Below are 113,819 nucleotides of genomic sequence, written 5' to 3' on the forward strand. Positions count from 1 at the left end.
CCTCTACTTTTTGGGCGAGCTCAGCATTCCCATGATGGGCACGGTCCTCGCCATTGGTGCGGCCACGTGGGCCATTGCCGCGTGGGTCTTTTCGGGCGTGGATGAGCCGGTGCCAGAGGAAACCGAAGGGGGCATCGATAAGCAGTGGTGGCGCGATACCTGGCAGCTTTTTACTAGCGACGGCCAATTTCGCAACTTTGTCATCGTCCGCGCGCTCTTGCTCGTTTCGGCGCTATCTACCTCTTTTATTGTACTGCTCAGCAGCAACCTTTCCGGGCTCTACGGATTCGTGCTTGCTTCCGGCCTAGCCTCCCTGGTGGGCGGGCGTATCTCCGGGGTGTATTCGGATAAGTCTTCTAAGAACACCATGGCCGTGGGCGCGGCCGTGGCTTCCGTCGTGCTGGTGCTTTTGGTCGCCAGCTCGCACTGGGCACCGGATGCGGTCAATGCCTGGGTCATGCCGATTGGCTTCTTCGCCGTGAACCTAGCGCACACGGCCATTCGCGTGGCGCGAAAGACCTACGTGGTGGATATGGCCGGCGGCGATAAGCGCACCCAGTATGTGGGCGCGGCCAATACGATGATGGGCATCATCCTTCTCATCGTCGGCGGCATTTCCTCCGTGGTGGCACTGGCCGGACCTGAGGCAGCGCTGCTCTTCCTTGCCCTCATTGGTTTCCTCGGGGTGTGGCGCGCCCGCGGCCTGAAAGAGGTTTCTCACACATAAATCGCACTTGGGCTATAGGATGTAGTCCGGATAAGAATCAGACTCGACCCCCAGGAGTTCAATAACCCGTGGTAGCAACAACCTCGTGTGCTGTCGTCGTCCTTGCGGCTGGCGCCGGCACCCGCATGAAGTCCACCAAGCAGAAGACCTTGCATGAGATTGGCGGTCGCACCTTGCTCGGCCACGCTCTGCATGCTGCGGCCGGGATCAACCCGGAGCGCATCGTCACGGTGGTGGGCCACCAGCGCGATCAGGTCGCCCCCGCCGTGGATGCCATCGCCCAGGAGCTGGACTGCGAGGTACTGCAGGCGGTGCAGGAGGAGCAGCTGGGCACCGGTCATGCCGTGGCCTGCGGCTTGGAGCCGATTCCGGACTTCGAGGGAACCATCATTGTCACCAACGGCGACGTCCCGCTGCTTACCCCAGAGACCATCGAGGGCCTGCGCGCCACCCACACCGAGCAGGGCAACGCGGTCACTGTGCTCTCGATGCGCCTCGATGACCCGACCGGTTACGGCCGCATCATTCGCGCTGAGGATGGCAGCGTGTCTGCCATCGTGGAGCAAAAGGATGCCACCGAAGAACAGCGCCAGGTCAATGAGGTCAATTCCGGCGTTTTCGCCTTTGATGGGCGCGTGCTTGCCGATGCCCTCCAGAAGCTCGACTCCAATAACGCCCAAGGCGAGCTGTATATCACCGATGTGCTTGAAATTGCCCGTACCGCGGGGCACGGCGTCGGCGCGCACGTAGCAGCAGATCCGGCCGAACTCGCGGGCGTCAATGACCGCGTGCAGCTTGCCGCTGCCGGCCGTGAGCTCAACCGCCGCATGGTAGAAAAAGCGATGCGCGGAGGGGCCACCATCGTGGATCCGGAGACCACCTGGATTGGTGTCAACGTCACCGTGGGCTCCGATGTCATTATTCACCCAGGCACGCAGCTGTGGGGCGCTACCAGCATCGCAGATAACGCCGAGATCGGCCCCGACACCACCTTGACCAATATGCAGGTGGGCGAGGGCGCTTCTGTCGTGCGCACCCATGGCAGCGATTCCGTCATTGGTACCAACGCTAAGGTCGGCCCGTTTACCTATATCCGCCCGAAGACCGTGGTGGGCGAGGACGGAAAGCTCGGCGGCTTCGTAGAGGCAAAGAACGCCCAGATTGGCCGCGGCTCCAAGGTTCCGCACCTGACCTATATCGGCGATGCCACCGTGGGCGAGCAGTCCAATATCGGCGCCTCCTCCGTCTTTGTGAACTACGACGGCGTGAACAAGCACCACACCACCATCGGCAGTCACGTGCGCACCGGTTCTGACACAATGTTTATCGCTCCGGTCAATGTCGGTGATGGCGCATACTCCGGTGCGGGTACAGTTATTAAAGACGATGTTCCTGCGGGAGCACTCGCAGTCTCCGGTGGCAAACAGCGCAACATCGAGGGCTGGGTTCAAAAGAAGCGTCCGGGTACTCCCGCGGCTGATGCCGCAGCCCGTGCGCAGGACAACGAAAAGTAAGGGGCATATTCTCCCATGACTGGCAAGGTAACTGGTAGCAGCAAGAACATGAAGCTCTTCTCTGGGCGTGCACACCCAGAGTTGGCGGAGGCTGTGGCTAAGGAGCTCAAGACCGATCTGGTTCCTACCACCGCCCGCGACTTCGCTAACGGCGAAATCTTCATTCGCTTTGAAGAGTCCGTGCGCGGCGCCGACTGCTTCGTAATGCAGTCTCACACCCAGCCGCTCAACAAGTGGCTAATGGAGCAGCTCATCATGATCGATGCTCTCAAGCGCGGCTCCGCTAAGCGCATCACCGCCATCCTGCCCTTCTATCCATATGCACGCCAGGATAAGAAGCACCTGGGCCGCGAGCCAATTTCCGCCCGCCTGGTGGCAGACCTTCTGCAGGCTGCTGGTGCGGACCGCATCGTGTCCGTGGACCTGCACACCGATCAGATCCAGGGCTTCTTCGATGGTCCGGTCGATCACATGCACGCTCAGCCCATCTTGACCGATTACATCAAGTCCAAGTACGCCACCGATAACATCACCGTGGTCTCCCCGGATGCTGGCCGCGTGAAGGTCGCGGAAAAGTGGGCCCACGACTTGGGTGATGCCCCGCTGGCCTTCGTGCACAAGACCCGCTCCAATACCGAGGCCAATAAGACGGTGTCCAACCGCGTGGTGGGCGATGTTGAGGGCAAGGACTGCGTGCTTCTCGACGACATGATTGACACCGGTGGCACCATCGCCGGCGCCGTACGCGTACTCAAGGATGCGGGCGCCAAGAAGGTCATCATCGCCTGCACCCACGGCGTCTTCTCTGACCCTGCCCGCGAGCGCCTCTCCGAGTGCGGCGCGGAAGAGGTTATCACCACCGATACCCTGCCGCAGTCCACCGAAGGCTGGTCCAACCTCACGGTGCTGTCCATCGCACCGCTTTTGGCACAGACCATCCACGAGATCTTTGAGAATGGTTCCGTGACCACCCTTTTCGACCGCGCCTAAACATGTTCTACTATCACTAGCCGCCGAGAATTTACTTCGGCGGCTTTTGATTTGTTACCGGCACACGTGCTAATCTAACTCAGTCTCGGCGAGGGCGACCTCAGGATGAGGAAGCCGTTATCGACGCGATTGAAGTTAGAGCATGTTGCTTTTATATACGCCTGCGATGACTCGTCCAAGACGTCCATCGGCAGGCTTTCGTCGTTTTTATCGCGTTGGCCGCGCCGCACTACTTTAACTAAGGAGAACGAAGCATGGCACAGCGCCCAGTAATTAAGGCTGAAGCACGTACCGAATTTGGCAAGGGTGTCGCACGCCGCCTGCGTCGCGAGTGGAAGGTTCCAGGCGTCATCTACGGTTCCCACCAGGAGCCGGTCCACTTCGCAGTTCCGCTGCTGGACATCCAGTCCCTCGTCCGCAACAACGGCGTCAACGCCGTTCTGGAGCTGGAGATTGACGGCGAGCAGTACCTGACCATGGTTAAGCACGTTGACCAGAACGTCCTGACCTTCGACATCGACCACGTTGACCTGCTGGCTATTAAGCGCGGCGAGAAGGTTGAGGTTGAGGTTCCGGTTACCCTGACCGGCGAGTCGGCCCCAGGCACCATGCACATCCAGGATGCTGACGTACTGCTGGTTGAGGCAGACGTACTGAACATTCCGGAAGAGCTCGAGGTTTCCATCGAGGGCCTCGAGGACGGCGCAGTTATCACCGCCGCCGATGTCACCATGCCGGAAGGCACCACCCTGGTGGCAGAGGAAGACACCGTTATCGTCTCCATCTCCCTGCCTGAGGTTGATGAGGAACTCGAGGAGGCAGCTGAGGCTGCTGAGGAAGGCGGCGCTGACGCTGGCGCCGAGTCCGTCGACGAGGGCGAAGAGTCCTCCGACTCCAAGGAGTAATCCCCTCCCCTTCACACGCATAGGCCGCCGTGAGATTCGCTTCTCGCGGCGGCCTTGCCGTTTTTCTCTCTGCCTATGAGACAATTAAGCGCGTGACTCCACTTCTCGTAGTAGGCCTTGGCAACCCCGGCCCCAAGTACGCAGGCACCCGACACAATATCGGCTTCGATGTGGCAGATGAACTCGCAGGAGAGCTCATGAGCAGCTTTTCAGTACACAAAAAGACCAACACCGAAGTCGCTGAGGGCATAGCTGGCAGCCGAAAAATAATCTGCGCAAAGCCACGGTCCTATATGAACCTCTCCGGCGGGCCGATCAAGGCTTTGGCCCAATACTTTCATCTCTCCGCCGCTGACATCATCGTTATCCACGATGAGCTAGAACTCGATTTCGGCACCATTAAGCTCCGCAAAGGCGGCGGCGACCATGGCCACAATGGGTTGCGTTCAACCACAAAGTCCCTGGGCACCAAAGACTACCAACGCCTTTCAATAGGAATCGGGCGCCCACCGGGGCGCATGGACCCTGCGTCGTTTGTGCTCAAGCCTTGGGCAAAGCAGGAAAAGGCAGAAATCCCCATCCTTTGCGCCGACGCAGTCGAGGAAATCTTGCGCGTAGGATAGTCGCCATGAAATTGGCTACCCTACGCACTGGCTTTGGAACTTCCGCTATCCGCATCGACGGCGATAACGTGGGTGTTGAATTGGATTATGAAGATGTCGGCCAGCTGCTGCGCAGCGAAGATTGGCGCAAGGCCGCCCAGCTTTCCGGCGAGCCCGTGGTCTTCGACCACGCCGACCTGGAGGCTGTCATACCAACTCCCGGCAAAGTCATCTGCGTAGGGCTTAATTACGCCAAGCATATCCGCGAGATGGGACGCGAATTCCCCGAACATCCCACCTTGTTCATCAAGTTCGCCGATGCCCTCACCGGCCCCTATGATGATGTCTTCATTCCCGAATATGGCACACGGAAGCTGGATTATGAGGGAGAATTGGCGGTCATCATCGGCGAGCGCGCCCACCGTGTCACCCGCGACGAAGCACTGGATTATGTGGCCGGCTACGCCATCATGAATGACTACACGCTGCGTGACTTCCAGCGCCAAACTAGCCAGTTCCATGCCGGCAAATCCTTTTATCGCACAGCCGGCTTCGGCCCTTGGCTTACCACCGCGGATGAGTGGTCACCGGGGTCCGGAGCTGTCCTCACCACTACCGTAGGCGGTGAGGAAAGGCAGCGCGATAATACCGATGACCTCATCTTTTCCGTAGCTGAGCTCATAGAGTTCTGCTCGCAGCTCTACCCACTCAATCCAGGCGACGTCATCGTTACCGGCACGCCGGAGGGCGTGGGTTTTGCCCGCATCCCGCAGCAATTTATCGAGGACGGCCAGAACGTCACCATCTCCATCGAAGGCTTGGGGCATATTTCTAATACCACCCGCTATGGAGAGCCCGGCTGCGGCCCCGGCTGTACTTGTTCCTAAGCTGTGCCCAGGTTCTCACTCCAAAGTGGGCGGTAGCGTTTTCATCCCAGCCGCTTGTGCCGGTTAAGCTGGATTAATGAGCACAAAAAGCAGTAAAGCCCCTAAGAAACTCAACAAGAAGGCCTACGAAAAGGAGCTCGAACGCCTCCAAGCGGAGCTCGTGGACATGCAGCAGTGGGTCGTTGAAACCGGCGCCCGCGTAGTCATCATCATGGAGGGCCGCGACGCCGCTGGCAAGGGCTCCGCGATTAAGCGCATCACCCAGTACCTCAACCCGCGCACCTGCCGCGTCGAGGCACTGCCTGCACCGAACTCGCGCGAACAGGGCCAGTGGTACTTCCAGCGCTACGTGGAAAAGCTGCCTACCAAGGGCGAAATCGTCATCTTTGACCGCTCCTGGTACAACCGCGCCGGTGTCGAGCGCGTCATGGGCTTTTGCACCGATCAGGAATACGTCCGCTTCCTGCACCAAGCACCCACCTTTGAGCAGATGTTGGTAGAAGACGGCATCATGCTGCGCAAGTACTGGTTCTCTGTGTCCGATGAGGAGCAGATCAAGCGCTTTGAATCCCGCCGTAACGATCCGCTGCGCCGTTGGAAGCTCTCCCCTATGGATCTGCAGTCCATTACCCGCTGGGAGGACTACTCCCGTGCCAAGGATGCGATGTTCATCCACACCGATACCCCAACCGCGCCGTGGTACACCGTGGAATCGGAAGACAAGAAGCGCTCCCGCATTAACGTCATTTCGCACCTGCTGAGCACCATTCCCTACGAGAAGATCGAGCGCGAGATGCCCGAGATTCCGCAGCGCCCGGATTCCGATGGCGAAACCTATGAACGCCCTGCCCGCGAAGAGTTCCGCTACGTGCCGGACGTCGCTGCCAAGCTAGAGCGCAAGTCCGAGCAGAAGACAGCGAAGAAGACGTCCAAGAAGGGCAAGAAAAAGGATAAGAAGAAGTAGCACCAGTTCAGCCACAGAGCTTTAGCCCGCCTTCATTTTGTCTTGAAGGTGGGCCTTCTTATTGAAGTTTTTAACGGCACCCTAAGCTTCGAGCCTTAACCGTCAGGAGTCTCTTTGGATACTCACGACCTGATGGGGTCAGGGAGGGCGAAGCTCAGACTGTGGACGATTGTTGAAACACATAAAGCGGCCACGTTTCAAGTCCATTGGCGTGCTTCCAGGCCGATAGCATGGCTGCTTTTAGGGGTGGGGTGATTGGGGGCAGGGAAAACGGCAAAAGCCCGCGGTTAAGCCGCGGGCTTGGGCTAGGTGTGTTTAAAGCTCAGCAGGAGATACGCGCTTTGGCAGAACTACCGGGCGGGTGTGCGCCAGCTCTTCTACGATGCGTACTACCTGGTTAGAGTAACCGAACTCGTTGTCGTACCACACATACAGCACCAGGTGCTTGCCAGAGGCGATGGTAGCAACGCCGTCGACGATGCCAGCGTGGGTATTGCCGATGAAGTCAGAGGAAACAACCTCTGGGGAGGCAATGTAGGAAATCTGCTGGCGCAGGTCGGAGTGCAAAGAAACACTGCGCAGGAAGTCGTTGACCTCATCGCGCTCTACTTCCTTCGACAGCTCGAGGTTGAGCACGGCCATGGACACGTCCGGGGTAGGAACGCGAATGGCATTGCCGGTGAGCTTGCCCTCAAATTCCGGCAGGGCCTTAGCCACAGCCTTGGCTGCGCCGGTAGCGGTAAGCACCATGTTCAGGCCTGCGGCGCGGCCGCGGCGATCGCCCTTGTGGTAGTTATCGATGAGGTTCTGGTCATTGGTGAATGAGTGCGCGGTCTCCACGTGGCCGTGGGTTACACCGTAGCGGTCATTGATGACCTTGAGAACCGGGGTAATGCCGTTGGTGGTGCAGGATGCAGCGGAGAGAATCTGATCCTCATCGGCGATGTTGTCGTTATTGATGCCGTAGACGATGTTCTTGATATCGCCCTTGCCCGGCGCGGTCAGCAGCACGCGGGAGATGCCCTTGGCCTTAAGGTGCTGAGACAGGCCCTCGCGGTCGCGCCATGCGCCGGTGTTATCTACCAAGATGGCGTTGTTGATGCCATAAGAAGTGTAGTCAATCTCGGACGGATCGTTTGCGTAAATCATCTGGATCTTGGTGCCATTGGCCCAAATGACCTCGTTTTCCTCATCCACGGAGATGGTGCCGTTGAAAGCACCGTGGACGGAATCGCGGCGCAGCAAGGAAGCGCGCTTGAGGATGTCACCGTCGCCCTTCTTGCGCAGGACGATGCCGCGCAGGCGAACGCCACCATATGCTGCCTCGCGGGCGACGAGCAGGCGGGCCAACAGGCGGCCGATGCGGCCGAAGCCGTAGAGGACGACGTCGGTGGTCTCTAGGTCAACGCCAGCACCGACGATCTCGCACAGCTCGCCTTCCAAGTACATGCGGAGGTTTTCCTCGTTGGACTCCTCCCACCCGAGGACCAAGCGGCCGAGGTCGACGCTTGCGGCGCCCAGGTTCATGTCTGCCAATTCCACCAGGATAGGCAGGGTCTCCGCCGTGGACAGGTGGCGCTGCGCGATGCGGCGGCCATAGCGGTGAGACTTGATGATGTCGATATCGGTCTGGCCCACCAGTGGGCGGCCGAAGATGGTGGTGACAACGTTATTGTTGCGGTGCAGCTGGTGAATGAGCGGAATCATCTGCTGCGCCAGCTCGAGGCGCTCGTTCCAATCATCATGGCCAACATGTGCGTTCGCAGTCACGTAATTCATTCCTTTTCTGTCACGGGGGTGGCATTAAATCTTCAAACATAAATATTAGCGCCTACTACTGTGGGTTTTGGCATAGTTCGTTCAGGATGTTGACCACAGTACCCCCGTTTATTTTCTCCACTTCGGTTCCTACGAGACAATATGCTACGGCATCATCGTGCTGCGCACGGCGTTCCTTAAGCACAGGATTCAAGAGCGGATAAACCGGTGGAAGGTTGGGATGACTGCGGGTGTACTGAGTTTCTAGTCCACGGGCAAAGCGGCCCGAGAAAGCACGGGTAGACACGGTCTGCCCACCACGGCGCAGTAGCTGCCGGTTGTAGTCACTCGTTCCCGCCTCTTCGGTGAGCAAAAATGCGGAACCGCAGGAACATGCGCCGACGCCGTCCCAGGACATAGCGGTGGCTATATCGTCTGCGGTGCGCAGGCCGCCAGCAGCGATGAGAGGAAGATCAGGGGCTGCGGTATGCACGTCGGACACTAGCTCTTCCAAGTCCCGGGAATCGGGAGTCGCGGCTAAGTCCCAGGTTCCGCGATGGCCGCCGGCGGCCGGGCCTTGGACGCAGAGCACATCGACGCCCCGACGTGCGGCCGCGGTTGCCTCCGCAGAAGTGGTGACGGTGGTCCAAGCCTCTGCGCCCGCGGCGTGGATTCGCTCTATCTGTTCGGGTGTGAAGGTTCCAAACATGGACCACACCACGCGGGCGCCACCGCGCAGCGCTAGAGCCAGCTTCTCTGCAAAGCCAAAGGAGTAATCGGGATCGGGCAATGGCTGGTTTTCTGCCTGCGCCAGCTCGCGGGCGGCGGTACGTTGCGCCCCAGAAAGCGGCTGTTGTGGGCAAAAGAGGTTTACTCCAAACGGAATGCCGGCACACTGGTCAATCTGTGTGCGGGCAGTGTCTATGCTCGCAGAGCCCACACCTAAGGTGCCAAAAGAGCCGGCGGCATGGGCGGCGCGCACTAGTTCCGGGGTGGTGGGACCGCCGGCCATGGGCGCGGGGATTACGCTACGGGAAAGAGAGCTTATAACCTGACTCATACCACCCCACCCTACCGAGAGAGGAAGCTAGTGCAGTGGCAGCTTTAGGAGATTTTTTCGCGCGGTTCTTTGGCTCGAAGAATAAACCCACACCAGGCCTCAATCCGGACGAGCTAGAGGCGGAGTGGCTTATTGTGGGCTTGGGCAATCCCGGCGCAAAGTATGCCGCTACCCGCCACAATGTGGGCTATATGGCCATCGATGATCTATTAGCCGCAGACGGAGACGTGCTTGAGCCGGTACGTGGGATGGATGTGCAGGTCGCGCCACTTAGCTGGGCGGGGCAGAAAGTACTTGCCGTGCGTTCAGGAACCTTTATGAATCTTTCTGGCGATCCAGTAGCGCCGCTGGCACAGCAGCTAGGAATCGCCCCAGATCACATCATTGTTCTCCACGATGAGCTGGACCTTCCGGCCAATAGGATCCGGATCAAGCAGGGCGGAAATGAAAATGGGCACAACGGACTCAAGTCGCTCACGGAGCGCTTGGGCACCCGCGACTATCTGCGTGTGCGCATTGGTATTGCCCGACCACCCAAGGGATCGTCCATTCCGGATTACGTATTGGGCCCCGTGGATGCGGGCGCCGGCTTTGATGACGCCATCGCCACCGCGGCCGAGGCCGCCCGCCTCATCGTGACAGACGGGTTAGGCAAAGCCCAGAACCAGATCCACTCGCGCTAGCACTGGGAAAATTTTTCTAGGGCCTGGGGGCTGCCGGCGGCGACGATGAAATCGGTGGGGGTGAGCTCGGTGGCGTCGGCAAGCGGGGCCCACTCCCCTTCCGCGCGGCGCACAGAGACCAATTGCACGCGGTGCGTGCGCCAGATGGCAGAAAGGTCGAGCGGCCGGCCCACCAATGAACTAGGAACGGCCATCTGGGTCACGCCATAATCAGTGGCAATCTCCGCAAAATCACGGAAACGCCCGCCCAACAGGTAAGCCACGCGGCGGCCAGTATCACGCTCTGGCCGGATGACATGGTGGGTACCAATCTGGCTGAGAATACGCGCGTGTGCCTCCGAATCAGCCTTGGCCCAGATGTCTTTGACCCCCAACTCCACCAGATTGGATGCGGTGAGGATGGAATCTTCCAAATGGGAGCCGATGGCGACGATGACGCGCTCGACCTCCTCCACGCCCAGCTGGCGCAAGGCCTCTGGGTCGGTGGTATCTGCCGCAATGGTCTCGGTGAGGTAGGGAGCTTCTTCGCGCACGCGCTTTTCGCTGGAATCGATGCCGAGGACCTCAACGCCATTGGCCATCAGCTCATGAGCAAGCGAAGAACCAAATCGGCCTAACCCAATAACGACGACGGGTGGAATATCGATGCCGGCGCGGGAGCGTCCCAACGCCTTGAGAATATTAGCCAAGGAACGGCCTTTCTTCGGGGAAGCTATAGCGCCGGCTAACGGATTTCGCCGCCAGCGCTGCTACCAAGGTGGTTGGGCCAATGCGACCCAAGTACATGATGAGGCATAGCACAATCTGCGAGGGCGCAGACAAGCTTGCGGTAATTCCGGTGGACAAGCCCACCGTAGCGAATGCGGAGAGCACTTCAAAGGACACTTGATCACCGCTAAACTCCGGATCGAAAAAGCGCAGCGCCGCCACGCCCAGCGTGACTACCATGACCCCGGCAAAGCTCAGCGCCAGCGCCTGGCGGGTCACCGACCGCGGAAGGCTACGGTGCCCAATTGTGGTGGTTTCCCGGCCCGTAAATTCTGCTGCCATGGCTGCCAACAGCACGCAAGCGGTGGTGACTTTAATACCGCCGGCGGTACCGGCCGAGCCACCACCGATGAACATCAAAATATCGGTGCCCATCAGCGTAATGGGATGTGCCTGGCCATAATCGATGGCATTAAACCCTGCCGTGCGCGGAGAAGCGCCGGCAAAGAAAGAGTTGAGCAGCTTATCCCCCAGCGACATCGAGGACAAAACCCCGGTCCACTCCATGCACGCGAAGAAGACGCCACCGGCGAGCAGGAGCACCATTGTGGCCGTTAGGGTCATGCGGGCGGTAATGGAAATGCGGTGGACCACATGGCGATCGCGGCGTACCAACCGCGCCAACTCCGCCCACACCGGAAAACCTAAACCGCCACCAATCAATGCGGCGGCCAAGGGCAGCAAAATCCAGGCATCAGAAACAAAGGGCACCAGGTTATCGCTATTGGTGCTAAACCCCGCATTGTTAAACGCAGAAACCGCATGGAAGATGCCCTCCCATACTGCGCGCGGAAAGGAATGCCCATAGCCAATCATCAAGCGCGCAGCCACAATGACGGCGATGATGGTCTCAGCCACCGCGGTAAATGCGAAAGTAAAAATCAGCGTCTTGCGGATACCACCAGGGGCGATAGGGCGCCCCTCATAAGCGCCGGTTTTGCGCGCCTTAAAGCTAATCCGGCCGGTAAAAATCAGGCCAGATAGCGAAGCGAGCGACATGATGCCCAGGCCGCCCAGTTGGATCAGCGCCAAGATGATGACCTGGCCGGCCGGGCTCCAAAAACTACCGGTATCCACCACGATGAGGCCGGTAAGCGAGACCGCAGACGTAGCAGTAAACAAGGCAGACAGGAAGGAAGCGCGGGCGGTGCCGGCCTCGGCAAACGGCAGCATGAGCAAAACCGTTCCCACCAGAATCAGCACAAGGAAGCCAGCCGCGGTCAACCGCGCCGGGCCCCACTGCCGTATGGAAAGCAAACGTTTCACCAGCGGAAGTATAGACCTGCTTTCGGCGCAGGGAAACTGCTGGCCGGCACCACCCCTCGGGGGCGGTTAGCATTGGTGTTATGACTTCGCCACATAGCACTGCCAAGACCATTGTGATTACCGGCGCATCCGGCGGATTGGGGGCCGCGGCAGCTCGTCAGTTGCACCACACCCGGCCGCAAGACAACCTGGTTATCATCGGCCGCAATCCGGAAAAGACCCGCGCGGTGGCCGAGGAAGTCGAAGGCCGGTATTTCCTAGCGGACTTCGAATCCCTGGGCCAGGTACGCCGCTTGGCACAGGATTTGGAAGGCTTAGAGCACATCCACGCCCTGGGCAATAATGCCGGCGGCATTTTTGATGGCCCGTCCACCACCGCCGATGGATTTGAGCGCACCTGGCAGGTCAACGTGGTCGCGCCTTTTCTATTGACCTCACTGCTACGGGATAAACTGCGCGCGGATAACGCGAACGTGGTCCAAACGGCTTCCCTAGCCAATTTCCTTATGTCTAAATTCGACCTCAGCGATCCCACCACGCTGGAGCACTTCAGCCCCGAGCGCGCCTACGGCAACGCCAAGTTGGGCGATATCCTGCTCACCCGTTATATCGATGCCCACGGGCTTAATGCGGTCTCCTTCCACCCCGGCGTGCTTGCCACGGACTTTTCCAAGTCTTCTACTGGCCTAATGTCCAAGATGTATTCCGGGCTGATTGGCAAGACCTTTGGCACGCCTGCAGACGGCGGCGATAACCTCGCCTACTATTTGACCGGCACCGAGGGAATCCACTTTGAATCGGGCGAATACTACAACAACAAGCGCAAACCTGGCCTGCAGCGCCCCATTGCGAAGAAGCTGTCGGTAGCTCGCCGCGTCTTTGATGATTTGGGGCGCCGCCTCAATGTGGAGTGGTAGCGCGAAACCACTAGACTATGCCGCATGAGTTCTGTCGTTTCTGAGGCCTCGCGCCGCCGCACGTTCGCCGTTATCGCCCACCCGGATGCTGGTAAGTCCACGCTGACGGAGGCGCTGGCGCTGCATGCACACGTTATTAATGAAGCCGGCGCGGTCCACGGCAAGGGCAACCGCAAGTCCACCGTGTCTGACTGGATGGATATGGAAAAGGACCGCGGCATTTCCGTGGCTTCCTCGGCGCTGCAGTTCGAATATGCACCGGAGGGCCACGAGGGCGAGCCCTACATGATCAATCTGGTCGATACCCCGGGCCACGCGGACTTCTCGGAGGATACCTACCGCGTGCTCACCGCGGTGGATGCGGCAGTCATGCTTATCGACGCCGCCAAGGGCCTCGAGCCTCAGACCCTCAAACTCTTCCGCGTGTGCAAGGCCCGCGGCCTGCCTATCATTACCGTCATCAATAAGTGGGACCGCGTGGGCCGCGAGCCCCTAGAGCTTGTCGACGAAATCGTCAACGAAATCCAACTGCAGCCCACCCCGCTGTACTGGCCGGTAGGCATTGCCGGTGACTTCCGCGGCCTGGCGCATATCAACGATGATGGCGAGGCCGATGAGTATATCCACTTCATCCGCACCGCCGGTGGTTCTACCATCGCCCCGGAGGAACACTTTGCTCCGGATGCCGCCGGGGAGAAGGAAGAAGAGGTGTGGGAGACCGCAGTGGAGGAAGCCGAGCTGCTTGCCGCCGATGGCGCCCTGCATGACCAGGAGCTTTTTGAGCAGTGCGTGACCTCCCCACTCATCTTCGCTTCTGCGATGCTGAACTTTGGTGTGCACCAGATTTTGGACACCCTGTGCGCCATTGCCCCGGCTCCGCACTCGCGCGACTCCGATCCGAAGGCAGTTGAGGCTGCCACCAGCGCCATTGATGAAGTCCGCGAGGTCAGCGATGACTTCTCTGGCGTCGTCTTCAAGGTCCAGGCAGGCATGGACCAAAAGCACCGCGATAATCTGGCCTTTATGCGCGTGGTATCCGGTGAATTCGAGCGCGGCATGCAGGTCAACCACGCCCAATCCGGCCGCAGCTTTTCCACCAAGTACGCCCTGACTGTCTTTGGTCGCACGCGCGATACTGTGGACACCGCCTATCCGGGCGATATCGTGGGCTTGGTCAACGCCGGCTCGCTTGCCCCTGGTGACACCATCTATTCCGGCAAGAAGGTGCAATTCAAGCCCATGCCGCAGTTCGCTCCGGAGGCCTTCCGCATTCTGCGCGCGAAGTCGCTGGGCAAGTACAAGGCCTTCCGTAAGGGACTGGAGCAGCTGGCAGCCGAGGGCGTGGTCCAGATTCTCAAGAACGAGGCACGTGGCGATGCCTCCCCTGTCATGGCGGCGGTGGGCCCCATGCAGTTCGAGGTCATGCAGGCCCGCATGGAGTTCGAATACAACGTGGAAACCGTCACCGAGCCTATTCCCTATTCCGTGGCTCGCCGCACCGATGCCGAATCCGCCCCAGAGCTCGGCCGTCAGCGTGGCGTGGAAATCTTTACCCGCCAAGATGGCGAGCTCATCGCGCTCTTTGGCGATAAGTGGAAGCTCGCCTTCATTGAGAAGGAACACCCAGAGCTCACTATGGAAACCCTCGTGGCGGATTAGAAACCACACAGGTCCACATAGCAGAGAAAAAGGCCGCTTCCCGTTCTGGGAAGCGGCCTTTTCCGTTGCGTGTTAAACCATCAACATCACAGGGACAACGGCAATCTTGACCACCTGCCCCACCACAATGGTGGCCGCATAACCGGTCATGATGCGCGAGTCGGAGCTCAGCCCCGTGGCGTAATTGACCACGGCCGGCTGAGCAAAGATGCCAGAAAGTCCGCCAGAGGTACGGGTTTCGGACTGACCCATGAAGCGATTCGCTACAGCGAATAGGACCGAAACCACCACGGTGACAATGGCGGCGAGGATCATGCACTTCAGACCCATCCAGGAGAAGGCGGTGGACAAGAATGGGCCTGACCCCCGGAAAGTGGACACGTCGGGGGTTAGCTATGCTGCTCTAGTCAGTGTAGCTGAATTCTCGGCTTCAAAGACGTCAGGAGCTGAAAGATTGCACCAGGAGTGCCGCCGGCGTGTGTTGTAGCGCATGCACCACCGGAAGACTTCCTGGCGGCAGGAGATCGGATTGTCAAAGACTTTCCTGTCACGCAAGATTTCCCGCTTGAGCGTGGCGTTAAACGATTCTGCTAGGGCGTTATCAGCACTCGTTCCTACCGCTCCCATAGACTGGCGCACACCCAACGACGAGCAATAGTTCCTAAAGGCTTGTGAGGTGTACACGCTGCCGTGATCGGAATGAAAAATAGCCTCATCAAGACTGCCACGCACACCGTGCGCGTGGGCTAGAGCATCGATGACCAGTGAGACTCGCATGTGGTCTGCGAGTGCATGTCCGACAAGTTTGCGCGAGTAGGCGTCGATGACCGTGGCCAGGTACATGTTCTTGCCGCCCTTACACGGCAGGTAGGTGATGTCGCCTACATAGACCTGGTTTGGCTTATCAGCGGTGAATTTGCGGTCTACTAAATCTGGCATGACGCGGTGGCCAGGCTTACGCTTGGTAGTGATGCATCGGCGGCGTTTGGTAAAGCCTTTAAGTCCCATGGCTTTCATGATTCGTGCGACTTTCTTGTGATTTATCGGGCCAAAGCTCGTATCGGCTTTAAGGCTTGCAGCGATGCGTTTAGCACCATAAAGCCCGTATTCATCATCGAAGATGCTCTTGATTTTTGCACCAATAAGAGCATCCGAACACGTCTTTAACCTGCGTTCTTCGCGGGTTTGCACCCATTTGTAGAACGAGGAGCGATTGAGCTTTAACACGTGGCACATCCGCTTGACCGAGAATTCGGTTCGGTGGTCATAGACAAACTGGAAGCGGATCACCAGTGAGTCTCTTCGGCAAAATATTTCGCGGCCTTGCGCAGGATATCGCGTTCTTCACGAAGCTTTGCGTTCTCTTTTTCTAACTGGCGGATCCGTTCGGAATCATTCGCTGCTTGGGCCTTGTCGCGCGTGCTTTTTGTGCGGGCACGTTTGCCGGTGCCGTACTTCTTGATCCAAGAATGCAGCGAGGCACGGTTGATACCGAGCTCTGCTGATGCTGAGTTCAGTGAGAGGTCCTCATTGTTTTCGTAGAGGGCCACGGCATCGCGTTTGAACTGTTCGGAGTACCTGGACATGGTGGTAGATTACCTTTCTTCCAGCCCGACTAGGCTGGATATCAGGTGTCCACCAAACAGGGGTCAGGTCCAATGCCTCGCTGGATGAGAGGCCCACAGACGCCAAGAAGATGACGAGGCCCCACTGCTGGAAGGCGGTATTAATGGAAGCCGGAACCTGCCATGGAATGCGGCGGGTGCGGTGCAGCGCACCGAGGATAAGACCGGTAATCAGCGGGCCGAGCGCGAAGCCCAGCTCGAAAGAAGCACCACCTGGCATCGGTACCACGACCTGGCCCAGCAGGTAACCCAAGAAGAGGCCACCACCCAAGGCCACCCAGTTCAGCTCGGAGTAGGACTTAATGGAGTCGCCGAAGTAATCCTGGATATCGCCCAAGCGGTCAAACTTCACGATGAGCTCGAGGATATCGCCGGAAGCCAGATGAGTTTCATTATTGGCCAAGAATTCCTCATCGCCGCGCTGCACGCGCACGATACGACCGCCATAGCGGGAGAACAGGTTGAGCTCCTCAACGGTGCGGCCGGCAATATCTTGGTTAGAAATAGCCACGGTTTCGATGACCAGGCGCTTATCCACGAACGGAGTTTGCGGCTGGCGCTTGCCCAACATCTGGGTGAGTTCGCGGGCCTTGGCCTTGGTGACCATCACGCGCAGGATATCGCCCTTGTGCAATTCGGGGCGATCGCCGGCAACCCGGACCTTATTACCGCGGCGAATGGTAGCGATAACAAAGTGATCCTTGAACTGTTCTTCCAAATCATCGTAGTTCACGTCTTTGGTAACGCGAATGGTGCGGGAGCGGAAGATCTTGGAGGCAGAATTGTCCTTATCGTGCTTGGCGGGCCAATTCTGCTTGAGCAGGAATGCCACGACTAAAATGGCCACCGCCACACCCACGGGATAGCCCAGCGAGTAGCCCACGGCGGGTAGCTCTTCACCGGTTTGTTGCTGGGCAACTGCCAGCGACGGCGTCGAGGTCGTGGCGCCGGCAAATACACCAACGGAAGCCAAGGTATCCAGCCCCAGCATGCCACCAAAGAGGATGGCTGCGCCCGCGGCCACCACAATCGCAATGGTCGCCGTGAGCATGTGCTTCATCTGCTTGGAAAAGCCCTTGAAGAAGCGCTCACCGGCGGACAGGCCTTGCATATAAATAAAGAGTCCCAAGCCCAGCTCTTGCAGGGAGCTTAAGATGTCTTTATCTAGGTCAATAAACGAGCCGAAGGCCAAGCCCACAAACAGCGTGCCTGCCGCGCCAAAGCGCAGCGGACCGAAGGGGATCATGCCAAATAGCGTGCCGAGCAGCACTATGAAAAAGATGCTCAGCCATATATTTCCATCAAAAATTGCTAACACGCTGGAATAGTTTAGGCATTTTCCATCAAAGTGCCACGTGAAAAGCACTTTCCTCAAAGCCTGCAATCGGCATCGCTACTGCTTAGACCCTTTTCGTCAGGGGCCACCCACCTCCAGCAGCGGCACATCTCACAGCTAACGCCCATAGTGAACTAATCGAGGAGGAATTCCTTCCACCGTGGCCACTCCGTGTAGGTCTGGGCTTTCCCTGCCTGATAGTTCGCCCGCAGCTTGTGTACGTTGCGTTCGGTGGAGGCCACCTGCATATCTTCCGGGAAAAATAAATACGCCTTTCCTTGGCGCTCCAACTCCAAAAGCCGATCTTTGGCTGCGTTATAGAGGGCGGGGCGGGCTATAAGGGCGTCGGCAATAGCGGGGTACCTGCGGAAGATGCGGCGGACGAAGGCTGGGCGCGCGACCTCCGGGCGCACATACCCGCGCGGCTTAGTACCAATAAACAGAAACTTCTCGTATCCGTCCTCTTCTGCTTGCGCAATAGTAATGCCACCGGAAGAGCCCAAAGCACCGTCCACGTACGGCGCGCCGTCGATAAAACGCATCGGCATAATCAGCGGCAGCGTGGAGGAAGCGCGCACGCGCGCGAAGAGATCTTCTGGGGTGTGGATGTCCTGGCGAGTCCAGTAAACAGACTCGCCGGTGTCGGCGCGCGCTGCAGCAAGCACCATATCGGCCGGATGCTCGCAGTAGGACTGCCAATCAAAGGGCAAATCCCTGTCTGCTGCGCGCTCATAGATGTACTCGGCATTGAAATACCCGGTGCCACGCACCAGCGAACCCACGCCACCGAAGCTAGGGTTTTTAGCAAAGTCCGTAAAAGACTCTTCGGCGCGGCGGGCATCGCGCGACAAGTAATTAACGGTGTGCGATGCCCCAGCAGAGACACCGCCTACCCAGCCAAAGTCCACGCCCTCTTCGATGAGTTTGACCATACAGGCGGCCGTATAGGAATTGCGCATGCCGCCGCCTTCAATAACGAGTGCGGTGTTACTGGCGTCAATCATGGTGCCCCATACTACGCTGGGCCCAATGAAGCGTATTTTCCGGCAATTGCTCGCGGACGAAGAAGGCACCTTCGATATCGAAACCGGCCAGCAGCCCCGCACCGGGTTCGCCTATAACCCCACCGGGAAGGTGCTCCTGCGGGTGACGGAGCCTACCCCAGCCGCGGTGAGCAAAGCCTTGGCCTTAGCCAAGGAACACGGCGCGCGGTATCTCGGCACATGGCGCCAGCCCGATGGTCCACTCGTCTTCCTCGCCACGGCCGTAACCCACGATGAGTCTGTGGCCCGCGAGCGCGTTGCCGCCACCGGGCAGCGTGCGTACTTCGACTTGGAGCGCTGCCGCACCATCACCGTGAGCGCTCACTAGACTGGGCTCCCATGGGATTAAAAGATGCACTTGCCCGGCTGACCGGCGCGCAGTCCCCGCACCTGGCCCGCCCAGACTCCGCGGCGCTCACCGCCCACATTGACCGGCTAGAAATCCACACCGCCGGGCCGCTTATCATCGTCGTGACTGACCAGCCCGGTGCCGAGGTACTGCGCGAGGTAGCCCGCGCCCACGAGTCAGCTACGCTGGTTTCCCCCACCACGACGGTGCATTTTCCCGCCTTAAAAAAGGAAGCCTTGCCCATCAAAGATCCCCGGCACGGCTGGGTCATTCCGCTAACGCCCGCGCTTGCCGACGCCCTCGTAGACAACCTCCCCTACCCCGGCGACTACGAGCTTTCCCCCGCCCTAGCCGTGGTGGTGGAATAGTTTCCTGAAAGGACTGCCATGCTGCTTGTGCCTTATGCTGGAAAGAAGCCGCGTATTCACCGCAGTGCGTGGATTGCACCCACTGCCACCATCATTGGCGATGTAGAAATCGGCCCGGATTCCTCCGTGTTTTATGGCAGTGTTCTGCGCGGCGACGTGGGCGCGATTCGCATTGGTGCTAGGTGCAATATTCAGGACAATTGCGTCTTCCACGTAGAAGAGGACACGCCGTGCGTACTAGAAGATGATGTCACGGTGGGACACATGGCGATGGTCCATGCCGCACATGTGGAGGCCGGTTCCCTGGTGGGTATGTCCTCTTCGCTGCTCTCGCGCTGCACTATTGGAACCGGCTCGCTCATCGCGGCAGGCGCTGTGGTACTGGAAGGAACCACCATTGCGCCGCGGAGCCTTGCCGCCGGCGTGCCAGCCAAGGTGCGCCGCGAGCTCAGCCCAGAGGAATCGCAAGCCTTCATTCCGCATGCTGCCCGCTACGTGGACTGCGCGCGCAGCCAATCCGATGTGGCTTTGAGCCTGGATGAGGTCACCTTTGATTAAAGGGAAAGCACGCCCATGAGGATGAGGAAGACCGCCACGAGGTAGCCGCCAAAGAGCGCCACCTGGGTGCTATTGGCGCGCGCCGCGGCAAAAAGACGGCCGGCGGCCGATTCGGGATGGGCGCGCACCACCGCAATAAAAAGGCCACAGACAGTGGGCAGGGACAGGGCAAGGCTGGCGTACCACACCAAGCCGCCGTACTGAGCGGCCGGAGCAATATCTTCGGTAGCCAAGTGCATAAGCCCGTAATAAAACGGCACCGAGGTCAGCGATTGCACCACACCCATTACGAAGCCGATGAGTGCGGTAATCGGTGACGGCGTGCGCAGCGGCTCGAGCAGACGACTTACTAAGGCATTGGGCTGGCCTTGAGAGCGCCACGCACCGAACCCCACCGCGATGCCGACTGCGACAAGTACCCAGCCAGCAATGGGTGAGCTCAAAATGGCCTCGATCTGGTCTTTTACCCCTAGCAAAACAAACATCACCACGGCCGCCGCGGCGAGAACGCCAATCCAGTCTCCTACCACCACCAATGCAGCAATGCGCCGATACTTGCCGCGGGGCAAGATGATGCCAATGGCCACGAGGATGCCAATGAGTAGCGCATTGACGGAATCCAAGAGGGCAAAACTAACGGCGTGGAGCATGCCGGTCAGTCTACCGCCCCATACCGCCATCGCCGATACGCCTGAGGGCACAAGCCGCATATCTCACGAGCAGCTTCCTGCGTTCCACCGCACAGATCTTTGCACACGTTCCGCAATTTTGCGTACACTATGCAATGTTTCGCACGGGGTGCAGATTTCTCCCCGTGGATTCCATAGTCACTGTCACCCGCGCGCAGGCCATTGCACGCATACCGCACAAGAAAGCACATTTTTATGTCTAAATTCCTCTACCGGCTAGGTAGCTGGTCCTACCGCAAGGTGTGGCCATTCCTCGCCTTTTGGCTCATCGTCTTGGTGGCCATGGCAGGACTTACCGCCGGCTTTGCCAAGTCACCGAACCCTAATTTCTCCATGCCGGAGATGGACTCCACCACCACCCAAGACAAGATGATGGAGCGCTTCGGCCAAGACACCGATGCCATGAGTGCACCCGAAGGCACGGTGGTCATCCAAGCACCGGAGGGCAAAGACCTCACCGATAAACAGGTAGCTGGCAAGGTAGATGACCTCCTTAGTGAGCTCAAAGACACTGGCGCGCTCAAGGACCAGGACAAACTGGTCAGCCCGGTGATGGCTGCAGCCGGCATGGAAAAGCAAATGGGCGAAAAGATGAAAGCCCAGCACATGCCGGAGGAGCAGATTAAGAAGAACCTGCAACAGCTCTCCCCTCTGAGCGAGGACAAAACTACCGGTACCGTCACTATTACCTTCGACGCCGACGAAGTCAGGGACATCCCAGAAGAGGACATGACCAAGGTCACGGACGTCCTCAACAAGTACGACGAGGGCGAGCTCACCGTGAAGTACCAGGGCAACGCCTTTAGCTCCGCGGGCCAAGAGACGGGTGGCAGCGCCGAGATTATCGGCCTCATCGTCGCCGCAATCGTGCTGCTGATTACCTTCGGTTCCTTCGTGGCCGCTGGCATGCCGTTGATTTCCGCCATCATCGGCGTGGGCATCGGCATCCTCGGCGTGCAGGTATCCACGGTCTTTACGGATACCGTCTCCGATATGACCCCGACGTTGGCCTCCATGATTGGCCTGGCCGTCGGCATCGATTACGCACTGTTTATTGTCAACCGCTTCCGCAACGAGCTCATCACCTCCTCTGGCCTCAACGATCTTTCGCCAAAGGAACTGGCCCAAGAGCTCAAGAAGATGGATAAGGCCACCCGTGCCCACGCCATGGGCATGGCGCTGGGCACCGCGGGCGGTTCCGTTGTCTTCGCCGGCACCACCGTGGTCATCGCCTTGGCCGCGCTGACCATTATCGGTATCCCGTTCCTGGGCACCATGGCCATCGCCGCCGCGGCAACAGTGATCATCGCCGTATTGGTTGCCAATACTTTCATCCCCGCCCTGCTGGGACTTTTGGGCACCAAGATCTTCGCCGGCCGCGTGCCTGGCCCCAAGGTTCCAGACCCAGAGGACGAAAAGCCCACGGCGGAATCAAGCGGTGGATGCGCCACGCTTGAATAGTTCGTTAAGTATTTCACGTGGGGTTGCGCCGCCGAGGATTTGTCGGGGTGTTTCGTTGAGCTCATTTTGCACCCACGCGACATGTTCGGGTGTGACGGTGGCAAAGTCGGTGCCCTTTTTGTAGAACCTGCGCCTGATCTCGCCGTTGGTGTTCTCGTTGGTTGGTCTCTGCCACGGTGAGTGCGGTTCACAGAAAAACACCTGGCAGCCGTCTTTAATCTGGACTTGTGCTGTGACAGCCATTTCTGCGCCTTGGTCCCATGTGATGGTCTTTAGCTGCTCGGTGTTGAGGTCTTTGACCATGTCCTGCAGGGTTGCGACCACGGTGTGTGAACTGTGCTCATCGGGAAGGTGTCCAAGCAGGGTGTAACGGCTGGTGCGCTCTACTAGGGTAATCAGCGCGCTTTTGCCACCTTTACCAATAACAAGGTCGCCCTCCCAGTGCCCGGGAATAGCCCTGTCATCAGCTTCCGGGCTGCGGTGGGTGATCTCAGCACCTTTGATCCAAGGGCGACCGGTTAACACGCCAGCGTTTCGGGCACGACGCTTGCGTGTTGAGCCGCCGCGGATAAGTACGTCTTTAGTCTTCATGACTTCTTCAAGCTCGGCTCGCAGGCTGCCTTTGCCTTGAATGTATAAGGCACTGTAGATCGCTTCGTGGGAAATACGCATGCTTTCATCATCGCTGAAAGCATGCTCAAGCCATGCACTAATGCGCCCAGGTGACCACCTGCGGGCAAGGCAATCGACTACTACACCCCGAAGCGTTGGGCTTTCATCGAGCTTGCGTAGTTTTGGCCGCACCATCCGACCAGCAGTAGAAACAGCAGCGTTGTGGGCGTTATACCGCAGCTGCTCTGTGCCGTCATCATCGACGATCTTCCAACCATTACGGGTGATTTCACGAGCGACGACACTGTGGTGCCTATTTATTTTCTGCGCGATGGCTCGTGCCGAATCACCGACACGACATCCCGCTTCAATAGCAACACGGTCTTCAACAGTAAGCCTGCGACCACGCCCTACTAAGGCGTGTTTGTCGAATACGCCGCTAGGAAATCCATCAACGGCTTGAGTTTTCATCGGTGCTGGCATAACAGAATCTTTACCCAGCTTCTTGCCTGTATCTGGCAAAGACACCACCGCCTCATCAGGCGTTCGACGATGTCGCTGCCGGCGTAACTTCGCATACCGCTGCTTCCTTATCCACCCATACACGGTAGAAGGATGCACACCGATAGCATCAGCCACTGTCTGACAGCTCTCACCAGCAAGCACTCGCTCCACGGCCTGGGCACGTTTATCAGGTGACAAGTGGGCGCGTCTAGGCCGCACTTCGATTACACCAGCTTTCTTTAACCTGCTGTGAAGCAAGCCAGTCGATATTCCAACAGTCTGTGCTGCTTGACTGATCGACATACCTGCACGCACCAACCCAACAGCCTCACGGACAAACGGATCACGCAAACGACTCGCACGCCTGCCTGGAGGTTCGACACCTCTTACCCTCAACCAACCGTAAACCGATTCGGGGCCTACACCCACATCACGCGCGACCAGGCTAACTGCCTCGCCTGCCACCACGCGCTCAACAGCAGCATCCTTAACATCCTTCGGAGTCCAACGCGTCACAACTACCTCCCGGTCGAAGTGGCGCATTCACCCCTTGACAGCACGCACCATGGGCCTGCGCTGGGTACGTCGCGTGCGTGCCCACCCGTGGCTGCACCTTATCGCGGGCGTCGTCTTGCTGGGCATCCTGGCCGTACCATTTGCCCAGCTGCGCCTGGCCATGCCTACCGATGGCACCGCAAAGCCCGGCACCCCGCAGCGCGAGGCCTATGAGATTACGGCAGACGCCTTTGGTCCTGGCCGCAATGCGCCGATGATCGCGTTCGTTGATGTGGCCGACGTTCCCGAGCAGGACCGCATGCCGGCCTTCCAAGATCTCCTGAAGGAGATCAACGGCAATGACGGCGTAGAAAACGCCCAGATCGTGCAGACCACCGAGAACGGTGATGCTGCGCAGATCATGATTACGCCCACCACCGGCGCGACCGACGAAGAGACCACGGAAACCCTTAACCAACTGCGCGATTACCAGGGTGAGTTTGAAAAGACCGGCGGTTCCTACGGCATTACCGGTATCACCCCGATCTTCGATGACATTTCTGAGCGCCTCAATAACGTGCTCATCCCATACGTAGCCATCGTGCTGGGCTTGGCCTTCATCGTCTTGATGCTGGTCTTCCGCTCCATCTGGGTACCGCTCATCGCCGCAGCCGGCTTCGCTTTGTCGATGGCCGCAACCTTCGGCATCACCGTGGCCATTTGGCAAGAAGGCATGTTCGGCATCGTCGACGACCCACAGCCGCTGCTTTCCTTCCTGCCCATCATGCTCATCGGCCTGACCTTCGGCCTGGCTATGGACTACCAGGTCTTCTTGGTCACCCGCATGCGCGAGGGCTTTGTCAATGGCAAGACGGCTGGCAACGCTACCTCCAATGGCTTTAAGCACGGCGCCCGCGTGGTCACGGCGGCGGCCCTTATTATGATTTCTGTCTTTGCCGCCTTCATCTTGATGGACGAGCCATTCATCAAGACCATGGGCTTTGCCTTGGCTGCGGGCGTGCTTATCGATGCCTTCGTGGTCCGCATGATGATCATCCCCGCTACCATGTTTGTACTGGATAAGAAGGCATGGTGGTTCCCGCGCTGGTTGGATAAGATCACGCCAAACATGGACATCGAAGGTGAGGCCTTGCACTCTGAGCGCGAGGAACTCCTGCGCGCACAACGAGAGAAGGTAGGCGAGACCCACCGTGGCTAGTCTGCGCGAAGAAAAGAAGCGGGCTACGCGTCAGGCCATGGCCGATGCGGCAGCGCGCCTCGTCCTCGACGGTGGCGCCGAAGCCGCCACGATCTCCGGCATCACCACGGCCGTCGGGGTCTCCCCGCGCACCTTTCACAACTACTTCTCCTCCGTGGCAGATGCGCTACTGTCCTTTAGCACCGATGTGCTTGCCAAGTTTTCCAAGGAAGTACCCACTGTCTTTCCTAATTCATCCATTTCTGAATTCCTCGAACAGGTAACGCTCGATGCCACCGAAAACGAGGGCAAAGAGCTACATTCTTTTACCTCTCATTTCACCATTGGCGAGGCTTTAGAAAACTTGAGCCATACCTCGAAAAAGCGCCAACAATTCCAAGTCGTAGCTGACCAAGTTTTGGAAGCTTTCCACCAACGCGTCCCGGATAAGTCGCGCTTTGAGATCGCGGTCATTCTCCAAGCGTGTGCGGGTGCCAGTGCGATGAGCATGAAAGAAATCCACCGCCGCTCCCAAGCCGAAGAATCACTGGACGCTCACACAAAGCATGAGATAGTTCGCACAGCCTTTGCCACCGTGCGCGCCATCGACTAGCTAGCCTAATGGGCGCTTTAATCCGTATGCTCGGCAATAGTTATGGATAAGAAAGCCCCTATATCGAGCACCGCGCAAAACGCCCGCTTCATTCAAGCGGGCGTTAATGCCGCATTTCAAGACCGCATCGGGGAGGCGACCGACGTGGAATTTAATTTCCTCGGCCCCTCCACTGACGATAAAGACAACTTTGTCACCGATCAGCTAGTGGAGGCGAGGATAAGTTCCGCGCGGCACGTTTCTGATTTCCGTGGCGTGCGCCTCGCCGTCATCGCCGCAGGCACCTGGCACTGGACTACCGCTGCGACCGAGCATTTTGCTGACCTTCCGCAGTCAGGTACGGCCAGCACAGACGTCGACCGAATGGTTGCTTATGCCTCCCTTATCGTGGGCAACATGCCGGTGCTGCGCGCCCAGCAGGGAAAGAACGTGGCCATCGTTGCGGTAGATTTCCACCCCTACCTGGACTTTCGCCAAACCTTGCTGCACGGTCTCCAACACAGCAGCGCGGAAACGGACGAGAAGGAACCGGCCCTCGCACTTGCCCGCTACCTAGACATGGAGTCCACCGCGGAAGAGCCCTACCTGCATTTTTCTGATGGCACCACGGTGCGTTTTGAGCAGTCAAGCCCCGGGGTACACAAGATTTCCAGCATCACCCCAGGCTTGGCGGCCGCTCGCGTCTTGGAGGACGCCTTTTACTTAAGCACCGAAAGCCAGATGTTTTTCCAAGGCAACTTCCCAGATGCCACGGTAGAACTCGATGTGGATAAGGCCATTGCCACGGTGTCCTACAGCGGCGGGCAGATGACGGCCAATGCGGTGCTTATCGCAACCATTTCGGACGAGGAATTCACGTGGGCCTGGGCGGATCCGAAGCTCAAGGACACCACCGCGGCGCGGTTGGCGGGTAACCTAGCGCGCTTTGGCATAGACGAGGCCGTGCCCGAATTGGTGCGCCCGCACCTTCCCCTTCCGCTGGCGCGTGGACACCAGCTGCCGCACCTAGCTTTGCCCATTTTGGGGATCTGGACGCTGGCGGGCACTACGCTTGCCGACGCCCGCGTGGGCCTCGTCCTGCTCGACGCCCCACAGCTGCACCTCCCGGAGCCGACTCCGGCAGCCACCGAAGCGACGCTGTCGGTGCCCCCTCCCGCATGGATCAACGCCGATCGCGCCCGCGCCGCCTATGGATCATTTCGCGGGGTGGAGGTGTAAGGCGCTGCGGAGGGCGTCCACGTCGACGTCGGCAAGCGCGGCAGGCTCAAATGCCGCATCGTTGGTTTTATCCACCAAGACCGCTCGCACGCCCTCGGCAAAGTCCCCACGCCGGTACATATAAGCGCCCAGGTTGGTCTCCATATCTAGCGCTTCGCGGATGCTGCCGCACTCCTGCTCGGCGCGGAAGAGCTCCATGGCCGCCACGATGGAGGTCGGGCACGCCTGCGCGGTCAGCTTTTCTACCTGTTGCTTTAGTTCTGGGTACTGTTCCAAGGCCGCGGAAACGTCTTGCCAGGTGTTGTGGGAAAAGGCGTCCTCGATGGCGTCGATAAGCTCGGCCAAGGGGGCCTCGCCGCTAGGTGCGGTGGCGTGCTGGGACAGCGCCGTGGCTAGTCCATTCTCGATAACCGCGTTAGCAAAGACCTCGCCGTCCGCCACATAGTGGGTGGCCAGCCCGCTCCACACAAGGTCTGCGGCATACATGCGGTAGCCGGTAATCCCCCAGAACTTCGCCAACTCAGGCGAGGCCTTCCCACGCGTTCCCACCGCGCGCTGGGCGGCATAGGCCATGCCTACATCGGTGACGTAGCCGATATTCATCTCTGGCATGGAGGCAAAGGTTTTCTCCGTAACCACGCGGTGGGACCCATGGGCGGAAATGCCCAGACCACCTCCCATAGCGATGCCATCGATGAGCGCCACGATGGGCTTGGGATATTCCGCGATATCACCGTTCAACGTGTATTCGGTGGCGAAGAAGGCATCGACCTCATCCACCTTGCCCTCCTTGACCCCTTCGCGGGCGTAGCGAACATCGCCGCCGGCGCAATATGCCTTGGGGCTAGTCGAGGTAAACAGCACCTGTTCCACCTCATCGTTGTCGCGCCACTGCGCAAGCGACTCCGCAATGAGGTGGATCATTTCCGGGGTGAGAGAATTGAGAGCCTTGGGACGGTTGAGCTCAATGACTCCGGTATGGTTACGGATTGAGGAAACGATAGGTGCAGTATTAGTCATAACCCCTAGTGTGACACAGAACGCATGCACCTATCCACCATCAGCCAATTCACAGATAGGTTCGGAATTTTGCTCCCACAGCTCATCGCCCTGGATATGGACGGCACCCTACTGGACGGCAACGGCCAGCTTCCACCAGATTTCGCCGCGATCAGCACCCGTGCCCACCAGCTCGGCGTCACCCTAGTACCCGCCTCGGGCCGCCAGCTCGCCACCCTGCAAGAGATGTTTCCGAACGAGGACACCTTCATCGCAGAAAATGGCTCCGTGGTCGTCCATGATCATCGCGTCATCAGCGCCACTACCCTGCCCGGCACAGCCGTGCGCGCCGCCATGGCCGCACTCCGGTCTGTCGAGGCCCCGCATACCGTAGTGCTATGCACACCGGATACCGCCTATGTCCACAAAGGCGCCGATGAACAGGCCCGTGCTGAAATTGCCAAGTACTACAGATCAGTGGAATGGGTAGATGACCTCGATGCGCTACTGGATGCGGACATCATCAAAATCGCCGCTTACTGCGCCGACGGCAGCGAAAAGCACCTACACCAGCCCCTTCTTGCGGCCGTACCGGAACACAATATCGCCATCTCTGGCGCCGTATGGCTCGATGTCATGGCCGCTGGCGTCAATAAGGGCGTAGCACTACAAACCATGGCCGAGCTCCTTTCGGTCCCCATGTCTCGCACCGCCGCCTTTGGCGACTTCCTCAATGACTATGAGCTCCTCCGTGAGGCAGGCACCGCCATCGCAATGGAAAATGCGCACCCAAAGTTGAAGGAAATCGCCGATCGCATTGCCCCACCCAATACCGAATATGGGGTCGTGACAGTTCTGCGTCAGCTTTTTGACAGCGAAGAGTCTTAGACTCGTATTTTCGCCTCCGCCCCGCGCGCAGCACCGTTCCTCCCCGCATGGGGAGAAGTGCTGGTGCGCAGGCTAAAATAGTCCGTTTAGAAAATATACGTAGTGCTTTGGGAGTTTTTGTGAAGCAAATTTTGCGCTCACTGCTGGGGAAGAAGAAACCTGGGCGTTCGAACGAACCACGCACACCGGTCTACCAGCCAGTACAGCCCAAAGCTGGCTCTACCAGTGCGCCCCAGACCCCTAATAAAAAGGATTCTGCGCCCCAGAAATCGGCTAGCACCGAATCCACCACGGGTGCTCAATCCTCCGAGCCGAAGGGCAAGCCCCAGGATCGCACCGCTAAGGACGGCGAGTCCACGAAGCAAGCTAAGCAGGCTCCTGCGCGCAAAACCACCCCGACGAAGCCTGCACAGGCTTCCGAAGCCAAGCCAGCTGCTCCTAAGCCTAAGGATACGAAGCCTGCCGCCAAGCCCGCAGCTAAGGGCACCACTCGCCCCAGCACCGAAAATCCCCAGGCAAGCAAGGCCACTTCCGCAAAGCCGCAGCAGACTAAGTCCACCTCGAAGTCGCCTGCGGCCAAGGCGCCGAAGGCCAAGCCTGCAGCCCAAGAATCTGCCGCTAAGCCAACCGCCGCACAACAAAGCAAGGCAGAGTCCACTCCCAAAGCAGCTATTAAGAAGCAACAAGACTCGCCTGCTCAGGACAAGAAGCCACAGCGCAAAGCGCACGAACCGGTTCAGCGACCGCGCCGCGGTGCAAGCTTTAGTACTACCCCGTCTAAGTCCTCCCCAAAGACTCCTTCTGCCCGCAGTAATTCCCCGAAGCCTGTCTCTCAACCTTCTCAAAAAGGCACGGTAAAGCCCGCACAGCAGGCTCAACCCACTACCCAAAAGCCGAAGCAGACGCCCAAGCCTTCCTCTTCTTCCAGCGCGAAGAAGGCTTCGCCGCAATCGGCACAGCCGCAGAAATCCCAACCGGCTAAGTCCAAGCCGACCACCGGCCAGCAGCAGGCGCAAAAGCCACGCTCCTCCAAGCAGGTCCCGGCAAACTCGGCAAAGCAGCAACCACAGCCGCAACCAACGCCAAAAAAGAATGCACAGCCGTCGAAGCCCTCGCAACCGTCCAAGGGCCAAGGATCAGCGCGTACTCCCGGCGCTGCAAAGCAGAAGGCTGCCTCACAGGCCTCGGCGCCTAGCGCTCCAACGCCAAAGAAGGGCACCACGGCCCCCAAGCCGAAGGTCGCTGCGCCAAAGACTCCAGCCGATGCATCCCAGCAGAAAGCGGGGCCGGCGCAGAACAAGACTGCCGACAATGGAAACAAGGTAGTCCAGCCGAAATCGCAGCAAGGCACCCCCTCTAAGGACGAAAAGTCCAAGAAACAGGCGAAGAAGCAACAGCCACAGCCGAAGGCAAAGGAAGCGACGCCGCAGAATAAGGCCAAGAAGGCAACAAAGCGCCGCCCGCAGGTTAAGCCCTCCGATATCAGTCGCGGTTTGGCCCGCAAATCACAACAGGTGGGCACTCCTACCCCAGCGCAGCAAAAGCCGTCCCGAGCTACCCCAAAGCCTAAGGCAAAGCAGCAGCCTGAACAGCCCCAGCCGAAGAAGGCCGAGCCTCAAGCCGCTCCAAAGACGGCGCCCGCAAAGCCCGACAAGTCCGCTGCCACAGGCGCTGTAGCAGCTGGAGCGGGTACGGCCGCCGCTGCCGCCGCTGAGAAAAAGCGGGAGAAGGCACAGCCGTCGAAGGAGCAACATCCAGCCCCTGAAAAGCCACAGGCAAAGGCGGCACCGCGCCAGCCACAACAAGCTGCGCAAAAGCCAGCATCACAGAAAGCCTCGATCACGCAGGTAGATACTAAGTCTAAGTATCCGCTACAAAAGCAGGCCAAGGACCCTGAAGCGCTGGCTACGCCGCCAGAGAGCAAGGTAGTTAAGAAGAAGCGCCACGCCCGCCTGCGCCAGGTCAAGGGGCTGGATGGACTGCGCGGCCTCGCAGTTATTGCCGTGGTGCTGTACCACTTCTTCCCTTCCCTGCTTCCCGGTGGTTACTTGGGCGTTGACCTCTTCTTCGTCCTCTCCGGATTCCTCATCACCTCGTTGCTGGTGCGCGAATTCCGTACCTCCGGCACAATCAGCTTGAAGGACTTCTGGGTGCGTCGATTCCGGCGCATCCTCCCAGCAGCTGTATCCGTCCTGGTCATGTGTACCGCTTTGGTGGCGTGGATAGGCGGGGACCTAGCGGTCGGCTTGCGCCAGCAGTTCTTGGGTACTCTATTCTTTGTCAATAACTGGACCCAGATCGCCACCTCCCAGTCCTACTTTGCGGACAATGAGATTCAGGTCTTTGCCCACTATTGGTCGTTGGCCGTGGAGGAGCAGTTCTATGTCTTCTGGCCGCTTCTTATTACCGGCGTTTTCCTGATTTCTCGCCGCAAGCCGCGCCGGCTTCCTATCCTCGTAGCCGCAGTCTTAGCTATCGGTTCCGCCGTGGCCATGGCGCTCATCTACGTGCCGGGTGAAGACCCGACGCGCGTCTACTACGGCACCGATACCCATGCTTTTGGCCTGCTCACAGGCGCCGTGCTGTCTTTGCAGATGACCTCTACCAAGTCCGACCCGCAGGCGGATTCGTGGGCAGCGGCAGGCAAAGCCGAATCGCGCATCGCCGGAATCATCGGCACTGTGGCGCTCATCGGCTACGGTGTCCAGCTATTCCTCATGCCGGATGACGCGGAGATCACCTACCGGGGTGGGCTCTTCCTCACTAGCGTGCTTGGCGTCCTGATGGTGTGGGGCGTGGTTCGCGAATACGGCCCGATGACCCCGCTCTTTAGGACCAAGGTCATGCGCTGGTTTGGCCAGCGATCCTTCTCGCTGTATCTCTGGCACTGGCCGGTCATCATGATGCTCAAGGCGCTTTTCGAGGGCAACCAGAACTCCGATAAATCGTGGATCCTGGGCCTTGTAGCCGTGCCTATTTCGCTGCTCCTGTCCGAGATTTCCTATCAGTTCATTGAGAATCCGTTCCGCCGCGGCGGCTATAAGAAGACATGGAAGACCTACTGGTCCTCCCGCCCAGGATTTAGCGAATTGCGCGATGGCTTTGGCAAGACCATGTGGCCGGTAGTCCCATTCCTAGTCATTGCCTCTGTAGCCGGCGTAGTCTACGGCGTTGTCAATTCCAGCGATAAGACCGAGCTGGAGCAGCAGCTGGAGCAGCTTCAGCAGCAGAACCAGAGCAGCAACAATGCCCCGGCGCAGCCGAATGATGCTGCGCCACAGCCGCCTGCTGAGGACAACGACGATAAGGCTGCCGCGAAGGACAAGAAGACCCGCCCGATGCCGCAGGGCAAAGACATCACCGCTGTCGGCGACTCGGTGATGCTGGCTTCTAGTGGCGCCCTCAAGCAGCGCTTCCCGCAGATTTACGTCGATGCAGATGTATCCCGCCACTACACTGCGGGTATCCAGATTCTGCAGCAGCTTAAAGATTCTGGTCAGCTGCGCGATACCGTCTTCCTCGGGTTTGGTACTAACGGCCCTGCCTTCCCAGACCAGATCAAGGAAGCGCTGGATATCATCGGCGAAGACCACACCGTTGTCATGGCTGTTCCTTATGGTGACCGTGAGTGGATGGCCCAATCCCAACAGGATGTCCTCGACGCAGCCAAGGAATACGACAACGTATATATCGCTGACTGGTGCGGACATGCACAGAGCAACCCGGAGATCCTCTACTCCGATGGTGTTCATCCAATGCCGGAACGCACCGGCGGGTACTCGGATGCCTTCTACGATGCTCTAAAGCAGTACTCGAATGGCGACAAGACTGTGTCCTCTCAGTGCGTGCCGCAGTAAAGCACAGGCCGGCGCGGGGCGGGGCGTCGGAAAGCGCCTAGTTCCTCCCTCCCGCCCTTCGCGCTCACCGGAAGGTGTGCTCCGCTAGCAGCAGCATCCGCTGTGAGCGCGAAGGGCGCTGGTGCGCCTAGGCATAGATAAAGCTCGCCCCCTACATCACGGTAGAGGGCGAGCTTTATTCGTTGGGATTAATCGACGGAGAATTCACCCATCTTGTCCCAACCGGTGCGGCCATCGATGTGAACGTTAATGATGTCCGGGGTTTCCACGAGGTACTTCGGGAATTCCTCGCAGGAGCGCTGGAAGTGCTCGCTCTGGACGTGCTCTACGTCCTTGCCATCTGCGTAGGACTCCAGCAGAAGGAAGCGCTGACGATCTTCCGGATCGCGGAACCACTTGAAGTCGATGCAGCCCGGCTCTGCGTTGCAGGCCTCGGTGTACCAATTGATTTCATCGAGGAAGGTCTCTGCGTATTCGGGCTTAACGTGGAACTGTACGTTGATCAAAATCATGCCCCGATCCTACCGGCACCTTGCAGCCTCGTCATCGCTGCAGATAGAGGCCACGAATGCGGTGGAATCGGGACTAGTGGAATGCAGTTTAGTTGAGGAAGAACTCCGCAACGTAGATGTAGGTTCCGTCATAAGCAGTTGCTACACCAAAGCCGTGTGGGGAACCAGCATTGACCGGTACATCGCGGTTAAACCAGTTCAGACGGTCTTGTGCCTGCTGCTCGGTGAGACGGTGAACAGAACCCTGGCCTTCGTCCTTGTGATTCAGGCCGTGGGCTACCCCGCCCTTGTAGTCAAGCTTGCCGGCGGCACCCTGGTTGGCCCATTCCTGGGCGATGGCGGCCGCGTGGGCGTCCTTGCGGTGCCCAGCCTTCTCGAGGTGGGCGGTGGTGGCGGCCCCCAACTCACCAGCTACCTTGGGCGCGTGGCCCGCTGGTTTGGCCAGGAATTCTGGCAGCGAGACATTGTACTTCTCGGCCAGCTCATAGGCCTGCGGTGGCAAGGTGAGGCGGAAATCCTGCACAGCGGCGAAAGGATCAGAAGAAAGCTGCTGAACCTGCGAAGAAGCCTGCTGAATCTGCGGCGGCAAGGCCGGCTGCGCAGAGGCCACGGTGGATGTACCAGTAATGACAAGAGCGGTGGACAGGGCGGCTACGGTTGCACGGTGAGAAAGCTTCATGCCCTCCACCGTGCCATAGGTGGCCAGCAGTCTGGAAGGAGTTTCCGTGCTGCGCAGGTAATTCGATACAACTTTGTTATGGTCCCTGTGTTCTGGGGGCACTGCGGATGGTGCGACAATATCCTCACGCATTGTGAAGTACTGCGAAAGGTTGTTGACTGTTGCTGGACGTATTGACCGGGTTTGCGATTATTTTCGTAGTCATCGGCGTCGGGTTTGTGCTGGCCCACAGGGGCGTTATTGGCAAGGGCGAGGCGCGCTTGCAATTCAATCGAACGGCCTTTTGGGCGGCCACGCCGGCACTCATTTTCTCCAGTGTGGCTACATCCGATACCTCCGCGTTTGCGTCCCCAGTGGTGGCCGTCATTGCCGCCGCGTCCGTCGCCACCATGGCAGTGTACTGGCTGTGCAGCCGGCTACTCTTTCCACGCAGCGGCGCCGAAACCATGGCGGGTGCCGCGGCGGCGAGCTACTACAACTCGGTCAATATTGGCCTGCCCATTGCCACCTATGTCATTGGTGATGCCACCTACGTTATCCCGGCATTGGTTCTCCAGATGGCGGTGCTCTCCCCGTTTATCATCGCGGGACTCAATGCACAGGGTACGAGCCTACGATCGATATGGAACTCCGTGGTCTCGGGGGTTACCGCGCCGGTGGTGTTGGCTGCGGTGGCGGGATTTATTGTCTCCGCGGCGCAGTGGCAGGTACCGGATGTGGTGATGAAGCCGCTAGAGATATTGGGTGGCGCTTCCATTCCTATGATCCTGATGAGCTTTGGTGCCTCGTTAAAGGGCGACGGGCTATTGGAAGAAGACCGTCTGCCCACCATTTCCGCGACGGTGTTGAAGTTGGTGGGCATGCCCGCTTTTGCGCTGGCCGTGGGTACAGCGCTGGGCCTTAATGGCGCGGAGTTATATGCGGCATTGATTCTGGCAGCCTTGCCTACGGCGCAGAATGTGTATAACTATGCCGCCACCTATGAAGTAGGAGAAACCGTGGCACGCGATACGGTCTTTCTCACTACCTTCCTCTCACTGCCTGCAATGCTGGCCATCGCAGCCTTATTTGGCTAAACACCTAGTAGATGCCGACGTCGAGCGCGGCAAATTGGCGTTGCAGCTCATCGGGGTCAATGGCTCCCGCCACGTCTGGACCAGCGATGGCGGCAAAGCCGTCGAGCACCGATGCACCGTAGTTATGACCGTGCCCATCGGGTACGTCCTTTGCGCCGGGCAGATCGGCGGCTACTTGGAGGGAAGAGATGAGGGGCATCCACTGCATTACGCGCTCGGCAGAATACGGTGTCCGCTCGCGCATCCAATCCGGCTCCTTAAAGGCCATCTGTGGCGACCACCAGGCCACCGGGTCCGAGGGATGTTGGATATAGAGCATGCGGGTGCGTCCCCACTCCTCTTCTGGCACCGTGCCCCATTGGCGCACCTGCGCGTCATCGTTGGCAAAGCGCACGACGAGGCCGCCGGCGTATTCGGGAGTTATCTCAGAAGAGCCAGGGTCGCGGCGCTCCACAAACTGGGTGCGCAGGCGATTAAAGTGCGGCGGCCCCGTCAATAGGATGCCGTCGACGGAATTGGCGATATCGCGCACCCCGGAAAAGGCCGCCTCAATGCCCGTGGTGCCCAAGGATTCGCCGTAGAGGTAGAGCTTCGGGCGTTTATCCTCCGGCAGCCCGTTCCACCAGTCCACGATAGGGTTGATGAACTCCTGCCCGGCGCGTTCTACCTGACCACCGCCGGACAGGAAATGCAGGGCTGAGGGCATGGCAGAGTATTGGGCGGCCGCGATGGCGGTGTCCCCGCCGTAGAGCAGCTCGAAGGCTTGGGCGGAATAGGAAGACACCCACCCGGTTCCGGTAGTCATAATAAGCAGCAGCGCCTTGCGGTCTTGGGCGTGGGTGCGCTCGAGTTCATCGATAAGCAGCTGCGCTCGCTCCTCATTGGAGGCGCGATTGCCCAGGCCGGCATAGGCGCGAATGGGTTCTTTAGCGGGCTTTCCGGTAACCTCTTCCAATTCCGCGCGGTGCGCACCGGAGGAGAGGAAACGCGAGCCCTGCAGCCCTACCCCATTCCAGTCCACGCGGGAGTCTGGGGATCCACTGCGCTCAGCAGACGTGGGACGCTGCGTTGCAGGATCGGGCTCGGCATTTTGGGCGGTAAAGATTCTTTCCCCCACGCCCACAATGGCGCCGGGGATGAGGTTTTCCACGGTATACGTGCCCACCAGTGCCACGATGAGTACCGCACCCGCAACGCGGTAGGCGGCGCGGAAGCGCTGGGGAAAGTGGCTGGAAAGCCAGCGCACGCAAAAGCGCAGCAGGCGCAGGAGGAAAAGAAAGGCGGTAAATACCGCCAGTGCCAGCGGAACCACCAGCACATAGCTCGCAATGGTGGGCGCCGGTGCGGACAGGGCGTCTGCGAGTTGGCGTTGCCACCGCACGGCAAAGACCGCAAAGCCTATCATCCAGACCACAAAAGCGGCGGTGGCGATGCGGGAGGCTAGGCGGTAGCGCCGAGCTGGCCACGTGGCGGCATCGAGCCAGGCATGCCGAGGCGCCACATAGCGCACCACCAGCCGGTACCACACGAGCTTGAGGGCGATGCCCAGCGTATAGCCGAGTCCTGCGGCGATGCCGGAGACGAGCCCTTGGTAGAGCCAATCGCGCGGCAGAATGGATGGGGTAAGCCCCAGGGTAAAAAGCGCTGCGGCGCCGATAATGCCCCACAGGTCGAGGTAGCTGACAATATCGGCGATGCGGGCTTCTACCCTTCGAGCTTCTCCCCCAACTCCAGCCATTCCATCTCCAATTCCTCGTAGGCGCTGCGGTTTTCCTTTAAGTCTCCGTCCAATTCGGTCAAGGCCTGGGTATCAACCTTTTCCGCGGCGGTCGCCATTTTCTCATTAATCTGCGCGGCCGCCTTTTCCAGCTTGTGCATCTTGCGCTCGAGGGCGTTCATCTTCTTGGTGATTTCGCGCTCTTGCTGGGACGAGAGCTTCTTTTCTGGCTTCGGTGCAGCGTTGTCTGCCTTCTTTTCTCCCAGGTTGAGCACACCGGAACTCTGCTGGGCCTCAAGTGCGGCGCGCTTGCGCAGGTACTCGTCGATGCCACCGGGAAGGTTGGTGAGCTTGCCATCGCCAAAGAGCGCGTAGGTGTTATCCGCGATGCGCTCAATGAGGTAGCGATCGTGCGAAATGACCACCATGGTGCCAGGCCAGGAGTCCAGGAGGGACTCCAGTTCCTGCAGGGTATCGATATCGAGATCGTTGGTGGGCTCGTCCAGCAACAACACATTGGGCTCGGCCATCAGTACGCGGGTCAGCTGCAAGCGGCGGCGCTCGCCACCAGAGAGGTCACCTACCGGAGTGCGTTGACGCTTGGCGGAAAATCCCAGGCGCTCGGCCAGCTGGGAGGCGGAAAGCTCCTTTTTGCCAAGCTGAACGTAGGTGGCGACGTCCTCGACGGCGTCGATAAGCCGGCGCTCCGGATCCAAGTCATCGAGTTCCTGGCGCAGCCAACCGAGGCGCACGGTTTGACCCTCGATGCGCTTGCCTGCCGCCAGCTCGTACTCGCCGGCCAAGGTGCGCAGCAGGGTGGTTTTGCCAGAGCCATTAACGCCCACCAAACCAATGCGTTCGCCGGGGGCTAGGCGCCAGGTGAGGTGGTCCACCAAGGTGCGACCGTCCGGGGACTGCACGGTGGCATCCTCTAGCTCGATAACCACGCGGCCTTGGCGCTGCTTGGAAAAGGCCATGAGCTCGACCTTATTGCGTGGCTCCGGCACGTCAGCGATCAGCGCCTCAGCGGCCTCGATACGGTAGCGCGGCTTGGAGGTACGCGCCGGTGCGCCGCGGCGCAGCCAGGCCAGCTCCTTGCGGGCGAGGTTCTTGCGGCGCTGCTCCATGGCGTCGGCCTGGCGGGCACGCTCGGCGCGGGCAAAGGTCCAATCGTTGTATCCACCCTCGTAGGTATCGACCACGCCATCGTGTACCTCCCAGGTCCACGTGGCCACGGTATCGAGGAACCAGCGATCGTGAGTAACCACGACCACGGCCAGGTTGCGCTTGAGCAGGTGGTCCGCGAGCCACTGCACGCCTTCCACGTCGAGGTGGTTGGTCGGCTCATCGAGCACCACGAGGTCCAAATCCTGCACTAGCGCGGCGGCCAGGTTCACGCGGCGGCGCTCGCCACCGGAGAGCGAACCCACCGGAGTATCGAGCCCAAGATCTACAATGCCCAGCCCGCCCAAGACATCGCGCACCTTGGCATTGGAGGCCCACTCATAGGTCTCCAATTCCAGCGGCTCAATAATCACTTGCGCGATGGTCAGCTCATCGGGCAAGTCAAAGCGCTGGGTAACCACAGCCATGCGCAAATCAGAGGTATGGGATACGCGGCCGGCGTCGGGCGGCTCGATGCCGGTGAGCACCTCCAGCAGGGTGGTTTTGCCACCGCCATTAACGCCGACGATGCCGATGCGATCGCCGCTTTGCACACCTAGGGATACCCCGTCTAGGAGGGTTTTTAATCCATAAGTTTTGCTGACTTGCTCGAGGTTAATCAGGTTTGCCATAACGAGTGTCCATCTTAATACCTCCGCGCACATACCCCCGCATTTCTTCAAGCTATTGCTATTGATTTTCACGTCCAATAGTGTGCGTGTGTATGAAGCATTACACACTTTCCCTCTGCGCGGTGCTCTCTGCCGCGGCAGTAGCCATCGCCTCTTGTTCCGCCCCTACCGAAGAGGAAAAGGATTCCCTGCACTCCCACGAGCACTCGCACAGCGAGGAGGACCACGCCCACGAACACGACCATGAGCATGACCACGCCGGGCACTCACACGAAGGCTTCGAAGCCGAAGAGGGACAGACCGAGGTAGCCCAGCTGCCCACCCGTATCGTTATCTCCCATGCAGACGGCTTGAGCGCTTATGACGCCAAAACGGGCAAAGTAATCGGCGAGGACAAGATGAATGCCTTCCTTCGTCTCAACGATGCCGGCGATAATCGCCACGTCATGGTCACTAAGGGCGATAGCTTCCTCACCTACGACACAGGCCGCATTACCAAGGGCCACGGCGATCACAACCACTACTACACCGCAGAGCCCTCGCTTGGCGACGCCCCTATCAAGGCCCCGCACGCCGGCCACGTGGTCCACCACGATGGCTTTACCGCACTGTTTTCAGATGGCGATGGCGTAGCACGGATTTACAAGACCGAAGACATTGGCAAAGACGATGCCCAGCCGGTCAATACCGTAGATACGGGGGCTGCACACCACGGCGTGGCCGTACCACTGAAGGATGGCTCGGTAGTTATCACCAAGGGAACCGAGGACGAGCGCCACACCATCCAGCATCTGGATAAGGAGGGCAAGGTCCTTACTGAAACCACCAAGTGCCCTGGCGTGCACGGCGAGGCCACCGCTGGAAACGGCAATATCTTCTTCGGTTGCGAGGACGGCCCTGTAGTCTTCGATGGCACAAAGTTCCACAAGGTGGACGCCTCCGCCTATGCCGGAGCAGGCGGATACCAGCGCTCCGGCAATGCTGCCGGTTCGGAGGAATCCGATGTCATTCTGGCCGATAATAAGACCAACAAGGATGCAGAGCTCGAACGCCCCACCTCCGTGGCCCTGGTGGATACCAAAGACTTTTCCGCCAAGAAGGTTGATCTCGATGCTTCCTATTGGTTCCGCTCTCTGGCCCGCGGCCCGCTGGGCGAGGCGCTGGTGCTCACCACCGACGGCAAGCTCAACATCATCGACCCAGATTCCGGCGAAATCACTTCGCAGATCGATGCCATTTCCAGGTGGAAAGAAAATAAGGAGTGGCAGCAGCCGGGGCCCATCCTGCAGGCTGCCGATGGCTACGCCTTTATTACCGACGCCCAGAAGAAGCAGCTCGTGGTCATCGACCTCCTCCAAGAAAAGGAAGTTAACCGCTTCGACCTCGACATCGAGCCCACCGAGATGACGGTGCTCTAGCTACAGCACCACAGCACCGCTAGCGGGTCCATGGGTAGCCACACCCTTGGTGCCGGGAATTTCCACCGTCACTTGGGAGACCACTTCCCTAGCTTCTTCTGCCCCAGCACAGAGGAAGGCACAGGTCGGACCGCTGCCGGAGACGATGCCCGCAAGTGCCCCAGCGGCCACACCCGCCTCCAGTGTCTTGCGCAGGTCCGGGCGCAGGGAAAGCGCCGCCGGCTGCAGGTCATTGTGCAAGTGCTGTGCCACCCGGTGCGGGTCGCCCGAGATAAGCGCCTGCGATACTGCCGCAGTATCCATGTGCGGCGCGCCGCCGCGACCCTTTTCTCGCATTTCATCCAGCTTGTGAAAGACCTGCGGGGTAGATAGCCCGCGGTCCGAAGCGATGAGCGCCCAGTGGTAGGTACCGCGCGCCATCATCGGGGTAAGCTGCTCGCCGCGCCCTGTACCGAGCGCGGTGCCACCCAACAGGGTAAAGGGAACATCCGAGCCCAGCGCCGCGCCTAGCGCGTCCAAGATCGGCTCACCCACCGAGTCGATGTTGTAGTAGCCGCCATAGCAGCGCTCGGCTAAGCGCAGCGCGGCGGCCGCATCAGCAGAGCCGCCCGCCATGCCTCCGGCGGTAGGGATGGCTTTGTGAATTTCCAGCGCTACCTCCGGCAGCGCCTTCGGTCCATGGGTGGTGTATAGGTACTGCATGATGCGGTTGACCGCGGTCCACGCCAAGTTTGTGTAGTCCTCCGGCACCCCCTGTGCATGAGGGCCCGTGACCTTTAATCCTTGAATGCGCGGCTTATCCACCTCGGGATTACCCAAGTCCGTGAGTGTCACGGTGTCATGCAGCTCCAGAGACTGAAAGACGCTGGCGAGCTCATGGAACCCATCCTCGCGCGGTTCCTCCACGCCGAGGTGGATATTGACCTTGGAATGAGCGCGCGCGGTATAGACGAATGGATCGCTATCTAGTGGTGCACTCATTTAGATTCCTGCCAATCGTACGAAGTCCTCCACGGCGAGCTTTTCACCGCGCTGCTTCGGATCGATATCCGCCGCTCGCAGGGCTTCCTCGGCGGCGGCACCCGAACCAAAGTGGCCGGACAATGCCGCGCGCAGGGTCTTGCGGCGTTGGGCAAAGGCGGCGTCGATAACCGGCCAGACCTTAGCCCGCGACTCATCGGTGACCGGCCAAGGAGCATCGTCAAAGACGTCGATGCGCACCAGCCCAGACTCAATATTGGGCGCGGGCCAAAAGACGTTCTTGCCAATCGTGCCAGCCTTGGAGACCTTGCCATAAAAGCCCGCCTTGACCGAGGGTACGCCATAAACCTTGCTGCCCGGCTGGGCCGCGAGACGGTCCGCCACCTCTAGCTGGACCATCACCAGCACGCGGCGAATGGAGGGAAATGTCTCCAGCAAGTGCAGCAGGACCGGTACAGCGACGTTATACGGCAGGTTGGCCACGAGGGCAGTCGGCTCTGTGACGTCAGAACCCGTCACGCGCAACGCGTCCTTTTCCACCACGCGCAGGCGGTGTGCATACTCAGAGGCACGCTCGTCCACGGTATCGGGCAGCTGGGCGGCCAAACGGGAATCGATTTCCACCGCGGTGACCTCCCCCACGGCCTCAACCAAGCCAAGGGTCAGCGATCCCAAGCCGGGGCCTACCTCGAGGACGCGATCTGTGGGATCCAGCTCCGCCGCGGCGACGATGCGCCGGATGGTATTCGGGTCATGCAGAAAGTTCTGCCCCAGCTTCTTCGTGGGCACGATGTCGAGCTTCTCCGCGAGGGCGCGGATCTCTACAGGACCCAAAAGCGCGGCGCCGGTGGAATTAGTCATGCCTTCTAACTTAGTAGAAGAGACAAAAAGGCCGCACACCACAGTGGGCGTGCGGCCAAGAAGCGCTGCGGTTTAACGCAGGCCCAGCTTGGAAGTACATGCCGGCCATGCGCCCCAGCCCTGCGCTGCCTGCACCTTTTCTGCCACGGCAATCTGCTGCTCGCGGGAAGCCTGCCATGCCTCCGGCGCGTACTCAGTGCCGCCGAATGCTGCCCAGGTCGATGGGGTGAACTGCAGGCCACCGGAGAAGCCATTGCCGGTATTAATGGCCCAGTTACCGGTGGCCTCACACTGTGCAATGGAATCCCAGACGGAGCCATCGGCCACCGCCGGCGCAGCAGCACCGGAGTTGCCGCCCTCCTCCGGCTTTTCTTCCTCAGCCTTCTTGGTGCCGCGGGCGATGGTGGCAGCCTTAGGCTCGACGGTCACCTTTTCCTTGATGACGTCATTGGATTCCTTAGCGCCGTCCTTCATTACCAGCTTGTGGGTAATGACGCGCTTGCCCTTAACGCCTTCCTCGCGGACCTCTTCGGTGCCCTCTTCCAGCTCCGGGTCATCAACGTAATTAGGCTCGGCGTCAAACTCTTCTTCCGAGTCATAAACGGTGGTAGATACCTGGTCCACCTTGATGGACATGCCCTCGGTAACCTTGGTCTCCTTGGACGGGAAGACGCGGTCATCGTCATCAACGTCGATATTGCGGGCTTTGAGAACGTCCTCAACGGTCTTAGCGGCAATCTTGGTGTAGGTTACCTTGCCGCCATCATTAATCTTGACGATCTTCGGGGACACAACCTCAAGGTCCATGCCCTCTTCCAGCTGGGCGTCCTCGTCCACGTCAGCATCACCGGACTTCACAGAAGCACCCTTGACCACGCCGCTGAGGTTACCCAGCAGGTCAGAAACGGTGAGGTCGGTGGTGGACAGCTGCTGCTGCACGCCATCGATGGTCACGGCTACTGGCTTTGCGGTGCGCACAGAGATCTCATCGCCATCACCCACGGACTCGGACGGGGCTGGGGAGACGATGTCCTCCTCGCCCACCTGCACGCCGGCTGCCTCCAGCGCGCCGTCGACATCCTTGGCAAAGGTAGCCAACTCCACCTTGTCGCCGTTGATGTCCACGGTGACATCTTTTTGTGCCGCAACGGCTACCACGCCGCCGACGGCTAGGGTGCCCAATACACCACCCGTTGCCAGACGCAGTGGCAGCGAGCGGGAGTTATTGATGCGCTTGATCTGATGAGGTGACATGCTGAATGAATCTCCGATAGTGCAGGTTTCAACAATTACAAGAGTTTAGGCCAGCAAAGTTGTCCACGCAGGCGTTTGCTTTACTGAGAGCCGCTGCTGCCGCACCAATGGTGGCGCTGCAGGATCCTAAAACCTAAACGAACGATTAATAACAATACGATAACAGCCCCACAAAGTCGAGGACTAATCCACCACACGCCTCACTGGACACACAACCGCCACACCAAACACCCCCGCCACCTCTGACCAGCGGGTTTTATTTTTGTGAAAACCGTCACCTAGGCGTTAGCGCAGGCCGTAGACACGATCAAAAGTGTCATTTACCTCCGCCGCTAGCGTTTGCACCGTCTGGTGGCGCACGCGAGCGATGCATTCATATGTGTGCCCGATAAGAGCCGGTTCATTGCGCTGGCCCCGGTAGGGCTCTGGCGTCATATATGGCGCATCGGTCTCCACCAATAACTGGCCGGCCGGCGCCTTCGCCGCCGCCTGCCGCAGCTCGGCATTGCGCTTGAAGGTGACGTTACCGGCAAAGGACAATACGTAGCCGCGTTCCAAGGCTTCCTCTGCCACTTTCAACGGCGAGGAAAAGCAGTGCAGCATAACGGTGTCGGGCGCGGGGGCGTCGGCAAGAATGCGCAGCAGGTTCGCATCCGCCTCGCGGTTGTGAATCATCAGAGTCTTGCCATGGCGCACCGCCAGGTCAATATGCCAGCGCAGGGATTCCTCCTGCTGGGCCATGGTCGCGGTGGTCTCCGGCTCGTGCTGCACCCAGTAGGCATCGAGGCCGGTCTCTCCCACTGCTACGCAGCGCGGATCCGCCACCATCTCCTCCAGTGCCACCTTGGTAGGTGCATCCAACTCGTTGGCGCGCACTGGGTGGATGGCACAGGCGGCATAAACATTTGGAAAGGAATGCGCAGTAGCCAGCGCCGCTGCCGATTCACGGCGGTCATCGCCCACCGTCACCATGCGGCTAATACCGGCGGTGCGCGCGCGATTGACCAGCACCTCATCGGTGTCCTTGTGAGAAAACAGATGCGTGTGCGCATCGATGAGGCCGCTTAGGCCCGGTGCCGGAACGGGAGTGGGACGTCGCTTCTTTTTAGCCATGTAGGCAATTGTAATATTGGCTGCCATGTTGATCAGACCCGCTGGCCTTGCGGATGTGCCCGCCATGACCGAGACCCTCAACTGGGCCATCGAGCACACCGATGTTTTTCCGCGCTACCCCGGCTAACATCGCAGAGCGCGAGGCCTACCTGCGCCGCATCTGGGAAGAGGGCTGCCCGTGCTTCATCGCGAAGTCCGATTCTGGCACCTACCTGGGGTGGGCGCTCTACCATCCTTACCGCGATCCGCAGGTGTGGACGGGCTGTTATGAGACCACCATCTATCTCTCCCCTGCCGCTCAGGGCCAAGGCGTGGGAACCGCGTTGCTTGGCGCCTTGGTAGATGCGGCCCGCGCCGATACAAAGGTTCATTCCCTGCTCGCTCTCATCGTCTCCACCAATGCGGCATCGCTAAAGTTGCATGAAAAGTTCGGGTTTGAAAACGTGGGTACTCTTAAAGAGGTTTGCTACAAGTTCGATCACTGGTTGAGCCTCACCCACCTACAACTTCTGGTGTAAAGGAATTTCTATGCATATCCGTCCTGCTGAGCTTGCCGACGCCCCCGCACTCACCGCTATCTACAACGTCGGCTCCGCAGCGAAACCCGCCGCTAACCTGGTCACGTGGCAAGAAGATGTCTCCGACCGCGAAGAGTGGCTCAAGGAGATGTTTAAGGCCGGCTCCCCGGTCTTCGTAGCCGTGCACGATGATGAAGTCATTGGCTGGGCGGCCTACTTCCAGTTCGTCACCCCCGCCATCTATTACGGCACCGTGGAAGATTCCGTCTACATTGCGCCCTCCGCTCAGGGTAAGGGCGTGGGCTCCGAGCTTCTCGACGCCCTTATGGACGTCGCCGCCGACGACGCCTACGTGCAGACGATGATCACTTATATCGTCGATACCAACGAGAGTTCTATCGCCCTGCACAAGAAGTTCGGCTTCACCGAGACCGGCCGCATGCCGAATATCCATACCAAAGATGGCGTCCGCCTCGGCTTGGTGCACCTCCAGCGCGATTTCGAGCGCTAAACCTGCAACCACCCTTCCCGGCAAGGATTCGGGTATTTCGTACTCTTTCTTTCTAGTCCGGAATACAGAAACGGCCGCGTTATGCCCTTTTCTCCGCCGAAAAGGGAACCATAACGCGGCCGTTTTATGGGCTACTACTTGTTAACAGGCGCCCACTCTGGGCCGGTCTCGCCCAACTCTGGATCAAGCTTAGAAATGAGCGGCTTCGGCTTGGCCAAGGCGGTGCCCGGTTCTACCTGGATGCGCTCCCACTTTGCCTGCTGCTGGGTGTAGTCGCCCATGATAACCGGATACTCGTGGCCCTCTGGCGGCAAGCCAGCACCAACGAGCTCTACGGGGATATCATCCTTGACATCGTGGACCTCTGGCTGGGCTGCCCACTCGCCGCTACGGCCCAAGGTTTCATGGACCTTCTGCGCGGTAAACGGCAGGTACGGCGTGAGCATGACATTGCAGTCAGAAACCACCTGGAGAGCAGTCCACAGCACGGTAGCTAGGCGCTCGCGCTGGGCCTCATCCTTGGCCAACTTCCATGGCTCTTGGTCTGCAATATAAGCGTTGGCTTCGCCGACGACGTGCATGATAGCGGTAATCGCCTGCTTGAACTTGGACTGCTCCAACAAAGCACCGGCGGTCTCGAAGGTCTCTTCCGCCAGCTGCAAGATCTCCTTATCCTTTTCTTCCAGCGCTGCTGGTGCTGGAACCTCACCGAAGTTCTTAAACGCCATAGAAACAGTGCGGTTGACCAGGTTGCCCCAGCCATTGGCCAGCTCATTATTGATACGGCGCACGAACTCATCCCAGGTGAAGTCCGTGTCATTGTTTTCCGGACCGGCCACGGCAATGAAGTAGCGCAGGGCATCTGGGCCAAACTCCGCCAAGAAATCCTTGACATAGATGACAACGCCCTTGGACGAGGAGAACTTGGAACCAGACATGGTCAAGTACTCAGAGGAGACAATCTCCGTAGGCAGGTTCAACTCGCCGTACTGGTGGAGTTCACCGCCCTTGTTGCCCTTGCCGGCATAGCCCAAAAGCTCGGCCGGCCAGATCTGGGAGTGGAAGGTGATGTTGTCCTTGCCTTGGAAGTAATAGTGGCGGGACTCCGGGTGCTGCCAGAAGTCTTTCCACGCCTCCGGCTGACCGGTGCGGTATGCCCACTCGATAGAGGAAGACAGGTAACCGATGACCGCATCGAACCACACGTAGAGCTTCTTAGCGTTATTGTCCTGCCAGCCCTCAACGGGGATCGGAATGCCCCAGTCAATATCGCGCGTCATGGTGCGCGGGCGCATATCCTCCAGCAGGTTCAGGGAGAACTTCAAGACGTTCGGGCGCCAGTCCTCACGGGTGGAAAGCCACTTTTGCAGCTCCTCCTTGATGGAGGGCAGATCCAGCAGGAAGTGCTCGGTTTCAATGAACTTTGGGGTCTCGCCGTTGATCTTGGATACGGGGTTGATCAGGTCCACCGGGTCAAGCTGGTTGCCACACTCATCGCACTGGTCACCGCGGGCGCCATCCGCGCCGCAGATGGGGCAAGTGCCCTCAATATAGCGGTCCGGCAGGGTGCGTCCGGTAGACGGCGAAATAGCACCCTGGGTGGTCTCTTTGAGCATGTAGCCGTTGGCATACAGGCCCTTGAAGAGTTCCTGTACCACGGAGTAGTGGTTACGAGTGGTGGTACGGGTAAAAAGATCGTAGGACAGGCCGAGGTCGGCTAGGTCAGTGACGATCTGGCGGTTGTAGCGGTCTGCGAGCTCGCGAACGGACACGCCTTCTTTGTCCGCTTGAACCAATAGCGGAGTGCCGTGCTCGTCCGTACCGGAGACCATGAGTACGTTGCGGCCACGCATTCGCTGAAAACGTGCAAAGACGTCAGAAGGAACACCAAAGCCGGCCACATGACCGATGTGGCGCGGGCCGTTGGCATAGGGCCAGGCAACATTTACTACTACAGACTCAGTCATGGGTTCTACTGTATCGAAGCCGGCTCCTGCCCACACGATTAGGGCAGACATTTACTCCGCAGGTGAACCGCTTTTTCAGGACAAAGCACCCACCGCTTCCCCACTGCTGAGGAAACGATGGGCGCTATGAAAGTAAACCGTGAAGGGCGCGAATTACTTGCGCTTCATCGGGTGCTTGAGACGCTCGTTGCGGCGCTTCTTAAGTACCTGCGTGCGCTGGTACTCGCGGTGCAAGCGGCGCTCGCGGGCCATCTTGCGCTGGAACTGCTGTGCCTCGCGGTACTCGAGGTAAATAATATCCTCGCTCAGAGCCTTGTAGATGGCGAACATCAGGCCTACGAGAATGAACAGGAACGGCAGTGCAGCAACGATGGTGACGTTCTGCAGGTTAGACAGCGCGTCCTCATTAGCCAAGAGCAGGGTCAGGCCTACCAAGGCAGTCAGTGCGCCCCATGCCGCGGATAGCCACGGCTTAGCGGTAGAAGCACCATTTTGGGACATGGAGCCCATCACCGTGGACGCGGAGTCCGCAGAGGTGACGAAGAAGGTAGCCAGAAGAACCGCCGCAACGATGCCTGCAACGAAGCCGCCAGGCATGGACTGCAGCAGATTAAACAGCTCTTCCTCAGCAGACTCGCCGGTAATGGATTCGCCGTTTTGCTCCATGTGGATAGCGGTGCCGCCGAAGATAGCGAACCACAGGGTGGATACGCCGGCTGGAATAAGCAGGACGCCGAGGCAGAACTCACGAACGGAACGGCCACGGGAGATACGTGCCAGGAACATGCCCACGAACGGGGACCAGGAAACCCACCATGCCCAGTAGAAGATGGTGTAGCCGGACAGCCACTCACCAGCGGTGCCGTTTTCGGACTCGGCGGTGCGGCCGATCATCTCGGTGAAGTAGTTGAGGTAGTTACCAATGGAGCCAGGAATCTGGTTGAGGATGGTAACGGTCGGGCCCAAGATGAACACGAAGATCGCCAGCACTGCGGCAAGGACCATATTCGCATTGGAAATGTACTGAATGCCCTTGCCCACACCGGACATCGCGGACAGGAGGAATGCGAGGGTAAGGACCAACACGATGCCGATAACCACGGAATTGGTGGGGTTATCGATGATTCCGGATGCCTTCAAGCCGGCCTGAATCTGCAGGGCACCCAGGCCCAAGGAGCAGGCGGTACCGAAGACGGTGGCGAAGATGGACAGGATATCGATGAACTTGCCCACCGCACCGTTGGCGTTACGCTCGCCGATGAGCGGCACGAAGGCCTGGCTCAATAGCTGCTTGCGGCCAATGCGGAAGGTGGAGTACGCGATGGCCAAGCCAACGATGGCGTACACCGCCCAGGGGTGCAGCGTCCAGTGGAACATGGCATAGGCCATGGACGATCCAACATTGCCAGTGCCCTCGCCCGGGGTGCCGTCACGGTAGTTAGCCAGCGGCTCGGAAGCGCCGTAGAACATCAGGCCAATGCCCATGCCGGCGGCGAACATCATGGCAATCCACGATGGCGTGGAAAATTCCGGCTCCTCATTAATGCGGCCCAACTTGATGGAGCCGAACTTGGAGGCGGCAATAAAGACAACGAACACCACGAAGACGGTGCCGAAGAGGACATAGGCCCAACCGAAGTTGTCCACGACCCAGGTCAGGGCCGAAGAGGAGAAGTTGGCAAAGTTGTCCGGGGCGGCCAGGCCCCACACAACGATCGCGGCGACCAGAACACCGGCGATGCCGACGATGGACCAATCGATTGGCATATTGTCACGATCGGCCGCGATTTCCACCTCAGGATCGTCATAGCGCTCCGGGTGGAAGCCATCGGAGTGAATCATATCCTGAAGCTGGCCGGTGGCAGATTGTGCGTCCAGCTGTTCGTCTACAGTCTGATAATTCTCAATAGGCTGCCCGCTCGAAGAAGCAGAGGCCGGCTGCGCCTGTGCGCCAACCGGTTCCTTTCCTTCTTCTGGCACGCCTGTGCCCATATTTTCCGAGTTCGTCATGAGCTATACAGTGGTGCGGAACTACTCAATTATCAAACGAAACACGTAGAAACTTCGCTGCTCAACGCCGTTTCCCAGGGATTTTCCACGATAATTTGAAAGGTTTTTACGCTTTATTTGCCCATGTAAATACCGCTTTAAGCTGCCCACACGCCCGAGGACTATAACAATTCAATTACAAATCCCCCGTTAGTGAAGCCGTCTACGCACGCTACGGGGTGTGACGTAATCGAATAAGCGGTGGGGACTAGTCCTTGCGAGCTGCCAAAGCGGCATCATAAAGCTCGCGATTAGAGACCTCGGTGCCTTTGGCTACCTGCTTGCACGCGTCCTTCAGTCGCATCCCCGCGTCCGCTAGCTCGAGCGCCTTGGGCACCAAGTCTGCAGCGGTAGCGGCAGCGGCAGTACCGCCCTCAATCACCACGGTGATCTCTCCCCGAGCACCGTCTACTGCCCACTCGGCTAGCTCGCCCAGATTGCCACGGCGGATTTCCTCATAGGTCTTGGTCAGCTCTCGGCACACCGCGGCCGGGCGGTCGGCGCCGAGAATTTCCGCTGCCTCGGCCAAGGTTTCGGCTACGCGGTGAGGAGATTCGAAGAAGACGATGGCTCGCTTTTCGTTGCGCAGTGACTCCAGCCACGCCTTGCGGGGACCGGGCTTGCGAGGAGGAAAGGCGTCGAAAAGGAAATGCCCCACGCCCAGGCCCGAAAGCGCCAGGGCCGTCGGCACGGCAGAAGGGCCAGGAAAACAGGTCACGGGGATATCCCGCTCGGCTGCCGCGGCCACAAGGGACAGGCCCGGATCCGAAATAATGGGCATGCCGGCATCGGTGACGACGAGGACGGTGCCTGACGCGGCGGCGTCGATAAGCTGCTGGGCTCGGTCCTTTTCATTGTGATCAAAATTGGACACCACCCGCCCGGAAATCTCGATCCCTAAAGCCTGGGCCAGATTGCGCACGCGCCGCGTATCTTCGGCCGCGATAACGTCCGCATGCTGCAAGGCATGCATTAAACGCGCGGAGGCATCTCCTACGTTTCCCAGCGGCGTGGCGGCGAGGATTACCCCGCGTGGTAGTGGATCCAGACCTAAAGCAGACATACTTCTAGCATTCCATACTCTTTAATGCGCGGTTGCGCTACGTTGTCGCCTAGACTCAACCAAGTGACTATTGCTACCGCTGCCCCATCGCGCACCACGCACGACACCGTGGCTCCGCCAGCACCCCGCGCCTATGCGTGGGGCAAGGCTGACTGGATAAGCACTAGCGTCGTCGGCGTCCTTGCGCTCATTACCCGCTTTATCGGACTTACCGCGCCCGTTTCCAAGGGCACGCCCGTCTTTGATGAGAAGCACTACGTTCCCCAAGCCTGGGACATGGTGCGAAGCTGGGATAACCTTTTTATCGGCGGTATCGAAACCAACCCCGGCTATGGTCTAGTAGTACACCCACCGTTGGGTAAGCAGATCGTGGCACTAGCCGAGTGGGTCTTTGGTTATTCCCCTTTGGGCTGGCGTTTTATGACGGCCCTCTTCGGAGCAGCCACCGTGCTCTTGACGATGTCCCTGGCCCGCCGGGTCTCCTTATCCTGGCAGGTAGCAACCCTAGCTGGCCTCATCGCCGTCTTTGATGGCGTGCTCTTGGTCTCCTCCAAGTTCGGCATGCTGGATATATTCCAAGTCTTTTTCGTTGTAGCCGCCGCCTGGGCGCTCGCCCGCGATCATAATCAGATGCGCGAGCGCCTCCACAACGCGTTTGTGAAGGACCGGATGGGCTCTTCCGCCTTCGGCCCGCGCTTTGGATTCCGCTGGTGGCGCCTCCTCGCAGGTGTCTGCCTTGGTCTTTCCCTGGGCGTGAAGTGGTCCGGCCTGTACTTCATCATGTTCTTTGGCCTAATGTCCGTCTTCAGCGACCTTGCCCTGCGCAAGCGCTATGGGGTGCGCCGCTATATCCTCGGTACACTGGTGCGCGATACCCCTGCTGCCCTGGCCTCCCTTGTGCTCGTGCCGGTACTGCTCTACGCTTGGACCTGGCGGGCGTGGTTTTCCTCCGAAACCGCCGTGTACCGCCATGCCAAGGTGGATGGCACCATCGAGGATGGATCGTGGCTGATGCACCTGCCCGATTCTTTGGCCGGCTGGTTCTACTACCATTCCTCTGTCTTGGAATTCCATGCCAGCCTTACCTCCTCCGGCGGCCACCATCACCCGTGGGATTCCAAGCCTTGGGCCTGGCTCGTTGGTGCCCGCCCTATTTTGTACTACTCCTCCACAGACCTGCAGTGCGGTGATGGCAGTAACGAATGCCGCAAGATGCTCTACCTCTTTGGCACCCCGGCCATCTGGTGGCTGGTCATCCCGGCCGTGATGTGGGGACTGTGGTCACTCATTATTCGACGCAACCGTGCCTTCCTTATCCCCTTGGTGGGCTTTGCGGCAGGCTTCTTGCCTTGGCTCGCGGCCTTTGACCGCCAGATGTACTTCTTCTACGCCACCGCTTTTATCCCCTTTGTCATCGTGCTTATTGCGTTAGCCTTAGGACAGCTCATCGGGCATGGCAAGCCTGTGCGGTGGGGATGGCTGAAGAGCTTGGCCGGCGGCCCTGTACGTTGGGGTACCATCGCCGCCGTGTTCTACCTAGCCCTGGTAGTGGCGATGTTCTTCTACTTCTCTCCCATTTTGTACGGCTACAAGATTCCAGATTCCTGGTACCACTCCATGATGTGGCTGCCGAGCTGGACCTAACCGCGCCTGAATGAAGTTTATTGCGGCTGTGCATTGAGGGACTTCCACCACGCGCGCACGAGGTAGCCCTTTTCTGCCGCCCAGGCCCACGCCAGGCTAAGAGTTGCCAGCGCGGTGGCGATGAGGAAATACACCTGCTCAATGGTAACGGTACCCAGCGCTATATCGCGCATTCCAAAGCCGAAGAGGAAGGCAAACATCGTGGCCGATACCGGAAGCAGGCCGGTGACCGCTGCGGGGCGCCAGGCGCTGAAGAATAGGCCGCAGGCCATGCCAAAGCGTACTGCCGCGCCCTCCATCAGCAGGTTGGCTCGCTCCGGATCCGCAGTGGGATCTAGAACTTTTCCTTCCGCGCCTAACGGTACGAGCCCGGAGGCGTGCACGATGAGCACCACTGCCCAGATCGCAAAGATGGCCCCCATAAGCACCATTGCGGCACGCGCAACCGTGAGGTTGGCTTGGCGAGCGCTCGCGGTACGTCGCCATTCCGGCTCCACGCCGGCCAAGATGACATCAGAAAGATCCGTGGGCGGAGCCATGCCGGAATCCACGGGCTCCACAAAGCTCAATGAACGCGATAGCGCGGCCGCCTTGTCACGGAAAGCGCGGCATTCGGCGCAGCTTTCCAGGTGAGTATCAATGACGTCCTGGGACAGATCGGAGTACTCTCCATCCATGTGCGCGGAGATAGCCGCTTGGACCTGGCTATGCGTCAACATTGCTGAGCACCCCGTCCATGCTGGCTCTACCGGAGCCAAAAATTACGATCATCAGCAGGGATAACAGCAATACCAGTGGGTATTCGATTCCACCATCGGCAGCAAATAGCCCGTGGCCCAGGTGCACGAAATACAGGGCACACCCCATGAGCAATGCGAGTGCCCCGGCGACAAAAGTGGTGAGCAGACCAACGACGAGGAATGCACCGCCGGCCATCTCTCCTATGGCGGCGATATAGCCGGAAAGCTGTGGCTGCGGCACCCCCAGGGCGGAAAATTGCCCCACGGTTTCATCCATGCCAGTCATAAACATCTTGTCCACGCCGTGTGCGATAAAGATTAATCCGAGGACCGCTCGAAAAATTAGCAGTGCAGCATCGCGTACGGCAGGTCTATTCATGCTGAACAGATTACCCTGAACCCCTCACCCGATGCGAAGGCAATGGACTACACCCATGCTCCTGGGAAATTCGCCCTTTGGCGGGGGAAGGAAAAGAACACGGCCGCGCGGGCTGTTTCAATGGGAACTACGCACAAAAGATAAAAGGAGAACACCATGAGCGAACCAACCACGCAGTCCGAAGAGCGAACCACCTTGGTCTATGACGATGACGGCCTGGGCCGCCCGCCTTGGGCGATGTCCTCGCCGATGTTAAAGGAGTATTACGACACCGAATGGGGCCTACCCATTTTCGATGAAGCTGCACTCTACGAGCGCTTGAGCCTCGAATCTTTCCAGTCCGGCCTGTCCTGGGCGGTAGTGCTCAAGAAGCGCGAGGCCTTCCGTGCAGCCTTTTGCAACTTCGATCCGGACAAGGTCGCCCAATTCGGCGAGGCAGACGTGGAGCGTTTGCTTGGCGACGCCTCCATTATCCGCAACGAAACCAAAATCCGCGCCGCGATTAATAACGCCAAGGCGACCATCGCTCTGCGCGAGGAAGGCGGGCTGGCGGAGTTCATTTGGGCCTACCAACCTCCGGAAAACCTCTACCCCACCGTGATGGAGGATATTCCGAAAAAGAGCTACGAGTCCAAGCTCATGTCCCGCGAACTCAAGAAGAAGGGCTTTCGCTTCGTTGGACCGGTTACCTGTTTCGCCCTCATGGAGGCCATCGGCATGATTGATACGCACCTCATCGGCTCTCATCGCCGCGGTACCTCCGGGGTGTGGCTGGAGAGCGGCGTGCCGCATTATGGTCTAGCGCAGGAATACAACGCGCTCGCGAACTCGCAGACAGCGAGCGCCGACGAGCTCCACGGCGCTGCTAGCTAGGCCGCCACACGCGCTTATCCAGCGCGGCGGGCTGCTAGGTCATCGCGGCGACCGTAGCCATCCGGCCCGACGTGCGGGCCGTCAAAGTCGCCGTCCTCACCATCGCTATAGCTCAGCGGAAGATGCACGAAGTCCGGACTCTCATCGTCGATTTCCACGACCACGGCGCCTGGGCGGCGCAGATTGCGCGGAATCTTCAGCTCTTCATCCTCGGCGTTGCGCACGCCCAAACGGGCGCGGCGCAGGTGGCGTACACGGCGGCGCATCAGTGCCTGTTCCTGGCGGACCTGAGAGCGAAGGGCGATCAAGTAGGCCACGGTAAGCACGCCGGCGACCGCAGCCAACCACCAAGTCCAGCCACCAACTACGATGCCGAGGGCCACCGTGAGCACCACAGCCACGGCCAGCCCCAGCAGGGTGCGCTGACGTCGCTGGTAGCGCGTTGCAGACTTTTCCTTTTCCGCTACCGGATCCCAGCCACCGCGGCCCAAACGACGCTGGGCAAATTCGACCTCGTCCTCAGACAGGTCGGTATCCAAGCCGGCTTCGTCTGCTTCCGTGGCCGCTTCTAGTTTCTCGGACCCCTTGGCCTCGGACACATCATCCGCGCCGGCAGGCTCTACGGGGTCATTCTCCCTGATCTCGGCCTTGTCTACGGCGCCCGGATACATGAGGTCTACCGGCGAGGTATAGGTTTCGTCGTAGGTATAAGCATCGCTCGCCACGCTAGAGACAGCTGGGGCGCTAAAGACCTCAGCCTCGGCGGCGGCAACTTCGGCGGCATCGTTCTTCGAGGCCTTGTCCGAGGCGTCGTCCTCGTCCTCCAGGAGCACGTCATCGACATCGTCTGCCTCTGCGGTGTTGGCTTCCTTGTCCGCATCAGCCAGCTGGGAGGCAGGAACCGCAGCTGCCTGTGGCTCGACTGCAGACTCGTCTTCTTCTGCAATCGCTTCTTCCACCAATTCGCCGTCGATGGTTTCTGCCTGTTCCTTGGATTCTTCACCCGCGGTGGAAGCGGAAGCGCCAGTAAACGCTCGGCTACCGCTGCCGAAGGGCTGGGACTTGGCCCGGCGTGCGGCACCAGCAATGGTCACGGAGCGCGACGAGGACTTGGTGGTCTCGGCATCGGATTTACTGTCGGCAGCGTCTGCAGGCTCGACGACTTCGTAGTCCGCCTCGGCCTCATCGTCCCGACGGTGGACGTCTTCAGCGCGCAGGCGCGGACGACGCCGGCCGGCGACCTTGCCGGAATCTCCTTCAAAGAGGACCCGGGTATCTTCAAAGGCCTCACCGGTATGGCTCATTGGGCGATTATTCCTACCCAGTAGCCACGGTGCGAGCACGAAGAGCCACACCACGATGATCGCGATAATCGGCACAGCTGTCGACACGAAAAGGACCTTCCCCTTGGATACAGATGATTACTCCACCTTAAACGGTGAAACCGCACCGTAGCACCCCAAATTCGCACAAATTACAATGTTGTTACTTATGTGAAAATTGAGGTGGGAATCCCAGCGGTTAGGCCACTATTTCACGCCAGTCGCCCAGCTTGACGCAGGCGCTCCACCGCCGTGGAGGCAAAGTCTTCTTTCACCAACGCCACGTAGTGGTGGTCCTGCCACGCGCCGTCGATATGTAGATTGCGCCGCAAATACCCTTCATGCCGGAACCCGTTGGCGGCCAAGACGCGGCCCGAGGCGGGGTTGTGCTCCAGATAGGTGGCGGTCACGCGGTGCACACCCACTCGACCAAAGGCGTGGTCCACGCCCAAGGCGGTGGCGGCCGTAGCCACCCCGGCGCCGTGAACCGCGGAATATACCCAGTAGCCAATCCAGCAATCGCGAATGCTGCCATGCTGAATGTTTCCCAGGGTTACCTGCCCTGCGAATTTCCCCTCCACCTCAATGACAAGCGGGATCACCAGCGCCTCACGCGCGGCGGTGCGCAGGTACATCAGGTGATTCCACCACGCCTGCTGGCTATGCGCCGCCGCCCACGGTGCGGCTTGGGTCGGCTCAACCGGACGGAGGAAGCTTTCATCGTCGATGCGCTGACGCCGCCACTCATGGCCGTCGGAACGCAGCAGGGGGCGCAAACGCATCCGCGCCCCCGAGGGAAAGACAGAAGAGGAGGGAAGCTGGACAAAAGGAGTAGATTCCGGCCACCCCGGATGCATGTCATCGGTGGGGCCGGTAGCAGGATGACGGAACCTATCCGCCGCGTTGCCGAAAGGATCGAGCATTAGCTGCGCTGGGTCAAAAACAACACATCAACCACATCGCCTGGGCGGATTTCCGTGACCTCTTCCGGCACGCGAATCATGGCGTTGGCCTCTGAGAGGCCGGCCAAGAGGTGTGCCGGAGCACCTGCGGCACCGCCGAGGCCTTCCACCAAGTAGTCCGCGGTTTCGGCATCGCGCATCAGGCGAGCACGGATGAAGCCGCGCCGGCCGGGGCGAGAATCGATGTGGTTCAACGCACGGGCACGCACCACACGGCGGTGCGCATTCCGCTTCCCCAGCGCCAAGCGGATAAGCGGGCGGATATATACCTCAAAGACCACAAGCGCGGACACCGGATTGGACGGCAGCAAGAACGTAGGAATGCGCTCCTCGCCCATCAGCCCAAAACCTTGGACGGAGCCGGGGTGCATGGCCACGCGCGAGGTATCAATATCACCAAGGTCGTCGAGAATCTCGCGGATCGCTTCGGCACCAGCGCCGCCCACCGCGCCGGAGATAACCAGCACCTCGCTGCGGGCAATGTGCTTTTCCAACGCTTCGCGGATACGACGCGGCTCACCCTCGGCAATGCCCACGCGGTGCACCTCTGCCCCGGCTTCGCGGGCCGCGGCAGCCAAGGAATAGGAGTTCACGTCAAAGACCTGGCCCAGCGCCGGCTCTTGGTCCAAGTCAACCAACTCGCGGCCAAAGGAAATGATGGTAATACGCGGGCGCGGATACACCAGCACCTTTGAGCGGCCCACCGCAGCTAGAAGGCCAATCTGAGCTGGGCCCAAGACGGTGCCGGAGGATACAGCGACGTCGCCAGGCTGGATATCGTCGCCTACCCGGCGCACAAAGTCACCGGAGCGCACCGGGCGGTGGGCGGTAACGCGCTTGCGGCCGCGGTCGGTCCACTCGAGGGGAAGGACGGCGTCGGCAAGCGTAGGCAAAGACGCACCCGTATATACGCGCACCGCTTGCTTAGGTTGCAGGCGCAGCGGCTGCTTGGAGCCAGCAGGAACCTCACCCACCACGGGCAAGGAACGCTCTACCTCCGGCTGCGGGGAATCCGCATCCTCTTCGCTCTCAGTGGACTGTTCTTCCTGGTCCTTGTGGCGCACCCGCAGACCCCGCTCGCCTCCAATATCCACGGCGCGCACCGCATAGCCATCGATGGCCGCCTGCGGGAAGCCCGGCAGGGGTTGGTTAGCCTGTACCTGCTCGGCGCACATCAAACCCAGCGCGTTGGAAATACCGATGCGCACCGGCTCCGGCGTCGTCGCCGCATCCGTTACCAGCGCCAACTGGTCATCAACTGAACGCATAAGGTCTATGCCCGCCCTTTCTTCGCTTCCACGTCCTTGGCCACTGGGAAAATCCCTAGGCTAGGCCGTACTCGTCCTCATACTCGGCGATGATGTGCTTAATCGCTTTATACAGCGTGGGGCCGTACTTTTCATCGCGCAGGCCAAAGTCCACGTTGGCGGGGATATAGCCTCCGGGATTGCCCAAATCATGGCGCTTTCCTTGGTGGACTACCACGTGGACGGGCTCGCCCTCCTCAATGAGGAGCTCGATGGCGTCAGTTAGCTGCAGCTCGCCGCCCTTGCCCGGCTTAATGCGGCGCAGGGCATCAAAGATCTTGCGGTCCAAAAGGTAGCGGCCGGTGGCCACGAGGTTAGAAGGGGCATCCTCTACTGCCGGCTTTTCCACCATGCCCACGACCTTCTTCACGCCAGGGGCATCGGTATCTTCCACGTCGAAGACGCCGTAGTTGTAGGTCTGCTCGCGCGGGACCTCGAAAGCGCACAGCACGCTGCCACCCAATGCCGCGCGCACACGCGCCATATCGGCCATGACGGTGGCGGGCAGCACAATGTCATCGGGGAGCATGACGGCGAAGGAATCCTCGTCTTCCCCAAGGACCTCTTCGGCAAGGCCCACCGCGTGGCCCAAGCCCAGCGGCTTTTCCTGCTCCACCGCAACGGGGTGAATGATCTGGTTGGCGCGCTTAACCTTGGCCACCTGCTCGTCCTTGCCGCGGGATTCAAGGGTCTCTACCAGCTCGGGAAAAGCCTCGAAGTGGCGCATGACTTCTTGCTTATCGGGCGCGGTAATCACCGCTAGGCGGCGCGCACCTACAGAAGCTGCCTCCTCTGCGATGAGTTCGATGCCGGGAGTATCAACAACGGGCAACAGTTCCTTGGGAACCGTTTTGGTGGCGGGCAAAAATCGGGTGCCCATACCTGCCGCTGGAACTACAACCGTGGTGATTCCGCGGGCGGAATCTTCGCGTTCTATAGCCATGCACAATAGCGTACAACGCCACATTATTTTCCCGTGCACCGCTACGCCGCGGGGTTATGATTTATTTATGACCTCTTCCATTACCGCCAAAAACGAGCTGCGGGCCCGCTTGGTCCAGGCCCGCCGCGAACTTTCCTCCGAGGACCACGATGCCTTTACCGCTGGCGTGCGTAAGCACCTCGAATCCGAGCTCACCGAGTCCATGACCGTGGCCGCCTACTGGCCTTTGGGCTCTGAGCCCGGTGGTGCGGACTTTGTGCCGTGGCTCAAGGCCCATGTTTCCCGCGTCCTCCTGCCAATTTCCGGGGAGAATGGCACGCTGACCTTTGCCGAATACCGCGGGAAGGAAGCCATGCACACCAGCCCATTGGGTTTGAATGAGCCCCAGGGCCCAAGCTTTGATAGCAGCGTGCTGGCCGAGTGCGATTTGGTGCTTGCCCCCGCCATGGCAGTAGATGCCAAGGGCAACCGCATGGGCAAGGGCGGCGGCTACTATGACCGCGCGCTGGAGCCGCTTCCCCACGGCAAGCCGCCGGTTTTCGCCATGGTCTACCCCTCCGAGTTTGTAGACGAACTGCCTACCGAGGACCATGACCGCAAGGTTGATGCCGCCGTCACCGCAGAGGGCATTACCCGCTTCTAGTTTTTAGGGCGCGGGAACCATGCGCGGTTTCGGGCAGTCTAAAAGAGTATGCCCACTTCGCGTATGCCCCGTCTCGTTTCCACCCTTCGTACTCCTGGCCACCGCCGCGGCGTTGTAGTGCGCCGCGCCATTGCGGTGGCCCTTCTTATTGCCGCGCTGGCTTCGGCTCTTTCGGCGGCCAAGGAGTTACCGCGCGTGCCCGTCTTTAGCCGCGATCTGCCGGCAGGGGCGGAGCTGGCGCTTGCCGACGTCGACCTGGCCCGCCTTCCTACCTCCTCCATCCCCGATTCGGCGGTAGCTGCAGAGCCAGAAGAGCTGAGCGGCCGGGTCATTACCGCGGCAGCCGGCAAGGGCGAAGTGATTACCGATGCTCGCCTTTTGGGAGAAGACCTCGTCTCCAGTTTGGTTAGCGGCTCCGACGCCGCGACCGCGCGGATGATCCCGGTGAAGCTCGCCGAGCCAGATATCATCCCCCACCTACACCATGGCGATACCGTGGACGTGGTCACCGCCGTCGACGCCGCCTCCTCCCCTGCCGGGGAGGGCGAGGCGCCCGCAACGCCCACCGCGCGCGTTATCGCCACCGGCGGGCGCGTGGTGTCGACCTCCAGCGCCGAAGGCGAGGCCTCTTCCTCTACTGTTTTGCTCGCGCTGCCGCATGACCACGCCAATGATGTAGCCGCGGCGTCGTTAAGCCAACCGCTCACGGTCGTTATTGTGGGTGACCGCGCCCACCCACGGCAGGGCTAGACCTTTTCAGCCACAACAGTTGTGGTTGGTTAACAGCTGCACTAAAGTTTCGCCATGTCCATGGTTTCTAACTACCCTTAGTTATTCCCAGAAAGGTTTGCGCATATCACCATGCTCAAGGGTTTTAAAGACTTCATTATGCGCGGCAACGTCATCGAACTTGCTACCGCAGTCATCATCGGCTCCGCCTTCACCGCGATCGTCACCGCCGTTACTGACTCCATCATCCAGCCGATCATCAATTCCCTTGGCTCTGCTGAAGTGGACGGCCTAGGCTTCCAGATCACCGACAACAAGAACACCCTCGTGGACTTCGGCGCTGTAATCACCGCAGCGATTAACTTCCTCATCATCGCCGCAGTGGTCTACTTCCTCATCGTCATGCCGCTGAACAAGCTCACCGAGGCCGCTAAGCGCCGCCACGGTGTAGACCCTGAGGCTCCGGCACCAACCTCCGAGGAACTGCTCGCGGAAATCCGCGACCTGCTCGAGGCCCAGAATGTCTCCGATAAGGACATCCCGGGTACCGGCATTGACGGTTCCGCCCGCGGCGCTGCCGACGCCGATTACGGTTTTACCGGCGGCGGCCGCCACCAGGCCTAGTTCCCTGCGCTGCATATACAACGCAGATCCCGCGGTTTCATTTCTCCGGAAGCGAAACCGCGGGCTTTTTTAGATACCTCCGCGGCTGCAGACCTGCATCCTGTTTTAGGCACTAGCCGCCGTAGTGTGGGGGCTGATTCTCTCGGTAGAACTGTTCATCGCGCTGGCCGGACTCCCCCTCTGCCGCCGCCGAATCCCCGTCATCAAAGGTAACGATTCTCTCTTCATCGGCACCGTGGGCAGCGGGTGCGCCGGGCTTATCAGCACTACGGTCATAGTCGGCAGCAGCAGATTGGCGAAATACTCGTCGGCGATTTCTCCGCGACGTCATAGAAAATTCCCTGCGTTTACTGGACGCTAGATTGCTGCAGCTGGTCAATGAGGTGGTGTACCAGGGGCGCCAAGGTAGCCATGCCATCGCGGACGGCAGCGCGCGACGAGGCAAGGTTGACCACTACGGTAGAGCCAGAAACACCCGATAGACCGCGGGACGTGCAGGCATCCACCGCGCCGCAGGCTTGGCCAGAAGAACGCAGCGCCTGTGCCACGCCCGGGACCATCTTGTCGATGACAGACCGGGTAGCCTCCGGAGTCTTATCGCGCGGGCCTACACCGGTACCGCCCACGGTGAGGACCACGTCCACGCCACCGACCACGGCCGTCTCAATGGCCTGGCGGATCTTGGATTTCTTGGAACGGACCACGATGGCGCCATCAACACGGAAATTGGCCTCCGCGAGCAACTCACTTACCAGCTGAGAAGTGCTATCGGATTGCTCACCAGGATGGTCAGTGACAATCACAATAAGCCCACGGCGCGGGGCAGCAAGGCTATCCTCTTGTTCACTTGCCAGCAGGAAGGCATCATCGGGTTCGGCAACATCCATCAGGGAATCGCGCCTGGTCGCGCCGTCGGGCTGTGCGGAGTCGGTCACATCGTGCTGCGAATCTGGCATTTTTCTCCTTAAGTTAAGGCATTGCGGCCTTGTGGCGGGGTGAGGTACGGCGCATTTAGCACCTAATGAGGTCTTGCACAGTAATTTACTCGCCTGAGAGGGTTACCTCTACCTGACGAGATTCATCCGAGTCTTCGCGGGTTACCTCCAAGGTCACCGTCGCGCCAAAGTCTTGCGATCGCGCCGCCGCGATGAGCGCATCGGCGTTTTCGATCAGACGATCGTTGACGCGGGTTACAATGTCGCCATCCTTTAGGCCCGCCTTATCTGCTGGGCCACCCGGCTCCACCCCGGCGATGCGGGCACCATTGCCGTCGTCGCGCGCTAGCACCTTCACGCCAAGGGTCGGGTGGGAAACTTTGCCGTCATTAATGAGCTCATCTGCCATGCGCTTGGCAAAATTGGATGGAATTGCAAAGCCCAGGCCAATGGAGCCGCCCTCGCCGGAGGAACTATTAGACAGCGAAGCAATCATGGAGTTCATGCCGACGATATTGCCGTCTCGATCCACCAAGGGGCCGCCCGAGTTGCCAGGGTTTACTGCGGCATCGGTCTGAATGGCGTCAATCAGTGAGGACTCGCCACCCTCTTGGGAAGCGCGAACGGGACGGTTCTTCGCCGATACGATGCCGGAGGTCACGGTAGCATTCAGTCCCAAAGGTGAACCCACGGCCACTACCTCTTGGCCCACAGCGACGGAATCGGAGTCGCCGAACTGCAAGAAGGGCAGGTCCTTGACGTCCTTGATCTTCACGATGGCCACATCCGTATTCGCATCCGAGGCCACCACGTCAGCTTCATGCTTGCTGCCATCATTCATGGTCACCTGCATCATGCCACCGTGCTCAGCACCGGCAACCACGTGGTGGTTAGTCAATACATAACCATCTGGGGAGATGACAGAGCCGGAGCCTTCAGCCCCACCCGTACGAGTCATCGTCTGGATAGAAACCACCGCCGGCAAAACCTTGGAGGCTACTTCTTCCACAGAACCCTGTTCCGGTTCCTTACCGGTGCTATTGTTTGCCGGCTCAGCCTTGAGGGCTTCATTGACCGCGGAGGTATCGTTATTGCCTCCCCCAGAACTCATGCCAACCACAGCGCCGGCAATCGAGCCTGCGGCGATGGCAGCGACGGCCGCCAATGCGGTGGCGGCGCCCAAGCCGATTTTCTTCTTTTGCTCCGGCTGCGGAGGCAGCGGAGTGACCATCGGACCTTCCTGCCCCTGACCGCTAAAGCTTTGGGCCTGTGGGCCATTCGGATAGGGCCCCAGCGAACCTAGCGTTCGTGGGCCATCGCCTTCTGCACCGCCGCGCGGCTGATTCCAGCCTTGCGAATAGGAACCGGTCTCATGTTCCTGCGCACCAGCGCCGTTGTAAAGACCAGTGCTGTCACTGTAGGGGCCAGCACTACCGGCGCCTGCGTCGGGCTGTCCGGTTTCTCCAAAGTTCAGACCACCCTGAACCGGCTCGGCCCTACCCGGGCCTTCCTGGGATTCTCCCTCTGGGGAGTTTCCATCAAAGCCGCGGTAATCGTCATTCCTCATGTTCATGAGAAAACTATGCCTCACTTCGCTTGGTCAAGACTGATATTGATCTGCCAACCTACTAGGAATTCCTGGAAGGATGCTGTATTACCTCACCAGTATAAACGTTTGTACGCTAGCCCTGATTAAACCAACGCTGCGCAAAGATTTCACCTCGGTCGCTCGGGTCTTCCTTACCACCCGGCGGCCCCTCATGCGGGTCTGCCAAACCGTCCACGAAAATCTCACCCGGCACAGGCTTGCCCGGCAAGATGACTTCCATGCGGGTGCCACCATCATTAGACTCGCGGATCTTGATCGTGCCATTGTGGCGTTCAATTACCGATTTCACAATGGCCAAGCCCAAGCCCGAGCCCGGCATGGAACGCGCTTCCGCCGAACGGTAGAAGCGTTCAAAGACCTTCTCCCGCTCCTCCGGTGCAATGCCAGGCCCAGAGTCATCAAAGCGCAGGCGCACCTCGTGGGAGGATAGCTGCTCCATGGATACGCGCACCGTGCCAGTTGCCGGCGACCACTTAGCCGCATTGTCCATGAGGTTAAGCGTTGCACGGCCCAATGCGAAGGGGTCGCCGTCCAGCTCCCACGGGATAAAGCGCACCAAGAACTCCACATCGGGACGGCGGCGGCGCGCACGCTCCAGCGAAGCCATCATGACTTCACAAAGGTCAACCGGTTCCGCTTCGCGCTCATTGCCGTCCTCGCGCGCCAAATCAACGAGGTCCCCAATCAAGGTGGAGAGCTCATTCATCTGGGACATGACGTCATCTTCGAGGTCTTTGCGGTCCTCATCGCTCATGCCAAAGCCACCACCGGCGCGATTGAGCATCATCAAAAGCTCAATATTGGTACGCATAGAGGTCAGCGGGGTCTTCAACTCGTGTCCAGCATCGGCTACGAACTGAGCCTTCTGCGAACGGGATTCCTGCAGTGCCTCCAGCATCTGGTTAAAGGAGGTGGTCAACTGCGCCATCTCGTCGTTATTGGAGACCTCAATAGGACGCAGGTCGTTGGTCTGCGTCACGTAATCCACAGCTCGCTTCAGCCGGGCGATGGGTTGCATACCGGTTTTGGACACGATGAGGCCTGCAAAAATGGCGAGCAAGATGCCAAGGCCAACGATAATCAGAAGCACCGTGCCCAAGATGGCTATGAGCCCTTGCGTAGGTGCGAGAGACTGAGCGACGGCCACGGTAGAGCCGAGATCATGACGCTTGGCCAACACCCGCTCGCCGCCGACGGTACGCACGGAAGTTTCCGTGTAATCCTCCGTCCGGTGGAAGTCCCCGCCCATAGGAATGGTGTCGCCGTAGGAAAAGCTCATGGAGGGCGGTGATAGGGCTACACGGGTGCCAGGGTTATAGGCCTTAAAATCCTTGATTTCCTGGTCCACGTTATCCATGAACCGCGGGTCTTGGCTTTGCCGCAACAAGACATCGGCCTCGGCCTCCAAGCGGTCATCGACGGAGGCAGTAAGGGACATAGAAACTACCCAATACGTTGCCAACGTCATCAAGGCAACGGCTACGGCCACCACAAGGCCGGTAACAGTAGCAAGGCGCCACCGCAGTGGCGTCCGTGAAGCCCAACTCCCCTGACGATCGGAGAACTCGATAAGAGGGGTGGACTGTACCTTCCCGGAAGCCACCGCGGGGGAAGCGGGCTTCCTTAAAATCACGAATTAGACTCCCTCAAAACATAGCCCACACCACGGACGGTGTGGATAAGGCGAGCATCGCTCTCGCCCTCCGTCTTCTTACGCAGGTAGCCGATATAGACCTCGAGAGCATTGCCGGAGGTAGGGAAATCGTATCCCCATACTTCTTCCAGGATCTTGCTGCGCGATAGAACCTTGCGGGGATTTTCCATCAGCAATTGCAGCAGCGCAAACTCGGTACGCGTCAAGGAAATGGCCCGGCCACCGCGGCTTACTTCGCGGGTATCGGCATCAAGTTCAAGGTCTTCGAAGCTAAGCTTGCTTTCCACCGGAGCTTCAGCGGCGATGGAATCTGCAGAGGCACGCCGTACCAAGGAGCGCACGCGGGCCAAGAGCTCTTCCAATGCGAACGGCTTTGGCAGGTAATCATCCGCTCCGGCATCGAGGCCAGCCACGCGATCCGAGACGCCATCGCGCGCGGTCAGAACGAGAATTGGACGGTCCCAACCCTCACTGCGCAGGGTGCGGCATACCTCTAGTCCATCCATGTTGGGCATCATGACGTCCAGAATCACCAATTCGGGATTCTCAGCGCGCACCGTCTCCACGGCTTCCAAGCCGTCGTTAGCGGTCAGCACTTCGTAGCCGTTAAAGCGTAGGGAACGGCGTAGCGATTCACGGACGGCTTGTTCATCATCCACCACAAGGATTTTCATAGTCCTAATTATTACTGATGGCAGTCAACTTCATGAAGTTAAGAGAAATATTTACCCCCAAAGCCCCCCAAATACAGTTAAAACATGCTTATAGGAGGCTTCTAAAGCTAAAAATCCCCGCCCAGCCCTCTAAAGAGAGCGGACGGGGAGATTAAAGAGCGAGCTTAGAACTGCTCTACGTCAACCAGGCCCAGCTTGGCAGCCTTAACCAGGCGGCGCGGGATGCGGACGGTCTGGCCGTCGATGGTGACTTCCTGGAGGGCTACGTTGTCAGCCTTCCACTGGGAACGGCGTGCGTGGGTGTTCGCACGGGACTTCTTAAACTTAGGAGTTGCCATTTTCTACTCTCCTCCTTACGCGTTCTTCTTCTTCTTGCGGCGTGCCATGCCACCGAAGCGCTGGTTGAAGCGCTCGACGCGGCCGGCGGTATCCATAACGCGCTGTGCACCAGTCCAGAACGGGTGGGACTCAGCGGTAACGTCAACGACGATCAGTGGGTACTCGTTGCCGTCTTCCCACTCAACGGTGCGGTCGGAGGAAGCGGTGGACTTGGTCAAAAAGGAGTGACCGGTACCAGCATCACGGAAGACTACCGGGTGGTAATCCGGGTGAATATCTTTCTTCATATATATTCCCTCAGGGTTGGACTACGGGTCGGTTCCACACGCTTGGTGAGGATCGTGCCCGAGTTGGGACGTACAAATTTCACTCTGTTAACCGCGCGCCGCGTGGCACGGGTCAACAACCTGAATTATCCTACAGTCAACTAACCCATATACGAAATTCCCAACCAGCGGCGACCACTCATTTCACTCACGTTTCTTGCATCACACTTGGCGGCACCGCACAGGCAAACACCACCCCAGCACGGCAAACGGCCTAGGTGCCGCAGCGAGGCAGCGATTAGGTAATTCGCGCCCGAGGCTGTAAGATTTTCCCTTGCTGTTGTCAAAATATACGTTTTACGCCCCGTCTACTGGTGTTTGACGATGGCGCCGCACCCGCTCACACCTCACCTTTGAGCACTGCCACCCTCACACGGCAGTCGGCGCTTCATTGTCTATAGCCATGATGTGGGCGGCTAGGAGAAAGAAGACCCATGTCGGCTATTTGCCAGGTAACGGGCCGCAAGCCGGAATTCGGCAAGCAGGTCTCGCACTCGCACCGCCGTACTTCGCGCCGTTGGAACCCCAACGTGCAGCGTCGTCGCTACTACCTGCCCTCTGAGGGCCGTACCATCACCCTGAACGTTTCCACGAAGGGCATGAAGATCATCGACCGCGATGGCATCGAGTCCGTTGTGGCTAAGATTCGCGCACGTGGGGAGAAGATTTAAGTATGGCACGTAACGATATCCGCCCAATCATCAAGCTTAAGTCCACTGCGGGCACCGGTTACACCTACGTGACCCGTAAGAACAAGCGCAACAACCCGGATCGCATCACCTTGAAGAAGTTCGATCCGATTGCCCGCAAGCACGTCGAATTCCGCGAGGAGCGATAATCAATGGCTAAGAAGTCCAAGATCGCTAAGAACGAGCAGCGCAAGGAAATCGTCGCCCGCTATGCGGAACGTCGCGCTGAGCTCAAGAAGATCATCAAAAACCCGAACACCCCGGATGAGGAGCGCCTGGAGGCTCAGTTCGAGCTGAACCGCCAGCCTCGTGACGCTTCCCCAGCCCGCGTACGTAACCGTGACGCTGCCGATGGCCGTCCACGCGGTTACCTCCGCAAGTTCGGCCTGTCCCGTGTCCGTATGCGCGGCATGGCTCACCGTGGTGAGCTGCCGGGCGTTCGTAAGTCCAGCTGGTAAAGGGGTAATTGCACAATGGCTAATAAGCGCAATAACCAAAAGAAGTTCCGTATGGAGCAGAGCCGTCGCCCAAAGAAGAACCCTTTGAAGGCTGAGGGCATCGAGAAGGTGGACTACAAGGACACCAAGACTCTGCGTCTGTTCATCTCGGATCGTCACAAGATCCGTTCCCGTCGTGTCACCGGTTTGACCCCGCAGCAGCAGCGTCAGGTTGCTACCGCAGTCAAGAACGCACGCGAAATGGCTCTCCTGCCGTTCACCACCCGCTAAACAGTAGCTGGGTATCAACAGCGCACTTTTGCCGCTGGCAAGTGTGACACGGTAAAAGAACCATAAGCTTTCGCCGCCTCCCTCCTCGAGGGCAGGCGGCGAAAGTCGTTTTAATCCTCCCCTCCCCTTCCGCGCGGCCCACATGCCCGGATCACAGAACCGAAGTGTTAGATTGAAAGCATTCGTGCACCCCGCAGCCGGCGGGGAAGCATCGGCCCCGCACTAGTGAAAGGCAGTGAGCAATGGCCCTGCACCAATCCCTACTCGATCTTTCCGAGCTCGCCCCGCACTGCCAGTCCCGCGCTACGGCCCGCGGACTGCTCGCAGAGGCCCAAGATATCTTGCGCAATGCGGTCGCCCACCAGGACAATGAGATTGAATTGGCCCACTGGTATTCCCGGCTGATTACGGATATTGTTCGCTCCCCGGGGGTCAACTCCCCGGTCCACCTTACCGGCGCCGCCGCCCGCGGCGACCAGCTGCCCTCCATGCCTGTGGAGTGGGTGGGCCAGGATGACGACCTCCAAGAGGTCTTCGCCGATGTCGGTCTCCAAGCTCACGCAGCCGCCGATTCCATCGCCGTGCGCGTCGACGCCGGCCTGCCCCTTGGAAACAGCGGGGAACAAGCGCTACTAGAAGAAGCCTTGGGCCAGCGCCCGCCTGCCCTAAAGATGGTCGATGGCCTGCCGAACCGTGATGCAGCGGTGGATATTAAGGTCACACTGCTCTCCCCCATCGCGGCAATCGCACGCTGGGCGGCGCCGGGGCCGCGCCCCACGGTGGATCGCTTAGCGATCGGCGTGGAACGCGATCTGCTTAGCGCCGCTGATGCAGAGGCTTTGGACCTAGCGTGGCGCACTGGCTATGCGTTAGAGTTGCGCCGTTGGTACGAGGGGGTTAGTGATCACTCGGCAACATTGCGCGATCTCCCGCCGTTGGACCGCACTGCTTATGGCTCCGCGTGCCGCATTGTCGCGGCGGCGTTTGAGTCTATTGCCCGTCGGACGGAAGAATATAAATAGTCTCTACGGTGCGGATTCGGAAGCAGTACCTAGTCGGGCATAAGATTGTACAGTTGGTTATTAAAAGTGAATTCTCTTTTGCGAAAGGAGGCGTCCCACCGCATGGCAGGCAATGTCGGTAGGCCGCGTAAACACAGTCCGCGGCGCAGGGGCAATAGCGCCCGTGAGGAGATTTTGGACGCCTCCTCCGAGCTTTTCACTACTCAGGGTTTTGCTACCACGTCCACGCACCAGATTGCAGACGCGGTGGGCATCCGTCAGGCGTCGCTGTACTATCACTTTCCGTCCAAGACGGAGATTTTCCTGACGCTGCTCAATTCCACCATCGAGCCTTCCTTGGAGTTGGCCGATGAGTTGGCGGGTACCGACGCGGCCCCAGCACAGCGCCTGTGGTCTTTGGTCGCCGCAGAGTCGCGTCTGTTGCTCACCAGTGGCTGGAACGTGGGCCGCCTGTATCAGCTGCCGGTGGCTAATTCTTCGGAGTTCTCCGAGTATCACGAGTCCCGCGACCGCCTTCAGAATCATTTCCGCTCCACTGCCGCAGCCATTGTGGGCGAGGATGACCCCCGCGTGGAGCTGCCCTTCCACATCGCGCTGTCCGTTATTGAAATGCGCCCCAATAACGGCACCCCTCCGTTCGACGCTTCCCAGTCGGTTCCGGAGACTGCCGCCATGCTTGCTGACGCCGCCTTGGCCGTCCTCGGTGCCTCCGTCCCCGACAACGCCGAGGAAACTACCCTCGAGCTGCTCAAGAACCGCAACGACTCCATTTCTGCGGCCGCCGCCGCAGCGGCCGACCGCAAGAAGAAGTCGCGCTAGCCCCTCGTTTTCCGCGTTAGCGCTGCCACGACTCCGTGAACTCGCCCGTGGCGGCCAATCCGCCGCCCTCGCGCACGCTCACTGCGCTCGGGGTCACCACTATGATCGACGGATCCGCATTGACGTAGTAGTTATTGCCGTCTTGGGTAACGTCGCTCGTCTGGAACTGGCCATCAAACATCGACGAGCGATAGATCTTGTCGCCACCTCCGGTCTCGCAAATGATAACCCTGCCGTCGGGACCAGCCCCAGCGAACAAGGCACGCTCAAAGCGCTGACAGTTGGCGTAGCCACCATCGAGCCATCCGTACTCGTTGAAACCAGCAATGTAGTTTCCCACACCAGTCTTCTGACCGCCACCGGTGGACGACGGGGCCTCCTGCTTTTCCGTCTGCGTGACCGTGACCACCGGAGGCTCCTCCGGGGCTTCCTCTTCCTTGGTTACGGTCTTTTGGGCGGCCGTGGTTTCCTCGGCGTTTTCCTCTTCTCTGTCGGAGTTATTGACCGTGGTCATTCCGCTGCCCTTCCCTTTGAAGCTCGGGGCAGCGTCGTCCGTGGAGTCACTGCAACCGCTCAGCGCGAGGCTGGCGGCCACGAGCGGGACGAAACCTGCGGCAATGAGCGAGCGGAGGCTTAAGCGAGAAGTCATGAGTTTTCCTTTCTACTGGCAGGCTTAGCAGGCAGGGCTGGACCACTGGGTATCGGCCTGCGCTAGGGCTTCGGCCATGGAGGTAAGCACCGTTTGGGTGGAGGCGTACTGGCCATCAGGGGATGAGGCAATCAGTGCCACGGCGACGTCGTGCCCGCCCAGTTGCACGATGCCCATCTGCCGCACATCGTAGCCGCCGGCGAGGCTCGGGCCCCAGCCACCCTTCATCAAGGCGCCCGGCAGGGTGCGCAGGCCGTAGGCTTGGGCGGGATCGGCGACACCCATGGCGTCGACAATCGGCTGGGCACCTTCAACGCAGCGCACCCCGGCCATGAACTTTGCTTGGTTTCCCACGCCCCACATGGTTTGGCCAAAAGCCGTAAATTCCGGCCGGGTGACCTGGGATTGGACTTGGGTGGCGGTATCGCCCGCCTCCGCGATGACGCTTTGTGTGGCCTGCGCGGCTGCGGTCCCCTCCCCTAAAGCTGCCCACGCGGCCTTGGCAGCCTCGTTATCGGAGTAGGTGATTGCAGAGGACACTAGCTGGCTATCGGCCGCACCCGTGCGATTCGCCGCGATGAGCACCGGCACCTTGGAGGTTGACCACGCGGCTTCGGGAGCGGTGCGCCCCGCTTCAATGGTGGTGGTGCCATCGGAGACCGCGATGCCCACATCGCCGTGTTCGGCCACGATGCGGTCAAGCACGGCTTGGACGTCACCAGAAGGGGCCGCGGCCGATGGCTCCGAGGAAGAGGCAGGCGCAGTCGAGGCAGCTGGTGCCGCGGATGAGGCCGCGGGCGCTGCGGTCGTGGTCTCTTTTCCGTAGAGGGGATCTGCCGTGCCGCGTGCCTCGGTGTTGACGAAGGTAGGGGCATTATTCGCCGCGTCCTCGTCGCCGCAGGCGCTGAGGGTGAGCGCGCAGGCGATAAGGGCAGCTGCCGGGCCCCAGGCCCGGCGGATAGGGAATGTCATGGCATTTAGCTTAGGCTAGTGCGCGAAGTGGCGGGTACCGGTCAGATACAAAGTAACGCCGGCTTCCTTCGCTGCCGCGATGACTTCTTCGTCGCGGATGGAGCCGCCGGGCTGGACCACGGCCTTAACGCCGGCGTCGAGAAGCACCTGCAAACCATCGGCAAACGGGAAGAAGGCGTCGGAAGCGGCGAAGGAGCCCTCGGTGCGGTTGGCACCATCGGCCAAGGTGTTAGCGCGCTCGACGGCCAGCTTGGCGGAGTCAACGCGGTTGACCTGGCCCATGCCTACGCCCACGGTGGCATTGTCCTTGGCCAGCAAGATGGCATTGGACTTCACCGCGCGCACGGCGCGCCATGCGAATTCGAGCTCAGCCAAGTCGGACTCGTTGAGGGCCTCGCCCGCAGCCAGGGTCCAGTTGGCCGGGTTATCGCCCTCGGCCTGGTAGGTGTCTGGCTCTTGAGTGAGCACGCCGCCGGAGATGTACTTGCGCTCCTCGTGCTGGTCATCGTGCTCTGCCTGCAGCACGCGCAGGTTCTTCTTGGACTTGAGCACCTCGATGGCGCCGTCCTCATAGGAAGGCGCAACGATGACCTCGGTGAAGATCTCCTTGACCTGCTCGGCCATCTCTACGGTGACCTCACGGTTGACGGCAATCACGCCACCGAAGGCGGACATTGGGTCGCACGCGTGCGCCGCACGGTGGGCGGCGGCGATGGACTCCTCGGACACGGCAATGCCGCATGGGTTGGTGTGCTTGATAATCGCAACACAGGGACGCTCGTGGTCCCAGGCGGCGCGCCAAGCGGCATCCGCATCCTGGTAGTTGTTGTAGCTCATCTCCTTGCCATTGAACTGGGTGGCATTGGCAAGGCCCTTGGAACCGATGCGGGTGACAGTCGCCGCCTGGTGAGAGTTCTCGCCGTAGCGCAGCGGGGCGGTTTGGCCCTCCTCGCTGAGCTGATCCACGAACCACGCGGAGACGGCCGCATCATACTCCGCGGTGTGCAGGAAGGCGTCGCGCGCCAAGCCGCGGCGCTGCTCCAGGGTAAAGCCACCGTTGTTCACGGCCTCCACTGCCTCACCGTAGCGGGAAGGGTCTACCACAACGGCGACGGACGGGTGGTTCTTGGCGGCCGCACGCACCATGGATGGGCCGCCGATATCAATCTGTTCCACGCAGCCATCAAAGTCTGCGCCCGAGGCCACGGTCTCGCGGAAGGGATACAGGTTGACCACGACGAGCTGGAAAGGCTCTACCTCGAGCTCGGAGAGCTGGTTGAGGTGGTCGTCCTTGCGGGTATCGGCCAGGATTCCGGCGTGCACGCGCGGATGTAGCGTCTTGACGCGGCCTTCCAAGCACTCCGGGAAGCCGGTGAGCTCTTCTACCGGAGTGACCTCGATGCCTAGGTCCGCGATCTTCTTCGCGGTGGAGCCGGTGGAGACAATTTCCACACCTGCCTTATCGAGGGCGCGGGCTAGATCCTCCAGCCCGGTCTTGTCGTACACGCTGATAAGGGCGCGCTTTACCTGCTTGCGGTCTTCGCTCATGAGGAGGATTAAGCCTTTCGAAAAGTCTTAGTCTGCGAGTTGAATAGTTAGTTTCTCGTCGTGGACGTTAGCTGCACGCAGCACCTCCACGATGAGATCGCGCTCTACTTGTTTAATGCGTTCATGGAGGGTGGACTCGTCATCGTCCGCGTCAATGACAACGGGGCGCTGCGCGATGATGGAGCCGGTATCCACGCCCGCGTCCACAAAGTGGACGGTAGAGCCAGTGATCTTCACGCCATAATCTAGGGCGTCGCGCACCGCGTGCGCTCCCTTGAAGGCAGGCAGTAGCGCCGGGTGGGTATTGATAGTGCGGCCTTCGAAGCGGTCCAAGAATTCCTGGCCTAGGATCTTCATAAAGCCCGCAGAAACAACAACGTCTGGCTGCGCAGCATCTACTGCGTCAACCAGACGTTGATTCCATTCGGCGCGATCCGCACCCAGCGCCACAACCTCGGTATCAATACCGTGGTCCTGTGCGCGCGCAATACCGTGGCATTCCTTATCCGCCACCACCTTGACTACCTGGTAGTGCCCGGCCTGGGCATCCACGATGGCTTGTAGCAAGGAACCCGTTCCAGAAACGAGCACCACCACTCGGAGGCGTTCAGGGTCAGCGGTATAGCGCGGAGGCATCGGTGAAGTCACGCGCTATAGCCTAGCCCCTCTCCCCCTCCTCGGGGGAATCTTCGCCCGCAGAGTCCTGCTCACTCTCCCCCATTTGGTCCTTGAACTGTTGGCTCAGCGGCTTGGCGACGCCCCTTTCATTGCCCTCCTCAGTCTCTTTTTCCGCTTCCTCTTCCGGCTCCTCCGCCGTTTTGTCGTCCGGAGTGTCCTTTTCTTTCTGCTCTTCTTCCGGTTCCTCTGCGGCCTCGCCAGGTGCGGAATCCTGGGGCCCGTCCTCGACTACCTCGGCATCAACGATTTCCGGATCGGTGATGGGCTCGCTCTCCGGTTCGGCGGGGGCGTCGTCAGTTTCGGCGGTGGCTGCATCGGTCACCTCGGTAGTGGTGGCATCAGCAGCGGGCTCATCGGCGTATTCATCGGTGGGGGCCGCACCAGGTGCTGTGCGGGCCGCACGCCAGGCCACGAAGGCGAAGCCAGCGGCAACGGCGCAGCCAACGACGGCCATCCACAGGGAGGTGAGGCCTGCGGCAGTCCACAGCTGCGGGCCGGTCGAACCGTAGTAGCCGAGGTCACCGCTGACAAGGTAGCAGGCAACCAGCATGATTACTGCGGAGGCCACCGTAGCTACTAGTACGTCCTGAAAGCTCGGACGCTTCTTGTACAACGAGTAGATTGCGGCGCCGAGGGGGACGATCAATAGCGCCACCGCCCAGCTGGGCGCGGATGCTGGAATGCCGCCGGTAATCGGCAGCGGTGGCAGCGGCACGAGGTGGGCGCTAAAGAGGCTTACTGAGCCTTCGCCTACGGAAAACTCCGAGCCCACCAATACCGCCGCGGTGCTCACGATGGCATTGGGAATATAAAGCACGCTCAGCAGCACGAGTCCGGCAATGCCTAAGCCGGAGATCGTAGGATAGTCATTCATCATCTCGCCTTGGCGGGAGATGTTGACCAGGAATACCACCGCGAAGACTGCGGCTGCGCCAATGGCCAGGTAGGCGAGGTAGCGAAGGGCGATCTGGGTGGCGTCGACAAGCGGGCGCGGCACTCCATAACGCTTGGCCAACGCCCGCCACAAGCGCCACCCCATGCCGGCCGCCATGGCGGCCAGGTGCAGAACAATAACGCGCAGCAACGCCTGCGCCAGGTTTGGCGGGGAGACGTCATAGACCTTGCCCGCATCCCACAGCATCAGCCACGCGATGATGGTAAATACCACCGGCACGCCAAGCAGGCAGGCCAAAAGAGTAAGCAAGTCCTTGACGCTAACCTTGTGTTTTACCGCGCTGCGCACCCGAACCGCCACCGCCGTGGCAAGGATAAGCGCTGGCAAGGCCGGCAAAAAGGAAATATGCACATCAGCCGCAGAGACCGGGGCGAGGTTAAAGACCATCCAGGCCTCCGCCACGATGGTGTACCACCACGCCATGGGAGAGCCGGTGAGCATGAGACCGCCAAGCGCGATGGCCATAATGATAAGGACAATAACCACGTTGGGCACTGCCGCCGTAATGAGCATGCGGCGAATGCGCCCGGCTTTGGTCAACGGCGCGGGCGTACGGCGCGCCTTGGCCTTGGAGCCGGCCTTGCGAGCGACGCGCTGCGCCGATCCAGAGGACTGGCGTGACCCACTGGGATGAGGCGCGCGTGGGGTGCGCTGCGCGCGCACCGTACGGCCCCGCGCCTGGCTACGCGGGCGGGGCGTTGACCGAGATTGGGGGCTGGTGTTTTTGTTCATCGGCGTCCACTTTGCCACCTTCCGGAAGTGAAATCGGGGTGGCGCGACGAGACGCTCGCAAAATCACCGGCGGCAACCCCTGTACCTGGGCTATACAAATATATAAGGAGTATAAAATCTACCCTGGTTTCACACCCTTAACTCTGGCGGTAATACTATTGAAGGCAAAGGCCGCTAGTTTTGCGTGACGCACGCGGAGCTCGCGTGGGATCTTTATCGCACTAGTGATATTCCGCGTGCCACATGTTGCCTGCTCGTGGACAATTTCCCCGAGAGGGGCCTGAAAGTTTCTTAATTTGGGTTGCTGTTATCTTTTCGAGACGCTACTGTTACATCTCGTTGGTAACAAGAAGGTCACAATCTCGTAACTAACTCGGTGGGGATGTAACACCCGTTCTGCGCAGATTGTGAAAATGACGAAAGAAGACCTAATGCGAAGCAAAGTTCAGCGTGGCGCCGGCCGCCATCGCAAGATTGTCACCTCGCAGACCGCGAAGGGCCGCATTGCCGTAATGACGGTTGCGGCAGGTGCAGTTTCCACGGCCGGCGTTGGTGGCGCAGCCGCCGCAAACATCCAGTCCGATGACGCGGCCACCACCAAGACGCAGTCCGTTGACTTCGAGCTCGCCTCTGACTCCACCCAAGTTGAGGATGCTGCTGCGGCTCCGGTTGATACCACCCCACAGATCCTCAACGTTGCTGAGGCTAAGCCAGTTACTGATCTGACCGATCAACTCAACAAGGCCATTCAGGCCTCTGAAGAGCGCGCCGCTGCCGACGAGGCTGCTCGCGCTCCGTCCGTAGCTCGCCCTGCCGAAGGCGCATTCACATCCCCATTCGCTATGCGCTGGGGCACCTTCCACAAGGGCGTCGACATCGCCAACTCTCCCGGCACCCCAATCCTTGCCGTCATGGATGGTACGGTCATCGACTCCGGTCCAGCTTCCGGCTTTGGCCAGTGGATCCGCATCATGCACGACGACGGCACCATGACCGTTTATGGTCACATGCAAACTCTTGACGTGGCCGTTGGCGAGCGCGTTCACGCCGGCCAGAAGATCGCTGGCATGGGCTCGGAGGGCTTTTCCACCGGCTCCCACCTCCACTTCGAAGTTTACCCGAACGGTGGCGAGGCAATCGATCCGCAGCCTTGGCTGGCTGAGCGAGGCATCGACCTCTAAGGCCCACCCCAATACCTTCTTGTTAAGCGCCGCAGTGGCTTTCCTGCGGCGCTTTTTCATGTCCACAATTGCCCTAAAGACACCAGCGACGGCTCCCGACCACCGAGAGTGCAGCCAACCTTCCCCAAGACGACTCAAGTGCGTCCCAGCCTTCCCATTGCACCTCTAACAAAGGGCAAGCCCCGCAAGACAAGCGACCCACCACCGGACCCTAGACACGAATTGCGCCGCACAGGCAAGTCCAGTACGCAGCCTTGTCGCAGGTAAATGCACATTTTTCGCTAATCACTGGGCCTGAACGCAACACGCCATTTCCAGAGCGGCACACCCACCCCCAAAATCTACCCCCAGACCCTAAACCAACACTTTACAGACGCCACTCCAATCACATTCGCAACACGCGTAACAAGCTGGCATGTTCGAATAATTTCGAATTATTTCCGTCTCTACCAGCGTTTTTTAAGATTGCGCGGGCTGTTCGGGCGGGCTAACTTTTAACTCGTTGCCACGAGCGATTTCGAACGCAAGCATTTCAGCTTTCGGCGTGTCGCGGTTGGCAGTTGCAAGACCCCGCCCCTCCAGGGGGCGGGCGTCCCGAGACCATGCACAGCCATGAAAAGGACTTTAACTATGAAGCGTATGAACCGCGCACGCAAGAACGTGGCGCTGAGCATCGTTACGCTTGGCACCGTACTTGCTACCGGCACCACCGCTTTTGCTGCAGAGCCAGTGGCTAGCGTGGACGTATCAGACGGCTCTTCCGAGCCCACCGCTACCAATGTAGATAACGCCGGAGTGGTCGACGCCCTTGTTGGCCTCGCCACCACCTCGGTTGGCCTGCTCAACGGCGAGGCTACCCCGCAGGTAGATGGAAACGAATCCGGCGGAGTAAATATCGTCTTGGATCCTAGTTCTGTACCGGGATTGAAGGAAGCATTCGCTCCACAGGGAAATCACTCCGGACTCACCACGAAGCGCGGCAAGGACTCCGCGGGCAATACCGTGGTCTTTCCTACCTCCGGCACGCTTACTTCTGGCTTCGGCCAGCGCTGGGGCACGATGCACAACGGCATCGACGTAGCTAACCCGGTGGGCACCCCGATTCTGGCGGTCATGGACGGCACCGTCATCAACTCCGGCCCGGCACAGGGCTTTGGCAATTGGATCCGCATCCAGCACGATGACGGCACCATCTCCGTCTACGGTCACATGTCGGCAGACCAGCTCAAGGTAAATGTGGGCGAGCGCGTGACCGCGGGTCAGGAAATCGCCGGCATTGGCAACGAGGGCCACTCCACTGGCCCGCACCTCCACTTTGAGATTCACCCAGGTGGAGGAGCACCCGTTGACCCAGTCTCCTGGTTCAACGAGCGCGGCATTACGGTCTAGAGCTTTTCCATCGGCACCCCGCCGATGAGCATCAGCCGGACCTTACCGGAAGAACCAAAATCCACGGTGACCGTGGCACGCTTACCGGAGTCGGACGTCTCAATGACAGTTCCGAGCCCGTACTTAGCGTGATTGACGCGGTCACCCACGGCAAGGTTGAGGTTATTGTTCTTAGGCATTGAGGTCGCCGCTGGCTTGCTAGTGCGTCGCGATGGGGAAGACGCAGCGCGCTGGCCACCGCGGGACCCTCCTCTGCCCCACCCAGACCAGTCGCGGCCGTAGGAACGACCATATTGGTAATCGTCCTCGCCCCACGCGCCGGTCAGGGAACTATCGGAGTCTTCGCGCCGCCAGTTGATGAGGTCTTCTGGGACCTCGCCGAGGAAGCGGCTGGCGGGATTAGTCACCGGATTGCCCCACGCCGAGCGCAAAATGGCGCGGGTAAGATACAACTGCTCGCGAGCGCGGGTAATGCCCACATAGGCGAGGCGGCGCTCCTCGCTTAGTTCCTTCGGGTCACCCAGTGAGCGCATATGCGGGAATTGGCCATCCTCCCAGCCGGTCAAAAAGACTACGGGGAACTCAAGGCCCTTGGCGGTGTGCAGAGTCATCATGGTGACCACACCGGTCTCGGAATCTGGGATCTGGTCAGCATCGGCCACCAGCGACACCTTTTCCAAGAATGCCTGCAGCGAACCGGGCGCGGCTTCGCCCTCCTCTACTAGCTCGGAGGGGTCCACTGCATCCGCACCGGATGCAGCAAGCTGGTTGGCCGCCTCCGAGGTAAATTCGCGCGCCACCGATACCAACTCGTTGAGGTTATCTAGGCGCGCACCGTCCTGCGGGTCATTCGAATTTTCCAATTCCGCCTTGTATCCTGTGGCATCCAAAATGGCGGAAAGCAGCTCGCCCAAATCCGGTTGGCCGGTAACCTCATCGCGCATGGACGGGATCTGATTGCGGATCCCCTCCATCATGTCGTTGAATTTGGTTACTGCGTTAATGGCCCGGGTGCCAAGGCCAGGGACCTCGCCCCGGGGGACATCGGCAAGCGCCTTGCCAAAGCTAATGCCGTGGTTTTCCGCATGGAGGGCGATATGCCCCTGCGCCTTGTCACCAATGGCACGCTTGGGCACGTTGATGATGCGGCGCAGGCTTACCGTATCGTCCGGGTTATCCAAGATGCGCAGGTAGGCCACCATATCGCGGATTTCGCGCCGCTCATAAAAGCGCGTGCCACCCACCACCTTGTACGGAATTCCGGAGCGAATGAAGATATCTTCCAGCGCACGGGAGGCGTTATTGGTGCGGTACATGACCGCGATATCGGAATAGCTGCGGCCCTTATCCGCCAAGGAGTCGATTTCAGAGGCGATGAACCGCGCCTCATCGTGCTCATTATCGGCAACATAGCCTACGATCTGCTCGCCCTCACCGTGGGCGGTCCACAGGTTCTTCTCGCGGCGATTCTCATTCTTGGCGATCACGGCATTGGCCGCGTTGAGAATGGTCTGCGTAGAGCGATAATTTTGTTCCAGCAAGATCGTGTGCGCCTGGGGGTAGTCGCGCTCGAATTCCTGAATATTGCGGATGGTGGCCCCGCGAAAGGCATAAATGGACTGATCGGAATCGCCCACTACGCACAACTCGGGGGCATCGGGGCCGAGCTCTCCCCTGCCCACGAGCGCGGCAACTAGGGCGTATTGGGCGTGGTTGGTGTCCTGGTACTCGTCGATAAGCACGTGCTTGAAGCGCCGGCGATAGAACTCCACCACCTGCTGGTGCTGGGTGAAAATCCGCACCACCTCACCGATGAGATCATCAAAGTCCACGGCATTGGCCGCGCGCAGGCGGCGCTGGTATTCGGCATATACCTGGGCCACGGTGGTCTCAAACGGGTTCTTCGTCTGCTGTGCCGCCTCCAGTGCGGATTCGGGCCCCATGAGTTCGTTTTTGTGGTTAGAAATCTGATTGGCCAGGACCCGCGGGGTATACTTCTTTAGATCCAGCTGCATGTCCTTAGCAATCATGGACAAAAGCCGGCGCGCATCATCGCCATCATAAATGGTGAAGCTGGTATTAAGCCCCGGCACCAGCTGCGCATTTTGGCGCAGGATGCGCACACAGATGGAGTGGAAGGTAGACACCCACATACGCTCGGCCACGGGGCCGACCAGCCCGCCCACGCGCTCTTTCATTTCCGCGGCGGCCTTATTAGTAAAGGTAATGGCGAGGATCTCCCACGGATTTACCCCGCGATGGCGCATGAGATAGGCAATGCGGCGGGTAAGCACGGCAGTCTTGCCAGAACCAGCGCCGGCCACGATGAGCAGCGGGCTGCCCGAGTGGGTAACGGCCTCAAGCTGCTGCGGGTTAAGACCCTCGGTCAAGGCATCGGGAGAATCAGGCTGCGGGCTCGCTGCGCGCGGTGTGCCGAAGCCGCCAAAGGGGCTTGGTGTGGGTGCGCCGCCGGTGGACGGGGAAGGGCTAAAAGGAGAGTTTTCGTTCATAGTGCCTTCCAACCTACTAGCCCCACCGGACACGCCCCGTATCCGCCGTGCAAGCTGCTATTTCCTTTTGCGCGGGCGGGTGGCACAATATGGTCTTATGACCGCAGAAGATAACAAGGACATCGTCGATAACGGCCTGGACATCCGCACGCCTTCGGGTACGGATGATCCCCTATCTGATGCGGAGATCCAGCAGTATCGCGAAGAAATCAACCGCATGGACCGCATCATCTTGGATGCCGCCAAGCGCCGAACGGAAGTCTCTCAGGCTATTGGCCGCACCCGCATGAGCTCCGGCGGCACCCGCCTGGTTCACACGCGCGAGATCGCCATTTTGAATCAGTTCCGCGATGAACTTGGGGAAGAAGGCCCCACCATCGCCTCGGCGCTACTGCGGATGGGCCGCGGCCGCCTGGGTTAGCCGAATAATTACGACCCAGCCGATACTATGCAGTACCCTGAATTAGCATGAATGCAGTTCTCGTCGCCGTCATAGTCATGCTCGTGCTCGCCCTCCTGCGCGTGCATGTGGTGGTAGCGCTCTTCCTAGGAGCCATCGTCGGCGGGCTCCTGTCGGGCATGGGCCTCGATGCCACCATGGTCGCCTTCCAAGACGGCTTGGGCGGCGGCGCCAAGATTGCCCTAAGCTATGCCCTCTTGGGCGCTTTTGCCATGGGTGTAGCCTCGGCCGGGCTGCCCCAGGTCCTGGCTAATTTCCTCATCCGCAAGCTCGGCGGCAGCGGCGAAGCAGACCCCAAAGCCGCCCTGGCCACCAAGTGGATGCTCATCCTCGGACTCATCGCTATGTCCGTGATGAGCCAGAACCTCATCCCGGTTCACATCGCCTTCATTCCGCTCATCATCCCGCCGCTACTTACAGTGATGAATAAGCTGCGCCTGGACCGCCGGCTCATTACCACCTGCCTGACCTTCGGCCTTATCACCACCTACATGTTCATTCCGGTGGGCTTTGGCTCCATCTACTTAAACGACATCCTGCTCTTTAATATCCAGCAGGCAGGGTTGGATACCTCGGATATCAATATCATGCAGGTTATGGGCGTACCAGCGCTCGGCATGCTCGCCGGCCTACTCATCGCCATCTTCATTAGCTACCGCAAACCGCGCGACTATGAAAACCTGCCCATCGCCGCTGAGGAGCATCAAGAGGCCCCCTCTGCCTATAAGGTGTGGGTTTCCGTCGTGGCCATCATTGCCACCTTTGCGGTGCAGATTGTCATGCAGGCGCTCGACTTCGAATCCGATGGCCTGATGGTCGGTGCGCTGACTGGCTTGGGAATTTTGCTGCTTACCGGCGCGGTGGATTGGAAGCACGCGGACGATGTCTTTACCAATGGCATGAAGATGATGGCGCTCATCGGCTTCATCATGATCACCGCCCAGGGGTTCGCCTCGGTCATGACGGCCACCAATGAAGTCGGCCCACTGGTCGATGCCACCGCCAACCTCTTTGGCACCAATAAGGTCCTCTCCGCCGGCGCCATGCTAGTGGTGGGCTTGGTGGTCACCATGGGCATCGGCTCTTCCTTTTCCACCTTGCCCATCATCTCCGTTATCTATGTTCCGCTGTGCATGTCGCTGGGCTTTAGCCCCGCGGCCACCGTGGCGCTTATTGGCACCGCAGGCGCGCTTGGCGACGCCGGCTCTCCCGCCTCCGATTCCACCCTCGGCCCTACCGCGGGCTTGGGTGCGGATGGCCAGCACGACCACATCCGCGACTCGGTCATTCCCACCTTCATCCACTTCAATATTCCGCTGCTTATCGCCGGCTGGGCAGGCGCGCTCATCCTCTAAAAGGCCCCGACGCGGTGGCGCTTTCTGGGCTACGGTGGGAGAGGTACATGTTGCCAATGCGCTAGTTGCCAGAAAGGCCTACCACCATGGATATCACCGCATCTGCCCAGTGGAGCGAGCTCGCGAAGGTTTATGAGGAGAAGAAAGACCTCAACCTCCGCGAGCTTTTTGCCGCCGATGCAGACCGCGCCCGCAACTTCACCTTCGACGCCGCCGGGCTGCACGTCGATCTGTCGAAGAACCTGATCGACGGGGACATCGTCAAGCAGCTGGTTGAGGTAGCCAAGGCCGCTGACCTTGAGGCCCGCCGCGACGCCATGTTCGCCGGTGAACACATCAATAACACCGAGGACCGCGCCGTGCTGCACACCGCACTGCGCATCCCTGCCGAAGATGACTTGAGCGTTGACGGCCAGGACGTCGCCGCCGATGTCCACGAGGTCTTGGGCCGCATGCGCGATTTCGCCACCGCGCTGCGCTCCGGCTCGTGGCTCGGGCATACCGGCCACACCATCAAAAAGGTAGTCAATATCGGCATCGGCGGCTCTGACCTCGGACCAGCTATGGCGGCCAAGGCACTGCGCTCCTATGAGGTCGCCGGCATCTCCGCCGAGTTCGTCTCCAACGTTGACCCGGCCGATATGGCCGCCACGCTCGATGGTCTGGACGCAGAATCTACCCTATTCATCATCGCCTCCAAGACCTTTACCACCCAGGAGACGCTAACCAATGCGCACGCCGCGCGCCGCTGGCTCATCGAGCAATTCGATGGCGATGAATCCGCCGTGGCCAAGCACTTTGTCGCTGTATCTACCAACGCGGAAAAGGTAGCCGAGTTCGGCATCGATACCGAGAACATGTTCCCGTTCTGGAATTGGGTCGGCGGCCGCTACTCCGTGGATTGCGCCATCGGCCTTTCCCTCATGTGCACCATTGGCCCGATGGACTTCATGCGCTTCCTCGAGGGCTTCCACGCCATGGACGAGCACTTCCGCACCACCCCACTGGAAGAAAATGTCCCGGCACTCATGGGCCTCTTGGGCGTCTGGTACACCAACTTCTTCGGCGCCCAGACCCACGCCGTGCTCCCCTATTCCCAGGACCTCGGCCGCTTCCCGGCCTACCTGCAGCAGCTGACCATGGAATCCAATGGTAAGTCCGTGCGCCGCGACGGCACCGCGGTCACCGTTCCATCCACCGGGGAAATCTACTGGGGCGAGCCGGGCACCAATGGCCAGCACGCCTTCTTCCAACTCATGCACCAAGGCACCCGCCTCATCCCGGCGGACTTCATCGGGTTTGCCCGCCCGAAGCAGGACTTCCCCACCGCCGATGGCTCTGGTTCCATGCATGACCTGCTCATGGGCAACTTCTTTGCGCAGACCAAGGTGCTGGCCTTTGGCAAGACCGCAGAGGAAATCGCGGCCGAGGGCGTTGACGAGGCAGTCGTGCCCCATAAGGTCATGCCGGGCAACCGCCCGACCACCACCATCCTGGCCGAGGAACTCACCCCGCAGACCCTCGGCGCGCTCATCGCGCTCTACGAGCACATCGTGTTCACCCAGGGCGTTATCTGGGATATTAACTCCTTCGACCAATGGGGCGTGGAGCTGGGCAAGCAGCAGGCCAATGACCTGGCCCCGGCAGTCTCCGGCGCTGCCGCCGCCGACTCCGGTGACCAGTCCACCGATGAGCTCATCGGTTGGTATCGCTCCAACCGCTAAAGGCCCACTTTGAGCCGCGCTATCCCCTCCCACCTACTCGGCGGGGCGGATAACGCGGCTGCTTTATGGCCTCGCTTGCCCCACGGCGATGTAAAACAAGCACGTTCTGCCTAATGTTCCTTTGATTTGGGGCAGAACGTGCTTGTTTTGTCAGCGGAATGCGGTTTAGAGCTTGACCATCGGCTCCCAGCCGAATGGGATGTGATCAGAGTCCACAATCTTGCGGCCGAACGGGAAGCAGGTCACCGGGATCATCTTAAGGTTGGCCAGCGCGGCTGGGATGCCCACGATGGTCACTACCTGTGCCGCCGCGGTGGTGACGTGGCCAATGGCCAGCCACAGGCCGGCGACTACGAACCAGACGACATTGGAGAAGGTGGACATGGAGCCGCTTCCCTTCACTGGCTGCACCACCGAGCGACCGAACGGCCACAGGGCGAAATTAGCCATGCGGAACGACGCCACGCCCGCTGGAATGGTGACGATGAAGATGCAGGCGATAATGCCAAAGATGAAGTAGGCCAGGGCTAGGAGGAACCCGCCAGTGATGAACCAAATGATGTTAAGAAAGGTACGCATGTCTCCCACACTAGCGCGGTCGTCTTACTGCGCGGGGTGAAGCGGCTGGCAATGCGGGCACCACCAGATGATGCGCTCGAGTTCGCCTTCGTCGCCGCCCTGGTCCACACCGCCGAGCGCGCCCTTGGTGATGAACGTGCCGCAGCGGCGACAACGCTTGCGATTGCGGCCGAAGACATAGGTGGTCTCTCCGGCGCGGCGCACGCCGGTGGTTACGCGCACTGGGGAGGTGCGGTTGGCCCACATAATGCGCCGAGAGATATCGAGGATGCGAGCGGTATCGACCTCGGCCACCGGTGTGGCCGGGTGCACCCCCGCAAGGAAACACGCCTCGGCACGGTATTCATTGCCGATCCCCGCGACGACCTTTTGGTCTAGCAGCGCCGCTCCGATGGCGCGCTGGGGGCGGGAGTTGAGCCGACGCAGGGCCTCCTCGCGGTCCCAATCGGGGTCGAGGATATCTGGACCGAGGTGAGCGATGCGCTGGTGGTAGTGGTCAGCAGGATAGATATCCACGAAGCCCAGCTGGTGGCCAACGACCTCGATATCGCGCGGGGAGTTGGCCAGCTGCAGCACGATGCGGGCGGTATGCCCAGGCTTGCGCCAGCGATCGCCTGCGTAGTGGATGGCCCAAGTGCCTTCCATCTTGAGGTGGGTGTGCACGATTGTCTGGTCGAATTGCATGAAGAGGTGCTTGCCATAGGGCCAGACGCGCTCGCACACCATGCCGTCTAGGTGAACGGTGGCATAGCGTGGCACGCGCACAGAGCAACCGGTCACCTCGCGGCCGGCCATGAACTGCAGTCGGTTGGATAGCTGCAGGACGGAATCGCCTTCGGGCATAACACCTCCTAGGTGGCTTTAGCGGCGGTACCCGCCGCGCGGGCGGAAGCTTCCATTATTGCGCGGAGCGGGCGGCGGATCATCAAAGCTGAGCTCTTCGATGGCCTCGGAGGCCCGGCGTCCTGCGCGCGGGGTGCGCGGAGCGGCGGCGCGGGCGGAGATGCGCACGCCCTTAGGCGTAATCCCGGCGCCGGCGTCGCGCAGGTGGGCCGCCGCATCGGTTTTATGGATGGGGCTGCCATTGCACTTTTCGACGACCAACGGGGACAACGCTCCCCTCGCCACCATGTCCGTGAGCGCGGAAACCAAGCGGGGATATACCTCGGCGGGGTCGATGCCATCGGGCAGCGATTCGATAAAGGTGGTGAGGGTTTTGCCGCCGCGGGTGAGGTGGGCGATGGGTAGGCCGTCGATAAGCACTACCAGCGCACCGGCCGAACGGGTGGGCCCGCCGGTGGCTTTGCCGTCGGCATCATCGCGCTGCGGCCACGGTAGGGCCGCACCGTAGGGATTGGCTGGGTCGCAGGCGGCGAGGACAAAGGTCTCGGGCTCGGTGGTACCAGACGGCCAACCGGTAACGTCCGGGGAATCGGCCAGTCCGCGTAGGCGGTCGATGATGGCGGGCGTGGAGAATTGGGCGGCACCCAGCCCGTCGATGACGTAGCCGCGCATGGCCTTGCCGGATTCCTCAAAACCGGAGAGCACCTTATAGGCCAGTGCGAAACCGCCGAGCACGTCTTCGGCCACGACGGAGCCGCGGGTGAGCACGCCGTAGCGGTCGAGCCAGGCCTCGCCGTGGGCGACGGACCGGGAGGTGGCATCGGTAGAGGCTGGTACCGCGAGCGACCACCGGCCCATGACATCGGGCGGGGTCCCCGCGCCCGCGGCATTCTGCGCCTGGGCGAAGGAGGTACGCCCCATGCGCAGGCGGGAGCGGGTAGGCCGGCGCTTCGAGCGATGCGCGGTGCGGCCTGAGCGCGAGCCGCCGGAAGACAGTCGGGTGCGAATAGGCGCGAAAGAATCGGGACTCACCAGGCCCATCTCTACTAACCCCCAGAGGGCCTCGCGGGTCTCCTCGGTGGTACCGGGGGCCTCGGCGGCAATATCGGCAAAGAGGAAGCCACCGCCGCGGCCGAGAACATCGAGGATGGAGCGCTGCACCATGCTGACGCCCTCGGCATCCGTTTCCGGGGCGAGTTGGGCGGCATAATCCGAGGGCAGCAGCATAATCCAGGGGTCGGCCGCGCCGGCCTTGCCAGCACCCACAATGAGCACCTCGCCATTGGAGGTGAGCTCATCGAGCATGGTGGGTGAATAATCGCCCACCCGGGCGGGCAGGATGAGCGATTCCCACGCGGAGGCGGGCAGGCGCACCCCAGCGAGCTGCTCGATGACGGAAAAGACGCCATCGGCACCGCGCAGGGCCGGGCGCTTTCCAGCCGGTGCGATGCTATGCCACTCCGGCAAGAAACGGGCGAAGGTAGCGCCCGAGACCGGCTCGGTAGCAGCCCGCGCGGCGGCGAGCGAACGCGAGCGGATGGTCTTGAGCACCGCTGCGGCGCAGTATTCCTGCTCGTCGACGCCCTGGCGGTAGCGGCCTTCTACTACCCCATCAAGCGCGCCGAGGACGGTATGCGCGGCGGAGACGGAAATGCCGAAGGCCGCGGTGAGATCGCGCAACACGAAGGGCCCACGGGTGCGCGCCCAGCGCGAGACTAGCTGCGGCAAGGCATCGGAAATGGTGGCCACTTGGGCGGGGATGCCGGGAGGAATGGGGATACCGAGGGCGTCGCGAAGCAGGGGTGCATCCTGGGACTGGGCCAAGTGCTCGCGCCCGCCAATGCGCACGCGCATAATCCGCGTGCCCAGCTGGTCCAGTGCGGATAGCGGCACGTCGGTGTGCTCGCCCAGCCCGTCTACGGGAATCGGCCCGAGCACGCGCAGCAGGTCCGCCACCTCCTCGGTGGTACGAGCTCGGCGCGAGGGATCGGTGCGTTGGAGCTGGGCGTGGACCTCGGCGATAATCTCTGGATCGAGCAACTCGCGCAGCTCCACCGTGCCGAGCAATTTGGCCAATAGCGCAGGGTCGAGGGCCAGGGCGGCCGCGCGCTTTTCTGCTAATGGGGAATCGCCCTCGTACATGAACGCGCCGGTGTAGTTAAACAGCAGCGAAGAGGCAAATGGCGAGGGCTGTTCGGTGGTGACCTCCGCAATACGGATGCGGCGGTGGCCCAGCTCCCGCATGACTTCCGTAAGAGCTGGGACATCGTAGACGTCCTGGACGCACTCGCGCACCGTCTCCAAGATGATGGGAAAGGACGGGTACTTGCGCGCAACGTCCAAAAGCTGTTCGGCGCGCTGGCGCTGCTGCCACAACGGCGCGCGCTTGCCGGGATTGCGCCGAGGCAATAACAGCGCACGCGCCGCACACTCGCGGAAGCGGGAGGCAAAGAGCGCGGAGTTGCCCACTTGCTCGGCCACGATATCCGCTATCTCATCGGCATCGAAGGCGAAGATGGCCCCATCGGGCTCGGATTCTGCCTCCGGCAGGCGCAGCACGATGCCATCATCGCCAGCCACGGCCTGCGGATCCATGCCGGTGCGTTCGCCCACCCGGGCGCCTACTGCTAGCGCCCATGCGGAGTTGACCGGCCGGCCAAACGGGGTATGCAGCACCACGCGCCAATCGCCCAACTCATCGCGGAAGCGCTCGAGCACCAACGTCCTTTCATCCGGGATGACACCGGTTGCTTCATTTTGCTCCTGCAGATAGGCCACGATATTGGAGCGCGCATTATCATCGGCATCCGCAATGATATCCGGCGAGGAAAAGACCTCGCGGCGATACTCACCTAGCGCCTTGCCCAATTCATAGGGGCGGCCCGTGCCATCGCCATTCCAAAACGGCAGGCGCCCGGTATGCCCCGGCGCGGGCGTGACCAATACCTGGTCGCGCGTAATGTCCTCGATGCGCCAACTGGTAGCGCCCAAGGTAAATACATCACCTACCCGGGACTCATAAACCATCTCCTCGTCCAGCTCGCCTACTCGGCGCGGAGCGCCACCGGAGCCCTCACCCGAACCGGTATAGAGGAATACTCCAAACATGCCCCTATCCGGAATCGTGCCGCCGCTGGTCACGGCCACCCGCTGAGCACCAGGCCGCGCGGTCATCACTCCCGTCACTCGGTCATAGACCACGCGGGGTTTAAGTTCCGCAAAGTCCGTGGACGGATACACACCGCTTACCAGGTCCAGTACGGAGTCATAGACCTCCCGCGCCAGATCGCGGTAGGGCCAAGCGCGGCGGACCATCTCGTACCACTCATCGGCATCGAGCCCGTCCTCGCCGGCCGCAGCCACGGCCGCCACCGTCTGCTGTGCTAGCACATCCAACGGGTTGCGCGGGGTATGCATTTCCTCAATGAGCCCGGCGCGCATCCGCGATACCGTCAGCGTGGACTGCACCAGATCCGCGCGGTGCTTGGGATAGAAGGACCCGTGCGAGACCGCGCCCACAAAGTGCCCGGCGCGGCCCACGCGCTGCAAGCCGGAGGCCACGGAAGGCGGCGATTCCACCTGCACGACTAGCTCCACTGCACCCATATCGATGCCCAGTTCCAACGAGCTCGTGGCCACCACGGCCTTGAGCGTGCCTTCTTTCAGCATGGTTTCAGTCATCGCGCGCTCATCCTTAGACACCGAGCCGTGGTGGGCGCGGGCGATAACCGCCGGGGCCTTGCCGGCGACGTCGACCTGCTTCATCAGCTGGGCTGGGTCCCGGCGGGTTTCGGGCGACAGCGAATCCGGATCATGCTCTTGCGCATAGAGCTCATTGAGCCGGCTGGTCAGCCGCTCGGCCGTGCGCCGAGAGTTGACAAATACCAGTGTGGAGCGATGCGCCATGATTTCCGCATAGAGGTCATCTTCAATAAACGGCCAGATGGACTTGGCCGTGGGCAGCGCGGACTCATCCACGGAAGGAGAGCTGATGCCAATCGCATCATCCACCGTCATCTCCCCGATGGTGGAGCCTTGCTCCGGTGTGGGCAAATCGGACATATCCTCTACCGGCACATGCACGTCCAGCTGCCACTTCTTCTCCGCGGCCGGCGCGACAATTTCTACTGGGCGGTTGCCGCCTAAGAAATTCGATACCGCAGACAGCGGACGCACGGTGGCGGAAAGTCCAATGCGCTGGAAGTCCCCTGCCACCTGCTGTAGGCGCTCCAAGGTCAGCGCCAGGTGCACGCCGCGCTTGGTGCCAGCCAGGGCATGAATCTCATCGATAATGACGGTATCCACCGTCTTTAAAATCCCCGCTGCCTTAGAGGTAAGCATCAAATAGGCTGACTCCGGGGTGGTAATCAAGATATCCGGCGGCTTGCGCACCTGCCGCGCACGCTCCGCGGAGGGCGTATCGCCCGAGCGCACGCCCACCGAAATATCCGGGACATCCAGGCCTAGGTTCTCCGCGGTGCGCGCGATACCTGTCAGCGGGGCGCGCAGGTTATTTTCCACGTCCACACCCAGCGCCTTAAGCGGGGAAATATACAGCACCTTCACTCCAGCGGCGGATCCCGATGCACCAGAGCCCACCGGCAGCGCCAGCTGGCCTTCGCGCTCAACCAAATTATTCAGCGCCCACAAGAACGCAGCGAGCGTCTTACCGGAACCGGTAGGGGCCACTACAAGGGCGTGCTCACCGCGGGAAATCTTCTCCCAGGCCTGCGCCTGCACGGCGGTGGGGGCGGCAAATACATCCCGAAACCACTGCGCTACTTGGGGCCGGAAGCGGTCGAGGATGTTTTCTGGCATGCCCACACTCTAGTCCGCGTTGTAATGTGGGCACCATGACCGTCGAGATTTCTGATTCCCGCCTGACCAATTCCCTCGCCCAGGGCTGCGGTGAGATCCTTAAAGGCGTGCGCAACGGGGGCCTGCTACGGGGCCTTTCGCTTGGCGACGCCGGCGATGAAGCCGCCCAAGAATGGATCGCCCGCGTGCTTGAACAGCACCGCCCCCAGGACGGCATGCTCTCTGAGGAAGCCTCCGATGACCTCACTCGCCTCAAGAAGGACCGCGTGTGGATCGTGGATCCGCTCGACGGCACTAAGGAATTTGCCACCGGCCGCCAAGACTGGGCCGTGCACATCGCCCTGGTAGAAAATGGTATTCCTATCCACGCGGCGGTGGGCCTGCCGGATCTCGGCGTTACCTTCAAGTCCTCGGACGTTCGGGCGGTCACCGGCCCGCTATCTAAGAAGTTCGTCGTCTCCCGCAATCGCCCGCCCAAGGTAGCCGGCTACATTGCCGAGAAAATGGGCTATGAAATCGTGGGCGTCGGCTCCGCGGGTGCCAAGGCCATGCACGTGCTGCTCGGCGATTATGACGGTTATATCCACGCCGGTGGCCAGTACGAGTGGGATCAGGCCGCCCCGGTGGGCGTCGCACAAGCTTCCGGTCTGCACTGCTGCCGCCTCGACGGCTCCGAAATCCGGTTCAATAATGAGGACACCTTCATCCCGGATATCCTCATCTGCCGCCCCGAGCTCAAGGATGAAATCCTGGAGCACGCCCAGGCCTTTGCCGAGGAGCACGGCGGATTCTAAACTAGTGCGCATGATTGAGACCCCGTATGAGGATCTGCTGAAGAAGGTCCTAGAGACCGGCACGCCCAAAGGCGACCGCACCGGCACCGGCACGCGCTCCATCTTTGGCGCGCAGCTGCGTTATAACCTGGCCGAGTCTTTCCCGCTGCTGACCACCAAGAAGGTCTATTTCCACGCGGTATTGGGCGAGCTTTTGTGGTTCCTCAAAGGCGAATCCAATATCAAGTTCCTGCAGGACAATAAGGTCCGCATCTGGAATGAGTGGGCGGATGACAATGGCGAGCTAGGGCCGGTCTACGGCGTGCAGTGGCGCTCCTGGCCTACCCCGGATGGCCAGCACATTGATCAAATCCAGCAGGCGCTCGATACCCTCAAGGACAATCCGGACTCGCGCCGCAACTTGGTCTCTGCATGGAACGTCGCGGAGCTGGACAAGATGGCGCTGATGCCCTGCCACTTGCTCTTCCAGCTCTACGTGGCCGATGGCACCTTATCCATGCAGGTCTACCAGCGCTCGGCCGATATGTTCTTAGGTGTTCCGTTCAATATCGCTTCCTATGCGGCGCTGACCCACATGTTTGCCCAGCAGGCCGGGCTCAAGGTGGGCGAGCTTATCTGGACCGGCGGCGATTGCCATATCTATAACGACCACGTAGAGCAGGTCAAAGAGCAGCTCTCCCGCGAGCCACGCCCGTACCCGCAGCTCAACCTGCACAAGGCGAAAGACATGTTCTCCTATGACTTCGCCGACTTTGAGATTGAAGGCTACGACCCCCACCCCACCATCAAGGCGCAGGTGTCCGTCTAATGTTGGGCGCAATCTGGGCACAGTCCTTGGACGGAATTATTGGCGATGGCGAGCAAATGCCCTGGCACGTGCCGGAAGACCTCAAGCACTTTAAGGACGTAACCATGGGTGCGCCGGTCATCATGGGCCGGAAGACCTGGGAGTCGCTCAATCCTAAATTCCGCCCCCTTCCTGGCCGGGAGAATTACGTGCTCTCCTCCCGCACGCCCGGCCAGTGGTCCGCCGGCGCCCAGGTCATCACCGCTATGCCCCCGCTTTCCGACGCCTGGGTCCTCGGCGGCGGCCAAATCTACACCGCCACCCTGGATCAGGTTGACCGCATTGAGGTCACCCTCATGGGCGTCAATATCGGGGATGCTTATGGCGATAGGTCCATCTACGCCCCCGAAATCCCCGAGGAATTCGGCCTCGCCCACAGCACCGACTGGCTCACCTCCGACAACGGTCACCTAGAGCTTCCGGACCAAGAGGCCAGCGATCTCCCCATCAAATACCGCTTTTTAACCTACGACCGAAAGGATGCAGCCTAATGTCTGTTACTACCCCAGAAACCAACTCCGACGTCACCATCTTCTACGCCGATTGGTGCCCATTCTGCGCCAAGCTGATTAAAAACCTGGACCGCACCGAAACCCCATACGAGCTTGTCGACGTCGAGGCCGACAACACCGAGGACATCAACGCTTGGATTGAATCCGTCAACGACGGCAACCGCATTATCCCTACCGTCCTCTACTCCGACGGTACCCACGAGACCAACCCACCAGCTTCCTCCGTGCGCAATAAGCAGAAGGAATTGGCCGAGAGCTAATCCAAGCCCCAGCCATTTCGGGGCGCCCCTGCCCCACTGCTATGATTAGCCAAGTTGCACTAGCAACTCCCAGCCCCAGTAGCTCAGGGGATAGAGCACGGCTCTCCTAAAGCCGGTGTCGGTGGTTCGAATCCACTCTGGGGCACAATGTGAAGTCTCGAGACATCGTTCCGGTCGGTGTCTCGAGATTTTTCGTTTTTAGTTGCCCCGTTGGGGGCTGAGTTCGTTGTCTTTCTTGTTGTAGTAGATCTTTTCTTCGGTGAGTGTGTAGGCAGCGATTTGTGCCCCGGTGGCAGTTGTTTTGATATCGACGTGGTTGTCGATGCAGATCATGGTGATTGGTTCGCCGCCCCATCTGCGTCCGATGTAGAGGCGGCGTAGTTTGCCACCCCATCGCAGGGTTGTCTTGCCGTTGGTGCCTACTTTGTCGGTGCGTAGGCGGTAGTCGTGGTCTGGTTTGATGTCTGCTGGGAGAGCTTTGGGCAGTGCTGTGTAGGCTTCTGCGGGGGTGGTTCTGTTTAGGGCTCTATGGGGACGTTTGTGGTTGTAGTATTCGATAATTTCTTTTAGCTGCGCGTTGAGTTCATCGAGGCTTTGAGCTGGTGTTTTGTTTGCTAGGGCAAGTTTGAGGGTGTAGTGGAAGCGTTCAACTTTTCCTTGTGTCTGGGGGTGGTAGGGTTTGCCGTTTTTCTGCTTGATTCCTAGGTCTATGAGCAGTTGCTCGAATCCGTTTCGGGCGGGGTTTGTCCGGTCTGTGCTGGTTGTGAATGCTCGGCCGTTGTCGGTGAGGGTGGACTGGGGGTAGCCGTGTGTCTGGCCTGCATTAATGAAGCTTTCCATGACGTTTGCCACGGTAGCGTTGTTGTAGGCGCAGCAGGAGATGATGAACCGGGAATGGTCGTCCAAGATGGTGAGGATAGCTACTCGCTTGTGGCCTGCGATGGTCCAGTCACTGTAGTCCATTTGCCATGTTTCGTTGGGCTGATCTGCTTGAAATCGTATCCATGAGCTGCGGGGACGCTTTTGTGGTTGGGCGATGACGTGGCCATTATTTGCTAGCACTCGGTGGATTGTAGATGGTGCTGGTGGTGGGTCGATTCCCTCTTGTTGTAGGTGCCATCGAATGGTGTGGGCACCGGCATCGGTACCGCGTTTTGTTAGGTCTTGGCGCAGTTGAAGGATGCGGTCGACAGTGCTGGGGTTGAGTGCTCGGGGGTTAGTGCGGGGGCGTTTAGAGCGTGGTTCTAGTGCCTTGATTCCGCCTTCTCGGTAGCGGGCTTGAAGTGTTCGGATCCATCGTGTGCTGACGCCGAAATGGTCAGAGGCTTCGGCTTGAGTCATGCCGGTAGCAAGCATGGTTTCGATGATGATTTTTGGGCTTGGTTTTGATTTCTGCTCCATTTTTAAAGCATGGAGGATCGATGTCTCGAGACATCGCTTTTTACCGTTTCTGGGCAGTTTTAGCTTCAGGCACTTCTACCGGAACGATGTGGTGAGACATTGGTGCTGGTTAGACCGGAACGATCTTATGAGACATGCGGAACGATGTCTCCGAACCAGACACACTCTGGGGCACCACGTGAAGTCTCGAGACATCGTTCCTATGGTGTCTCGAGACTTTTGCTTTTCGAATGGCCGGAGTGGCAAGAATTTCGTAGTATGGGTCCATGAAACTGCTTCTTGCCTCATTCCTGCACCCTGACCTAGGCAACTACATTTCGGGCCGTGTGCTATATATCGATGATGCCGCTTCAGAGGTGCGCGATGCACCATTTGCGCAAGCAGAACGGAAAGCAATTGGAGAAGCAGCAGAGACTTTAGTTCCTCTCACCCTGTCACAATCAAAATCAAACGATCTTCAATATGAGATTGCGTCAGCCAACTGCATTTATGTCGCGAGCGGCGAGGTGTTCCGCCTTCTTAATGCACTGAGGTCAACGGGTGCCGATCGTCTGCTAACTGATGCGGTAAATCAAGGAAAGCTTTACGCTGGAAGTTCTGCAGGAGCAATTATTGCCGGCCCGTCAATTGAGCCGGCATCAATCATGGACGATCCCAAAACTGCACCGCAGCTCACCGACTACACTGGGCTAAACCTCACTCCTCATGTCATTGTTCCTCATGCACAAGGAACCACTGGGCCCTATTCAATAGAGGTCATCAGTAAGACTGTCGAGACCTACGGCCGAGAATGGAACCTGCTGCTTTTGAGAGATGGGCAAGCCCTCTTTATGGATGATGAAAAGTCCATTCTCATCTAATCTGCGATGGCAAACACGCCAAGCCGACTAGGAAAGTTCATTTTTCGCCTCAACTACCAGCACTTTCCTCATGACCGAGCAGTTCCCTTAAAAATACTATGTAGGGACCATGAGGGTCATTTGTTTTGGTGAGCTCCTATCTCGCAGAGCCGACGTTGTGGCGCTTTGAGACAGTCTCACTCATTGTTATTCACCTGCTGCCTGGGACTTAGCTTCTTGGGACTCACCGATGGTATTACCAAGCGCTGCGATGAATGCGATTAGGCCCACCGTGATGAGGATGTGTCCAAGACCAGCGATACCAGAAATCATTGCAGACGATTCCTCTCCCAGTACGGTCAGGCATCCGTGCCAGATCATCACGCCGACGGTGACGACCACGCCGACGTTATAGAGCCAGAAGAACGCATTGAACTGACCTCGACTGCGCGACAGGCCGAAGACCTTCTCCAATACCAAGAAGATAAGACTCATCATGAAACCGAGCGCTAACAAGTGAGTGTGCGCCACGCTGAGCTGAGTGAACTCGCCCGCGGGGAAATCGTTGGCACGCGTGAATTCTCGGTAGAACACGCCAGCGCCCAAGCCCAAAAGGAGGTAGAAAATAGATGCCCAATACAAAGCTTTCATGGTCATTCTCCTTCCCAACCGCTGCCACGGCTGGATTAGCGATGAATCAATTACTTTAAGGACTTATCTTTCTATATCTGTCCCGATTTTGAATCACAGGGCTGGTTGAAGCTGCAATCAACCAGTCGGTTGACTGTTTGGTCCATTAGATAAAGAGGGGGCCGACCTCATTAGGGATTTCATCAATGACCACCGCATCCTCCAAACACCCGCTCAAGGGTCCTAAAAATTTACTGCACGTTTACATCGATCCCAAGTTTTCTTAACTTCAGTGCAGTTAGATTGATGTTCCTGATCAATACTCTCTCTGGAGGAAATCCCACGATGAAGTCGAAGCACACTTCTCTCTCTGCCATAGCCCTTGCTTCAACCGTCCTTCTTACTTCGTGCGGTGAGCCTGCGTCCAACCAAGAAGATTCACAGGCGACCAGCGATTCAACCTCCATTACCGTCTATACCTCCGAACCAGAAGAAAAGGTCGATGAGATCAATGCAGCCTTCAATGAGGAATACCCCGATATCGAGGTCAAGGTATACCGCGCTGGCACTGGTGATTTGAACGCCCGCATCTCTTCAGAGAAGCAATCTGGCGACATTGAAGCGGATGTTTTCTGGGCGGCCGATGCACCTACCTTTGAAAATTACGCCAAGGATGGTGACCTCATCGAGCTTGCCGATGTCGATTCCGATGACATCATCGACGAAGCCAAGGACGACGAGAATTTTTATGTTGGCACGCGCATTATCCCTACGGTAATTGCTTATAACACCGACGAAATCGCAGAAGGCGATGCCCCGACCTCGTGGGCGGATCTCACCGATCCGAAGTACAAGGACAAACTCGTCCTGCCGAACCCAGCGGTCTCAGGTGCAGCGGCTTTCAACGCCTCTGCGTGGAAGAATAATTCGGCTCTCGGAGAAGCGTGGATCGAAGACCTGGGCAAGAATTCCCCGATGATCGCAGAGTCCAATGGCCCTACCTCCCAAGAAATCGCCTCCGGTTCCAAGCCCGTGGGCGTGGTCGTCGATTACTTAGTCCGCGACCTGGCGGATAAGGGGTCCCCAGTTGCCCTCGCCTACCCCACCGAAGGATCACCGTATATTTCTGAGCCTGCGGGCGTATTCAAGGACTCCAAGGAACAAGAAGCAGCACAGAAATACATCAACTTCCTGCTTTCAAAGAAGGCACAAGAAATCGCCGTCGAGCAGTCGTACCTCCCGGTGCGTGAGGACGTGGGAACCCCAGCAGGCACCCCTGAACTCACAGACATTGAGCTCATGGACCAGGACTTGGGGAAAATCACCAAGGATAAAGACGCCGCCGTCGAGGTATTCCAAAAGGCAGTGTCTTCCTAGTTCTTGGTGGCCCACTTGTTGAAAAATCCCTCCGTATCCGCGCTACGCGTTGGCGTGTGGCTGATTGCCATTGGCCTGTTCATCGCGCCTTTGACCCTTGTTGTCTCCCTTGCACTGGGCGGAAACCAAATTCCCATCTTGCTAGAGCAAGGGCTCGGCATCGCCACATGGAATTCGCTATTTACCACGGCGCTTTCGGCTCTCGCTGCCGTCATCATCGGCACCGTTATTGCCATCGCGCTAGACCGCACAGATATCTACGGCTCTTCGGTACTGCGCCTATTCTTGCTTTCGCCTCTCTTGGTTCCGCCATTTATCGGAGCGATCGCCTGGATTCAACTCTTCGGCCCGAATCAGGGCTTGAATAAGCTTTTTGAGTTCGAAATATGGAATATCTACGGCGCAGACGGGGTCATTGCGCTGATGACTATCCATTCTTTTCCCACGGCATATGTCATCATTTCTTCAAGCTTGCGCTCCATCTCCCCCGATTTTGAGCTAGCCGCCCGAGTATCTGGGGCTTCCGTGATGACAGTTCTGCGCACGGTCACCCTTCCACTCCTGCGCCCCGCGCTATTGTCCGCGTTCACTCTCACAGCAATTGCTAATCTGGCTGATTTCGGCATTCCCGCTATTATCGGCTCGCCGGCTCGGTTCGAAACGCTCGCGACGATGATTTACCGGTTCATTGATTCCGGCACCGTATCCAACCCCTTACAAGTGGTCTCGACCATCGGCGTTGTCCTCTTATTTTTGGGAATCGGCGCAGTAATCATGGACTATCTCACCTCCCTGAAAAACTCGTCTTCTACACTTGACTCCGGAAGTCCGGCGCGTTTCGCACTGCATTCGGCGCGCTGGCCGGTCACGATCATCATGTGGGTGTGCGGGCTCGCCATTTCCATTGGCCCAATTCTCGGTTTGGCCTACCGCGCATTGCTGCCAGCTCCTGGGGTTCCATTTACCTTAGAAACCATCTCGCTGGCGAACTTTAGCAGCGCTTTATCCAACCCGCGCGTCATCGACGGACTCAGTAATTCCGCATTTCTGTCAATAACCGCCGCGATAATCTGCGGGGTTCTTGGTTGGGTCATCGGAATTCTAGTGACCCGGACTCAGGCACGAGGAAATACGCTTTTAACCCTTTCTGCGCTGCTACCGAGCGCGCTGCCTGGGCTTATCATCGGTGTCGCCTGGCTGATTGCCGGGCGCTATACCGGGCTGTATAACACCATTTGGATAATCCTTATCGCCTACGTCTGTGCTTTTACCGCACTCGTTGTCCAGGCCGTGCGTGCCCCGCTAATAAGCACCCCGGTCACCGTGGAAGAAGCAGCGCGCATTTCCGGCGCCACGCCGCTTAAGGCGCTATTTACTACCACCGGCGCGATGACCATTCCAGCGGCGATATCCGGTGCGGTGCTCGTAGCGGTGACCGCGATTCGAGAACTTACTATTTCCGTACTCCTCGTCGCACCCGGAACGACAACACTCGGTGTCCAAGTCTTCAACCTGCAACAGGCAGGAAATTATAACCAGGCATCGGCACTCGCCCTGCTCTTTGCGCTACTTGGCATCATTGCCGTCGCACTGACTATCCGTGCTCCCAAGGTAAGGACTTAATAATGGCGAAAATTGCAGCTTCCCACCTCACGGTCACTTTTCCGGACGGAACCACCGGCCTGCGCGATATCAACCTCTCCATCGAACCTGGGGAACTCATTGCACTCGTTGGCCCGTCAGGCTCCGGTAAAACCACGCTCTTACGCACCATCGCTGGTTTTATTTCTCCATCGTCAGGTGAGCTTTACATAGATGGCCGGCAGATGACTGCTATTCCTCCCGAGAAACGCAGCATCGGCATGGTCTTCCAACAGCACGCGATCTGGCCGCACATGTCTGTTAAAGACAATGTTGGCTACCCGTTGCGCCAAGCGAAAGTAGCAAAGCCCGAGCGCGAAGAGCGCATTTCTGAGACTTTAGCTCTCGTGGGCCTGCCAGGATTCGAGAACCGCACTCCGGACAGCCTTTCTGGTGGGCAGCGCCAGCGCGTTGCGCTGGCCCGGGCGATCGTTGCTAATCCCAAGGTTTTATTACTGGATGAAGCTCTTTCAGCCCTCGATGAACCATTGCGCGATAATTTGCGCCGCGAGCTGGTAACCCTGACGCAAAAGCAACGCCTAACCACGGTGCACGTCACCCACGATCGCGCCGAGGCGCTGGCAATCGCAGATAGAGTCGTGGTTCTAGATGGCGGCGAAATCCAGCAGATTGCTACCCCACAACAGCTGCTGGAAAATCCCGCAAGCCCGCTGGTCGCGGGTTTTATTGCGGATGCCACAATAGTCCAGGCCGCTATCTCAGGAGGCCGCGTCGAGTGCCCAACCCTTGGCATTTCTTGGCCATTGAGTGAAGTCTCCGTGCGGGGCGAAGGCACTAAGGCCGCCATCTTACCGCACCACGCAACAATCGTGGAGGAAAACCATCCAGGTGCCACGGTTCCAGCAGTAGTTGACTCTGCCATTTACGAAGCCGGCCACTACTCCGTTACCGCCACCCATGGATCGGGAACCACATTCCGCACCACCGCGGACGATAAGCCAGCGATGGGACAAACGGTGCGCATCCGCTTCGCGCCGCCCTTGGTTTTTTAGATCACCACCCCGCAAGAACTATGACCAGCTCAGCGATTGCACGGTGCCGCCGTTTTGCAGCGGTTACACCCGCCGTCTTAAGCATAAAATTTTAGGCTAATACCGATCACAGCCGACACGGAACGCTGGTTATCACACCCATCTTCATCACCATGCTCTCAGAAGGCAGTGTCGTATATTGTCTGAATCCGCTTGAGCTCTAAGCCATAAGTGAGAGCACTAAGCAATCTTCCATTGACCTTAACGGCGTAGAAATTTCGGTATACCGCGCCAACAATCCGGATGACGCCAGCATCCCGCTAGTCCGCTGGGAAAGACTAGTTATCGTTGGAGGAGCACCTGCTGGTGACCGTCGCGGAATGTTCCGCAGTGAACCTAGACATCGTAAACTCTCGGCGCGCGGAGCCAAAGGCGTTTGACGTGCATGTGGAAGGTGACCGCGTAAACGAAGATGGCGCATCTCGTCTGTCCGAGGTTCGCGTGGGCTTTGATCTATCGTTCCCAGATACACCCGAGGACAACCAAGCGCGCAAGCTGGTGGACAACCTGATTCGCATCTCCCACGAGAAGGACTGCACGGTCTCGCGCACGGTTGAGAACCCCACGAGGGTGAAGTTCAGCAACGTCTCGAAATAGCTCTCCTGCATAAATGCGCGACATGCGGTTTCGCTCCAGGGATAATTCCAGACCCCTTGCTATGGTGCAATTGTTCACTACTGTGACAAATGTGATTACTGCAGGAGCTCAACATGTCACCATCTTTCTCCCGTCGCGGCCTTTTTAAGGCTGGGGCTCTCGCCCTGACCGCAGGCGCTATCGGCGCTGCCGCACCGAATGCAGCGGCACTCGGACCGGTGCGCGGCACCATCATTGATTTCTCCGCCGGCGTACCTTCCCCGCAGGCAATTAAGAATGCCGGCCACATGGGCGCGATTCGCTACGTCTCCGACAAGCGCCCCGGCGCTGCGTGGATGACCGGCAAGCCGGTAACCCTCAAAGAGACTAAGGCCAATGCGGCAGTAGGCCTGCCCACTGCGTCGGTCTACCAATTCGGCCGTGCGGAAACCGCCGATTGGAAGCAAGGCGCAGCAGGTGCAGCAGTACACGCACCGAAGGCGATTGCCCTACACAAGAAGGCAGGCGGCCCCACCAACCGTCCGATCTACATCGCGATCGACGATAACCCCACCCGCGAGCAGTACACCCGCCAGATCCGCCCCTACCTGCAGGCGTTTTCCAAGACGCTGGAGCTGGCCGGCTACCAGACGGGCATCTACGGCAACTACAACACCATTGAGTGGGCGATCCAGGATGGCATCGGCAAGTACTTCTGGATGCATGACTGGGGTTCCAACGGCAAGATTCACCCGCGCACCACAATCCACCAGCTGCCGCACGGCAAGCAGCAGACCATCGGCGGCGTCATCGTTGACGTCAATGAGGTCTACGCCGAAGACTGGGGCCAGTGGACGCCAGGCAAGTCCGCGGCTCCTGCACCGGCAAAGAAGCCGACCGCCAATAAGCCACAGCCAAAGCCCGAGCCGCAGACTAAGGCCCCGAGCAATGGTTCGTCGGACCTGGTCAATCAGCTGAGCTCGCAGCTGCAGAGAACGCACCCGGAGCTACCGGAACTTCCGCAGGTCACCGCCGACGGCGTGACCTTTAATGGCAAGACGCTGAGCAACGATCAGATTCGCCAGCTAGCGAAGATCGTCGCAGAAACGGTTGCGAAGGCGCGGTAGTACTACTTCTTGGAAGGCTCGGAGGTTTTCTCCGAGCCCTTCTTTTTGTCTGCGGACTTCTTTTTGGACGTGGTGGATTCGCTAGTGGGCTCCTTGGACGTGGACTTTTCCTTCTTACCCTTGCCGGATTTCTCGTCCTTGTCCTTCTTGCTCGAGGGGGTAGTAGAGGTCTCCGAGGTGGAGGTCTCGATCGGCGGGACGTCCTCGCCGTCTTTGTACTTGAGGAAGCGCTCGGTGGCCTTGCCCAGATTCTTGCCGGTCACCTCGTCCTTGACGTAGTCGGTGAGGTCATCGGAGGAGCCGGTGATAGAGGCGGCGGCGACGAAGTTCTCGCCAAAGGAGACCGAGGAGTTAATGGACTTGTCATTGGACCAGCCCCACTTGCTGCCCACCACGTTGGAGAGCTTGGCGGTGCCATAATCCTGGCGGTAGCCGTCCTCTGAGATGGGATCGGCATGCGCCATGGCTACAAGCACCGGGTGGGTTTCATCGCGGTCGATGAGCTGCGAGATGAAGCTGGCGACGTCATAGGTAGAAGTCTGCGAATAGCCCCACTGCTCGCCGGCCTTGGTGGATTCGAGATTGAATTCATCGGCAATCGCGTCGATGGAATCCGGGTATTTGTCAAAGAGGTCTTCGGCGGACTTATCAGAGGAGCTAGCGATCATATCCAGCGCCTCATATTTGTCCTCGTACTCGCCCTTTTCCATCACGTAGGTGGCGATATAGAGCTTGATGAGGCTTAGCGCCGGGCGGGCCTCGTGCTCCGAGGCAGAGCCCATGTGCATGCCATCGTGCAGGCGGATATAGGTAATTGAATGACCCTCATCGCCCTCCAAGAACTCATTGGTTTCCGGTGGGACGTCGCGGTTGGTGTCTGTTGCTTTTAAGGGGGCGTCGGCAAGCGCATCGCTTTCGCGCTCGCTATTGCTGCACGCGGTGGTGGTCAAGGCGAGCATGCATACGGCCAAAGCGGCACCAGCCTTAACTGATGCCGCCTTGCGGGTCACGGACGTTCTAAGCACGTCCAACCACATTACCGGGTGTGTGCACTTTTCAAGCAATTAATGCTGCACGGGTGCCTCCACGCCCACGCCGGTAAGGGAGCGCACTTCCATCTCTGCGGAAAGCTCCTCAAAGTTGTCCGGCTTGGTCATGATGGACACCAACCAGCCGACGAAGAAGGACAGCGGAATGGAGACCAAGCCCGGCGAGGAAAGCGGGAAGATAGCCCAGTCCGCACCTGGGAACATGGAGCTCTCAGAACCGGAGACTGCCGGGGAGAAGAAGATGAGCACCAGGCAGGACACCACGCCGGTATACATGGAAGCCACCGCGCCCGCGGTGTTGAAACGGCGCCAGTACAGGGAGTACAGGATGGTCGGCAGGTTGGCGGAGGCCGCCACCGCAAACGCCAGGGAGACCAGGAATGCCACGTTCTGGGTCATGGCCAGGATGCCCAAGATGATGGAGACGATGCCAAGGACCACCACAGTGGCCTGGGAGACGCGGACCTGCTCAGCCTCGGTGGACTCGCCGTTGCGGATAACCGCGTGGTAGATATCGTGCGCAATGGATGCAGAGGCGGTAATGGCCAGGCCAGCAACCACGGCGAGCACGGTAGCGAAGGCCACGGCGGAAATAATCGCCATGAAGATGGAGCCGCCGATCTCGAGCGCGAGTAGTGGCGCTGCGGCATTGGCGCCGCCCGGGGCGTCGAGAATGCGGTCCGGACCCACCAGTGCTGCCGCACCGTAGCCCAGGACTAGGGTCATAAGGTAGAAGGCACCGATAATAACGATCGCCCAGGTAACGGAGCGGCGCGCCTCGGTAGCGGTGGGCACGGTGTAAAAGCGCATCAGCACGTGCGGCAGGCCGCCCACGCCGAGCACCAGGGAAATGCCCAAGGAAATAAAGTCCAGCTTGGTGGCGGTGGTGGCGCCGTACTGCAGGCCCGGAGCCATGATGTCTTTAGCCTCGTAGCCCTTCTCCTTAATCTGCTCGGAGGCGGCATGCATGTCGATGGCGTTATTAAACAGAGCGCTAAAGCCGCCGCGCAGGGCAATGAAGACCAGGAAACACATGATGACCACGCCGGCTACCAGGAGCACGGCCTTGATCATCTGCACGTAGGTGGTGCCTTTCATGCCGCCGACCAGGACGTAGACAATCATGAGCACGCCCACGATGCCCACGACGAGGGCCTGCCACTTGAACTCATGGATATCCAGCAGTACCGCAACCAAGGAGCCGGCGCCGGCCATCTGCGCGATGAGGTAGAAAAGCGTGACGAAGAGGGTGGCGATGGACGCCGCCACGCGCACGGGCTTTTGCTTCAGGCGGAAGGACAGGACGTCCGCCATGGTAAAGCGGCCGACGTTACGCATGGGCTCGGCAACGAGCATGAGTGCTACCAGCCAAGCAACGAAGAAGCCTACCGAGTACAAGAAGCCGTCGTAGCCGTTGAGTGCCACCGCGCCAACGATGCCCAGGAACGATGCAGCGGAGAGGTAGTCCCCGGAGATGGCCAGGCCGTTCTGGCGTCCGGAGAAGGTGCCGCCGCCGGTGTAGAAGTCCGAGGCCTTCTTCGTGGTCTTTCCGGCGCGCAGCACCACCGCCATGGTGATGAAAAGGAAGATGCCGAAAATAGAGATATTCAAGATGGGATTGCCGGCGGAAGATTCTGCGGCGAGGGTGGTGGTAGTCATTAGTTGCCCTCCAGCTCTTCACGGATGGCGGCCGACTTCGGCTCGATATTCTTATTGGCGTACTTCACGTAGATCCACGTGATGATGAAGGTGGTGAGGAACTGGGCTAGGCCGAAAACCAGCCCGACGTTCCAGCCACCGCCGAGCTCGATCGCCATGAAGTCAGGGGCAAACACGGCGGCTAGAACGTAGACCACGTACCACACGAAGAAGGCCACGGTCATAGGGAAGGTAAAACTCCGGTAGGTGCGGCGCAGCTCGCCGAATTGGGCGGAGTCGCGCATCGCAATGAACTCGCTACCGGTGGGTTCGCGGCGCGAGACAGGAGTTGCAGCTACGTCACTCATAGAGCATCGTCTCCTTGGGTGAGAGGAACTTAGGTCACACGAGATAGTGTGTTACTTCTCACTATCCACGCTGATCTGTAAGTTACAGAACATTTTCTGCAAGGTTGTAAACTCTGCCAAGAAAAGCTTCCACTCCCCCACCCTTTTAACCCCATAGGCTTCACTGAACTGGAATAACATCTTTAGCAAACTACCCCCGAAGGAAGAATTTTTTACCCCTTGTAAAGATTGTTAACAGCCGCTTGGCAAAAGAAAAAGCCCCTGTGAGGGGGCTTAATCGGCGGTTGATGTTACTCTTCGTTGCCTGGGAATTCGCGCGGGTCATTGAACATGCGGCCAAAGCCTTCCTGGCCCTCAAGGGCGTCAATGGCAGATACTTCCTCCGCCGTGAGCTCTAGCTCGGTGGCGGCCAAGTTTTCCTTCAAGCGCTCGGTGCGCGCGGACTTCGGAATGACGGAGATGTCCTTGGACATGAGGTACGACAGTACTACCTGTCCCTCGGTGGCCTCGTGGTCAGCAGCAGCCTGCTCGATTGCGGGGTTATTGAGCACAACGCCACGTGCCAGCGGGGCCCATGCCTCGGTGACGATGTCATTATCGTGATGGAAGGCGCGCAGGCTGGATTGGGTAAAGCCCGGGTGAATCTCCACCTGGTTGAGCACCGGAGAAATGCCGGTGGTGGAAATGAGATCCTTGAGCACGTCTTCGTAGAAATTCGCCACACCGATGGACGCAATCTGACCCATGCCCTGCAGGCGGGCGATAGCCTCAAAGGTCTCGTTGTACAGGCCACCCTGCGGCCACGGCCAGTGGATAAGGTACAGGTCGAGGTAGTCCAGCTGCAGATCCTTAAGCGACTGCTGGAATGCCTCTTCCACCTTGTGCTCCCCCTGGTGGGAGTGCCATACCTTGGAGGTAATAAAGAGCTCATCGCGGGTGACGTCGCCGGCATCCATTGCCTGCTTCAGGGCGGTGCCTACTGCCTCTTCATTCTTGTAGAGCGTGGCGGTATCGAAGTGGCGGTAGCCCAAATCGATGGCCTCGCGGATGACGCGGATGCATTCCTCGTCATATAGCTTGTACGTACCCAAGCCCAGCTGGGGCATTTCGCGGTCATCATTGAAAGTTACGGTTGGCACAGTCATGCCCTCCATTGTGCCGCAGTTTTTCTGACCGCGCCGAAAACGACGAAACCCCAGGGCGAACCCTGGGGTCGAGCGCTTCTAGTCGGCGCGGATGAGGTCAATGATAAAGACCAAGGTGCGGCCGGATAGCGGGTGCGCGCCACCGGCGGGGCCGTAGGCCTTTTCCGGCGGGATGATGAGCTTGCGGCGACCGCCCACCTTCATTCCCGGGATGCCTTCTTGCCAGCCGGCGATGAGACCGGTCAGCGGGAACTCGATGGACTGGCCACGGTCCCACGAGGAATCGAATTCTTGGTTGGTCTCGTATTCAGCGCCGACGTAGTGGACCTCCACTACGGCACCAGGCTGCGCCTCAGCACCGTCGCCGACGACGATGTCTTCTACGACAAGGTCGGTCGGCGCTGGGCCAGACTGGGCTTCAATAACAGGCTTATCCATGGGGATTATTCTCCTTGGGAAATCTAGTTTGTTCGTGCGGTCGCATTAAAAACCGAACCGAGCTGCACCTATTATAGGTGCTACCACCCGATTCGGCTTAATTTGGCGACCCCGCGGGACGCTTTAGCGCTCGTTACGTGGGGTAACCTTGCGCAAAGTCTCGCCGGTGTAAATCTGGCGCGGACGGTTGATCTTGGTGTTGATCTCCAGCTGCTCGCGGTACTGTGCAATCCAGCCCGGCAGGCGGCCGATGGCGAAGAGGACGGTAAAGAAGTCCGTCGGGAAGCCCATGGCGCGGTAGATCAGGCCGGTGTAAAAGTCCACGTTCGGGTAGAGCTTGCGGGAGACGAAGTAATCGTCACTGAGCGCAATTTCTTCCAGCTTCATGGCCAGATCCAGCATTGGGTCGCCGCCCAAGTGATCGATGATCTCGTGGGCAGTCTCCTTGACGATTGCCGCGCGTGGGTCGTAGTTCTTGTACACGCGGTGGCCAAAGCCCATGAGGCGAACGCCCTTTTCCTTATTCTTCACGCGGTTCATGAAGTCGGTAGCGTCACCATCGTGGTTGTTCTGGATATCTTCCAGCATCTCCAGAACGGCCTGGTTTGCGCCGCCGTGCAGCGGGCCGGACAGGGCGTTAATGCCGCCGGCGATGGAGACAAACATATTAGCCTGAGCGGAACCAATCATGCGCACGGTGGAGGTGGAGCAGTTCTGCTCGTGGTCAGCGTGGAGGATAAGCAGCTTATCCAGGGCCTTAGCTACAACCGGATCAACCTCGTACTCCTCAGTCGGGTAGCCGAACATCATGCGCAGGAAGTTTTCGCGGGCGTTCAGGCTATTATCCGGGTACATATAAGGCTTACCCTGGGAAGCACGATAAGCATAGGCCGCCAGCATTGGAACCTTAGCCAGCAGACGGACGGTGGCCTTATCCAGCTGCTCCGGGTCCAGCGGGTCAAGCTGATCCTGGTAGTACGCGGAAAGAATGTTAAGGGAGGAAGCCAGCACGGCCATTGGGTGCGCGTTGCGCGGGAAGATATTGAACGCGGCCTTGAAGTCCTCATCCAACAGGGTGTGGTGGCGGATTTCGCGGTTAAAGTGGCTGAGCTCTTCCTCGTTAGGCAGATGCCCCTTGATCAGCAGATAAGAAACCTCGTTAAAGGAAGCGTTTTCCGCCAGGTCCGCGATATCGTAACCGCGGTGGCGCAGGATGCCCTCTTCACCGTTAATGAAGGTGATCTTGGACTCGGTGGAACCGGTGGAGGTATAACCAGGGTCGAAAGTAACGAGCCCGGTCTCGTTACGGAGCTTGGAAATGTCAAAGCCGGAGTCACCCTCGGTGGACTGCTTGATGTCCATCTCGTACTCGCCGCCTGGGTACTGGAGCACTACCTTGTTGTCTTCAGAAGCCACGGAAGTTCCTTTCTCTATGTGAAGAGTCACTATTAAGCACTAACTTAAGGAAGCTAGCTTGATACCTCTTCACACTTTAGCAAACTTTGTGACGCCGCCAACAGGATTTGGCCGGCTAAAATAACTGCCGTTCGACCGGAACTGTTCTACACTGACTTGCATGAGCACACCCGAACTTACGCTGCCTGCCGACCTCCTGCCTGCCGACGGCCGCTTTGGCTGCGGCCCCTCCAAGGTTCGCCCCGACCAGCTTGCGGCCATTGACCCCGCGGTCATGGGCACCTCCCACCGCCAGCCGGCGGTAAAGAACCTCGTAGGTTCGGTGCGAGAAGGCTTGAGCGATCTTTTCTCCCTGCCAGAGGGCTACGAGATCGTCCTTTCTCTAGGCGGCGCCACCGCCTTCTGGGATGCGGCCACCTTTGGGCTCATTGAGCGCCACTCCGCCCATCTCACCTTTGGCGAGTTTTCCACTAAATTTGCCAAGGCCGCCGCGGGTGCACCCTGGCTCGATGCCCCATCCATCGTGGAGTCCCCCGTGGGCACCGCACCCGACCCGCACGAACTTTCTGCGGAGGCGGACGTCGTCGCTTGGGCACACAATGAAACCTCCACCGGCGCGATGGCAGAAGTCACCCGCCCGCACCCCCGCAACGATCAGCAGCTGGTGGTCGTGGACGCCACCTCGGGTGCAGGCGGCCTGCCCGTAAACATCTCCGATACGGACGTCTACTACTTCTCGCCGCAAAAGTGCTTTGCTTCCGACGGCGGCCTGTGGTTCGCCGCCATGTCCCCCGCCGCACTGGAGCGGATTGAGAAAATCAACGCCTCCGAGCGCTATATCCCCACCTTCCTCAACCTGCAGACGGCAGTAGATAACTCCCGCAAGAACCAGACCTATAACACCCCGGCAATCGCCACCCTGCTCATGTTGGATAACCAGCTCCAGTGGATGAATGCCAACAGCGGCCTGGACGGCATGGTTGAGCGCACTACGGAGTCCTCCACCACGCTGTATAGCTGGGCCGAATCCCGCCCGGAGACCACTCCCTTCGTCGCGGAGCCTGCGTCCCGCTCGCTCGTGGTGGGCACCATCGACTTCTCCGAGTCCGTCGACGCCGCAGCGCTCGCCGCCACCCTGCGCGCCAACGGCATCCTGGACGTGGAGCCGTACCGCAAGCTGGGCCGTAACCAACTGCGCATCGGCATGTTCCCGGCTATTGAGCCGGCCGATATCGCCAAACTGACCCAATGCATCGACTATGTCTTGGATGCGAATTAACGCATCACCCCCAACATGCCCCGCCGCCTCGCAGGCCGCGGGGCATTTTCACGTTATAGTTGAATGCATCACAGATTTGTCCGCCGTCGATAGGCAAAAGGAGCGCCCTATTATGCGCGAGCTGTTCCCAGTTGACAGCGAATCGACCGAAACCTCTTTGGTGCTGCGCACCGAAGACGGCGAAGAGTTTTTCCTCTCCATCACCGATGAGCTGCGCGAGGCCCTGCAGGGCGAGCCGGTAGAAACCCCGGAAGAGGAACCGGCAGCTCCGGCCATCAGCCTGGCCAAGCCCACCAAACCGGAACCGGTGGAAGAGACAAAGATCCGCCCGGCGGAGATCCAAAACCGCATTCGCGCCGGCGCCTCCGCGGCGGAGTTGGCGGAAGAAATGGGCGTGACCGAATCTCGCATCGAGCCCTTCGCCTACCCGGTCATGCTGGAGCGCAACCGCATCGCGGAGATTGCCAAGCAGGCACACCCCGTCCGCGAGGACGGACCGGCCAAACTCACCCTGTGGGAGGTTCTGGCCACCGCCTTTGCCGCCCGCGGACACTCGCTCTCCGAGTCCAGCTGGGACGCCTACCGCCACCAGGGCGAGGCCTGGATCGTGCGCGTGACGTGGAAGGCCGGCTTGTCCGAGAACGAGGCGGAGTGGTACTTCAAGCAGTCCATGTCCTCGCCTGCCACGGTGGAGGCGCGCAACTCGGTGGCCGCGGACCTGACAGACCCGGATTTCGTCCAGCCGGTGCGCTCGCTGACCTCGCTGGGCAGCGGCCGCTATGACGAAGCTATCGATGGCGACCAGCCGAGCAACGTCACCGACCTCACGGCGCCGACCACCCCTCCGGAAGAGCCGGAGGAAGAGGAGTTCTTGCAGAACCCCTCGCCAGAAGAAAAGCCCACCAAACGCCGCCGCCAGGCTGTCACCCCGCATTGGGAGGACGTGCTGCTCGGTGTTCGCTCCAATACCAAGCGCCCTAGGGACTAATCGTGGACATCTCTCACGCAGTACTTACTCTCTGGTACATCTCTCAACCCAATGCGGAAGAGGTGTTGAAGACCGAGCCCAAGGCGGATCGCGGCTTTGGGCGAAAATTCCTCGCCCAGCTGGACCCGACCTTCCCGGTCACGCCGATTGGGCAATTCCCGCTCAACCGCTCCGCGCAGACGGATCCGAACGAGTACTACATCGGCGGCTACCCCGGCATCACCGTGGTGCAAACGGTCTGCGAGGGGGATTCTGTTCTCCTTTCCCAGCTGCCAGAAACGCTCCTTAATGCGGTGCCCGCCCAGCGCGTCATTGCGCTGGCCAGCAACGAGAAAGAAGGCTATGCCGGCTTCGCCCTGTGGGAGGGCGGCGAGCTCAAGCGCTGTCTATGCGCTACCCGCGAGCACCTCTACGAGGACACCGGTCTGCCTGAGCCCTTCGAGGCGCCCTACTGGGCAGGCGAAAAGTACGAGCCGATCGGAGGGATTTCCCTCCCCTTTGAGCCGCAGGGCATCATGCAGGCAGCCCAGGAACACTGGCTCGGCATCGAGGTGGGCCATGATGGCCCGGATCTGGACGTTGTGGGCTACGCCGTCGATGGCCGCCCAGAGCCAAAGATCGACCCGCCGAAGCCCAAGCAAACCGTGGGGGAACTAGCCGCGCAGTCGGCCAATAAGCTGGGCCTGAACGACTATGACGACTACGAGGATCATAGCGCCGAGCCGGAATCCACCGGCGAGGAAATCATCTCCACCGCCAAGCACTTGGGCTCGCTCATTGGCAATTGGAGCGCTCAGACGTTTAAGTCGCTCAAGGAGCGCTGGCGCTCATAAAAGGAAATGGCGGCGGCGGTCGCCACATTAAGAGAATCGGTGCCAGGGGCCATCGGTATGCGTGCGCGTATATCGGTGGCCTTCATTGCGTGTTCGGTAAGGCCGGGGCCCTCCGCGCCTACGAGCATCGCCACCTTATCCAGGCCATGCATGGCCTCGGCCAAGTGCACCGCCTGGGGGTTGGGGGTTAAGGAAATGAGGGTAAAGGAGGCGTCGGCAAGCGCCTGCAAGGAACGCTGCCAGGTAGTAAACCCGCCCTCTAAATGGGCAAAGGGCAAGCGCAGCACGTGCCCCATGGACACGCGCACCGAGCGACGATAGAGCGGATCCGCCGCACCGGAGCCCAGCAGCACCGCATCCACGCCCATGCCGGCGGCATGGCGGAAGATGGCACCGATATTTTCATGATCGCCTACGCCCTCGAGCACGGCGATGGTCTTGGCGGATTCCACGATCTCGCTCACCTCCGGCTCCGGGGCGCGGTCCGCGGCGGCGACCAGCCCGCGGTGCATATCGAAGCCGGCCACCTCCGCTAGGGTCTCGCGAGAAACCTCGTAGATGGGGGACTCGGGTTCGCCATACTCGGAAATATAGGCCTCCACCTTCTTGGGAAAGCCCACGAGGCAGCGCATGGGGAACCGGGATTCGGCCAGCCGGGAGACCACCAGCGGGCCCTCTGCAATGACGAGACCCTCGCCGGACTTATCGGATTTGTTGAGGTTCCGAATATCGTCCAGGCGAGGGTCTGCAGGGTCAGTAATCAGCATGCCCTTAGGCTAGCCGATAGCATTGGAAATCGGATCCATGCCAAAGAAAATCACGAAGAGGCCTGCCAAGAGCCACATGATCCAGTGCACGTCCTTGGCCTTGCCGGCGAAGGTGGACATGAGCGCGAAGGAGATGAAGCCCACGCCGATGCCGTTGGCAATGGAATAAGTAAACGGCATGGTCACGATGGTCAGGAAGGCGGGGATGGCGATCTCCATCTTGGTCCAGCGGATCTCGGTCAGCTGCGCGGCCATCATCACGCCCACGATGACGAGTACCGGGGAAGCGGCCTCGATGGGCACGATCTCATAGAGCGGGGTCAGGAACATCGCGGCGAGGAACAGCACACCGGTCATGAGGTTGGCTAGGCCCGTGCGGGCGCCATCGGCAATACCGGCGGAGGAATCCGCAAAGACGGTATTCGAAGAAGCAGAGCCCAGGCCGCCGGCCACTGCACCAAAGCCCTCAACGACGAGGGCCTTCTTCATATCGGGGAGGTTGCCGTCGGCGTCGACAAGCTTGCCTTGCTTGCCCAGGCCGGTCATGGTGCCCATCGCGTCGAAGAAGTTGGTGAGCAACAGGGTAAAAATCAGCAGGATGGTGGAGACCACGCCGATCTTCGTAAACGCGCCCACCAGGTTCACATCGCCCACGATGGACAGATCCGGAATGCCGCCGAGCGCCTCCGGCTTCACGGGCGCGGCCATGCCCCAGTCCTCGGAGCCGGTAAACGCCTGGATAATAAACGCGATGACGGTGGTGAGCACTATGGCGATGAAGAGCCCGCCCGGCACGTTCCGGATGACCATGAACGAACAGATAATGAGGCCGATGACAAAGACCAGCGCGGGCCAAGTAGAAATCGAACCATTGATGCCCAGGCCCACCGGCACGGTGGTGTGCGCGGCGTCCGGCACGCGGGTGACAAAGCCACCATCCACGAGGCCGATCATGGCGATAAACATGCCGATGCCCACGCCCATCGCCGCCTTCATGGACTGCGGGATGGCGTCAAAGACGGCGGTACGGAAACCAGAGATGGCCAGCAGGACGATGATGATGCCCTCGATGACCACCAGGCCCATGGATTCCTGCCAGGTCAGCCCGCTGGTGGCGACCATGCTCACGCCCACGAAGGTATTCATGCCTAAGCCTGCGGCCATAGGGAAGGGATACTTGGCAATCGCGCCGAAAAGGATGGACATGACGCCGGCGACCAGTGCGGTGGCGGCGGCGACCTGTGGCACGCCCAGCGCGTAGCCCTCCGCGTCCTCGGTAGTACCGAGGATGAGCGGGTTCAAGAGAATGATATAGGCCATGGCGAAGAACGAGACCGTTCCCGCGCGTAGCTCGGTTCCAATGGAGGAACCACGTTCAGAGATATGGAAGTAGCGATCGAGAGTGGCTTTCAACGCCTGCGCCTTTCACGTACAGCGAGTCTTACGCCATAAGTGTGCTGCCTTAATCCTCGATTTCAAAATCCTGGAAGATGGGCTTTTCATCATCGAAGGCCACTTCCGGGGTCTTTTCTTCCCGCACGCGCGTCTGCGAATGCGCACCGCAGCCATAGCGCGAGTGCACCACTCGGCCGTCCGCCGAGTACTCATTGGCGCAGACGCCGTAGTTGTCCATCAGCTGCACATAAAACGCGCAGGTGCGGCATTGCAGGCGCGCCTTGGCCGCCATATCCGTATTCGGTCCAAACTCGGTGCGCCAGCGCTTCTTGGCGTCTTCCAGGCCGGACTTGGAAAGTTTGTCACCGTCTAGCCGGGAATCATCCACGGCCGGTGGCATCAGGTCTCCGGGTCCAAGGTCACCGGGGCGCACGCGGTCCTCATAGGGCACCCATTCCGGCGGCTGCAGGGCCTCCCCTCCCGGCACCAGCGCCACCTCATTGACGGTGACGTAGCGCGATCCTTCCGCGCAGGCGAGCACCGCCTGCCATTCCCAGCCAGGGTAGCCAGGCATTTCTGCTTCAAATCGGTGGGTAGCAACGTTTCGGCCCATCCCGGCGACGCCGATATGCTTGCCGACGCCCCCTTCCCCCACCTCATCCAACGCCTCGCGCGCGATGCGCACGGCGCGGGAATCGATCAACGGATTTGCTTTTCGCTTACTCACGCCCCTCATTATTCATTATGGAGCGCACGCGATGGTACATATGGTGCATGTCGTTTCTTTCCCGCGCCGCCTGCATTCTCCTCCCCTGCACGCTCGTCGCCTGTTCCTCTACACCAGCAGAACCCGAAGTAGAGCACCTCTCCGTCGAGGTTCTCGGCACCGCTTCCTTGCCGCCCAATTCCTTTACGCAGGGCCTCGAAACCGATCCGGACGGCAACCTGCTCCTGGGCACCGGCCAATGGGGAGAATCCCGCTTGGAGCGCTTCTCCCCCGAAACCGGCGAAACCTTGGCCGAAACGCGCCTGGATAGCAGCTACTTTGGCGAGGGCATCACCCAAGCCGGCGATTCCATCTGGCAGCTGACCTGGAAGTCCGGCCAAGCCCTGAAATACGACCACGACCTGCGCCAAGTAGATACCGCCACCTACTCAGGCGAGGGCTGGGGCCTGTGCAATACCGGCGAGGATCTCCTCATGTCCGATGGCTCCGCGACCCTGCGGCACATGGACCCAGAGACCTTCGCGGAGCGCTCCACTACCGACGTCACCCTAGAGGGAAAGCCCCTCGAAGACATCAATGAACTCGAGTGCGTGGGCGATGACGTCTACGCCAATGTGTGGATGGATGACAACATCTACCGCATCGATCCCTCCACCGGCCGCGTGACCGCCGTAATCTCCACCGACGCGATTGATAAGTCCCGCTATACCGACCCCGATGATGTCCTCAACGGCATCGCGCACATCACAGACGATGAGTTCTGGCTTACCGGCAAGCGGTGGGAAGAACTCTTCCACGTTCGAGTAAGGTAAAGGCCCATGGCAACCCGTAAGGAAGCAAGGAAAAAGTCGCTGCTGCAGATCTTGGCCCTCATCGTGGTCGTGGCGGTCATCGTCGCCGCCGTAGTGATCTTCCAAAACTGGTGGAACCAGCGCCCGGGTCCCGATCCCCGCGACATCAAGGTCACCGCCTCCGTGGGCGATAAGTCCATCGACGTCGCCCCGTACATTGCATGCGAGCCCGGCTCCGAGTGCCCGGAAGGCGAGGTTCCGAACCTCACCGTGGGCGATGATGACACCCTCAAGCTCGATATTCCCGAAGAAATCTCCGACCACGAGTGGAAGATTCTTTCCATCTACGATGACCCCGCCGCCAACGATGAGACCGCGCACGGCGCAAACGAGACCACCGAGGTATCGATCCCCGGCTCGGTAGAACCCATCAAGGCCTCTACCGGCAAGCGCCCCCGACTCAAGGTGGTGGAGATTTCCTCCATGATGATCGGCACCGATGACAACGGCGACGAAACCCCCTTGGCCACCGTGTGGTCGCTGACCA

106 protein-coding genes, 1 tRNA gene and 4 pseudogenes (2 of these 111 running past the window's edge) are annotated in these 113,819 nt (G+C 59.7%); 55 read left to right on the plus strand and 56 right to left on the minus strand.

Annotated features, from left to right (window positions below; translation table 11 throughout):
* From LG376_RS11830 to ppk2, 7 genes are all read left to right on the plus strand, one after another.
* A protein-coding gene (locus LG376_RS11830) for an MFS transporter (RefSeq protein WP_225747261.1) crosses the window boundary here: on the plus strand, window positions 1-727 show its 3' portion. The gene continues 470 nt to the left of window position 1, outside the view; 727 of the gene's 1,197 nt are visible here — the last part of the coding sequence; its start codon lies off the left edge, out of view; its stop codon occupies window positions 725-727.
* Window positions 728-795: 68 nt separating this feature from the next.
* Window positions 796-2,241 (plus strand): bifunctional UDP-N-acetylglucosamine diphosphorylase/glucosamine-1-phosphate N-acetyltransferase GlmU, encoded by a 1,446-nt coding sequence (glmU, locus tag LG376_RS11835; protein ID WP_225747262.1) that lies wholly within the window; start codon window positions 796-798, stop codon window positions 2,239-2,241.
* 15 nt (window positions 2,242-2,256) lie between these two features.
* Window positions 2,257-3,231 (plus strand): ribose-phosphate diphosphokinase, encoded by a 975-nt coding sequence (locus tag LG376_RS11840; protein WP_049379117.1) that lies wholly within the window; start codon window positions 2,257-2,259, stop codon window positions 3,229-3,231.
* Between the two features lie 254 nt (window positions 3,232-3,485).
* The gene (locus LG376_RS11845) at window positions 3,486-4,136 is read left to right on the plus strand and encodes a 50S ribosomal protein L25/general stress protein Ctc (protein ID WP_225747263.1); all 651 of its coding nucleotides are present in this window, start codon (window positions 3,486-3,488) and stop codon (window positions 4,134-4,136) included.
* A 92-nt stretch (window positions 4,137-4,228) separates the two neighbouring features.
* Window positions 4,229-4,759 carry an aminoacyl-tRNA hydrolase gene (gene pth, locus LG376_RS11850; protein WP_225747264.1) on the plus strand — a complete coding sequence of 177 codons (531 nt, stop codon included), beginning with the start codon at window positions 4,229-4,231 and terminating at the stop codon, window positions 4,757-4,759.
* A gap of 5 nt (window positions 4,760-4,764) precedes the next feature.
* Window positions 4,765-5,625, plus strand: a complete 861-nt coding sequence (locus tag LG376_RS11855; RefSeq protein ID WP_225747265.1) for a fumarylacetoacetate hydrolase family protein — start codon at window positions 4,765-4,767, stop codon at window positions 5,623-5,625.
* A 76-nt stretch (window positions 5,626-5,701) separates the two neighbouring features.
* Entirely contained in the window at window positions 5,702-6,589 is an 888-nt protein-coding gene (gene ppk2 / locus LG376_RS11860) for a polyphosphate kinase 2 (RefSeq protein WP_198492778.1), read from the plus strand.
* Between the two features lie 315 nt (window positions 6,590-6,904).
* On the opposite strand, the gene LG376_RS11865 is transcribed toward ppk2, so the two are convergent.
* Window positions 6,905-8,359, minus strand: a complete 1,455-nt coding sequence (locus tag LG376_RS11865; RefSeq protein ID WP_370633396.1) for a glyceraldehyde-3-phosphate dehydrogenase — start codon at window positions 8,357-8,359, stop codon at window positions 6,905-6,907.
* 64 nt (window positions 8,360-8,423) lie between these two features.
* Entirely contained in the window at window positions 8,424-9,407 is a 984-nt protein-coding gene (locus LG376_RS11870; RefSeq protein WP_225747267.1) for a nitronate monooxygenase, read from the minus strand.
* Between the two features lie 35 nt (window positions 9,408-9,442).
* Here LG376_RS11870 and pth (LG376_RS11875) point away from each other — a divergent pair, with 35 nt between their 5' ends.
* The gene (pth, locus tag LG376_RS11875) at window positions 9,443-10,090 is read left to right on the plus strand and encodes an aminoacyl-tRNA hydrolase (RefSeq protein ID WP_049379103.1); all 648 of its coding nucleotides are present in this window, start codon (window positions 9,443-9,445) and stop codon (window positions 10,088-10,090) included.
* On the opposite strand, the gene LG376_RS11880 is transcribed toward pth (LG376_RS11875), so the two are convergent.
* Window positions 10,087-10,779 (minus strand): TrkA family potassium uptake protein, encoded by a 693-nt coding sequence (locus tag LG376_RS11880; protein ID WP_049379102.1) that lies wholly within the window; start codon window positions 10,777-10,779, stop codon window positions 10,087-10,089. The two genes, pth (LG376_RS11875) and LG376_RS11880, sit on opposite strands and share 4 nt — an antisense overlap.
* A complete protein-coding gene (locus tag LG376_RS11885; protein WP_049379101.1) occupies window positions 10,772-12,124 on the minus strand; it encodes a TrkH family potassium uptake protein in 1,353 nt (450 codons plus the stop codon). The genes LG376_RS11880 and LG376_RS11885 overlap by 8 nt, the downstream gene beginning before the upstream one ends.
* 80 nt (window positions 12,125-12,204) lie before the next feature.
* Here LG376_RS11885 and LG376_RS11890 point away from each other — a divergent pair, with 80 nt between their 5' ends.
* Together LG376_RS11890 and LG376_RS11895 are read left to right on the plus strand one after the other, a co-directional pair.
* Complete coding sequence (locus LG376_RS11890) at window positions 12,205-13,041, plus strand: SDR family NAD(P)-dependent oxidoreductase (RefSeq protein WP_225747268.1); 837 nt, start codon at window positions 12,205-12,207, stop codon at window positions 13,039-13,041.
* A 24-nt stretch (window positions 13,042-13,065) separates the two neighbouring features.
* Complete coding sequence (locus LG376_RS11895) at window positions 13,066-14,700, plus strand: peptide chain release factor 3 (protein ID WP_225747269.1); 1,635 nt, start codon at window positions 13,066-13,068, stop codon at window positions 14,698-14,700.
* 72 nt (window positions 14,701-14,772) lie between these two features.
* On the opposite strand, the gene LG376_RS11900 is transcribed toward LG376_RS11895, so the two are convergent.
* From LG376_RS11900 to LG376_RS11915, 4 genes are all read right to left on the minus strand, one after another.
* Window positions 14,773-15,081 carry a hypothetical protein gene (locus tag LG376_RS11900; RefSeq protein WP_225747270.1) on the minus strand — a complete coding sequence of 103 codons (309 nt, stop codon included), beginning with the start codon at window positions 15,079-15,081 and terminating at the stop codon, window positions 14,773-14,775.
* A gap of 12 nt (window positions 15,082-15,093) precedes the next feature.
* A protein-coding gene (locus tag LG376_RS11905; RefSeq protein WP_225746148.1) for an IS3 family transposase occupies window positions 15,094-16,286 on the minus strand; the annotation gives its coding sequence in 2 pieces (ribosomal slippage) (window positions 15,094-16,007 and window positions 16,007-16,286; 1,194 coding nt in all).
* Window positions 16,228-17,643 (minus strand): TrkA C-terminal domain-containing protein, encoded by a 1,416-nt coding sequence (locus LG376_RS11910; RefSeq protein WP_225747271.1) that lies wholly within the window; start codon window positions 17,641-17,643, stop codon window positions 16,228-16,230. Before LG376_RS11910 ends, LG376_RS11905 begins: the two co-directional genes overlap by 59 nt.
* Before the next feature lie 152 nt (window positions 17,644-17,795).
* A complete protein-coding gene (locus LG376_RS11915; RefSeq protein WP_049379097.1) occupies window positions 17,796-18,665 on the minus strand; it encodes a patatin family protein in 870 nt (289 codons plus the stop codon).
* A 25-nt stretch (window positions 18,666-18,690) separates the two neighbouring features.
* Here LG376_RS11915 and LG376_RS11920 point away from each other — a divergent pair, with 25 nt between their 5' ends.
* From LG376_RS11920 to LG376_RS11930, 3 genes are read left to right on the plus strand one after another with little or no spacing between them, the layout of a single operon-like run.
* On the plus strand, window positions 18,691-19,032 hold the full coding sequence (locus LG376_RS11920; protein WP_225747272.1) for a hypothetical protein: 342 nt from the start codon (window positions 18,691-18,693) through the stop codon (window positions 19,030-19,032).
* Between the two features lie 11 nt (window positions 19,033-19,043).
* A complete protein-coding gene (locus LG376_RS11925; protein ID WP_049379095.1) occupies window positions 19,044-19,421 on the plus strand; it encodes a hypothetical protein in 378 nt (125 codons plus the stop codon).
* A gap of 18 nt (window positions 19,422-19,439) precedes the next feature.
* Window positions 19,440-19,979, plus strand: a complete 540-nt coding sequence (locus LG376_RS11930; protein WP_225747273.1) for a gamma carbonic anhydrase family protein — start codon at window positions 19,440-19,442, stop codon at window positions 19,977-19,979.
* Here LG376_RS11930 and LG376_RS11935 read toward each other — a convergent pair.
* Complete coding sequence (locus LG376_RS11935) at window positions 19,976-20,629, minus strand: hypothetical protein (protein WP_225747274.1); 654 nt, start codon at window positions 20,627-20,629, stop codon at window positions 19,976-19,978. The genes LG376_RS11930 and LG376_RS11935 overlap by 4 nt on opposite strands.
* 234 nt (window positions 20,630-20,863) lie before the next feature.
* Here LG376_RS11935 and LG376_RS11940 point away from each other — a divergent pair.
* Window positions 20,864-22,093, plus strand: a pseudogene (locus tag LG376_RS11940) (MMPL family transporter); the annotation flags it as partial.
* Window positions 22,094-22,099: 6 nt separating this feature from the next.
* On the opposite strand, the pseudogene LG376_RS11945 reads toward LG376_RS11940, so the two are convergent.
* Together LG376_RS11945 and LG376_RS12720 are read right to left on the minus strand one after the other, a co-directional pair.
* Window positions 22,100-23,319: pseudogene (locus tag LG376_RS11945) on the minus strand (IS30-like element IS1513 family transposase).
* A 19-nt stretch (window positions 23,320-23,338) separates the two neighbouring features.
* Window positions 23,339-23,788 (minus strand): annotated as a pseudogene (locus LG376_RS12720) (helix-turn-helix domain-containing protein); the annotation flags it as partial.
* A gap of 19 nt (window positions 23,789-23,807) precedes the next feature.
* On the opposite strand from LG376_RS12720, the pseudogene LG376_RS11955 reads away from it, so the two are divergent.
* The 3 genes and pseudogenes from LG376_RS11955 to LG376_RS11965 all read left to right on the plus strand — a co-directional run.
* Window positions 23,808-24,959, plus strand: a pseudogene (locus LG376_RS11955) (MMPL family transporter); the annotation flags it as partial.
* Window positions 24,952-25,551: a TetR/AcrR family transcriptional regulator gene (locus LG376_RS11960; RefSeq protein WP_225747275.1), complete on the plus strand. Its 600-nt coding sequence runs from the start codon at window positions 24,952-24,954 to the stop codon at window positions 25,549-25,551. The pseudogene LG376_RS11955 and the gene LG376_RS11960, both read left to right, overlap by 8 nt.
* Window positions 25,552-25,593: 42 nt before the next feature.
* Window positions 25,594-26,769 (plus strand): DUF6882 domain-containing protein, encoded by a 1,176-nt coding sequence (locus LG376_RS11965; RefSeq protein ID WP_225747276.1) that lies wholly within the window; start codon window positions 25,594-25,596, stop codon window positions 26,767-26,769.
* Here the strand turns inward: LG376_RS11965 and LG376_RS11970 are convergent.
* A complete protein-coding gene (locus LG376_RS11970) occupies window positions 26,746-27,789 on the minus strand; it encodes a 3-hydroxyisobutyryl-CoA hydrolase (protein WP_225747277.1) in 1,044 nt (347 codons plus the stop codon). The genes LG376_RS11965 and LG376_RS11970 overlap by 24 nt on opposite strands.
* A 24-nt stretch (window positions 27,790-27,813) precedes the next feature.
* On the opposite strand from LG376_RS11970, the gene LG376_RS11975 reads away from it, so the two are divergent.
* Window positions 27,814-28,656 (plus strand): HAD family hydrolase, encoded by an 843-nt coding sequence (locus LG376_RS11975; RefSeq protein WP_225747278.1) that lies wholly within the window; start codon window positions 27,814-27,816, stop codon window positions 28,654-28,656.
* A 119-nt stretch (window positions 28,657-28,775) separates the two neighbouring features.
* Complete coding sequence (locus tag LG376_RS11980) at window positions 28,776-32,513, plus strand: acyltransferase family protein (RefSeq protein ID WP_225747279.1); 3,738 nt, start codon at window positions 28,776-28,778, stop codon at window positions 32,511-32,513.
* Between the two features lie 188 nt (window positions 32,514-32,701).
* Here the strand turns inward: LG376_RS11980 and LG376_RS11985 are convergent, their stop codons facing one another.
* Both LG376_RS11985 and LG376_RS11990 read right to left on the minus strand, forming a co-directional pair.
* Window positions 32,702-33,025, minus strand: a complete 324-nt coding sequence (locus tag LG376_RS11985; RefSeq protein ID WP_225747280.1) for a putative quinol monooxygenase — start codon at window positions 33,023-33,025, stop codon at window positions 32,702-32,704.
* A gap of 88 nt (window positions 33,026-33,113) precedes the next feature.
* Window positions 33,114-33,704, minus strand: a complete 591-nt coding sequence (locus tag LG376_RS11990) for a hypothetical protein (RefSeq protein ID WP_225747281.1) — start codon at window positions 33,702-33,704, stop codon at window positions 33,114-33,116.
* Between the two features lie 161 nt (window positions 33,705-33,865).
* Here LG376_RS11990 and LG376_RS11995 point away from each other — a divergent pair, with 161 nt between their 5' ends.
* Window positions 33,866-34,780 (plus strand): AEC family transporter, encoded by a 915-nt coding sequence (locus LG376_RS11995; RefSeq protein WP_225747282.1) that lies wholly within the window; start codon window positions 33,866-33,868, stop codon window positions 34,778-34,780.
* A gap of 4 nt (window positions 34,781-34,784) precedes the next feature.
* Here LG376_RS11995 and LG376_RS12000 read toward each other — a convergent pair whose 3' ends face one another.
* Window positions 34,785-36,518 carry an alpha/beta hydrolase gene (locus LG376_RS12000; RefSeq protein WP_225747283.1) on the minus strand — a complete coding sequence of 578 codons (1,734 nt, stop codon included), beginning with the start codon at window positions 36,516-36,518 and terminating at the stop codon, window positions 34,785-34,787.
* Window positions 36,485-38,293 (minus strand): ABC-F family ATP-binding cassette domain-containing protein, encoded by a 1,809-nt coding sequence (locus tag LG376_RS12005; RefSeq protein ID WP_225747284.1) that lies wholly within the window; start codon window positions 38,291-38,293, stop codon window positions 36,485-36,487. The genes LG376_RS12000 and LG376_RS12005 overlap by 34 nt, the downstream gene beginning before the upstream one ends.
* A gap of 92 nt (window positions 38,294-38,385) precedes the next feature.
* On the opposite strand from LG376_RS12005, the gene LG376_RS12010 reads away from it, so the two are divergent.
* On the plus strand, window positions 38,386-39,711 hold the full coding sequence (locus tag LG376_RS12010; RefSeq protein ID WP_225747285.1) for a hypothetical protein: 1,326 nt from the start codon (window positions 38,386-38,388) through the stop codon (window positions 39,709-39,711).
* On the opposite strand, the gene LG376_RS12015 is transcribed toward LG376_RS12010, so the two are convergent.
* The 4 genes from LG376_RS12015 to LG376_RS12030 form a co-directional block, all read right to left on the minus strand.
* Window positions 39,712-40,692 (minus strand): 4-(cytidine 5'-diphospho)-2-C-methyl-D-erythritol kinase, encoded by a 981-nt coding sequence (locus LG376_RS12015; protein WP_198492759.1) that lies wholly within the window; start codon window positions 40,690-40,692, stop codon window positions 39,712-39,714.
* Window positions 40,693-41,553 (minus strand): 16S rRNA (adenine(1518)-N(6)/adenine(1519)-N(6))-dimethyltransferase RsmA, encoded by an 861-nt coding sequence (gene rsmA / locus LG376_RS12020; protein ID WP_198492758.1) that lies wholly within the window; start codon window positions 41,551-41,553, stop codon window positions 40,693-40,695.
* Between the two features lie 72 nt (window positions 41,554-41,625).
* Entirely contained in the window at window positions 41,626-42,807 is a 1,182-nt protein-coding gene (locus LG376_RS12025; RefSeq protein WP_225747286.1) for a resuscitation-promoting factor, read from the minus strand.
* 285 nt (window positions 42,808-43,092) lie between these two features.
* Complete coding sequence (locus tag LG376_RS12030; protein WP_225747287.1) at window positions 43,093-43,920, minus strand: TatD family hydrolase; 828 nt, start codon at window positions 43,918-43,920, stop codon at window positions 43,093-43,095.
* A gap of 101 nt (window positions 43,921-44,021) precedes the next feature.
* Here LG376_RS12030 and LG376_RS12035 point away from each other — a divergent pair, with 101 nt between their 5' ends.
* Both LG376_RS12035 and LG376_RS12040 read left to right on the plus strand, forming a co-directional pair.
* Window positions 44,022-44,438, plus strand: a complete 417-nt coding sequence (locus tag LG376_RS12035; protein ID WP_225747288.1) for a GNAT family N-acetyltransferase — start codon at window positions 44,022-44,024, stop codon at window positions 44,436-44,438.
* Between the two features lie 10 nt (window positions 44,439-44,448).
* Entirely contained in the window at window positions 44,449-44,949 is a 501-nt protein-coding gene (locus tag LG376_RS12040; RefSeq protein WP_225747289.1) for a GNAT family N-acetyltransferase, read from the plus strand.
* Between the two features lie 134 nt (window positions 44,950-45,083).
* Here the strand turns inward: LG376_RS12040 and metG are convergent, their stop codons facing one another.
* The 3 genes from metG to rsmI all read right to left on the minus strand — a co-directional run bounded on the left by metG (window position 45,084) and on the right by rsmI (window position 50,028).
* Window positions 45,084-46,916, minus strand: a complete 1,833-nt coding sequence (gene metG / locus LG376_RS12045; protein ID WP_198492753.1) for a methionine--tRNA ligase — start codon at window positions 46,914-46,916, stop codon at window positions 45,084-45,086.
* A 153-nt stretch (window positions 46,917-47,069) separates the two neighbouring features.
* Complete coding sequence (locus LG376_RS12050) at window positions 47,070-48,926, minus strand: BCCT family transporter (RefSeq protein ID WP_286688305.1); 1,857 nt, start codon at window positions 48,924-48,926, stop codon at window positions 47,070-47,072.
* Window positions 48,927-49,173: 247 nt separating this feature from the next.
* Window positions 49,174-50,028, minus strand: a complete 855-nt coding sequence (rsmI, locus tag LG376_RS12055) for a 16S rRNA (cytidine(1402)-2'-O)-methyltransferase (RefSeq protein ID WP_049379061.1) — start codon at window positions 50,026-50,028, stop codon at window positions 49,174-49,176.
* A 24-nt stretch (window positions 50,029-50,052) separates the two neighbouring features.
* Between rsmI and LG376_RS12060 the strand changes: the two genes are divergently transcribed.
* Window positions 50,053-51,672, plus strand: a complete 1,620-nt coding sequence (locus tag LG376_RS12060) for a dolichyl-phosphate-mannose--protein mannosyltransferase (RefSeq protein WP_225747290.1) — start codon at window positions 50,053-50,055, stop codon at window positions 51,670-51,672.
* Window positions 51,673-51,689: 17 nt separating this feature from the next.
* Here the strand turns inward: LG376_RS12060 and LG376_RS12065 are convergent, their stop codons facing one another.
* Together LG376_RS12065 and LG376_RS12070 are read right to left on the minus strand one after the other, a co-directional pair.
* Window positions 51,690-52,391, minus strand: coding sequence for a zf-HC2 domain-containing protein (locus LG376_RS12065; RefSeq protein ID WP_225747291.1), 702 nt, complete (start codon window positions 52,389-52,391; stop codon window positions 51,690-51,692).
* Window positions 52,378-52,791 (minus strand): DoxX family protein, encoded by a 414-nt coding sequence (locus tag LG376_RS12070; RefSeq protein ID WP_049379053.1) that lies wholly within the window; start codon window positions 52,789-52,791, stop codon window positions 52,378-52,380. Before LG376_RS12070 ends, LG376_RS12065 begins: the two co-directional genes overlap by 14 nt.
* A 156-nt stretch (window positions 52,792-52,947) precedes the next feature.
* Here LG376_RS12070 and LG376_RS12075 point away from each other — a divergent pair, with 156 nt between their 5' ends.
* Window positions 52,948-53,664 (plus strand): DNA-3-methyladenine glycosylase I, encoded by a 717-nt coding sequence (locus LG376_RS12075; RefSeq protein WP_049379052.1) that lies wholly within the window; start codon window positions 52,948-52,950, stop codon window positions 53,662-53,664.
* Between the two features lie 14 nt (window positions 53,665-53,678).
* Here the strand turns inward: LG376_RS12075 and glpR are convergent, their stop codons facing one another.
* From glpR to LG376_RS12095, 4 genes are all read right to left on the minus strand, one after another.
* Entirely contained in the window at window positions 53,679-55,055 is a 1,377-nt protein-coding gene (gene glpR, locus LG376_RS12080) for a gephyrin-like molybdotransferase receptor GlpR (protein WP_225747292.1), read from the minus strand.
* Window positions 55,056-55,198: 143 nt separating this feature from the next.
* Window positions 55,199-55,909: a GNAT family N-acetyltransferase gene (locus LG376_RS12085; RefSeq protein ID WP_049379048.1), complete on the minus strand. Its 711-nt coding sequence runs from the start codon at window positions 55,907-55,909 to the stop codon at window positions 55,199-55,201.
* Window positions 55,909-57,216, minus strand: coding sequence for a gephyrin-like molybdotransferase Glp (gene glp / locus LG376_RS12090; protein ID WP_225747293.1), 1,308 nt, complete (start codon window positions 57,214-57,216; stop codon window positions 55,909-55,911). Before glp ends, LG376_RS12085 begins: the two co-directional genes overlap by 1 nt.
* A gap of 55 nt (window positions 57,217-57,271) precedes the next feature.
* Window positions 57,272-58,198 carry a UTP--glucose-1-phosphate uridylyltransferase gene (locus tag LG376_RS12095; protein WP_225747294.1) on the minus strand — a complete coding sequence of 309 codons (927 nt, stop codon included), beginning with the start codon at window positions 58,196-58,198 and terminating at the stop codon, window positions 57,272-57,274.
* Between the two features lie 67 nt (window positions 58,199-58,265).
* On the opposite strand from LG376_RS12095, the gene LG376_RS12100 reads away from it, so the two are divergent.
* The 3 genes from LG376_RS12100 to mscL all read left to right on the plus strand — a co-directional run bounded on the left by LG376_RS12100 (window position 58,266) and on the right by mscL (window position 60,194).
* Window positions 58,266-58,841, plus strand: a complete 576-nt coding sequence (locus LG376_RS12100; protein WP_225747295.1) for a 5-formyltetrahydrofolate cyclo-ligase — start codon at window positions 58,266-58,268, stop codon at window positions 58,839-58,841.
* 63 nt (window positions 58,842-58,904) lie between these two features.
* The gene (locus LG376_RS12105) at window positions 58,905-59,591 is read left to right on the plus strand and encodes an SAF domain-containing protein (protein ID WP_225747296.1); all 687 of its coding nucleotides are present in this window, start codon (window positions 58,905-58,907) and stop codon (window positions 59,589-59,591) included.
* A 111-nt stretch (window positions 59,592-59,702) separates the two neighbouring features.
* Window positions 59,703-60,194 (plus strand): large conductance mechanosensitive channel protein MscL, encoded by a 492-nt coding sequence (gene mscL, locus LG376_RS12110; protein ID WP_225747297.1) that lies wholly within the window; start codon window positions 59,703-59,705, stop codon window positions 60,192-60,194.
* A gap of 112 nt (window positions 60,195-60,306) precedes the next feature.
* Here the strand turns inward: mscL and LG376_RS12115 are convergent, their stop codons facing one another.
* The 7 genes from LG376_RS12115 to LG376_RS12145 form a co-directional block, all read right to left on the minus strand.
* Complete coding sequence (locus LG376_RS12115; protein WP_225747298.1) at window positions 60,307-60,525, minus strand: hypothetical protein; 219 nt, start codon at window positions 60,523-60,525, stop codon at window positions 60,307-60,309.
* Window positions 60,526-60,541: 16 nt separating this feature from the next.
* Window positions 60,542-61,150, minus strand: coding sequence for a molybdenum cofactor biosynthesis protein B (locus LG376_RS12120; protein ID WP_225747299.1), 609 nt, complete (start codon window positions 61,148-61,150; stop codon window positions 60,542-60,544).
* Window positions 61,151-61,235: 85 nt separating this feature from the next.
* Window positions 61,236-62,702: a S1C family serine protease gene (locus LG376_RS12125; protein ID WP_225747300.1), complete on the minus strand. Its 1,467-nt coding sequence runs from the start codon at window positions 62,700-62,702 to the stop codon at window positions 61,236-61,238.
* Between the two features lie 109 nt (window positions 62,703-62,811).
* Window positions 62,812-64,371, minus strand: a complete 1,560-nt coding sequence (locus tag LG376_RS12130; RefSeq protein WP_225747301.1) for a HAMP domain-containing sensor histidine kinase — start codon at window positions 64,369-64,371, stop codon at window positions 62,812-62,814.
* Window positions 64,368-65,066: a response regulator transcription factor gene (locus tag LG376_RS12135; protein ID WP_049379033.1), complete on the minus strand. Its 699-nt coding sequence runs from the start codon at window positions 65,064-65,066 to the stop codon at window positions 64,368-64,370. The genes LG376_RS12130 and LG376_RS12135 overlap by 4 nt, the downstream gene beginning before the upstream one ends.
* Before the next feature lie 164 nt (window positions 65,067-65,230).
* Window positions 65,231-65,404 carry a 50S ribosomal protein L32 gene (gene rpmF / locus LG376_RS12140; RefSeq protein ID WP_005279913.1) on the minus strand — a complete coding sequence of 58 codons (174 nt, stop codon included), beginning with the start codon at window positions 65,402-65,404 and terminating at the stop codon, window positions 65,231-65,233.
* 15 nt (window positions 65,405-65,419) lie between these two features.
* Window positions 65,420-65,692, minus strand: coding sequence for a type B 50S ribosomal protein L31 (locus tag LG376_RS12145; RefSeq protein WP_225747302.1), 273 nt, complete (start codon window positions 65,690-65,692; stop codon window positions 65,420-65,422).
* A gap of 473 nt (window positions 65,693-66,165) precedes the next feature.
* Between LG376_RS12145 and rpmB the strand changes: the two genes are divergently transcribed.
* The 6 genes from rpmB to LG376_RS12175 all read left to right on the plus strand — a co-directional run bounded on the left by rpmB (window position 66,166) and on the right by LG376_RS12175 (window position 68,989).
* Entirely contained in the window at window positions 66,166-66,402 is a 237-nt protein-coding gene (rpmB, locus tag LG376_RS12150) for a 50S ribosomal protein L28 (protein WP_005279911.1), read from the plus strand.
* A 2-nt stretch (window positions 66,403-66,404) separates the two neighbouring features.
* Window positions 66,405-66,569, plus strand: a complete 165-nt coding sequence (rpmG, locus tag LG376_RS12155) for a 50S ribosomal protein L33 (RefSeq protein ID WP_005279910.1) — start codon at window positions 66,405-66,407, stop codon at window positions 66,567-66,569.
* A gap of 3 nt (window positions 66,570-66,572) precedes the next feature.
* Complete coding sequence (rpsN, locus tag LG376_RS12160; RefSeq protein ID WP_005279906.1) at window positions 66,573-66,878, plus strand: 30S ribosomal protein S14; 306 nt, start codon at window positions 66,573-66,575, stop codon at window positions 66,876-66,878.
* Window positions 66,879-66,893: 15 nt separating this feature from the next.
* The gene (gene rpsR, locus LG376_RS12165; RefSeq protein ID WP_005279904.1) at window positions 66,894-67,148 is read left to right on the plus strand and encodes a 30S ribosomal protein S18; all 255 of its coding nucleotides are present in this window, start codon (window positions 66,894-66,896) and stop codon (window positions 67,146-67,148) included.
* A gap of 242 nt (window positions 67,149-67,390) precedes the next feature.
* Window positions 67,391-68,170, plus strand: coding sequence for a putative nucleotidyltransferase substrate binding domain-containing protein (locus LG376_RS12170; RefSeq protein WP_225747303.1), 780 nt, complete (start codon window positions 67,391-67,393; stop codon window positions 68,168-68,170).
* A 102-nt stretch (window positions 68,171-68,272) separates the two neighbouring features.
* On the plus strand, window positions 68,273-68,989 hold the full coding sequence (locus LG376_RS12175) for a TetR/AcrR family transcriptional regulator (RefSeq protein ID WP_204609795.1): 717 nt from the start codon (window positions 68,273-68,275) through the stop codon (window positions 68,987-68,989).
* 16 nt (window positions 68,990-69,005) lie between these two features.
* Here LG376_RS12175 and LG376_RS12180 read toward each other — a convergent pair whose 3' ends face one another.
* From LG376_RS12180 to LG376_RS12200, 5 genes are read right to left on the minus strand one after another with little or no spacing between them, the layout of a single operon-like run.
* Window positions 69,006-69,638 (minus strand): hypothetical protein, encoded by a 633-nt coding sequence (locus tag LG376_RS12180; protein WP_225747304.1) that lies wholly within the window; start codon window positions 69,636-69,638, stop codon window positions 69,006-69,008.
* 24 nt (window positions 69,639-69,662) lie between these two features.
* Window positions 69,663-70,610: a hypothetical protein gene (locus tag LG376_RS12185; protein WP_225747305.1), complete on the minus strand. Its 948-nt coding sequence runs from the start codon at window positions 70,608-70,610 to the stop codon at window positions 69,663-69,665.
* 15 nt (window positions 70,611-70,625) lie between these two features.
* Complete coding sequence (gene purH / locus LG376_RS12190) at window positions 70,626-72,158, minus strand: bifunctional phosphoribosylaminoimidazolecarboxamide formyltransferase/IMP cyclohydrolase (protein WP_225747306.1); 1,533 nt, start codon at window positions 72,156-72,158, stop codon at window positions 70,626-70,628.
* Window positions 72,159-72,185: 27 nt separating this feature from the next.
* The gene (gene purN / locus LG376_RS12195) at window positions 72,186-72,794 is read right to left on the minus strand and encodes a phosphoribosylglycinamide formyltransferase (protein WP_193387577.1); all 609 of its coding nucleotides are present in this window, start codon (window positions 72,792-72,794) and stop codon (window positions 72,186-72,188) included.
* Between the two features lie 22 nt (window positions 72,795-72,816).
* Complete coding sequence (locus tag LG376_RS12200) at window positions 72,817-74,523, minus strand: DUF6350 family protein (protein ID WP_225747307.1); 1,707 nt, start codon at window positions 74,521-74,523, stop codon at window positions 72,817-72,819.
* A gap of 431 nt (window positions 74,524-74,954) precedes the next feature.
* Between LG376_RS12200 and LG376_RS12205 the strand changes: the two genes are divergently transcribed.
* Together LG376_RS12205 and LG376_RS12210 are read left to right on the plus strand one after the other, a co-directional pair.
* On the plus strand, window positions 74,955-75,704 hold the full coding sequence (locus LG376_RS12205) for a M23 family metallopeptidase (protein ID WP_225747308.1): 750 nt from the start codon (window positions 74,955-74,957) through the stop codon (window positions 75,702-75,704).
* 630 nt (window positions 75,705-76,334) lie between these two features.
* Window positions 76,335-77,093 carry a M23 family metallopeptidase gene (locus LG376_RS12210; RefSeq protein WP_225747309.1) on the plus strand — a complete coding sequence of 253 codons (759 nt, stop codon included), beginning with the start codon at window positions 76,335-76,337 and terminating at the stop codon, window positions 77,091-77,093.
* Here the strand turns inward: LG376_RS12210 and pcrA are convergent.
* Window positions 77,090-79,603: a DNA helicase PcrA gene (pcrA, locus tag LG376_RS12215; RefSeq protein ID WP_225747310.1), complete on the minus strand. Its 2,514-nt coding sequence runs from the start codon at window positions 79,601-79,603 to the stop codon at window positions 77,090-77,092. The genes LG376_RS12210 and pcrA overlap by 4 nt on opposite strands.
* Window positions 79,604-79,700: 97 nt before the next feature.
* On the opposite strand from pcrA, the gene LG376_RS12220 reads away from it, so the two are divergent.
* The 3 genes from LG376_RS12220 (at window position 79,701) to pgi (ending at window position 83,142) form a co-directional block, all read left to right on the plus strand.
* Window positions 79,701-80,024, plus strand: coding sequence for a chorismate mutase (locus tag LG376_RS12220; protein ID WP_023021988.1), 324 nt, complete (start codon window positions 79,701-79,703; stop codon window positions 80,022-80,024).
* Between the two features lie 47 nt (window positions 80,025-80,071).
* Window positions 80,072-81,418: a Na+/H+ antiporter family protein gene (locus tag LG376_RS12225; protein ID WP_225747311.1), complete on the plus strand. Its 1,347-nt coding sequence runs from the start codon at window positions 80,072-80,074 to the stop codon at window positions 81,416-81,418.
* A gap of 86 nt (window positions 81,419-81,504) precedes the next feature.
* Complete coding sequence (gene pgi, locus LG376_RS12230) at window positions 81,505-83,142, plus strand: glucose-6-phosphate isomerase (RefSeq protein ID WP_225747312.1); 1,638 nt, start codon at window positions 81,505-81,507, stop codon at window positions 83,140-83,142.
* A gap of 165 nt (window positions 83,143-83,307) precedes the next feature.
* Here pgi and LG376_RS12235 read toward each other — a convergent pair whose 3' ends face one another.
* Genes LG376_RS12235 through LG376_RS12245 form a run of 3 tightly spaced genes read right to left on the minus strand, consistent with a single transcriptional unit; the run spans window position 83,308 to window position 89,382 of the window.
* On the minus strand, window positions 83,308-83,721 hold the full coding sequence (locus tag LG376_RS12235) for a YccF domain-containing protein (RefSeq protein ID WP_049377693.1): 414 nt from the start codon (window positions 83,719-83,721) through the stop codon (window positions 83,308-83,310).
* Window positions 83,722-83,745: 24 nt separating this feature from the next.
* Window positions 83,746-84,564, minus strand: coding sequence for a DNA-formamidopyrimidine glycosylase family protein (locus tag LG376_RS12240; RefSeq protein WP_225747313.1), 819 nt, complete (start codon window positions 84,562-84,564; stop codon window positions 83,746-83,748).
* A gap of 18 nt (window positions 84,565-84,582) precedes the next feature.
* Entirely contained in the window at window positions 84,583-89,382 is a 4,800-nt protein-coding gene (locus LG376_RS12245) for an ATP-dependent helicase (protein WP_225747314.1), read from the minus strand.
* Window positions 89,383-89,417: 35 nt separating this feature from the next.
* Between LG376_RS12245 and LG376_RS12250 the strand changes: the two genes are divergently transcribed.
* From LG376_RS12250 to LG376_RS12270, 5 genes are all read left to right on the plus strand, one after another.
* Window positions 89,418-90,176, plus strand: a complete 759-nt coding sequence (locus LG376_RS12250) for a 3'(2'),5'-bisphosphate nucleotidase CysQ (protein ID WP_200287954.1) — start codon at window positions 89,418-89,420, stop codon at window positions 90,174-90,176.
* A 10-nt stretch (window positions 90,177-90,186) separates the two neighbouring features.
* Window positions 90,187-90,984, plus strand: coding sequence for a thymidylate synthase (locus LG376_RS12255; protein ID WP_225747315.1), 798 nt, complete (start codon window positions 90,187-90,189; stop codon window positions 90,982-90,984).
* On the plus strand, window positions 90,984-91,514 hold the full coding sequence (locus LG376_RS12260; protein WP_225747316.1) for a dihydrofolate reductase: 531 nt from the start codon (window positions 90,984-90,986) through the stop codon (window positions 91,512-91,514). The genes LG376_RS12255 and LG376_RS12260 overlap by 1 nt, the downstream gene beginning before the upstream one ends.
* A complete protein-coding gene (locus LG376_RS12265; RefSeq protein ID WP_023021997.1) occupies window positions 91,514-91,795 on the plus strand; it encodes a glutaredoxin domain-containing protein in 282 nt (93 codons plus the stop codon). The genes LG376_RS12260 and LG376_RS12265 overlap by 1 nt, the downstream gene beginning before the upstream one ends.
* Before the next feature lie 72 nt (window positions 91,796-91,867).
* Window positions 91,868-91,940 (plus strand) — tRNA-Arg (locus LG376_RS12270).
* 53 nt (window positions 91,941-91,993) lie between these two features.
* Here LG376_RS12270 and LG376_RS12275 read toward each other — a convergent pair.
* A complete protein-coding gene (locus LG376_RS12275) occupies window positions 91,994-93,196 on the minus strand; it encodes an IS481 family transposase (RefSeq protein WP_225746188.1) in 1,203 nt (400 codons plus the stop codon).
* 266 nt (window positions 93,197-93,462) lie between these two features.
* Between LG376_RS12275 and LG376_RS12280 the strand changes: the two genes are divergently transcribed.
* Entirely contained in the window at window positions 93,463-94,056 is a 594-nt protein-coding gene (locus tag LG376_RS12280) for a Type 1 glutamine amidotransferase-like domain-containing protein (RefSeq protein ID WP_225747317.1), read from the plus strand.
* Window positions 94,057-94,242: 186 nt separating this feature from the next.
* Here the strand turns inward: LG376_RS12280 and LG376_RS12285 are convergent, their stop codons facing one another.
* The gene (locus tag LG376_RS12285; protein WP_225747318.1) at window positions 94,243-94,686 is read right to left on the minus strand and encodes a DUF2871 domain-containing protein; all 444 of its coding nucleotides are present in this window, start codon (window positions 94,684-94,686) and stop codon (window positions 94,243-94,245) included.
* A 324-nt stretch (window positions 94,687-95,010) separates the two neighbouring features.
* Here LG376_RS12285 and LG376_RS12290 point away from each other — a divergent pair, with 324 nt between their 5' ends.
* From LG376_RS12290 to LG376_RS12310, 5 genes are all read left to right on the plus strand, one after another.
* On the plus strand, window positions 95,011-96,042 hold the full coding sequence (locus LG376_RS12290; protein WP_225747319.1) for an ABC transporter substrate-binding protein: 1,032 nt from the start codon (window positions 95,011-95,013) through the stop codon (window positions 96,040-96,042).
* Between the two features lie 15 nt (window positions 96,043-96,057).
* On the plus strand, window positions 96,058-97,665 hold the full coding sequence (locus LG376_RS12295; protein ID WP_225747320.1) for an iron ABC transporter permease: 1,608 nt from the start codon (window positions 96,058-96,060) through the stop codon (window positions 97,663-97,665).
* A gap of 2 nt (window positions 97,666-97,667) precedes the next feature.
* Entirely contained in the window at window positions 97,668-98,696 is a 1,029-nt protein-coding gene (locus LG376_RS12300) for an ABC transporter ATP-binding protein (RefSeq protein WP_150851336.1), read from the plus strand.
* A 345-nt stretch (window positions 98,697-99,041) separates the two neighbouring features.
* Entirely contained in the window at window positions 99,042-99,332 is a 291-nt protein-coding gene (locus LG376_RS12305) for an OsmC family protein (protein ID WP_225747321.1), read from the plus strand.
* A 113-nt stretch (window positions 99,333-99,445) separates the two neighbouring features.
* Window positions 99,446-100,438 carry a DUF1906 domain-containing protein gene (locus LG376_RS12310; protein WP_225747322.1) on the plus strand — a complete coding sequence of 331 codons (993 nt, stop codon included), beginning with the start codon at window positions 99,446-99,448 and terminating at the stop codon, window positions 100,436-100,438.
* Between the two features lie 2 nt (window positions 100,439-100,440).
* On the opposite strand, the gene LG376_RS12315 is transcribed toward LG376_RS12310, so the two are convergent.
* From LG376_RS12315 to LG376_RS12340, 6 genes are all read right to left on the minus strand, one after another.
* On the minus strand, window positions 100,441-101,475 hold the full coding sequence (locus LG376_RS12315) for a hypothetical protein (protein ID WP_251068581.1): 1,035 nt from the start codon (window positions 101,473-101,475) through the stop codon (window positions 100,441-100,443).
* 27 nt (window positions 101,476-101,502) lie between these two features.
* Window positions 101,503-103,146 (minus strand): cation acetate symporter, encoded by a 1,644-nt coding sequence (locus LG376_RS12320; protein WP_225747324.1) that lies wholly within the window; start codon window positions 103,144-103,146, stop codon window positions 101,503-101,505.
* Entirely contained in the window at window positions 103,146-103,493 is a 348-nt protein-coding gene (locus LG376_RS12325; RefSeq protein WP_225747325.1) for a DUF485 domain-containing protein, read from the minus strand. Before LG376_RS12325 ends, LG376_RS12320 begins: the two co-directional genes overlap by 1 nt.
* Window positions 103,494-103,783: 290 nt before the next feature.
* The gene (locus LG376_RS12330) at window positions 103,784-104,647 is read right to left on the minus strand and encodes an aldo/keto reductase (protein WP_198492708.1); all 864 of its coding nucleotides are present in this window, start codon (window positions 104,645-104,647) and stop codon (window positions 103,784-103,786) included.
* Between the two features lie 69 nt (window positions 104,648-104,716).
* Window positions 104,717-105,076, minus strand: a complete 360-nt coding sequence (locus tag LG376_RS12335; RefSeq protein ID WP_005323855.1) for an FKBP-type peptidyl-prolyl cis-trans isomerase — start codon at window positions 105,074-105,076, stop codon at window positions 104,717-104,719.
* 123 nt (window positions 105,077-105,199) lie between these two features.
* Window positions 105,200-106,492, minus strand: a complete 1,293-nt coding sequence (locus tag LG376_RS12340) for a citrate synthase (RefSeq protein ID WP_225747326.1) — start codon at window positions 106,490-106,492, stop codon at window positions 105,200-105,202.
* A gap of 160 nt (window positions 106,493-106,652) precedes the next feature.
* On the opposite strand from LG376_RS12340, the gene serC reads away from it, so the two are divergent.
* The 3 genes from serC to LG376_RS12355 all read left to right on the plus strand — a co-directional run bounded on the left by serC (window position 106,653) and on the right by LG376_RS12355 (window position 109,592).
* Entirely contained in the window at window positions 106,653-107,771 is a 1,119-nt protein-coding gene (gene serC, locus LG376_RS12345) for a phosphoserine transaminase (RefSeq protein WP_225747327.1), read from the plus strand.
* Between the two features lie 112 nt (window positions 107,772-107,883).
* The gene (gene sepH, locus LG376_RS12350) at window positions 107,884-108,759 is read left to right on the plus strand and encodes a septation protein SepH (protein ID WP_225747328.1); all 876 of its coding nucleotides are present in this window, start codon (window positions 107,884-107,886) and stop codon (window positions 108,757-108,759) included.
* A 2-nt stretch (window positions 108,760-108,761) separates the two neighbouring features.
* On the plus strand, window positions 108,762-109,592 hold the full coding sequence (locus LG376_RS12355; RefSeq protein WP_225747329.1) for a hypothetical protein: 831 nt from the start codon (window positions 108,762-108,764) through the stop codon (window positions 109,590-109,592).
* Here LG376_RS12355 and LG376_RS12360 read toward each other — a convergent pair.
* Genes LG376_RS12360 through LG376_RS12370 form a run of 3 tightly spaced genes read right to left on the minus strand, consistent with a single transcriptional unit; the run spans window position 109,553 to window position 112,490 of the window.
* Window positions 109,553-110,359 carry an RNA methyltransferase gene (locus LG376_RS12360; protein WP_225747330.1) on the minus strand — a complete coding sequence of 269 codons (807 nt, stop codon included), beginning with the start codon at window positions 110,357-110,359 and terminating at the stop codon, window positions 109,553-109,555. The two genes, LG376_RS12355 and LG376_RS12360, sit on opposite strands and share 40 nt — an antisense overlap.
* A gap of 9 nt (window positions 110,360-110,368) precedes the next feature.
* Complete coding sequence (locus LG376_RS12365; protein ID WP_225747331.1) at window positions 110,369-111,772, minus strand: NCS2 family permease; 1,404 nt, start codon at window positions 111,770-111,772, stop codon at window positions 110,369-110,371.
* A gap of 49 nt (window positions 111,773-111,821) precedes the next feature.
* On the minus strand, window positions 111,822-112,490 hold the full coding sequence (locus tag LG376_RS12370) for a DUF3027 domain-containing protein (RefSeq protein ID WP_225747332.1): 669 nt from the start codon (window positions 112,488-112,490) through the stop codon (window positions 111,822-111,824).
* A gap of 38 nt (window positions 112,491-112,528) precedes the next feature.
* Between LG376_RS12370 and LG376_RS12375 the strand changes: the two genes are divergently transcribed.
* On the plus strand, window positions 112,529-113,293 hold the full coding sequence (locus LG376_RS12375) for a glutaminyl-peptide cyclotransferase (protein ID WP_225747333.1): 765 nt from the start codon (window positions 112,529-112,531) through the stop codon (window positions 113,291-113,293).
* 6 nt (window positions 113,294-113,299) lie between these two features.
* Window positions 113,300-113,819, plus strand: the 5' portion of a protein-coding gene (locus LG376_RS12380) for a DUF2771 domain-containing protein (protein WP_225747334.1). 59 nt of this gene lie beyond the right edge of the window; only the first 520 of its 579 coding nucleotides appear in the window; the start codon lies at window positions 113,300-113,302; its stop codon lies off the right edge, out of view.

The sequence above is a fragment of the Corynebacterium sp. Marseille-P4611 genome, assembly GCF_916618765.1.
In the GTDB taxonomy this organism is placed as follows: Bacteria; Actinomycetota; Actinomycetes; order Mycobacteriales; family Mycobacteriaceae; genus Corynebacterium; species Corynebacterium marquesiae.

What these genes read in the sequence shown, in the direction of transcription:
- LG376_RS12180 (WP_225747304.1), bottom strand. Translation starts at nt 69,638, where the DNA reads ATGACTTCTCGCTTAAGCCTCCGCTCGCTCATTGCCGCAGGTTTCGTC.
- LG376_RS12210 (WP_225747309.1), top strand. Translation starts at nt 76,335, where the DNA reads ATGAAGCGTATGAACCGCGCACGCAAGAACGTGGCGCTGAGCATCGTT.
- LG376_RS12290 (WP_225747319.1), top strand. Translation starts at nt 95,011, where the DNA reads ATGAAGTCGAAGCACACTTCTCTCTCTGCCATAGCCCTTGCTTCAACC.
- rsmI (WP_049379061.1), bottom strand. Translation starts at nt 50,028, where the DNA reads ATGTCTGCTTTAGGTCTGGATCCACTACCACGCGGGGTAATCCTCGCC.
- LG376_RS12010 (WP_225747285.1), top strand. Translation starts at nt 38,386, where the DNA reads ATGAAGCATTACACACTTTCCCTCTGCGCGGTGCTCTCTGCCGCGGCA.
- mscL (WP_225747297.1), top strand. Translation starts at nt 59,703, where the DNA reads ATGCTCAAGGGTTTTAAAGACTTCATTATGCGCGGCAACGTCATCGAA.
- LG376_RS11855 (WP_225747265.1), top strand. Translation starts at nt 4,765, where the DNA reads ATGAAATTGGCTACCCTACGCACTGGCTTTGGAACTTCCGCTATCCGC.
- LG376_RS12115 (WP_225747298.1), bottom strand. Translation starts at nt 60,525, where the DNA reads ATGACGTCGCGGAGAAATCGCCGACGAGTATTTCGCCAATCTGCTGCT.
- rpsR (WP_005279904.1), top strand. Translation starts at nt 66,894, where the DNA reads ATGGCTAATAAGCGCAATAACCAAAAGAAGTTCCGTATGGAGCAGAGC.
- LG376_RS11915 (WP_049379097.1), bottom strand. Translation starts at nt 18,665, where the DNA reads ATGATTGACGCCAGTAACACCGCACTCGTTATTGAAGGCGGCGGCATG.
- LG376_RS11895 (WP_225747269.1), top strand. Translation starts at nt 13,066, where the DNA reads ATGAGTTCTGTCGTTTCTGAGGCCTCGCGCCGCCGCACGTTCGCCGTT.
- LG376_RS12085 (WP_049379048.1), bottom strand. Translation starts at nt 55,909, where the DNA reads ATGCTCGATCCTTTCGGCAACGCGGCGGATAGGTTCCGTCATCCTGCT.
- ppk2 (WP_198492778.1), top strand. Translation starts at nt 5,702, where the DNA reads ATGAGCACAAAAAGCAGTAAAGCCCCTAAGAAACTCAACAAGAAGGCC.
- LG376_RS11990 (WP_225747281.1), bottom strand. Translation starts at nt 33,704, where the DNA reads ATGAAGCTTTCTCACCGTGCAACCGTAGCCGCCCTGTCCACCGCTCTT.
- LG376_RS12370 (WP_225747332.1), bottom strand. Translation starts at nt 112,490, where the DNA reads ATGAGGGGCGTGAGTAAGCGAAAAGCAAATCCGTTGATCGATTCCCGC.
- LG376_RS12245 (WP_225747314.1), bottom strand. Translation starts at nt 89,382, where the DNA reads ATGCCAGAAAACATCCTCGACCGCTTCCGGCCCCAAGTAGCGCAGTGG.
- LG376_RS12220 (WP_023021988.1), top strand. Translation starts at nt 79,701, where the DNA reads ATGACCGCAGAAGATAACAAGGACATCGTCGATAACGGCCTGGACATC.
- LG376_RS12280 (WP_225747317.1), top strand. Translation starts at nt 93,463, where the DNA reads ATGAAACTGCTTCTTGCCTCATTCCTGCACCCTGACCTAGGCAACTAC.
- LG376_RS12170 (WP_225747303.1), top strand. Translation starts at nt 67,391, where the DNA reads ATGGCCCTGCACCAATCCCTACTCGATCTTTCCGAGCTCGCCCCGCAC.
- metG (WP_198492753.1), bottom strand. Translation starts at nt 46,916, where the DNA reads ATGACTGAGTCTGTAGTAGTAAATGTTGCCTGGCCCTATGCCAACGGC.
- LG376_RS12040 (WP_225747289.1), top strand. Translation starts at nt 44,449, where the DNA reads ATGCATATCCGTCCTGCTGAGCTTGCCGACGCCCCCGCACTCACCGCT.
- LG376_RS12075 (WP_049379052.1), top strand. Translation starts at nt 52,948, where the DNA reads ATGAGCGAACCAACCACGCAGTCCGAAGAGCGAACCACCTTGGTCTAT.
- LG376_RS12255 (WP_225747315.1), top strand. Translation starts at nt 90,187, where the DNA reads ATGATTGAGACCCCGTATGAGGATCTGCTGAAGAAGGTCCTAGAGACC.
- LG376_RS11935 (WP_225747274.1), bottom strand. Translation starts at nt 20,629, where the DNA reads ATGCTCCACGCCGTTAGTTTTGCCCTCTTGGATTCCGTCAATGCGCTA.
- LG376_RS12145 (WP_225747302.1), bottom strand. Translation starts at nt 65,692, where the DNA reads ATGAAGAAAGATATTCACCCGGATTACCACCCGGTAGTCTTCCGTGAT.
- LG376_RS11845 (WP_225747263.1), top strand. Translation starts at nt 3,486, where the DNA reads ATGGCACAGCGCCCAGTAATTAAGGCTGAAGCACGTACCGAATTTGGC.
- LG376_RS12070 (WP_049379053.1), bottom strand. Translation starts at nt 52,791, where the DNA reads ATGAATAGACCTGCCGTACGCGATGCTGCACTGCTAATTTTTCGAGCG.
- sepH (WP_225747328.1), top strand. Translation starts at nt 107,884, where the DNA reads ATGCGCGAGCTGTTCCCAGTTGACAGCGAATCGACCGAAACCTCTTTG.
- LG376_RS11970 (WP_225747277.1), bottom strand. Translation starts at nt 27,789, where the DNA reads ATGACTAATACTGCACCTATCGTTTCCTCAATCCGTAACCATACCGGA.
- LG376_RS12200 (WP_225747307.1), bottom strand. Translation starts at nt 74,523, where the DNA reads ATGAACAAAAACACCAGCCCCCAATCTCGGTCAACGCCCCGCCCGCGT.
- LG376_RS12325 (WP_225747325.1), bottom strand. Translation starts at nt 103,493, where the DNA reads ATGAGTGACGTAGCTGCAACTCCTGTCTCGCGCCGCGAACCCACCGGT.
- LG376_RS12310 (WP_225747322.1), top strand. Translation starts at nt 99,446, where the DNA reads ATGTCACCATCTTTCTCCCGTCGCGGCCTTTTTAAGGCTGGGGCTCTC.
- LG376_RS12100 (WP_225747295.1), top strand. Translation starts at nt 58,266, where the DNA reads ATGACCTCTTCCATTACCGCCAAAAACGAGCTGCGGGCCCGCTTGGTC.
- LG376_RS12330 (WP_198492708.1), bottom strand. Translation starts at nt 104,647, where the DNA reads ATGGAGGGCATGACTGTGCCAACCGTAACTTTCAATGATGACCGCGAA.
- LG376_RS11930 (WP_225747273.1), top strand. Translation starts at nt 19,440, where the DNA reads ATGCTGCTTGTGCCTTATGCTGGAAAGAAGCCGCGTATTCACCGCAGT.
- LG376_RS12135 (WP_049379033.1), bottom strand. Translation starts at nt 65,066, where the DNA reads ATGAAAATCCTTGTGGTGGATGATGAACAAGCCGTCCGTGAATCGCTA.
- LG376_RS12000 (WP_225747283.1), bottom strand. Translation starts at nt 36,518, where the DNA reads ATGGCTGGAGTTGGGGGAGAAGCTCGAAGGGTAGAAGCCCGCATCGCC.
- LG376_RS12185 (WP_225747305.1), bottom strand. Translation starts at nt 70,610, where the DNA reads ATGACATTCCCTATCCGCCGGGCCTGGGGCCCGGCAGCTGCCCTTATC.
- serC (WP_225747327.1), top strand. Translation starts at nt 106,653, where the DNA reads ATGAGCACACCCGAACTTACGCTGCCTGCCGACCTCCTGCCTGCCGAC.
- LG376_RS11975 (WP_225747278.1), top strand. Translation starts at nt 27,814, where the DNA reads ATGCACCTATCCACCATCAGCCAATTCACAGATAGGTTCGGAATTTTG.
- rpmB (WP_005279911.1), top strand. Translation starts at nt 66,166, where the DNA reads ATGTCGGCTATTTGCCAGGTAACGGGCCGCAAGCCGGAATTCGGCAAG.
- LG376_RS12035 (WP_225747288.1), top strand. Translation starts at nt 44,022, where the DNA reads ATGTTTTTCCGCGCTACCCCGGCTAACATCGCAGAGCGCGAGGCCTAC.
- LG376_RS11870 (WP_225747267.1), bottom strand. Translation starts at nt 9,407, where the DNA reads ATGAGTCAGGTTATAAGCTCTCTTTCCCGTAGCGTAATCCCCGCGCCC.
- rpsN (WP_005279906.1), top strand. Translation starts at nt 66,573, where the DNA reads ATGGCTAAGAAGTCCAAGATCGCTAAGAACGAGCAGCGCAAGGAAATC.
- LG376_RS12125 (WP_225747300.1), bottom strand. Translation starts at nt 62,702, where the DNA reads ATGAACATGAGGAATGACGATTACCGCGGCTTTGATGGAAACTCCCCA.
- LG376_RS12300 (WP_150851336.1), top strand. Translation starts at nt 97,668, where the DNA reads ATGGCGAAAATTGCAGCTTCCCACCTCACGGTCACTTTTCCGGACGGA.
- LG376_RS12030 (WP_225747287.1), bottom strand. Translation starts at nt 43,920, where the DNA reads ATGGCTAAAAAGAAGCGACGTCCCACTCCCGTTCCGGCACCGGGCCTA.
- LG376_RS12275 (WP_225746188.1), bottom strand. Translation starts at nt 93,196, where the DNA reads ATGGAGCAGAAATCAAAACCAAGCCCAAAAATCATCATCGAAACCATG.
- LG376_RS12095 (WP_225747294.1), bottom strand. Translation starts at nt 58,198, where the DNA reads ATGGCTATAGAACGCGAAGATTCCGCCCGCGGAATCACCACGGTTGTA.
- LG376_RS11890 (WP_225747268.1), top strand. Translation starts at nt 12,205, where the DNA reads ATGACTTCGCCACATAGCACTGCCAAGACCATTGTGATTACCGGCGCA.
- LG376_RS12285 (WP_225747318.1), bottom strand. Translation starts at nt 94,686, where the DNA reads ATGAAAGCTTTGTATTGGGCATCTATTTTCTACCTCCTTTTGGGCTTG.
- LG376_RS12335 (WP_005323855.1), bottom strand. Translation starts at nt 105,076, where the DNA reads ATGGATAAGCCTGTTATTGAAGCCCAGTCTGGCCCAGCGCCGACCGAC.
- LG376_RS12050 (WP_286688305.1), bottom strand. Translation starts at nt 48,926, where the DNA reads ATGACGAACTCGGAAAATATGGGCACAGGCGTGCCAGAAGAAGGAAAG.
- purN (WP_193387577.1), bottom strand. Translation starts at nt 72,794, where the DNA reads ATGCCTCCGCGCTATACCGCTGACCCTGAACGCCTCCGAGTGGTGGTG.
- LG376_RS12250 (WP_200287954.1), top strand. Translation starts at nt 89,418, where the DNA reads ATGACCGTCGAGATTTCTGATTCCCGCCTGACCAATTCCCTCGCCCAG.
- pgi (WP_225747312.1), top strand. Translation starts at nt 81,505, where the DNA reads ATGGATATCACCGCATCTGCCCAGTGGAGCGAGCTCGCGAAGGTTTAT.
- LG376_RS12265 (WP_023021997.1), top strand. Translation starts at nt 91,514, where the DNA reads ATGTCTGTTACTACCCCAGAAACCAACTCCGACGTCACCATCTTCTAC.
- LG376_RS12375 (WP_225747333.1), top strand. Translation starts at nt 112,529, where the DNA reads ATGTCGTTTCTTTCCCGCGCCGCCTGCATTCTCCTCCCCTGCACGCTC.
- LG376_RS12360 (WP_225747330.1), bottom strand. Translation starts at nt 110,359, where the DNA reads ATGCTGATTACTGACCCTGCAGACCCTCGCCTGGACGATATTCGGAAC.
- LG376_RS12060 (WP_225747290.1), top strand. Translation starts at nt 50,053, where the DNA reads ATGCGCGGTTGCGCTACGTTGTCGCCTAGACTCAACCAAGTGACTATT.
- LG376_RS11840 (WP_049379117.1), top strand. Translation starts at nt 2,257, where the DNA reads ATGACTGGCAAGGTAACTGGTAGCAGCAAGAACATGAAGCTCTTCTCT.
- LG376_RS11920 (WP_225747272.1), top strand. Translation starts at nt 18,691, where the DNA reads ATGAAGCGTATTTTCCGGCAATTGCTCGCGGACGAAGAAGGCACCTTC.
- rpmG (WP_005279910.1), top strand. Translation starts at nt 66,405, where the DNA reads ATGGCACGTAACGATATCCGCCCAATCATCAAGCTTAAGTCCACTGCG.
- LG376_RS12120 (WP_225747299.1), bottom strand. Translation starts at nt 61,150, where the DNA reads ATGCCAGATTCGCAGCACGATGTGACCGACTCCGCACAGCCCGACGGC.
- LG376_RS12225 (WP_225747311.1), top strand. Translation starts at nt 80,072, where the DNA reads ATGAATGCAGTTCTCGTCGCCGTCATAGTCATGCTCGTGCTCGCCCTC.
- LG376_RS12260 (WP_225747316.1), top strand. Translation starts at nt 90,984, where the DNA reads ATGTTGGGCGCAATCTGGGCACAGTCCTTGGACGGAATTATTGGCGAT.
- LG376_RS12005 (WP_225747284.1), bottom strand. Translation starts at nt 38,293, where the DNA reads ATGGCAAACCTGATTAACCTCGAGCAAGTCAGCAAAACTTATGGATTA.
- LG376_RS12025 (WP_225747286.1), bottom strand. Translation starts at nt 42,807, where the DNA reads ATGTCACCTCATCAGATCAAGCGCATCAATAACTCCCGCTCGCTGCCA.
- LG376_RS12175 (WP_204609795.1), top strand. Translation starts at nt 68,273, where the DNA reads ATGGCAGGCAATGTCGGTAGGCCGCGTAAACACAGTCCGCGGCGCAGG.
- LG376_RS12240 (WP_225747313.1), bottom strand. Translation starts at nt 84,564, where the DNA reads ATGCCCGAAGGCGATTCCGTCCTGCAGCTATCCAACCGACTGCAGTTC.
- LG376_RS12015 (WP_198492759.1), bottom strand. Translation starts at nt 40,692, where the DNA reads ATGAGTGCACCACTAGATAGCGATCCATTCGTCTATACCGCGCGCGCT.
- LG376_RS11925 (WP_049379095.1), top strand. Translation starts at nt 19,044, where the DNA reads ATGGGATTAAAAGATGCACTTGCCCGGCTGACCGGCGCGCAGTCCCCG.
- rsmA (WP_198492758.1), bottom strand. Translation starts at nt 41,553, where the DNA reads ATGACTAATTCCACCGGCGCCGCGCTTTTGGGTCCTGTAGAGATCCGC.
- purH (WP_225747306.1), bottom strand. Translation starts at nt 72,158, where the DNA reads ATGAGCGAAGACCGCAAGCAGGTAAAGCGCGCCCTTATCAGCGTGTAC.
- LG376_RS11985 (WP_225747280.1), bottom strand. Translation starts at nt 33,025, where the DNA reads ATGATTTTGATCAACGTACAGTTCCACGTTAAGCCCGAATACGCAGAG.
- LG376_RS12205 (WP_225747308.1), top strand. Translation starts at nt 74,955, where the DNA reads ATGCGAAGCAAAGTTCAGCGTGGCGCCGGCCGCCATCGCAAGATTGTC.
- LG376_RS11965 (WP_225747276.1), top strand. Translation starts at nt 25,594, where the DNA reads ATGGATAAGAAAGCCCCTATATCGAGCACCGCGCAAAACGCCCGCTTC.
- glp (WP_225747293.1), bottom strand. Translation starts at nt 57,216, where the DNA reads ATGCGTTCAGTTGATGACCAGTTGGCGCTGGTAACGGATGCGGCGACG.
- LG376_RS12235 (WP_049377693.1), bottom strand. Translation starts at nt 83,721, where the DNA reads ATGCGTACCTTTCTTAACATCATTTGGTTCATCACTGGCGGGTTCCTC.
- pcrA (WP_225747310.1), bottom strand. Translation starts at nt 79,603, where the DNA reads ATGAACGAAAACTCTCCTTTTAGCCCTTCCCCGTCCACCGGCGGCGCA.
- LG376_RS12320 (WP_225747324.1), bottom strand. Translation starts at nt 103,146, where the DNA reads ATGACTACCACCACCCTCGCCGCAGAATCTTCCGCCGGCAATCCCATC.
- LG376_RS12315 (WP_251068581.1), bottom strand. Translation starts at nt 101,475, where the DNA reads ATGTGGTTGGACGTGCTTAGAACGTCCGTGACCCGCAAGGCGGCATCA.
- rpmF (WP_005279913.1), bottom strand. Translation starts at nt 65,404, where the DNA reads ATGGCAACTCCTAAGTTTAAGAAGTCCCGTGCGAACACCCACGCACGC.
- LG376_RS12105 (WP_225747296.1), top strand. Translation starts at nt 58,905, where the DNA reads ATGCCCCGTCTCGTTTCCACCCTTCGTACTCCTGGCCACCGCCGCGGC.
- LG376_RS12065 (WP_225747291.1), bottom strand. Translation starts at nt 52,391, where the DNA reads ATGTTGACGCATAGCCAGGTCCAAGCGGCTATCTCCGCGCACATGGAT.